We start from the raw sequence: 106,053 nt of genomic DNA, 5'->3' as shown, positions 1-106,053 counted from the left end.
ACCGCCGCCGCCACCGACCAGATCTGGGCGCATGCCACCGGCGAAGGATTCCTCCCCGACGACGTCCGCACCGGATTCGACATCGCCGCCCTCGCCGGAGGCATCACCGGAGCCGGCGTCGCCGGAGGAATCGCCGGCAGGAAAATATCTGAAATAGCAAAGAAGACGACTGAAAGAGCCCGGAAAATGCGAAAAATTCAGGAAAAGATAAATTTCGACGAATACCATAAAAACAGGGCGCTGGCCGCAGCGAAAAAGGAACACTACACGAAGGTGCCTGTCGGGAATTTTCTGCGTGGGGAGGGGGTCGACGACTCTGTAGTTATTGAATATCGAATGAAATCTCGGAAATACGATGCATTCTCAAAACAGGACCGATCTATGCATTATGTTACCGAACTGAGGGGGCACAATAATAGATACTTTGCGGTAGGAGGAGATATCAAAATGATAAACGGAGAGGCCAGGAGGGTGCCGTGGCAGCAGGCACGGATGTTCCAATTCCCCGAGCGCGAATTCGTGATCATGAAGCGCTTCGACTCTCCGGCGCGGGTGATCAGCAGTAGGTATGACGAGGCGGGCTGGACGACGAACCCTGATTCGCTGCTCGACGCTTATATGAACCAGGGTGAATTCTACTACAGCGTCAGCGACTTCTACTCCTGGAACTGAATGGTCGCTTCTCACCCGTTTCGGCGCGCCTTTTCCGAACAGCGAGCCTCTTTCATCCTGTGCTGGAGGGTGAAATGAGCTGGCCAGAGGGGTTCTACCTTCTTGATCGGGTTGATCGAGCCATTCATAGGGTTGGGTCACCCAGGCACACTGGGTGTGGCTTGCCCGGTCGGGCTGGTCGGACAGTTTCAGGACGACAGGGGTTGGGCGTTCGGGCGACGCTGATGCGGTCCGTCGCCCGGATCCCCTGAACCTGTCCGCAACTGACGCGCCGCGCACCCCCTTTCCGAGGTGCGCGGCGCGCACGGCCCCCGGAGGCTTCGACCATAAGAGCTCGTAACACGATCATGAGTGGGCCTTCTTGAGGCGTCGGTAGCAGATGAGGCTGCAGGCGAGGGAGACGAAGGCGTCGTGGAGTTCGGTGCGGCCTGCCGCGCCGCCTCTGTGGGGAAACCCGCTCCTTTCGAGGGGCACAAGGAGATCTCGGAACTTGTCCTGACCGCACGGTCCAGCGCAGCGGAGCGCCCGGCACGCTTCCAGAAGAATTCGGCAGGTCGGGCCCATGGCGCAATTCGCAGCATCTGCTGAACAGATCGGGACGCGTCAATTCCCATGGGTCGCGCGTTCGGGCAGCAGCCAGGGAACCTCGGCCCATACAGGCCCTCTCGCTCTCCGCCCGGCAACAGATCCCATTACCGTCCTGAAGACGATCATCGGCGAGCCGCTCAATGGGGCGGGGCCAGGCTCATCGCCAGCTCGTCGACGAGCGTGGCGAGCCGATCCAGTTGGTGCCCCCGGTCGGGCGGTACCCACAAGGGGCTGTTGGACCTCGGCGCCGAGTACGCCGCCATCAGGGTCGTTCGTACGGTGGCGCGCTCCACCTTGACACCCTCAACCACGACCGCTCCACGACGTGTGGGGCGAAGGCGGACGGGATGGAAGCAGGTGAGAGTGGTGGGTGGAGGACCATGGGCCAGCTGGGCCCGCCTTGGGCCGCCCGGTCGTCCCCGAGGTGGACAGCACCAGCGCGGCCCGTCCTGATCCGCCCGTACCGCCCCGGTCCGCGCGTCCGGGGGTGTGCCCGTGCCTGCCGGCCGGTACGGGTGCAGGAAGAGCCGGGAGAAGTCCAGCACCGAGGTGGCGGCAGCGTCACCGACGACCACCCGGTGGAACGGTGCGGGAAGCTCTGGGGGCGACCTGCGCCAGGACCTCGACGTGCGGATACCCCTCCCACTTCTGCGGCACCGCACACGCCTGACCACCGGTGACCGTGAAGGCATGCCCCCCTCATCGACGAAGCAGGCTCCTAATCCCTGACCTTCAGGAAGCGCATCCGGGTTGCGCCATTGCTGTCGGTGCCACCGGCCTCGGCGTCGGAGATCTTGCCGCCGGTGAGGACGAACATCAGGTGCAGGCGGACCGTCCGTGGGCCGGAGGCGACCGTGTACTCGCTCATGATGTGTGTGGTTCCACCATGCTGCTCCTGCCTCGCCGCGTTGATCGCCGCGATCTGGGTGAAGCTGGTCAGGAGGGTGTCCGTGGTCTCGTCCCGGAGCCAGCCGATGATGTAGCCGCTGCCGCCGGTGGCGGAACCGAGCGCGTACCGTACGTCGCTGTCGATGTGGTAGACGCCGGCTTCCGGGAGCACGATGTCGGACTCGGGGATCGGCACGTCGGTACCGACCCGGGCAAGGAGGTTGGCGTGCTGCCGCTCGGTGTTGAGGAAGGCGCTCACCGGCGTGAGGCGGGCGCCGATCTCCCACCGTTCGGGGCAGCCGGGCGTCCCGGTGACGTCGATGTCCACCGACCGTTGGTTACTGGTGTTGCCTCCAGGAGCGATACCCGTGACGTCGATCCGCGGCACGAGCAGACCACCGGTCGTGTGCCGTGCGGCATTGCACGGGGACGGGTCCAGAACAGGAGTGTCGGGCGCGTACAGACACCCGTCGCTGCCGCGGGTGATGGCGTTGCTCCGGTCGGTGGAGATGCACGGAGGACGGGCGGTGGTGCAACCGTCCTGGCAGGAGGAGATCGGGATGACCGGCGGGGTGGGGGCGTAGGGGCGGGACGAGCCGTCGAGGGTGTCGGTCGTGCAGGTGACCGCGCCGTCGCAGTCGCGGCAGGTCGTACGCAGGAACGGCCTGCCACAACCTGGGGCGGACGCCTGGACGGTGAGGGCGAAACTGTCGACGGTCCACTGTTTGGGGCCGACTTGGCAGGCGTCGTCGTTGCCTGTCTCCAGGTTGAGCTCGACAACGATCTTTCCGGCGAGGACGTCCGCGAGGGGCACGGTGGTCGGCGGGATGACGCCGCCGTCGTCACCGCCCGCCGACAGATCGGGCGGGCCCAGGAGATCGGTGCGGATCGGGATCGTGCCGTTCCACAGGGCGAAGCGTCCGTAGAGCCGGCACGCCGCGGCCGGACCTTCGTTGTGCACATGCACTGAGGCGCTGATCGTGACGCTGGTGGGGTCGCCGCGCAGTGACGCGGGGTCGATGTGCACGACGCCGGCGAGCCAGGTGTGCTGCCCGTTGTGCGTCCCGTCGTCGGCCGGGAACGTGCCCGTGCCGCTGTTCAGGATGGTCTGTGCCACGACAGGGTCCAGTGCGGCGTGGGTGTTGGCGATGGTGTAGTACGGCGTCGGGTCGGTGCTGGCCACGGTCGCTGCGACTCGGTACGGCGCGGAGTCACGCAGCGGAGTCGTCTCGCAACGCTCGCACCGCTTGGAACCGGCACAGGTAACGGGTGGGCAGGCCGGCTTGGCGGGCTGACAGTCGCCGATAGCCATCGGGGACTGCTCGCAGCCGCATCCACTCATGCGTCAACTCCACTTTTTCGTAGGGGTTTTGGCAGCGGCGGCCGGCTCCCCCTGCCCGGTAACGCCAGTTCGAGCCCGCAGGGGGCTCGTCGCCGAAACGGATAGAAGCGAAAGGCAGGCGCGTTGAGTGATACCGGTGAGCCCGAAGGCGGCAGATCGATCAGGGGGTGGAAGAAGACCGTGCGTCGGCTGACCGCCGGGGTGTGGCTGACATGACGTCGATCGTCATCCAGCTACGTGGTCCCACAGCCGGTCATGTCCTTGGAGTGGGCAACAGAAGCGGCCGTATCGGCCTCACTTCGGAGTTCTGCTGCCGGTACAGGGCGGGCCACGCCGGGCGTCCAGTATAGAAATGGCTGAGGCCCGGTATCACCTTCAGCGTTACCGTTCTTAATGTACTGTCCCGTGATCCGCCGAGCATTACCCCGTTAGGGTGACTGACTTCACCGGTCAAGGCGGCAGAGCGCCCGAATTTCCGCTGGCGGCGAGCGGGGGCAGCGGGCCGACCTGGCCCCGCTGCCCCCGGACCTCCATGCCGATACCGAAAGAAGCGACCCGAACTCCGCAAGCCGGCCTTGTCACAGATGCGTCCCCGCCGGTCCGGGCGACGTGGTCAAAACCGAGCGGGACGGACCGCTGCGTGAGGTGCCAGGAGGCGGCGGCGCTATGTCCGGTGCCGGCGGCATCCCGCCACCGGAAGAGGGCGGCGTTCTCGGCGTCGGTGAGTGAGTCGGAGTACGCAGGCCAGGGCCACGCGGCCGCAGCGTCGCGTTCCTGCGGGGTGAAGGGTTCGTGCGGCCGAAGGCCGGCGTCGCGCCGGGTCGCGGAGGAAGACGCTCATTGATCCAGGTGCCGCGGACCCAGGTGCGGTGCCTGATGAACGTGACGTCCTCGATGGCGTCGGGCCCGTAGACCGGGCCGGAGGGGCGGCCGTGCTCGTCGAGCAAGGGTCGTCCGTCGGCGTCGAGGAGGTGTCGGCGAGTGTTGAGTGTGTTGCGGGTGTTGCGGGTGAAGAACGCGCGCCGATGGTCCCGGTACACGAGCCGTGGTGGGTGCCAGCTCCAGCAGGTCGTGGTCCCGGTCATCGGCCAGCCGCAGGACTCCGTTCAACTGCCCGTCGGCGGACTCCAGGTCTTCTCCGGAGCAAGAAGCCGTGTCACCCCGACCCGATGCAGCAGCCGCCGCAGGATGCCCTCGTTGCTACGGCCCTCCGACTCCCTGGCTTCCTCAAGACGATGCACCTCGGCAACGTCCGCACGGCGCTCCTCGGCTCGCATCACGCACCAACGTGCCGTGTAGCACCAACGTGCCGTGTACCGGCACCGGAGCGACGGCGGGCGGTGTGAGGCAGGCTGCAATGCGGCGCGACGGGAGAATAGAGCTCACGGACGGCATCATCACTGAGCGGTGGGACCTTCCAGAAAAAACATGTGGTCCTTCACCCGTTCGAGGGGCACCGCTCCGGCCAGGGGCCTCCACATCACGCCAGACTGTGGCGCACCGGCTCCTACACCGGCCGAAGCGCCCCGCACAGCCCGTAGGATCACATACTGTGACACCGAACGCACAGGGAGTCTCGGCCGTCGTAGCTCTCGCGGTACCCCTGATCCTCATCCCCACGTTTCCCTCGGTCGTCGCGGACCAACTGAGCCGCGGTGCGGTGGCCGTGGCCCCGGCACCCTGCATCAGCGGCGAGCGCGAGCGCCGCGGTGAATCCGCCGTCGACGACGCAGAGATCCGCTGGACGGACGGAACCCGCTACGACGGGCCCCGCGAACACGCCCTCAAGGCATGGCAGTTCTCCGGAGCGAAGATCAAGCTGCGCCCCGACTCCGCCACCACCGTCAACGACCTTGAGTTCCGTGACTACGGGGGCGGCACCGGTGGCCGGGCGGCGGTGGCCCAGTACGTTCGCGACTCCGGCGTCGGCGCCACCGACTACGTCCGGTTCAACCGGGACAAGATGAGCGGTCGCGGCCGCGCCTTCATGAACTCGGCCGCCGCTCACGAGGTGGGTCACGCGCTCGGCCTGTGCCACAAGTCCGGCCGGGTCCTGTCGCTGATGTGGACGGACATCGCGTCACCGCCCATCACCTCCCCCCAGGCCGTCGACAAGGCCAACTACTCGAAGCTCTGGAGATAGTCATGCGCAAGCGGGCCTGGATCACCGCCGCGGCCGCCGGCCTCGTCCTCACGGCCACCACCGGCGCCTACCTCCTGACGAACGACGGCGACGTCACCGTCTCCTCGGTGTGCGCCCCGCCTGCCGGCACACCCGAGTACGTCGCCGCCTATGCCCCCACCGTCGTCATCGGCACCGTCACGGGCCCCACCCGCTACATCCCCGACGCCGACGACCCCAGCACCGGGGTGCAAGTCGCCACCCTCACCGTGGAGAAGACCCTCAAGGGCAGCTCCCAGAGCGACATGGACCTCTCTCAGGCCGTCTCCCGCACCGCCCAGGGCACCTACACCACCGCCGAACCTCTCTACCAGCCTCTGGTCACCGGGCAGCGCTACGCCGTCGCCGTGCTGGACCGGACCGAGAGCAGCGGACGGTGGGTCTGGGGCGCAGAACGCACCCCGGACGGCCAAACTGACGACCGGTGGGCGGCCGCCGTAGCCGCGAAGGCGGTCCTGCCGACCGCCGCCTGCGACGACACCCTCACCCTCACCTCCACTCCCGCGCCGTAGCAGGCGCGGCGTAAAAGCAGCAGGGTGGTGGGGCGCGCCTGGAGCCCTGTGCCGTCGCCTGCTCGGCGACTTAACGCCGAAGCCTCCGGCTCCGCGCGTCCCTGGAAGCGCTCGCCCTGTGGCGACAGTGGGGTGGAGCGGCCCCGGAGCGAGGGCGCAGCGCGCGGCCTCATAGGCTGCTCGGCACAGAGGGAGCATGCCGCATCGGGCGGATGTCCTGTGCGAATGTGAGGCAACGACCATGAGGCGTCGAGTTCCGAGTGTGGCGATGGCGTGCGTCGCCGCGGCATTGAGCAGCGGTTGTGCGCAGCAGACTTCGGAGAGCGAAGCCCAGGCCGCCGGGAATGGCTCGGCAGCCGCTGCCTCACCGTACGCCAACTACACGCAGGCGGTTCGGGCCGCCGTCCAGAAGACCCGTGAGACCAGCGCCCGTACGGTGATGAAGACCGAGATGGGGACCACCCCGGGCGAACCCACACACACGATCACGGCCAAGGGCGCCCACGACTTCGCGCGGAATTCGGGGACCGTCAACTCGAAGGTGGAGGACGTCGCCGAGTTCGATCTGGTCCTCACCCCCGAGCGGATCTACGTCCGTGGTACCGCCGGCACGGAAACGGTGCCCTGGTCCTATACCGGTCGCGCCGATGCCAAGGTCCAGCATGCTCTCCGAGCACCCGGGAACGACCCCGCCCACCTTCTTCGGCAGGCATCCATGAGCTCCGAGTACGACCGGTTCGGCACGGAGACAGTGGCGGGTACCGCGACGACCCGCTACCACGCTCCGCTCAGCCATAAGGCGCTCGTCCTCAACATGTCGAAGGAGATGCTGGGGAAGTCGGAGCAACTCCGCGACATGCTGGGCGGCGAGATTCCCGCGACCGCCGATGTGTGGGTCGACAAGCAGCAGCGGGCCGTGCAGATACGCCTGTCCATGAACATCCCGGGCGCGGTGTCCTCGACCACCACCCTCACGCTCACCGACCTCGGACGAGCGGTCAAGGTCACGGTTCCGACCGCCGAGGGCGCCCTCGATTCGGACGCTCCGCTCGCCGGATAAGCCTCCCCCTCACGGAACCTGCGCGCGTGGCAGCCGACCCCCTCTCCATGGGACGTAGTTCGCGGTTCGCCAGGTGGTGGGCGGCAGAGCACCCCGGGCGCCTTCGACCGCACTTCACCTCGGCGCGCGATCGGCGCCCGGGTTGAGGAGGCGCCTGCTCAAGGCCCGGTTGATCCGGGGGTCTCGGCCGCTGGCATAAGGCCGAATCCGGACGTACCCGGCCGCCACCAACACCCCGGTGCTGCAGGATCTCCTGATCCACCTCGCCGAGGGTGACGGCTGGGACACGGCCGTTGGCGCCCCGGTGGACGAGAAGATGGTCACCGCAGCCACTCAGCCGCTCACGGAGGCCGGATGGAAGCACGCCTTGAACGGGCACGGGATCCGCTGGACGTCCCCCGACGGGGACGCAGGGGTTCAGTTTGACCCACTGACCGCGCAGCACCCCCAGAACGCAGCCACCTGGACCATCCGAGCCGGTCCCGGTACGGACCGTCCCACCTGGGCCATCACCGCGTCCCCGCACATTCCGAGTTCGCTGCTGACGGGTCTCTCCGAGACTCCCACCCACCAGACCTGCACGCGCCAGGGGCAGCCGGGTCGCGAGCAGAAGACCCACTCGCCGCCGGTGCGCCGGCGACTCCGGCGGCCACCGCCTGCCGCCCCAGCAGCCGTTCACGCTGATCATCGGCCCGCACGAGGCGGGCACCATAACGCGGGATCGCCGATTGGCCAAACCGGCGATCCGGCGCACGATATACAGCAGCCCACCGCCACCCCTGTCCGGACGTCGAAAGGCTCCGCCCACGACCGCAGACACGAAACGCAGCTCGCCACAAGACTGGCCATCAACCCACCGACCCCACCTTGAAACCTCAGTAACAGGGCCTACTAGTTGAAGGATGGGCCCGGAGGGCTCGATCTTCCGGATCTGGAGCCGGTCGTGTGATCGTCCGTATCAGGTGCCGCTGAATGGCCGCGCCCGGCGGGCAGCGCCAGGACTCTCGTGATCTGGTAGCGCTGCGCACATGGACTGCTCACTACATGCTCTGGCGACCGGGGAGCCGGTCCGCTCGCATGCCCTTCCAGGCGACCGGGCGTCCGGTCACCTGGATGGATGTGTGAACCATAGCCTCTGCCCGGTGTTCACCGACTCCGGGCTCTTCCATTCCTGGACCGAGGGAGACTGTGACTCAGCGCCCGACCGCAGATGTGCGGCCCCGAAAAGCCGTGCGCCGATGGCGGCGCGGTCTGTCCGTGTCCGTAGGCCTGGGGGTGGGGCTTTTCGTCGCGGGAGCCCTCTGGCTCGGTCCGGGCGATACGGACCCCATCTCGGTGCGGGGGCCGTCGGCGGGACCGCCGAGAGGAAGTGTTCCCGCGCTCCTGGAGGACCTGCGCCGACTGCCCCGGAATCATGCCGGGTGGGCCCAGTTGGGCATGGCGTACGTGCAGGAGGGCCGCACGACCGCGGATCCCGCGCTGTACGCCAAGGCCGATTCCGCGCTTCGCAGGTCCCTGAAGGTCCAGCCGCGCGACAACTACCAGGCCGAGACGGCCATGGGGGCACTGGCCGCCGCGCGGCACGATTTCCGGACGGCTCTGGCCTGGGGGCGCAAGGCGGCTGCCACCAATCCGTCGAACGCGGCGGCACAGGGTGTTCTCGCCGACGCCTACACGCAGCTCGGCCGCTACGAGGAGTCGTACCGTGCTGTGCAGCGCATGACGGATCTGCGTCCCGACGTGTCCTCGCTGGCCCGCGCCTCCTACACCTGGGAGTTGCGGGGCGACATCGCTCAGGCGCGCACTCTCATGCGGCGTGCGCTGGAGAGCGCCGCGACGCCTGGGGACAAGGCGTTCGCCCGGCTCCATCTCGCCACCCTCGCGCAGGATGCGGGCGACGCGCGCACCGCGCTGCGGGAAGCCCAGGACGGTCTGAGTGCCGCTCCGGAAGACGCTCCGCTGCTGGAAGCACGGGCCCGCGCGCACGCGGCACTCGGCCACGACCAGCAGGCCGTGGCCGACTACACGGCAGCCGTCGAGATCGTTCCCCTGCCGCAGTACCTTCTCGGCCTGGGCGAGCTTCAGCAGTCCCTCGGCGACACCGAAGAAGCCAATGATCAGTACGAGGTCCTGCGCGCGCACGAGAAGGTGCGCGGAGCCTCCGGAGAGCCGGCCGACGTGGACGCGATCCTTTTCGAAGCCGACCACGGCGCAGCCCGACTGGCCGTCGGCATGGGCGCCGCCGCTGCCCGGGAACGGCCCTTTATCGCCGTGCAGGACGCTTACGCCTGGGCGCTGCACCGGGCCGGGCGGAACGCGGAGGCGCTGCGATACGCGGACCGCGCCCTGGACCTCGGCACGCCGAGCGCCCTGTTCCACTACCACCGGGCCATGATCCGCCTGGCCCTGGAGGATCCGTCAGCCCGCGAGGATCTCGCGCGGGCTCTGGCGATCGACCCACACTTCCACCCGTTGCACGCACCGCGCGCCCGTGCCGCGCTCAGCAGGATAGAAGGCACCTCATGAACACCACCTCCACCGCCTGCCGCCGGGCCTCGGCGGCTGGGGCTCTGCTGACTCTGACGCTCGCCGTCAGTGCGGCGAACGCCCCAGTCGCTGCCGCGCATCCACTGGGGAACTTCACGGTCAATCACCACACCGGTCTCACCCTCCACCAGGACCGCATCGATGTCCGTCTCGTCGTCGACCGGGCCGAAATCGCCGCCGCACAGGAACGCCCCGGTGTAGACCGCAATGGCCGGGGAGGCATCGACGCGGCCGAGGCACGCGCCTACGCACGTACGGCTTGCGCCTCGGCGGCAGACCGGTTGCGGGTGAGCACCGGCGAGAAGCCCCTGCGCTTCGGCGTCCGAAGTTCCGCCTTCTCCTACCACCCCGGTGAAGCGGGCCTGCAGACCAGCCGCCTCCATTGCGAACTCACCGCCGAAGCGGATCTGCGGCGGCCTTCGAACGTGAGCGTCCAGACCTCGTACGACAGCCGGAGGATCGGCTGGCAGGAGATCACCGCGCGGGGGCGGGGCGTCACCCTCGATTCGGGTGACGTACCTGCTGTCTCGGCCACCGACGAGCTTCGCCGCTACCCGGCCGATCCGCTGACACCCCGTCTGAACCAGCGTTCCGCCACCCTACGCACCGAGCCGGGCGGATCCGGCGGGGCGTCGGCGGCATCCGCCGCGTTGCCCGGCGGGGAGTTCGTTCCCGGCCCGTTCGCGGCCGCACTGGGCAAGGTCTCCGGCACCTTCGACTCGCTGGTCGGAGCGCGCGAACTCACCATCCCGGTCGGGCTCCTGGCACTCCTGCTGGCCGTCGTTCTCGGCGCATCGCACGCGGCCATGCCCGGACACGGCAAGACCATCATGGCCGCCTACCTCGCCGGCCGGCGCGGCACACCCCGAGACGCGGTGACCGTCGGCGCGACCGTCACCCTCACCCACACCGCGGGAGTCCTCGTACTGGGCCTCGCGCTGCCCATCGCAACGACACTCGCGGGTGAAACCGTGCTGGCCTCGCTGGGACTGGCCAGCGGCCTGCTGGTGACAGGAATCGGACTGTGGCTGCTGCGCGCCGCGGTACAAGACAGGCCCGCACACGGCCACCACCATGGCCACGGCCATCATCACAGTCCTGGCCATCATCACCAAGACCACGAGCACGCCGCCTCACAACACGGCTCGACTCCGGCTCCGGCTCCGGCTCCGACCGGTGATGATGCCTCGCCGGTCGCGGTCCTGACCACAGTTCAGGCCGAGCCGCATCATCACACGCACGCCAGCCACGGTCACGCCCACGGTTCCGTTGCGAATCACTCGCACCCCGCCCCCGCCGCCGGACGCGGCGGGCTCGTGGGCATGGGTATCGCGGGCGGTCTCGTACCCAGTCCTTCCGCACTCGTCGTCCTGCTCGGAGCGGTAGCCCTGGGCCGTACGGCGTTCGGAGTCCTTCTGGTCATCGGTTACGGACTCGGTATGGCCGGTACGCTCACGCTGGCCGGCCTGCTGCTCGTCCGGTTGCGCGACCGCATCGACCTCGCTGCGCGCACTTCGGCGGCTGCCCGTTGGAAGAGGCTGCGGAGGCTGGCACGCTGGGGCCCGGTGGCGACATCGGGACTCGTACTGGCGGTCGGGCTGGGCCTGGTGCTGCGCGCCGCTGCCGGACCCTGGTGACAGGGCTTCGGGAAGGCGACAGACCCTCTCCCCGGCGCTGCCGCCTTCGGCGTGCCCCCCTGCTCGTGGACCCTGCGGTATGCGACCGATGTCGCGTGGGTACGAATAGGGCCCTGCCGGAAGTTCGGGTCCTACGGGCGGTGCAGCCGGTATCCGCTCGCCGGAATGGAGGGGGCGGATGGGTGTGGAAGAGGGGCGCGGGATCCTGGCGTTGATGGGTTCGGGTGAGACCAGTCCGACCATGGTCACCTTGCACCGTGAGCTGGCCGCCCATAGAGGGGGCGACCGTGACGCGGTGATCCTGGAAACGCCGTACGGATTTCAGGTCAACAGGGATGACATCTCCACTCGTGCGCGGGAGTATTTTCGAAAGTCCGTCGGGCTCACCACCGAGGTCGCGCCGGACGCGGACTCCTCCTCCATCGGCACGGCCGACAATGAGGGTGACCGGATCCGTGACCGGGTGCGCAGGGCGAGCTGGGTGTTCTCGGGCCCCGGCAGTCCCTCTTACGCACTGGAGCGCTGGCACACCCAGCGACTCGGGGAGATCCTGTGCGAACGGGTCGCACGGCGGCACGGTGTGACGGTGATGGCTTCCGCGGCGGCCTGTACGGTGGGCTTCGCGGCGCTGCCCGTATACGAGGTGTACAAGGCAGGACACCCGCCCGTCTGGCTGGACGGTCTGAACCTCCTCGGGACACTGGGTCTTCCGGTCGCGGTGGTTCCTCAGATCTGGTGGGTGGCAGAGGGGCGAGCGGCGCCCTCCCTGTTCTGCATCGTTCCGCCAGCACCGATCAGGGCTCCTCCGACCTTCCGCCTACGGGTGGCACGACCACTCTCCAGGAGGCCGTCGCGGCGTCGGAAGCACGATTCGGCGTAGCCAGGGACGCATGTGACGCCCGGGCCATGGCCGAGGCGATGGTGGAGCTCGAAACCGTGATCGCGGCCTGGAGCGCGGACATGGAGGAGGACCAGGGCGGGGAGTGGGCCCGCACGGTGCTGCACGGAATGATCCATCTGCTCGCCCGGCAGGCCCGGCGCGGCATGGCGGAACCGGAGCACACCCTCGCGCGGATTCTCGGCCCGCTGCTGGACCCTTCGCAGCCGCCTGCGCGCGGGCGGCGACTGGGACCTGGCCGATGAGCTGCGCGATGCCCTTGCTGCCGGCGGGATACGTCTGCACGACACCCGGGACGGCACCGAATGGCGCCGGCACGAGCGAAGTGACGGCACGCGGGGTCCCATTCGCATCCAAGAGTAGAGCGCCACCCTCCCTCATGCCCGAATTGCGCAATTACTCATACATTGCAATAAGGTAGGCAGGACGAAAGCCCCCTGATCACCGGCCCGTCCCGCCGACGCTGGAGTCATGCGCGATGACGATCACCCCTTGCGACGCACCCGATGCAGCATCGCCTCCGGTGTGCGTCGAAGCGCTCATTCTGCGACACGAGCCGATCAGAGGCTTGGCCTACCGCCGGCTGATGAGGGGGCTGGGCACGAACATCAGCCCCGACCGAAGCGCCAGGCTCCTGGCCCGCCTGCATGACGGTGACGAGCGACACCTGGTGCATTCCACCAGTTGGCGCGCCGCCGGTGACGGGCGGATCGTCCTGACCTACCTCGTGCACCCGGACCCCGACCAGGAAAGCCCCGCGACCCCGCTACCGAATCCGCCCGTGATCGCCCGCTCTCCCAGCCCGGGCACCCCCTCTCCGCCAGGTCTGGCGATCGGGCACGTGGCGTCCCACGCGGTCCGGCACCTCGCGTTTCTGGGACGCACCGATCCCGTCGTCGCCGCACATCTCGCCGCCTGGCCCGGCACCCGGCGCGCCCTCGAAGGGATGCCCGGCATGGCGGCAGGTGAGCTCCCGCGGTGCTGAGGGCCCGGACGAAGACCCACTCGGTTCCACTGCCGGACCTGGCGGATGAGGCCCCGTTCGGCCCCGCTGTCGTTGCGAGCCCCTACGCCTCATGGTGACCTGATGACAACCCGACGTCACATTATGGGATTCATTCCGCGCTGATCGTCGCTCGGAGCGACCAATCGCGGCCCGTGTGGCGCTGGGAAGCCTCAGCTCCCAGCCGCCCCGCCAGGACTCCCGAGGGCAAGCGGCTCTCACCGGAAACGGACCACCCATGCATTCTCCCCGCATGCTCCGTCGACGCTCTGCTTCCCACCCGGCCGAGCGCGCGCTCGCCGCCACCGGCGCGCTGGCCCTGTTGACCGCCGCAGCGGTCACCGGCCTCGCTCCCGCCTCCAGCTCGGCCTCCAGCCACCGTGAGGCGCCGATGATCGCCGGAGACCCGAGGGCCGACAACACCGACGTCTACGCCTTCACCAGTCCGGACAAGCCCGACACCGTCACCCTGGTGGCGAACTGGATTCCGTTCCAGGAGCCCAACGGCGGACCGAACTTCTACCCGTTCGCCCAGGACGCCCGCTACAACATCAAGATCGACGCGAACGGCAACGGCAAGCCGGACACGACGTACACGTGGGAGTTCACCGACCACGTCCGCGACGGCGCCGACCAGTTCCTCTACAACACGGGGGTCGTGAAGTCGGTGAACGACGAGGCCCTGAACTTCCGGCAGACCTACAGCCTGAAGGCCACCGACAGCAGCGGAAAGACCAAAACGCTCCTCAAGGACTCCCCCGTCGCACCCTCGAACGTCGGCAAGGCGTCGATGCCCGACTACGCATCCCTGCGCAAGGAGGCCGTGGTTCCGCTGCCGGGCGGAGGGACAGCCTTCGCCGGCCAGGCGTCCGACCCGTTCTTCCTGGACTTGAGGATCTTCGACCTCCTGTACGGGGGCGACCTTTCGGAGACCGGTCACAACACGCTGGCCGGCTACAACATCAACACCCTTGCCGTCCAGGTGCCCAAGTCGACTCTGGCGCTCAAGGGCGACGCCAAGCGCAACCCGGTCATCGGCGTATGGTCCACCACCGACCGCCGAGGAGCGAACATCACGGGCACGGACAGCAAGGGCGACGAGGACGCGAAGGCGGTGGACGCACCGGGGGCACCCGCCGAGGACGGAAACACCGACGACTGGCGGCAGGTCTCCCGCCTCGGGAACCCGCTCGTCAACGAAGTCGTAGTGCCCCTGAAGTACAAGGACGCCTTCAACGCGCTCAGCCCGGAGAAGGACGCCACCGTCACCCCGGTCGTCGACAAGGTCAAGGACCCCATCGTCCCCAAGCTCATCCAGAACATCTACAAGCTCCCCGCCCCCGCCATCCCGCGCAACGACCTCGTCGAGATCTTTCTCACCGGGATCTGCAAGGAGTGCGGCCCCATCAAGGCGGACCTCAACTCGCAGCGCCTCAACCAGGACGTCGACAAGGCCGCGGTCGTCCCCTCGGAAATGCTGCGCCTGAACATGTCCGTCCCGCCCGCCGCCAAGCCCAACCGCCTCGGCGTCCTCGGCAAGGACCTGGCAGGCTTCCCCAACGGCCGCCGCCTCAACGACGACGTCGTCGACATCGAGCTCCAGGCCCTCGAAGGCGCAGCGCAGACCGGCAAGATCGTGCCCGCCCTGGCCGCCGGTGACGCCGTCGACACCCCCTACCGCGAGCCCGGCGACGTCTTCCCCTACGTGGCGCTCCCCAACACCGCGGCCGTCAACCAGGCCGACTCACTCCACCCCGACGGCGGCGTGGGCGCCGGCCTCGGCGGCCTCGCCTCCGGCGACGGCTTCCCCGTCGTGCCCGTCACCACCCTGGGCGGCGGGGCTCTCCTGGCCATTGCCGGAGTGCTCGCCCTGCGCCGACGACGCGGCGCCGGCCAGGGATGAAGAGCCCGTTCTTCTCCGGTCGTCCGACCGGCCGCGGGCGGGTCGGACGACCGAGCCGACGCACAGGCATAAGCCGCCCGCGGCCGAGGCGAATACCCGGAACGCGGAGAACCGCAGGAGCGGCTTCTCTTGCCGTTGGGGTAGCTCTGGCCTGCGTCGGCGTCTCAGCCCTGGAAACCGGCCCGGAGCAGGCACCGGTACGAATAGACAGAGGCAGTATGCCGGTTCACCGGGGATCCGCTGAAGCTGCCGCCTCCGGCAACCAGACGCCTGCACGTCCTGTCCGCATCCGCATACCCGCCCTTGGGCTTGACCAGCCCCTGATCAGCCTGCGAGTCCAGCAGGACGGCCGCCTCGGAGTTCCCGACGAACCCGAACGCATAGGGTGGTGGAGTGACGGTCCTCGGCCCGGGGGCCCTGGTGCGACGATCGTCGTCGGCCACGTCGACTCGGCAACCGGCCCCGGAGCCTTCCACGGTCTCTCCACGCTGGACCCGGGCGACAAGGTCACACTGGTGCGCGACGACGGGTCCACGATCGCCTTCACGATCCGGGCGCTTCGCCAGTACGAGAAGGACGCCTTCCCCGACAGCCAGGTCTATGCGACCGGCGGGCCGTCCGCCCTGCACCTGATCACCTGCTCGGGCGCCTACGACCGAAGCCGCGGCGAATACCGGGACAACCTCGTCGTCTATGCCACCCCCGGCGGCGCGAAGCTGCCATGAGGGATGTACGGCGAGAACGGTGCCGGATCCTCCCCTGCCGCAGCATCAACTCGGCACGCCCTCCGGGGGTGCGGGGCCGGACCAGGATCGGACTCATGCGTTCCGGACTATCCGAAGGTGAAGGCGTACGCTTGTAGGCCCTCGTCGAGGCGCAGTTCGAGGTGTGCGTTGCGCGCGCTCCTGTCATCCGTCAGGCGGTACAGCGTGGGCGATCCGGAAACGTCGATCGTCCTGGTGGTCTCGCCGTTCACGAAGACGGTGACTTTTCCGGTGCCGGCGAGAACAAGGTTGGCGTTCTTAGCGCGGTAGGCGAAAGCGAGGCGAGCATCCGGGCCTGCGACGAAGTGCTCGTAGCCGGCGGTCCAGGTACCGTCCAGGGAGAGCTTGTCGAGCGGCAGCGAGCCCTGGGGGAAGCTGTAGGCAGTGGGCTTGTCGTCCACCAGGGGAGTGCCGACGCAGCCGCGGATGCGCAGGTTGCTCAGGTAGGCCTCAGGAGTCCGGTCGGCGGTCAGGTCGTCCATGGTGCGGCCTGTCGGCTCGGGGAGGCTGACGGTGGAGTCTGCTTGCCTGAGCACCGCCCGGATCATCTTCTCGGTCTGGTCGTACTGGCCTTCGCCGAACTTGAAGTAGCGGACGGTGCCGTTGGCGTTGACGAGGTACTTGGCAGGCCAGAAGCGGTTGCGGTAGTTGTCCCAGGTGGTGAGGTCGTTGTCGAGGGCGACGGGCCAGGGTCACACCGAGCTTCTTGGCGCCGGAAATGACATTGCCGCGCTTCTTCTCGAAGGCCAACTCGGGCGAGGGCACGCCGACGATGCGCAGTCCGGCGTCACGGGAGGCGCGGTCCCAGTCCCGTAGATGCGGCACTGCCCGCTGACAGTTGATGCAGGAGTAGGTCCAGAAGTCGACCAGGCTGACTTTGCCGCGCAGGCCCTTGTGGTCGACGGGCTCGTTGTCGGGGGTGTTGAACCAGGAGTCGATGCCTTCGAGCGGCGGAGCCTGTCCGCACGAGCGCAGTTCGTCGACGCCGTCCTCGCAGCGGGAGGGCTCTTTGTTGGAGTCGTCGTAGAGGCCGGAGAGGTGCTGGCGCGCAGCTTCGCTGTCCTCGATCTTCTTCTGAACGCCGGAGGTGCAGTCCGGGAGGGATCGCTGGGTCGCGGCAGTGACGTCGAACGCGAGCCCCAGGGCGAGAATGATCATCAGAGATCCGGCCAGGATCCGGAGTCCCCGTGCGCGTTTACGGAACAGGCGCTGCGGAATGCGGGCGAAGGGCTTCTCCAGCAGGCTTTCGACGGCAGGCAGCGCCTTCGCCCTGGGCCTGGGACTCGGACTCGGCCTGCTGTACGTCCCGTGCGCCGGTCCCGTCCTCGCCGCGATCACCGTTGCAGGGGTCCGGGGCGAGATCAGCGCTGACATCGTGGTTCTGACGCTGTCCTTCGCCCTCGGCACCGCTGTACCTCTGTTGGTGTTCGCTCTCGCGGGACGCCGGGTCGCCGACCGGGTCGCCGCGGGCGGGAAGATCAGGCCGAGCCCGGTGAGGACCAGCAGCCACGAGGCCCGCGACCACTGCGTACGGACGACGGTTAGGGGGACTGGACGCTCTGCCCTCAGACGCGGGAGTGTCCGATCTCGGTCCCCTTGCCGCAGGCCGGGGCCACGGGCCATGGTCGCCCGTGCCGCCTGCCAGGAACACCACCGGCAGGACGGGCAGGATGCAGGGCGACACCGCGGTGATCAGCCCTCCTGACACATGCGATCTCGGCTACGGGCGCTGGCCGGGAGCGGGGAACTGACACCGAACAAAGCCTCGATTGACGTGGAGTTCCATCCGAGCGGACGGGAGCCGGGCCCGCAGCTGTCCGGCCTACGCGCGGAAATCGGCCGACCCGTCTTTCGGGGCGAACCAACGTCGCTATGCGGGTGCGGGCCCGCCGGTCCTCAGCCTCCGGCAGGGCCCATCTGCCGGGCAGGGAGAGCCCCCAGGGCCCCCACCTCCGGTGTGCGAAGAAGCCACCGGCCTCAGGCGTCCAGGAGCCCCGAAGCTTCGCCGCCGGACTCCCTGCGTCGGTCCGACCCCTGATCCGGAGCCGCACTCCCTCGAAGTGCCGGTTCCGCACGCGTCGAAGCACCTCCTCCGAAAGGCAACGGACACGTGCGCTGGATTCGTTCTCTTGTGCGGCATATTCAGGCGATGGCTAGGCCGATGGAGTCAATTCCTCGCGCTGCGACCGGTCCGACCGATCCAGTGGGGGGCCAGTCTCGAATCAAGGGTGCCGAAGCGCGCACAGAAGCGGGAGTCGGCGGCTCATGAACCGCGGAGCGCAGTGCCCCAGGGGCGTGAGTCCTCGTTACCTCCGAGATCTGAGGAGTCGTCGACCATGCACGTCCCCATCAACTCGGGGTCTCCACGACCGGCCAGACCAGATACCTCACCTTCTTGCACAACTTGCCCGCCTATGCGCTACCTTGTGGGGAATTCGACTATTGCAATCGATTTGCAATAGCTGATGCTGTGTCGATGGCTGCCGTGATGAGTCATGTTCGGGATGGGTTTCCTACCGCCCGGAGATGCTCGCGGTCGGCCGGGGCCACGGGTGCCGACGTGTCGGCGCCGTGGGTCTCGGCGGGCACCTCGCGGCAGCGGGACACGCCCAGCGGGCGGCAGGTCACTTCGGCCGCACAGACAAGCAGGGAGCTGCCTCGGCGGGACGAAATCGGACGTTTCGCCGACCTGGATGGTCGAGGCTCCCACGCCGCTCGCACCGGCCGGCCGACGGCGCTACGCCGTTGGCTCTCATGTCTCTCATGCATCACCAAACGGAAGGATTTCGCCGTGTTCGGCAAGCCCTTTGTACGTGAACTGATCAGCCGTAGCGCCGAGAATGATGTCGACCGCCGTCGCTTCATGAGGGGCGCCGGCACGGCCGGCCTCGGTGTGGTCGGCGCCGGTCTGCTGACCTCGGCCGCAACGCGAACCGCGACCGCGGCCGAATCGACGACCTCCACCGAGAGCGCCGACTCTGCTGCGCCCAGCGACTCCGCGATCCTCAACTTCGCCCTCAACCTGGAGTATCTGGAGGCGCAGTTCTACTCCTACGCCGTATACGGCCACGGCCTTCCCGACGACCTGACAACCGGTAAGGGCAAGCGAGGATCGGTCACCGGCGGACGCAAGGTCAACTTCCGTACCCGTGCGGTACGTCAGTACGCCGAGGAGATCGCCCGCGACGAAGTGGACCACGTCGCTTTCCTGCGCGGAGCATTGGGCTCGGCAACCGTCGCACAGCCACAGATCGACATCCAGAGCAGCTTCACCGCTGCCGCGCGCGCCGCGGGGCTCATCGGCCGGCACGAGACCTTCGACCCCTACGCCAACGACAACAACTTCCTGCTGGCGGCCTACATCTTCGAGGACGTCGGCGTCACCGCCTACAAGGGCGCGGCCCCTCTCATCACCAACAAGACGTACCTCAGTGCGGCCGCCGGCATTCTCGCGGTCGAGGCGTACCACGCCGCGAACATCCGGGTGTCCTTGCTCGAACGCGGCCTCGCGGATCAGGCCGGCAAGATCTCGGACGCACGGGACAGTCTTGACGGCGGGAGTGACGACGACCAGGGCATCGTACGGAACGGCAAAGCCAACATCGTGCCCGCCGACAAGAACGGGCTGGCCTTCGGCCGCAGCGCCGACCGGGTGCTCAACGTCGTCTACCTGACGCCGAAGAAGGCCACCTCCGGCGGTTTCTTCCCCGTGGGGGTCAACGGTTCCATCCGCACCAGTGGTGGAAGCCGCTGAGACAACACGCACCGTGCCGGGACAGCAGGACCGTGGACCTGCTGTCCCGGCTTCCGACTCATCCGTCGCCTTCTCCGCTGAGGATCGCTTGTCCTTCAACACCGCAGTTCTTCTTGCTCTCAATCTCCTGATCCTGGTAGCTGCGGCCGCCTACGGGACGTTTCAGCAACAGGCCCTGGCCATCCTCGTATGCCTGTACACCGCGGGGCGTCTGGTGGCCCGGCGGGCAGAGGGCCCCCGGATCGGGCGGAAGCCTTCGACGCCGTGACCGATACCGACATGACAGACCACGCCGCTGGGACGAACCTCGTCGCCCCATCCGGGGCGGTGCCCGGCACCCCGAGGCAGCAGAACGGGCTGCCTCCGCTCCCCCGTTCGGTCGGCAGATGGGCACGACGGGCCGCCTTCTTCGGCCCGGCCTTCGTCGTCTCCATGGCGTACGTCGACCCGGGAAACTTCGCCACCAACACGGCTGCGGGAGCCGCCTACGGGTACCAGCTGCTCTGGGTGATCGTCGTCGCCAACGTCGTCGCCATGTTCGTCCAGTACCTGTCCGCGAAACTGGGCATGGCGACCGGGCGGAGCCTGCCAGAGCTGTGCCGCGACACATGTGGGCGTCCGCTCACTCTGCTGCTCTGGGTCCAGGCTGAGATCGTAGCCATCGCCACTGATCTGGCGGAGCTGATCGGCGGGGCCGTCGCCCTGAGTCTGCTGTTCGGCGTCCCGCTGATCCCCGGCGTTCTCATCACCGCGGCCGTCTCCGTCCTCCTTCTGGTGCTCGCCCCCCGGGGCAGGCATCACTTCGAGATGGTGCTGGCCGGCATGCTCCTGGTCGTCCTGAGCGGATTTCTCTACCAGGCGATCGGTGCCGGCCCGTCACGCGAGGCAGCAGCAGGTCTGCTACCCGGATTCGCCGGAACGGAGAGCGTCCTGCTCGCCTCAGGCATCGTAGGCGCCACAGTCATGCCGCACGTGATCTACTTGCACTCGGCCCTCACCCGGTCCACGGCCAGTGACCCCGCGCGCCAAGGCAAGGCGCTGCGCCACACCCGCCGCGAAATCGTGGTCGCGCTGTCCTTCGCCGGCCTGGCCAACATGACGATGCTCGTGGTCGCCGCCGCCGTCTTCCACCGCGACGGTCACACCGGCACGGACACCCTCCACGAGGCGCACAGCGCACTGGGCTCGCTCCTGGGACCCACAGCCGCGATCACTTTCGCCGTGGCGCTGCTCGTCGCCGGGCTGGCCTCGTCGAGCGTCGGAACCTACGCCGGACAGATCATCATGGAAGGCTTCCTGCGCCGCCGGATCCCCCTGATCGTGCGACGGGCGGCCACCATGCTTCCCGCGGTGGGCATCCTGCTGGTCGGTGTGGAACCCACCAGGGCGCTGATCCTCAGTCAGGCCGCCCTGTCCTTCGGCATCCCCTTCGCGCTGGTCCCTCTGATCATCTTCACCAGCAGGAGGAAGCTCATGGGCGCCCTGGTCAACCGGCCGCGCACGACCATCACCGCGGTCGCCGCCGTCGCACTCATCTGCGGCCTCAACGTCTTCCTCCTGGCCGAGCCGCTGTTCGGCTGATCGAAGGGAACCGCTGCCGTCACGCCCTCAACACCGGTTCGGCCGGCAATGTCAAAGAAACGGCTCCACGCCTCCGGCCGACGGCAGCGCGGTCGCCCTCCCCGGCCTGCGGCACCCCAGGGTGGAGACCGGACTCGGCGTCCCGCGGCCCGCCCTCGCGCCCGCGCCGCCGACGGGGTCGCCGACACCGCGATCAGCTGGATGACCCCGCCCGGCTACGTCCGGGGCACCCTGATCCCGCCATGGCGAAGGGCGCGGCGGACGCCGGACGCCCCGTGCCCCGCGTGGTCACCGTCGTGCACGCCGCCGTCGACCACCCCGGCCGCCACGCCTACCGGCTCGCGTTCCCGACGGCCCACGTCCACCTCTCCGGACCGCACTACGCCGGAGAACACTCCACGGGGACCGAATCCGAAAGGGCCGCCCAAGGCGTCGCCCACCGCCGCGCCGACGACCGCGCCGGCAACCCGCTGAATCCTCTGCATTCCAGCAGGCTGTCCGTGGCGGTGCTACGCCAGGGCAGCGCTATAGCCCGGCCCGGCGGAGGCGCTGCCCTCGTCGGGCCGGGCGAAGCGATCTACGGAGAAGGGTTCGTGCGACGCGCCCGCCGGCCACATCGACAGACAGACATGTCGACATGCTAGGAGGGTTCCCTGTGGGAAGCGGTCGGCTTCCGCGCGACGGTGGATACGTACCGGAGAACAGACGGCTCCCCCTCATCGCCTCGGAGAAATCGATGCAGAAGATGAAGAACAAGATCAGGTGCCACATCTTTCGCTTCACCTACCTGCTCAACCGCCATTCGCTCCTGCAGGGCGGGAACGGGTCTTTCGCCGACGCCCTCGGGAACAGCGCGTTCGTCTTCACTCCGTAGTCATCCGCCTACGCACCGCCGGACTCCCCCCTCGACCGTCTCCTCGGTCGCCGGCGTCGGGGTCGGAGAGGGGCGGGCGGGTTCTCAGGCTTCCTGGCCGGTGGCGGCGAGGACGATCTCACGGATGGTGACGTTCTGCGGCTGCTGGTAGGCGTAGGCGATGGCCTCGGCGACCGTCTGCGGGTCCAGCGCGCCGCCGGCCGCCTTCTTCCACGCCTCGTAGTCGGTCTTGATCTTCTCGTCGCTGGTGTGGGAGAGCAGTTCCGTCTCCACGGCGCCCGGGGCGATGGTCACCACGCGCACGCCTGATGACGAGACCTCCTCGCGCAGGTTCTCCGACATGGCGTGCACGGCGAACTTGGTGCCGACATACGCGGTGTGGTTGGGGAAGGTCTTGCGGCCGGCGATCGAGCTGACGTTGATGATCGTGCCGGCGCGCCGGGCGATCATGCCGGGGAGGACCGCCCGGGTACCGTAGAGCACCGCCTTGACGTTCAGGTCGATCATCCGGTCCCACTCCTCCACGGGCTGGTCGGCGATCCGGCCGAGCAGCATCGCGCCCGCGTTGTTGACCAGGGCGTCGACCGGTCCGAACCGTTCCTCGGCCTCGCGGACGGCCATCTCGACGGCGGCCCTGTCGGTGACGTCCGCCTGGCGGCACAGGGTGTTCGGCAGGCCCAGTTCCTCCAGCTTCTCCAACCGGCGGGCCAGCAGGAGAAGCGGGTGCCCCTGTGCGGACAGCAGGCGAGCGGTGGCGGCGCCGATGCCGGAGCTGGCACCGGTGATGACGATCAAGGGCTTGGCCATGGTGATTCCTTTCGTAGTGGCGCGCGGTGCGCCCAGATCAAGGAGACCATCGCGACGGCCTCGCGGCAGGTCGTCGAAGGGGGCATGACGTACAGGGGGTCCGGCAGGCCCCCCTTGCGCGGGGTCGGGTCGGGCGGGCGCGTCATAGCCTGAAGGGATGAACACGACGCCGGGGCCGGAGCCCCACGCGGAACTGCGGGACTTCCTGCGCTCCCGACGGGCCCGTATCCACCCCGAGGAGGCAGGCGCGGCCCTTCACGCCGGACGGCGCCGGGTTCCCGGTCTGCGCCGGGAGGAGGTGGCGCAGCTGGCCGGCGTCAGCGTCGACTACTACGTACGGCTCGAACGCGGACGCAACCCGAACGTGTCCGCCGACGTACTGGACGCCGTCGCCCGCGCACTGAGGCTCGACGCCACCGAACGGGCCCATCTCTTCAACCTGGCGAGGCGCAGGCCCGCCCGCGGTCGCCGGGCCGCGGAGCGGCCTCAGCGCGTACGACCGGGCCTGCGCCGGATCCTGGACGCCCTGCCCGGCACCCCGGCGATGATCCTCGGCCACCGCCTCGACGTCCTGGCCGCCAACTCTCTCGCCCAGGCCCTCTACACCGACTTCGACGCGTTGCCCCACCGCGACCGCAATCTCGCCCGCTTCATCTTCCTCGACCCCACCGCCCGCGACCTGCTCGCCGACTGGGAACGGGCCGCCCGGGGGACGGTCGCCGCTCTGCGCCTGTACGCCGGTCGCCATCCCCACGATCCGCGCCTGAGCGAGCTGGTCGGGCAGTTGTCCGTCCACGACGAGGACTTCCGCCAGTGGTGGGCCGACCACGACGTGCACGAGTACACACACGGCACCAAGCTCTACCGGCATCCGTTGGTCGGCGAGCTGGGCCTGGAATACGAATCGCTCACCCTCCCCGACGATCCCGACCAGGCCCTCTACCTCTACACCGCCGAACCCGGCTCCCCTTCCGACAGCGCCCTGCGCCTGCTCGCCGCCTGGACCATGGACGCGGGTCGCCCCACCGACGCACCCTCCTGAGGTTGCGGCGGTGGCCACGCTCCAGGTCCGGCCGGCCGCCGGCCTGTCAGGACGCCGCACTCATCGCCTTGGCGGCGTCGGAAAGGTGGGGGATTCCGGAAACGCCAGGAGCATCGCCGGGGGCGCGGGGTACGTTTCCCCCACCTCCCGGGGACGCGGGGCTCACCGGCGTGTCCGTGACGGTCGCCCTGTACCTGATGGAAGAGTAGCGGCGATTCCAAAAGTATGCGGAATTCGCTTCGGCAGCCGTCTCCCTGCTTATCAATTGATAGGCGTCGCCGCTCTTCTTCTTGGCCATCACCCATTTTTCACTGAATTCCGGGAGAGCGCCGCTTCCCAGCTTGTGCTTCTTCAGATTCAAAAGATCACCGTTACTCATTTTGTTCGACTTCTGATATTCGTCAAGAGCTTCGATCTTCGACGTGAAATTATTGGGGCCGAATTTCTCCACGGGCGGCACGAGTTCGACATTCTTCGCCTGGAATGCCTTGGCATGAATGTTCCCCGCGAACTGTTTGATCCTCGTCGCGGCTCCGGGGGCGTTCTTGATGCCGATGAGGCCGCCGGTGATGCCCCCGGCGAGTGCGGCGACGTCGAATCCCGTGCGGACGTTCTCGGGCATGAAGCCCTGTCCGGTCGTGTTGATGGCGATCTGGTCGGCGGCGGCGGGGATGGTGGCGAGGGCGCCGATGGTGAGCGCGGCCTTGATCGCGCGTCCGGCGAAAAGGGTCGCCGCAGGGGCTGCTGCTCCGCCGGAAACGGCGGTGAGGGCGATGCCCGCGGCGGCGAGGGCGATGTCGAGGTAGGGCATGCCCTCCCAGCCGAGGACTTCCTTGTTGAACCAGGAGTCCGTGAACCAGTTCCCGGACTGTTCAGGGCTCTGTCCGGTGGGGTCGGTGTAGTTGACGGGGTCGCCTGTGGCGTAGGTGTAGGGGTTGAGCATGCCGGCGACCGGGGCGTCGGGTCCGGTGAACGCGGCGGTCCGCGTGTCGTACCAGCGGCTGCCGAGGGACTGGTGGCCGCTGGGAGTGGTGTACTCGCCGGCGTAGCCGTAGGGGTTCTCGGTGACGGATCCGGTGCGTGGGGTCGGGGTGATGGGACGGCCGTAGTCGGTGTAGGCGGTCCGGCCCGTTTCCGTACCGCTCGCGTCGAGGGTGTGGGTCTTGTCGCCTCGGCGGTTGGTGAGGTAGTAGCCGGTCTGCGGGTTCTGGCCGTCGGCCGGGGTGAGGGTGCGCGATTCCCTGCTGCGGCCGGTCAGGTAGCTCGCCGTCGTGCCGTCCTGGCCCGTTTCGGTGCCGGGGCGGTAGGTGAGAGTGTTCTCGGCGCCGTCAGGCGTGCGGGTGGTCTGGGTGTCGCGCTCCCCGGCCGCGTTGTACGTGTTCGTGATGGTGGTGCCGTCGGGAGCACGCGTTGCGGTGAGCTGCCCGCCGGCGTCGTAGGTGTGAGTGGTGCCGTCGGCGGCGCGGGTGAGCCGACCGGCGCTGTCGTAGGTCTGCGCCTTCCTCTGGCCGTCCTCGGTGATGTGGGTGGTGCGGGAGGCGGCATCGTGCTCGTAGCCGGTGGTGGCGGTCTTCTCGGTGCCGTCGGCCGCACGCGTGGTGACCTTGGCCTCGGAGAGGTTGGAGACGAGGTCGTAGGCGTAGTCGGACCGGCTGACCAGGGTTCCCTGGCCGGGCGTGTGGCCCTCGGTGACGTGGGTACGGGTGAGCCGCTTCTCGGTGTCGTAGGTGTGCGCGGTCGCGGTCCTCTTCTCGCTGCCGTCCTTCTCCCGCAGCGTCGCGACGTCGGTGGCGAGCTGCCGCTGCGGGGTGTACGAGTAGGCGTGCTCCGCGATGACCCTGCCGCCGGGCGCCGTGTGCTTCTCGCCCGTCGGCAGGCCCGCGTCGTTGAACGTGTACGTGCTCACCGCGCCGTTGCCCCGGTCGATCTTCTCGGGGCGGCCGGAGGCGTCGTACGCGTAGGAGACCCTGGCCAGCTCCTTCCCGGCCCGTGACTGGACGGCCTGGGTCATCCGGCCGCTCTTCCCGTCGTAGGTGTAGGAGGTGACCGCACCGGTGTGGTCGGTGACCGTGGCGGGCTTTCCTTCGTCGTTGTAGGTGTACGACGTCCTCTTCCCACCCGGATCCACCCGCTCCTTCACGGTGCTGTCCGGGTGGTACGCGAAGGTGATCTTCGAACCGGCCTCATCACCGGACCGCCACACCGCGTTCTTCTGGCCCGTGACCGGGTCGTACGAGGTCCGCACGTGCTCACGCCTGGCGCCCGGGTCGTCCTTCGGCGACACCCATGCCTCGACACCACGCCCGGACGCGTCCACGCGCTGGTGCGCCACCGAACCGTCGGGCAAGGCCACCGACTCCACCAGTCCGTTGGCCTTGCCGTACGTCATGCTCGACGTTCCCGCGCCGCCCGGAGCCGTGATCTCCTTCGTCCGCCCGGCCGCGTCGGACACCGTCTTCCAGCCCTCAGCGGACTCGGCGCCCTTGGACAGCGTCTTCTGCGTCTTGTTCCCGAACGCGTCCAGCGCGTAGTCGGCCACCACGTCCGTCCCGGAGCCCTTCTCCTTCGGGGCCAACGTGTCCGTCTGCGGGAGCCCGGCCGCGGTGTAGGCGCGCTCGGCGGTGAACGGGCTCGTGTCGTCCTGGGACCGGGTGGGCCTGCCGAAGGCGTCGTAGACCGTTTCCGCCGCGATGCCGGGCGTGCCGTCACCGTGGGTGGTCTCGTCCCCGACCGGGTTGCCGCGGTCGTCGACCGTTCGGCTCGACGTGACGGTCGTCCGCGCCTGACCCCCGGGAACCGTCCGGTCGGTGGCGGTACCCGCGACATCGTCATGGTTGCTGAACGTCACCGTTCCGTCGGGACCGGTCGTCTTCGCGGGAATGCCCCACGCGTCGTGTTCGACGGTGGTCTCCCGCCCGCCGGCATCGACGCTCTTCACCTGCTGACCGGCGGTGTTGTACTCCGCCGCGCCCGTCGGCCGCCACTGGCCCTCGGGCAGCATCGCGCCTCGGCCTCCGTCGGCGGACGGTTGGTAGTTCGTCTCGGACGCCGTCCGGCGGCCCAGTTCATCCGTCACCGTCCGCGACGCGAATCCGTCCGACTCACGCCGACTCGTCGTCGACGTTCCCCCTGGTGCACCGCCGACCACGCCCCGCCGCGTCTCGTACGAGGCACGCGTCACCGTCCCGTCGTCAGCCGTCGTCTTCACCAGCCGGTCGGCCACGTCGTACTCGTTGACCTCTTCCGCCAGGTCGCCGGTCTTCTCCGACAGTGTCACTCCGCCGGCCAGGTCCGACACGGTCGTGGTCGTCACGCCGTCCGCGCCGGTCACCTTGTCCGTCCGTCGCCCCACGCCTGCCGCGTCCTTCTCCACCGTGCTCGCGGTGGACGTCACGGCCGGACCCGGGTCTCCGCCCTTCGCGCGGGAATCGCCGGTGACCGTCGTCTTCGCGACTTCGCCCGCCAACTCGCCCCCGTGGTACTCGAACTCCTGGCTGGACACCGTCCCCAGGTCGTGCGCAGCACCCTGCGCCGCCTTCGTGACGGTCCTGGCGACGGCCTTCCCGTCGCCGGTCAGCGCGTTCTCCACCACCTCACGGGCCCCCGTCGCGATGTCCTTCGTCTCCGTCCGCACCGGAAGGGAGTTGGCCCCGAACTCGGTGGTGGTCCGTACCCCGTTCCGCGTCTGCGAGATCTGCCGGCCCATCGCGTCGAACTCCGTGGAGACCTCACTGGTCTTCTTCCGCGTGGCGTCCTCGGGGTCAGTGGTGGTGACCTCCACGCGCGAAGGCGTCTGGTAGTTCGCCGGGGCGTTTTTCACCTTCGGCGGCGCGCCGTCCGCCCCCTCGCCGGGGTACGAGAGGTCCGTGCGGGAGACCTCCTTCGTCTGCGAACCGAGCCTGACCCGCACCACCTCGCTCTTCTGCAGGTGCAGGGCGTTGTACGAACGCTCGGTCTCCTGCCCGGAGCGCTGTGTGAAGCGCACCCGGTACGAGAACGACCCGTCGCCGGAGTTCTCCAGGCCGTCCGTGCCGTCGGCGCAGTACTGCGGACACCCCGTGAAGTTCCGGCCGCCGTTGGCGCCGTCCGGGTCCAGGCTGACCGACACCCGGTCGGTCAGCGTCCCGCCGTGCGAGTCCTTCACCTCGAACGCGGAGACCGCGACCACGGCGCCCGACCGGGGCTCGTACTCCCGGTAGTCGAACTCCGTGCGCGCTCCGGTGGGCAGAGTGACCGCCGACGGGACGTTCACCCGCGCAGCGCCTTTGACCGCCCACTCGACGTCGGTCCTCGCACCGGCCGGGTCCGTCACGGACTTCACCCGTCCCTGGTCGAGTCGCACCACCGTCTCCGGGGCCGCCGTCTGCCCCCACCGCTTCGGCGACACGAACGTCACCGCATCGCCCCGGTACCTCACTGTCAGCTTCGATCCCCAGCCTCCGGTCACCGACGACAGCCGGTGCTGGCCGTTGACGATCGTCCACACCAGCTTCGTGAGATGGCCGAACCGGTCCTCGACGGCGACCAGGTCGCCCGCGGAGTCGAAGAGACTCCGCGAGCCGTCCTTCAGCGATTTCATCTCGTAGGCGTGCGTGACCGGGGAGGGGCCAGCCGCCGCGCGGAACTCCACGTCCTTCAGCGGGTAGTCCTTGAATCCCGACGCCTTCGAGCTGTCCATCACCTGCTCACCCGACGGCAGGACCACCGTCCCCCGCTCCACGTCCACGAACGGCAGCCCGAGCGACATCCCCTGCCCCAGGCCGAAGCGGTTCACGCCCGCGGACGACAGCCTCTGGGAGAACTGGGCCTTCAGCTGCAATCCCGAACCCGCGGCCCCGGACACCCCGCCGAGGGCCGGGGAGAACCGCGCCTCACCGGTCCGCTCGTCGACCGCACCTCCGAGCGACCCCGTCGCGGCCGATATCGACCCTTCTCCGCCCGGTGCGGCGAACGCGTCGCCCACGCCCACGACCCAAGGCAGCGAAGCACCCACGGCAACCGAGACAGCCATGGACACCGCACGTCGCGACAGGGGAACCGACATCACATACTCCGAGACCGCCGAGAGAGGGGGACACGGACAACACAAACGCACGCCCTCACGCCGCGCCCCCAGAACAACCCCTAAAAGGGGCCCGGAGGGCTGTGATCCCGTCACCCTGATGTGTGCTCCGCCCCGGCGGACCACCGTCCGTGCGCGGACAGTGGCCCTATCGCCGCGCTCCGTCGTCAGGCCGGGGCCGGCCGGCGCGCCACGCGGTGGCGGAGAAAGACGATTCCTGAGCTGAAGGTACGGGTCTCGACGAGTTCGAGGTCCACCCGGCGCTCGTGCCGAGGGAAGAACGGAACGCCACCGCCCACCAGCACCGGGTACACCCGGGTCCGGTACTCGTCGAGCAGGCCCAGCGCGGCTGCCTCGGCGGCGAGGGCCGCGCCGCCGATCGCGATGTTCCCCTCCCCCGGCTCGGCCCGCAAGCGCTCGATCTCCTCCGCCAGGCCGCCGGAAACCAGGCGGGCGTTGCCCTCCACCGCCGACAGCGTGGTGGAGAACACGACCTTGGGGAGCGGCTTCCAGACCGCGGCCCATTCCAGCATGGAGTCGTCGAGCGAAGGGTCCTGGTCGGCGGTCTCCCAGTACAGCATCGTCTCGTACAGCCTCCGTCCCAGCAGGTGGACGCCGACCTCGCGGATCTCGTCGGTGACGAAGCGGAAGACCTCTTCGTCGGGTGCCGTCCAGTTGAAGTCGCCGTCCGGCCCGACGATGTAGCCGTCGAGTGAGACGCCCATCGAGTAGGTCACGCTGTGCATCAGAGGCCTCCTCGGTCGCAGGGTTCGACCGTACGACCGCCGGACGTCGCTGGACTCGTCGCGACACGCGGGATCTCTCAGGGCGCGTCGCTGCGGGGCAGCCACCAGCCCTCCGCCGGGGTCGTCAGCCGTTCGAGCGTCATGTCGGCCGGGCGGGGGTGAGGACTCGGATTCAGGAGGAGGCCGGGGGCACGATGCGGCGGCGGCCCAGGTCGTCGAGGAGTTCGAGCAGCCGCTGCTCGGAGTCGAAGCTGTCCTGGAATCCCGCGTGCCGCAGCTTGATCGTCGAACTCACGTTGTCCCAGGCGGAGTGGAAGATCATGTCGCCGAACCGCCAGTCGACGAGCTCGCCGTAAGGAGTGGGGACGAGATCGTGCTTCGCGACGATCCGCTGCCAGACGGCATCCTGGGACGGCATGTGCTCCTCCAGGCGGATCGTCTTCGGCTCCTCCAGCGTCATGCCGTAGTGCGCGGCGACCGCTCGCCACAGGTGGCTCCACCGCACGACGTCCCCGTTGGTGATGTTGAAGACCTCGTCGGCCGCGCCAGGGGCCGACCCCGCCCAGTGGGTGGCGCTCGCGAGGAGCCGCGCGTCCGTCATCTGGTAGAAGATGTCGTCGTACGCGGCGCGGGCTCCGGGGAAGCGCAGCGGAAGGCCCAGTTCCTTGCTGATCGCGACGTACGCGGCGATGACCATGAGCAGGTTCATGGGTGTGCCCTGCGCGTAACCCATGACCGCCTCGGGGCGGAAGACGGTGAACCGGAAGCCCATCTCCTCCGCGCGCGTACGCAGCAGGTCTTCCTGGTCGTAGTAGAAGTTCGGTCCGATGAGGCGCGGATCGTCCTCCTTCGCCGGCGTCTTGAACCGTCCGAGATGGGACCCGTAGAACTTGTGCCCCTGGTACAGGGTGACGTGCTTCAGCGGGGCGTCGTTGGCCGCGAGGGCCTGGAGGGTGTTGTCCAGCAGCTCCACGTTCGTCGCCACCTGGGCCACGGGGTCCGTCTGCTCGACGTAGGCGGCGAAGACCAGCCGGTCGGTGTCCGCGGCGGCCCGCAGGCCGTCCCGTGCCGCCGCCGGATCGGACAGGTCGGCCGAGAGGTGCTCCCAGGCCGTGGGGGCCTGGGGCGCCCGCCGGCTGACTCCGCGGGTGCGCGTGCCCCGGGCGGCGAAGTCTTCGACCATGCTGCGGCCGATGACTCCACCGGCACCGGCGACCAGGACGGAACCGAGGTCCATGTCGTTCCTTTTCCATCGAGGAGGACCGACGATCCTCCGGAGAGCTGGGGGCGATCGGCGTATCCCCGCCGATCACCCACCAGCGTACGCCTACTACCTGCGTAAGCAATAATTGCATGCAGCGCATATTTTACGGTCGGCGGGTTCCGTGGTCGCGTCGGGCCGAGCCGCACCGGGCACGAGGCGCCACGGGACCCGCGTCGCGCCTCCCGCCCGGTGCGGGCCTCAGCGGTCCCAGCCCAGATACACCGACTTCGACCAGGTGTAGAAGTCGACCGCGCCGGCCCCCTGTTCGCGGTAGGTGTTGCTGGAGGAGTCCTTCACGCCGCCGAACGGGACGTGGAGGTCCAGTCCGGTGGTCGGGCGGTTGACCTTGACGACGCCGGCCCGGACGCGGTCGGCGAACTCGTGGGCGGCTGCGAGGTCGCGGGTGCAGATCGCGGCGGCGAGACCGAAACGGGAGTCGTTGGCCAGGTCGACCGCCTCGTCGAGGCCCGATGCCGGCAGCACGGCCACGACCGGGCCGAAGATCTCGTCGCGGGCCGCGGCGTCGTCGCGGCCCACGTCCGTCAGGACCGTCGCCTCCAGCATCAGGCCGCCGGTGTTCTCCCCTCCGGCCGCGACCGTCGCGCCCTCGTCGCGGGCCCGGCGGATGGCGGCCAGATCGGACTCCAGTTGCGCGTCGCTGACCACGGGCCCCATGAGCGTGCCGTCGTGCAGGCCGTTGCCCGGACGGTAGCGGGCCGCCTCCGCGATCAGGGCCTCGACGAGCGCGTCGTGGACGCCCGGAGTGCAGATGACGCGGGACGAGGCGGTGCACGCCTGGCCGGTCAGTCCGAACCCACCGGCGGCGGCGATACGGGCCGCCTTCGCGACGTCCGCGTCGTCCAGGACGACCAGCGCGTTCTTGCCTCCCATCTCCACCTGGACGCGTCCGCGCCGCTCGTGCAGGGCCCGCTCGATCCGCAGGCCCACGGCGGTGGAGCCGGTGAACGACACCGCCGCGACCCGGCCGTCGGCGACCAGGGCCTCCCCCACCACGGAGCCGGGACCGTAAACGACGTTGAGCACGCCCGGGGGCAGCCCGGCGGCCACGAGTGCCTCGCTGAGGTGGTACACCGACAGCGGAGTGATCTCGGCCGGTTTGAGTACCACCGCGTTGCCGCTGACCAGGGCCGGAGCCGTCTTCCAGGCGGGGATCGCCACCGGGAAGTTCCAGGGGGTGATCACGCCCACCACGCCGAGCGGTTCGCGGCGCGTGTGGACGAGGGTGTCCGGCTGCGAGCTGGACAGGCTCTGCCCCGCCGGATGCCAGCCGGCGGAACCGAAGAAGCGCAGGACGTCGACGGCCCGCTTCACTTCGCCGCGGGCCTCCGCCAGCGTCTTGCCCTCCTCGCGCACCAGGTCGCGGGCGACGGCCTCCTGACGGGCCCGCAGGATCTCCGCCGCGTCCATGAGGATCGCGCCGCGCGCCGGAGCCGGCAGCGCCGCCCATGAGGGCTGGGCCTCGGCGGCGGCGCCGACCGCCGCGTCCACCTCCTCCGCGCCGGAGGCGGGAGTGACCGCGACGAGGTCGGCGGGGTCGGCCGGGTTGCGGCGTTCGACGCCTTCGCCGGACGTACGGCGGCCGGCGATGAGGTTGCCTGTGCGGACAGTCGTCGGGCTCGTGGTCATGATGCCTCCTTCGGCCAACGGCCGTATGTTTCTGCGGGGTTGAGGGAGCTGTCGGCGGCGGGTGCTTCGAGCCAGGCCCCGACGGCCCCGACCGCGTCCGCGACCGTCCCCCGCGGAGCCCCGGACGCCTCCAGGGACCAGCGGGCGATGTCGGACAGGCGGGCGTCGTCGAGGCCCAGTACGTCGCGGGCCGTGCGGTACTCGTCCAGGAGCCCCGCACCGAACAGCAAGGAGTCGTCGGCGCCGAGCGTGCAGCGCACCCCCGCCTCGATCAGCCGGGGCAGCGGATGATCGGGGAGCGCGCTCACGACGCCGAGCGAGACGTTGGAGGTGGGGCAGACGTCCAGCACGGTGCCCCGGGCGGCGAGTTCGGCCATCAGACCGGGCGAATCCACGGCGCGCACCCCGTGGCCGATCCGGTCCGCGCCCAGATCGCGCACCGCTCCCAGGATGCTTGCCTCACCGGCGAGTTCACCGGCGTGCGGCGCGCTGATCAGTCCCGCCTCCCGGGCGATGGCGAAGGCGCGCGCGAAGGGTCCGGGCGGGTACCGCGCCTCGTCGGTGGCCAGGCCGAACGCCACGACGCCCGCCTTTGCCCTGGACGCCGCCAGGAGGGCCAGGGCGACGGCGTCCTCCGGCGGCAGGTGGCGCTGCGCGGTCACCATGAGGCCGCACCCGACGCCGAGGCGGTCCGCGGTGGTCCGGGCCTCGTCGAGCAGGAGGTCGAGGACGTAAGCGGGCGGTCCCAGGCGGTCGCGGTGAGCGCGCGGGTTGACCGACGGCTCGACCCACACGGCCCCGTCGGCAGCCGCGTCCTCGACCACCTCGCGCATGACGCGGCGCAGCTGCGCCTCGGTGCGTACGAGGTCCACGGCAGCGGTGTAGCGGGCGCCGAACTCGGCGAAGGTCGTGTACCGGCGGACGTCGGGGGCCGGGACCCCGGCCGCTGTCGCCAGGTCGGCGAGCGTGCCGGGCCGCATCGATCCTTCCAGGTGGAGGTGCAGATGGGCTTTGGGCAGGAGCGCGAGGTCGCGCGGGGGCGTGTTCACAGTCCGCGCACCAGCCCTCCGTCGCAGCGCAGCGCGGTCCCCGTCACGTAGGAGGCGGGAGCGGAGCAGAGGAACGCCGCCGCCGCGCCGAACTCGGCGGGCGCTCCGTAGCGGCCCGCCGGGATGGCGGCGCGGGACTCGGCCTCGACGTCCTCCCGGGACCGGTCCTCCCGTGCCGCCTTGGCCCGGTCGAGTCCGGCGACACGGTCGGTCGCGATGCGCCCGGGCAGCAGCAGGTTGACCGTCACCCCGTCGGCGGCCACCTCGGCGGCCAGCGTCTTGAGGTAGGCGGCCGTCGCGGCGCGTCCCAGGTTGGACAGGGCGAGGTCCGGCAGCGGGGCGGCGATGCCGCTGGACCCGATGGCGAGGATCCGGCCCCAGCCCCGGGCGCGCATGGCGGGAAGGACCAGGGCCGTCAGCCGCTGCTGGGCCAGCACCAGGGTCTCCAGCGCTCCGGACACCTCGTCGTGCGTGATGTCGGCGGCCCGTCCCGGCCTGGGGCCGGGGCCGTTGAGGACGAGGATGTCGGGGTCGCCGTAGGCGCTTCGCGCCGCTTCGGCCATGAGGCGGGGGCCGTCGGGTGCGGCCAGGTCCGCCTCGACGCCGATCGCCTCGGGCAGTCGCGCGGCGATCTCCCGGGCCGCCTCGCCCCGCCGCCCGGTCACCACGACCCGCGCGCCCTCGGCGGCCAGGGCCTCGGCGACGGCGCGGCCCAGTCCGGAGGTGGAGGCGGCGACCAGGGCGGTCCGTCCGGTGATGCCGAGATCCATCAGTGCACCTCCCGCAGTATCGCGCCGGGCGTCGCCGCGAGGTGGCGCGCCAGTTGCGGGACGAGCGTCTCCGGCAGCGGCCTCGCCGGGGGCCGTACGCCGGATTCGAGGATGAGCCCGCGCCGCCGGATCGCCTCCTTGCGTACGGCGAGCCCGATACCGGCCTGCGCTTCGAAGTTGACCAGCGGGAGGTAGGGGAGGTACGCGTCGCGGGCGGCCGGGTAGCCGCCTTCGTCCCAGGCCCGGGTGCAGGCGATCAGCCCCTCGGGACAGGAGAAGCCCGTCATCGCGCCCGCTGCGCCGCAGGCCAGCTCGTCGAGGAGGCCCAGTCCGCCGAGGCCGCCGAACACCGACAGGTCGAGTTCGGCGGCCAGCACGGCGACGGCGGAGGGGGTGGGCGGGGCCTCGGCCTTGATCGCGACGGCTGACGGTACGGCCCCGGCCGCCGTGACCAGGTCGGCCGTGCCGATCGCGACCCGGCTGGCCTCGGGGTAGTCCTGGATGACGAGCGGCGCGCCCGTCGCTTCGTGCACCGCGTTCAGGTGGCGGGCCAGCGTCAGCGGGTCCGGTGAGTTGACCTGGACCATGAGCCCGGCGAGGCGGTCGCCGAGGGTGTCGGTCACCAGGCGGGCCTCCTCGATGACGGGTGCGGTGGCGAGCGAGGTGACGCCGGCGACGAGCGGCAGGTCGACGCTGTCGGCGACGGTCTCCAGGACGGTGCGGCGTTCCTCGGACGCCAGTCGGGACGCTTCGCCGAAGACGCCGAGGACGGTCAGGCCGGTGACGCCGATGTCCTGGTAGTGGCGGACCAGCCGGGTCAGGCCGGTCTCGTCGATGTCGAGTGCGGAGCCGAGGAAGGGTGTGGAGACCACACCCCAGACTCCGCGTGCGAGAGGTTGCGCCATGAGGTTTCCCTACGTCGTGAGTGATCGGAATGTCGTGGGTGATCGGGGACGTCCTGGGTGGTCGGGTCGGGGGCGTCCCGCCGGTTCGGGGCCGGAGGGGCGGTGGCGTTCGGGGCGGACGGTCCTCAGCGTCCCGGCCAGCGGGGGGCGCGCTTCTCACGGAAGGCGCGCACCCCTTCGACGGCGTCCTCGCTGTCCAGGGCGGCGACGAGAGCGGGGGTGCGCAGGGCGTGGGCCTCGCGGGGCGAGAGTCCGGCCGAGGCGCGGGCCATCTGCTTGATCGCCCTGAGCGATGTGGGGGCGCAGGCCAGGACGTCGGCGGTCCAGCGGTCGACGGCGGCGTCCAGTTCGCCCTCGGCGGCGACTTCGTTGACCAGGCCGATCCGGTGCATCTCGGCGGCCGGTGCGCGACGCCCCGTGAGGAGCATTCCCATGGCCTGGGTGTGCGGCAGCCGGCGCAGGAGCTGGGCGACGCCGCCGTCGAGCGGGATGCGCCCGACGCGGGGTTCGGTGAGGCCGAAGGAGGCGTGTTCGGCCGCGATCACGATGTCGCATCCGAGGACGAGTTCCATGCCTCCGCCGAGCGCGTAGCCGTTGACCCTGGCGATCACCGGGACGTCGAGCGTGGTGCGCAGGGTGAGCGCGCCGAAGCCGTCCGGGTCGAGTCCGGCCCAGTATTCCAGTCCGGAGGCCGCGACGGCTCCGGCGGACATGTCGGCCCCGGTGCAGAAGGACCGCTGCCCGGCGCCGGTCAGGACGACGGCCCTGACGTCCGGGTCCGCTTCGATGCCGGCCCAGATCTCCCTCAGCCGTGCGTGCGCGGCGGGGTCGACGGCGTTGAGGACGTGCGGCCGGTCGATGGTGACGCGGGCGATGTGTCCGTCGCGGGTGCAGCGGACGCCGTCGGCGTGGATCTCGGCGGCGCCCGTCGCCCCGGTACCGGGCTCGGGCGTCGGCGGGCGCGCGTCGTCGGTCCTCATGCCAGCACTCCCTTCTCCCGCAGCAGGTCGATGTCGGCGGGCGTGTAGCCGAGGGCGGTGAGCACTTCGGCGCCGTGCTCGCCGAGTCGCGGTGGGACGTGCCGTACGGTGGGCCCGGCCGCGGAGAGCCGGATGGGGGCGTTGAGGGCGCGAACCCGGCCGGCGGTCGGGTGGTCCATCTCCACGATCATGTTGTTCACCGCGGTCTGCTCGTCGTCGAGGGCCTGGCGGAGGCTGTGCACGGGGGCGCACAGGATGTCCTGTTGTTCGAGGCGTTCGATCCAGTGCGCGGTGGATTCCGTGGCCAGGCGCTCGGCGAAGATCTGCTGGAGCCGCGGCCTGGCGGCGAACTGCTGGGCCAGGGTGGCGAGATCGCCGCGTGCGGACAGGTCCTCGTCCAGCCCGAGGGCGAGGCTCAGTGCGCGCAGGGGGTTGCGGGTGAAGCCGCCGACGACGCACACCGCCCCGTCGGTGGTGGCGAACACGCCGGTGAGCGGCATCGCGGCCCAGTTGATCTCGGTGCCGCGCATGAGCTGCTGGCACGCCTCCTGCATCTGCAGGTGCAGCATGGAGTCGTACATGCTGACGTCGACGCGCTGGCCCTCGCCCGTGCGTTCGCGTTGCAGCAGGGCGAGCAGGATGCCCTGGAGGAGGTGCTGGCCGGTGATGTAGTCGCAGATGGTGGTGGGGTAGAGGGTGAGCGGGTCCTCTTCCGAGTTCCGCCGCCACATGACGCCGCTGTACGCCTGGGCCACGGCGTCCTGTCCGCCCTTGTGGGCGTACGGTCCCTCGGGGCCGAATCCGGTGCCGGAGGCCCAGACGGCACGCGGGTTGAGGCGTCGTACGGCGTCGTAGCCGAGGCCGAGGCGTTCCATCACCCCGGCGCGGAAGTTGCTCACCACGACGTCGGCTCCGCGTACGAGGTCCTCGACCACCGCGCGGCCCTCGGGGGTGCGCAGGTCCAGGGCGACACTGCGCTTGTTGCGGTTGACGGAGAGGAAGATCGGGTTGTCCAGGCCCGCCGGGTCGGGGATGGTCGTCCGGGTCGTGTCACCGGCTCCCGGGCGTTCGATCTTGATCACGTCGGCTCCGTAGTCCCCGAGCAGCTGGGTGCACGAGGGGCCCATGTAGACCTGGGTGAAGTCGATGACGGTGATGCCGGTGAGCTGTTGCGTGACGGTCATGCCGGGACCTCCTGGGACTGGTCGGTGGTCGCGTTGGCCGCCGGTACGTCGCCCGGGTCGGCCCCCTGGTCGCGCATCCGGCGCTGGATGACGGCGGGGTCGACGTCGCGGACGCGGACGCCCTGCTCGACGGCCGCCGCGGCGGCGATGCCCGCGGCCTGGCCCATCGCCATGCACGGCGGGATCTCCCGGGACATGCGCTGGGCTTCGGGCGTGGCCGAGTAGTGGCGGCCGGCGACGACCAGTTGTTCCACGCCCCTGGGCAGCAGCGAGCGGTACGGGTAGTAGTAGTCCCTCCCCCGGGCGACCGAGTCGGTGAAGTGCCGGCGGCTGGTGATGTCGTCCTTGGTCATGACGTACTCGCCCTGGAGGAGTCGTGTCTGGCGCACCCCCATCTGCTCGGCGACGTCGAGCAGATACGTGCCGGAGAAGCCGGGCAGGTCCTGCCTGATCGTGTCGAGCACGGCGGCGATGCGGGCCCGCGCCTCGAACTCGGCCTCGGTGAGCGAGGCGGGATCGGTGCCGTCGAATCCGGTCAGGTGGGGGCAGTTGCACCACACGACACCGGGGATGGGCGTCTTGAGCCACCACAGCTCCCAGGCGCCGCCGAGCATGCGCTTGATCTTCCTGTTGATGGCGCGGACTTCGCGCGGGTGCGCCTGCTCGAACCGTTCCGCCTCGTCCGTGTCGACTCCGCCGAGGCGGAAGACGAGCGTGGTGAGGTAGCTGTCCTGGGTGTGCGCGGCGCCCGCGCGGGATGCCACGTCGATGTCACCGGTGGTGTCGACGACGACGCTGCCCATGACCGCCTGCGGGCCGGACTTGGTCTCGCAGACCACGCCCCTGATCTCGCCGTCCTGGACGATCGGGCGGGAGAACCAGCTGTGCAGCCGCAGGTTGACCCCGCTCTCGCGGACCAGGTCGTTGGAGACGCGCTTCCAGCCGTCGGGGTCGAACGCGACCGCGTAGCAGATCGGTTTGGGGCTGAGCCGCGAGTGGAAGTCGTAGGCGCCCCAGCGGCCCCACTTGGCCCACATCTGCGGCGACGAGACGCGCTCCTCGGCCGGCGGGTGGACGGCGAGCCCCAACGCGGTCAGGCGCTCGACGTATTCGTCGACGACTCCGGTGACGGTGATCTCGTCGCCGTTGACCATGTCGTCCAGGACGAGGACCATTCCGCCGGAGGCGAGGCCGCCCAGGGCCGCGTACCGTTCGAGCAGGGTCACGGTGGCGCCGCTGCGGGCGGCGGAGACGGCGGCGCTGACCCCCGCGGGGCCGCCGCCCACCACGATCACGTCGGAACGTTGGACGACGGGTGCTTCCACCGCGTCGAGAGGAATCGTTTCTGCCGAGAACTTCTCGGGGTTCGGAGACACAGGTACTCCTTTCAGCCTCCGACGCGGACGGAACCGCGGCGGAAGGCGAGCGTGTAGAACAGCGCGCTCAGCAGACAGAGGACGGCCACGTACACCGGGAACACCCAGAACAGCCCGATGTCCTGGAGCCACAGCAGGATGTACGGGGCAGTGCCGCCGAATCCCGCGACGCCGACGGCGTAGCCGATGCCCACCCCGGTGACCCGGCAGCTCATCGGCATCAGCGTGGCGGACACCGTGGTGTAGAGCCCCATGGTGAAGGCGAGGACGGGCGCCCCGATCATCATCACGACCGTGAAGAGGACCATGCCCGGGGCCTGGTAGAGGAGGACGGCGAACACCAGCGGTACGGCCGCGAGCCGGGCGACGAGGAAGGTGCGGGAGATCCGTTTGCGGTCCGCGAGCCGTCCGACGAGCGGGTAGAGCGCCGCGACGCAGAGTCCGCTGAGGGTGCTGACGGCGAAGACCGCGCTGGGGTTCTCGCCGTGGACGGTACGGGCCAGGTTGGGCAGTCCGGTCGACCAGGTGTAGTTGAGCGCCTGCGCGCCGGCCACGACGAAGACGATGGCCAGCAGGGCGAGTTTGTTGCGGCCGACGTCGGCCCAGACGCGCGAGGCGGCCGGGGCCTCGCCGGAGGTGTGCAGGGTCTCGGGGAGGCTCCGGCGCAGCCGCAGGAAGACCGCGCCGCCGACGGCCCCGACGGCGAAGGGGATGCGCCAGCCCCATTCCTCCATCGCCGTGGCGCCCAGCACCGTGCTCGTCACGAAGGCGACGAGCGAGGCGGCGATGATGCCGGACTGGACGTACACGCTGATGATGCCGCCGTAGCGCGCGGTCCGGCCCTCGGGGGCCATCTCTACGACGTACGCGGAGTTCAGCGGGGCCTCGATGCCGGTGGAGATCCCCTGCACGATCCGGCAGGCGACCAGGATCACCCCGGCCCACACACCGATGCTGTCGTGGGTGGGCAGTACGGCGATGACGGCGGTGCTGACGACCATGCCGCCGATGGACAGCAGCATGATGCGGCGTCGGCCGACGCGGTCGGCCAGGGTTCCGAAGACGAGCGCGCCGACGGGTCTCGCGGCGAATCCGACGGCGAAGACGGCGAGTGCGGACAGGGTGGCGGAGAGCGGATTGGTGGACGGGAAGAACTGCGGCCCCAGATAGGAGGCCAGCAGGCCGTAGACCATCCAGTCGTACCACTCGACGGCGTTGCCTCCGCCGAGTGCGAAGAGGGTGCGCCGCGGGGAGGGGGCGCCGGGAGAGGCGGGGGAACGATCGGTGAGCGATGCCATGGGCACCTCGCAGGTGGGAATTGCGTCGGCCAGGTTTCGGCCGTGCGGGATCGGCGTCGCGGCCAAAAGGGGTCGCGACGCCGCGGGGCGTCGAGGGCCGCGGGACTACCAGGTGGGCGGAGTGATCACCCAGATCGAGGTCACGGGCTCGTCGCCGCTGTTGGCGTACCAGTGCGGGATGCTGCAGGAGTACGTGATGGAGTCTCCGGCGTGCAGCCGGTGGCGTACTCCGTCGAGATAGACGTCCTTCACGCCGGAGAGCACGATGCCGAACTCCTCGCCGCTGTGGCGGAACGGGGTGCTGCTCGTGTCGTGCCCCGGCTGGGTCTCCACCCAGATGACTTCGAGGGCGCTGTTGAGGCTGGGGGTCAGCAACTCGTAGCGGGCGTCGTCGGGTTCACCGCTGCCGGTGTTGTGGAAGTCCAGGGTGCGGCGCTCGTCGCGCCGTACGACGGGGCTGATCTGCTCGGCCAGGTGGAACAGGCGGCCGACCGGTACTTCGAGGCCGTGGGCGATCTGCACCAGGGTCGCGAAGGACGGGTTCCCCTTGCCGCGCTCCACCTGGCTGATGAGCCCGGTGGAGACGGAGGAGCGGCGGCTGAGTTCGTCGAGTGTGAGTCCGGCCAGCTTGCGCAGGACTTTGATCTGCAGGCCCACCGTGGCGACCATCGCCTCGATGTTCATGTCCTTGCCGGAGACCGCGTCACTCGCGTCGCTCATGGTGCGTTCCGCCTCAGAGGTTGACGTCCGGGGTACGTCACAGTGAAGAGGTTCACCAAGATGAAGACAACCCTGCGGAATGAAAAACTTCATCATGCGATCGATCAGTTGCCGTCCGGGCAGGGGCGACGGCCCGCCCGGGGCGGCCGGGAGGAGGTCGCGGGGCCGGTCGGGCGTGCGGCGGACGCACCGACCGGCCCGCGCGAGCCGTCAGCGTTCGGTCACCGGGCGGCCCGGGGCGGCATCACGCGGTCGACCAGGTGCTGGAGTCGTTCGTCGAGCAGCCTCGCGGCGTCCGGCGTGCACGTGGTCAGCGCGATCATGCTCGACACGATCACGTCGCACAGCTCCGTGTGGACGTCGTCCCAGGTGTGGGACGCGCCCTTGCGCGGATTGGCTCCCGTCGCGCCGTGCATCGCCTCGGCGACCTCGCCGACCTCCTCGCTGATCTTCAGGACGCGCCACAGCCGTACGTCCCCCGTCGCCTCCGGACCGGCGTTGGCGTCCAGCCAGTGCCGCAGTCGCTCCACGCGGGGCCAGGTGGTGTCTTCCATGCGGGTTCTCCTTGATGTCGTACGTGGTCACGCCCGGACGGCGGCGAGGGAACCGCCGGATTCGGACGCGGGGCCCCGATCACCCCAGAACTCCCGCATCCAGCACAGGATGTCCCGCATCAGGTGGTGGTTCTGGTCCGGGCGCAGCGCGCCGTACTGGAAGAACATGACGCCCTCGCTCGGCCAGCCGAGCACCGTGATCCGCCGGTCCACCTCGCCGTCGGCCCGCACCGGGTGGAACTCCTCGGTGAGGTCGAGGCCGCCCGGCGCGAAGTCCGGTTCGCCGACGCCGGGGTTGCGCCAGGTGCGGACGAGCCCGCGCCCGAGCAGGTTGGGGTAGAGCGGAAGGACGTCGTTCGCCGCGTCGAAGGGATGGACGCGCCCGTCGACCAGGATGTCGAGGGGCAGCACCGCTCCGGTGATCCCGCGCACCACGAAACGTCCGCTCTCCTCGTCGGTCGCCACTTCCGCCCCCGGACCGGCCGACACGTCGACGATGCCGTGCCGGACCAGCGCGCGGATCTTCTCCATGGGCCGGAGCGCGGACCCGTTGACGAAGCGGTTGAGGTGGCGCATGAACACGTCGAGGAAGTCGCGGTGGGACGCCGCGTTCACTCCCCCGAAGTCGACCGCTGCCGCCAGCACGTTCCGCAGGTCCCGCCAGACGCCGTCGGCCGCCGCCTTCGCCGGGTTGGCCAGGTTGCCCTGGACGGCCCAGCGGTGGTCGAGGTCGAGGAAGTCCAGCATCGCCGCCCGGTACCGCGCGGGGGTGGCGGAGGCGTCGCGGTCGATCGGACGGATCTGGCGCTCCCAGGAGAAGCGCTGGCCGGCGACGCTCTTCGGGTGGCGCCAGGGCGAATCGGCGGCTGCGACGGCGTCCGCGAACTCCGCAGGATCACCGCTCAGCGCGGCGACGGCCCCGGCCCGCTCGGGCCCGAACACCACCTCCAGGAAGCGGCGCAGCGCCGCCTCCACGTCCCCGTCGCGTTCCCGCGCCTCGGCGAGTGCGAGCCCGCCGGACAGGATCGCGTCGATGGTCTCCGCCGCGCGGTCCACCTCGGCCTCCAGCGGGGCGAGGAGACGCCGGACGGACGCTTCGGAGGAGGCCCCACCGCCGCCGTCCGCGAGGAACGCCTCGTACACGGGCCGGACCGCCGCCGCCGTTCGGTCGCCGAACGCGCCGCCCAGCAGGGTGGTGTGGTACACGTGGGCCATCTCCAGCACCACCAGGGGGAAGACGTGCGCGCGGAAGTCGAGTTGCCGCTGCGGACGGTCGCCGATCGTGACGGGCCGGCCCACGGACCGGCGCAGCCGGAGCACCGCGTCCTCGGTGAGGAAGACGCCTCGGTGCTCCAGCTTTCCGGTGTCGCGCTCCTTGGCGTTGAACGGGCGGGTGAAGGTGAACAGTCCGGAGCCGCTGAACATGACGACGGAATCGGGCTCCCGGCCGGAGGCCCGGTACGCCAGGGTTCCGTCCGGCTGCTCCACGAACACCCCGCCCCTGCCTTCGGTCAGGTGCAGGATGACGTCGATGCCGGTGAGTCCCATGCCGGCGCAGCCGACCGTGGTTCCGGGGCCGGCCTCGCCGGGTGCGAACGCCTTGTCGAGCGGATAGACGGAGGGGACGAACCCGGTTCGGTGGCTTCGGGCGAAGCGTTGCCATTCCGCCTGCCGCGGGTAGCGGGCCGGGTCGTTGGAGGAGTGCCCGGTCAGCAGCAGCACGTCGTCGGCTTCCAGGACGCGTTCACCGCCGGCGACGACTCCGAGTCTGCCGTCCGGCAGTTCCTCCAGGTCCGTCACCTCCCGCTCATGCAGGTGGACCCGCACACCCGCCACGTCTCCCAGGATGGCGGCGTATCTGCGGAACCGGTCGGCGAGCGCCAGGCCGTGGACGTAGCGCTTCGGCGAGTCCTCGGCCGCGAGGTCGAAGACGGGGTCGCCGGTCTCCTCGTACCGGGCGCGGCACCAGGCGTGCAGGGTCGGCCGGTCCTCGCGCGGCAGCAGCGGCCCGGCGTCGACGACGCTCTCGTCGGCCGCGAACGCAACCTGTCCGGCGATGCGGTTGAGGACGCTGGTGACGGGCTGTTCGGGGCTGTGGACCTGCCCCGCCCCGAACAGCCCTGCCCGGTCGAAGACATGGACGTCGAGCGAGAGCGGCCCGGCCGCCGCCGTCGCCGCCGCGGCGAGGCGGTCCATCACGTAGGTGCAGCTGGGGCCGCCGCCGACGATGGCGAGACGCGTCGAACTCATGGGGTGGGTCTCCTTGGTGAGAGGGGTGAAGGCTGCGCGGGCGTGCCTCGGCGAGCGCGGTGTGCGAGGCGACGCGGGCGGGGGCCACCGGCCCGCCGTACGGACCTGATGGACTGGGGCGTCGTCGTCAGACGGCCCGGTGCGCTCCCGCGCACGGGCGGCCCGCGTGCGGGCTCACCGGTCGCCGGAGTCCGCGCGGGCGCGGAGCGCCGCGGGAGCGACCGGGTCGGCGGCAGGCGGGCGCGGTCCGGGGCGGGCCCGCCACCGGCCTCGGTGAAGGTCGGGCGGCGGGACCGGCGGTCCGGGCGGGCCGGAGGCCGCTCCAGGGCCGCTCACCGCTGCGGCGGTGCGGCCTGCGCGGAGGCGGCGGCGACAGCGGAACGGGTGGAAACCGCGGAGGCGGCGGTGACGGTGGAGACCACCTGGTCGACCACGTCGTCGAGGGGCGCGGCGGCGTCGACGATCTGCCATCCGCGCTGACCGGCCCAGCCGTCGAGCACGTCGAGTATGCGGCCCTGGTGGGTCAGGAAACTGTCCTGCGAGCAGTCCGGGTCCATCCCGCACTCGTACGGGACGACGTCGCGCCCGACCTTCCGCTCCCACGCGTCCTTGGGATCCAGCCGCAGGTAGACCACCTGTTCACTGACGGGGAGGCCGGCGACGACGCTTTCGACCCAGGCGCTGTCCAGACCGTAGACGATCTCTCCGGCGGCGTGCTTCATCCAGTATCCGTCGAGCAGGGTGATCCGGTCGGGCCGCACGGACTCCGGGCCGCGTCCCAGAAGCGCGTGGGACATGGACCACATCAGGAAGAGGAAGCGGGACGTGTTCGGCATCTCCGCGACACACAGCCGGGTGTCGCGTACATCGGATCCCAGGAACCGGGTGGCGGGGTAGGCGGGGCTGCCGATGATGTCCCATCGGTCCACCCGCTCGATCCCCGCGCCGGCGGCGGACATCCGCTCGGCGGCGATCCGGGAGACCGTCGACTTGCCGGCCCCGTCCGAGCCCACCAGCGAGACGATCACGTGGCACCGCCCCTGCCCGGTTCCCGTTCGGGAAGGACGCGGACGCCCGACCTCGACGAACCCCGGGTCGGACTCGTGGTCGCGCCCGGCGGCAGCGGGGCGCCGGCGGCGGCGCGGAAAGCGGACGCGGGGCTGAGGGATAAGGCGTGACGGGGCATGTGGCTGACAATCCGTTTTCGACGTGGGACATGTCGGCCGATGGGACACCGGCCGCCGGAGCGGCGACATCGTCGTCGTCCGCAGGCTGGTCAAAGAAGGGAGAGATCTGTCTGGGATCGCCTGGAAATCTACGCGCGTTCGACCGGACGTGACAGTCGTGAAGGTTCTCGTGGTGTTTCGTGTCGATCGGCTGAAACACGGTCGGAGCGGACGGACGGAACTCCGTTTCCGCAGGTCAGCGACGGTGTGCAGGCAGGACCGACGCTCACCTCCGCGTCGATGGCCGACCGCTGCTCCCCACTGATCGCGCGTCATATCTGAGCAATGGCTGCGCACTTGCTCACGTCCGGCCACCTGCGCAGAGGCGCCCGACGGCGGGCTGCCGCGCCGGGCGGCCACCTCTGCCGGCAGAGGTGGTCGCCACAGGGGTCAGGCCAGGGTGTATCCGAGGACGCCTCCGTGGATCTGCCCTTCGCAGTTGGGCTGGATGGAGTCGAAGATCTGCCGGTTCTCGTTGCGCAGGCAGCGGAGCAGCTGGACCGTGCCCACGCCTGCCGGCGGGCTGGTGTACAGCCAGCCGAGTCGGGTCACGTACTGCTGGCCCTCGCAGTTGACGTCCGTGCTGGTGAAGTGGTCGCCCCTGACCTGGCAGAGGTACAGCGGGGTGGTGTCGGGCGCCGCGTACGTGTAGAGCGAGCCCAGCGGCCCCTGCAACTGGTATCCGGCGGGCGCGTACCAGCTGTTGCTCTGCGTGTCGGAGCTCTTGTGATACCGGTTCAGGACGAACGTCGGACCCGACGCGTAGGGATCGCCCGCGCAGAGGTATTCGACGGCGACCTGCACGTATCCGTTGGGGAGTTGGTTGACGATCGTCGGGCCCTTGACCAGGGTGCACCGGGCGGGATCGAAGCCTCTGGCCACGGCGTTGTCCCTCGCGGTGCCGACGGCCGACTGCACGGCGACGTTGTACGGGCCGCTGCCCAGCCCGCCGATGGGGAGCTGCACCGGGCCCACCGCGGACGCGGTCGCCGCCGGGGCGGCGGGAGCGGGAGCCGGGGCGGCGGGAGCGGGAGCCGGGGCGGCGGGAGCGGGAGCCGGGGCGGCTGCGGCGGGGGTTACGAGAGCGAGCGTGATCGCGGCGGCAGCGGCGGCCATCGCGGTGAGACGGCGTGTGACGTGCATGAAGGACCTCTTCCTCAAGTCGATGGAATCCCGGGGTCGGGGGCGGGGCGATGCAGGAGGCGCCGGTGGTCCGAGCCCGACGGTCGCCGCCCGGCGTCCGAAGCCAATCAGGACTGCCCGACGGCGAACAGTGGGTGGTGAGGCAGCCGTGCGGGAGAACAAGCCGACTTGCCCAGCGGGCGGGGCGACGGAGGCCGTCCGACGGGGCCGTTCGCGCCTCTTGCCCGCGCGGCCCTCGTTCGCGAGACTGACCGGAGCACGCACGACCGCCCGGCACCATGGACCGTTCACCTCCTTCTCCGCACAGAAAAGGACCGCCATGAGCCCCTTGGTACTGCAGATCCGCGACGCCGGACCACTCGACGTGGCCGTGGAGGAAGAAGACATCGCCTTCGAGGACCAGGCGGACCCGAGCCGCCGTGTCGAGGCGTGTCTGCCCGACCCCTTCCCGACGGCGACGACCCGCTTCGGCTGCGACTAGAGGAGGCCGCGCCGTGTCGGCCGGTACGGCCCCGGCCGACGCGGACGGTCCCGAGGCGCGCGTTTCAGCGGCGTACCGCGCGGGCCCGTCCCCCTCCCTGGGGCCCGGGAGCCCGGACGCCGGATGCGAGGGGCCCGACGGCGGTCGCGCCCTGGAGGACCGCCTGACGTCGCTGCTCGCGGGCCGCGAGCGGCGCGTCGTCGCCGACGGTCCGTGGCTCTGCCTGTTCGCCGCCGGACTCACGAACGAACTCCCTCAGCACGGCTGGAAGTTGCATGTGTCGGCGCGGGCCGACGACCTGTCACAGGTCGTGGACCTGGTCGTTCCGGTGCTGCTGCGCTACGCGTGCAGCGCCAAGTTCGCCCGTGGGGCGGAGGTGTTGCGGGCGATGAACAGCGGCGTGCGCGATCCCGCGCTCGTCGGGAAGGCGGTCACCGTCTATCCGCGCCCGGACGACGTGACGGCGCTCGGCGGCGAACTCGCGCGCCTGCTGGCCGGCCGGCCCGGTCCCCGGGTCCTCAGCGACCGGCGGATCCGGCCCGACTCCCCCGTCTCGTACCGCTACGGCCCGTTCCGGGCGGCGGGCTCCGACGACGCCGCACTCGTCATGACCGGCCCCGGCGGAGCGCGCTTCCCCGGGCGGGCGGGTACGCGGTTCCGCCCGCCGCCGTGGGCCGCCGACCCGTTCCGCCCGCCCGCGCCGCCCGGCGACCGCCCGGCCCGACTGATCGGCGGGCGCTACCGGATCACCTCGGGCATCGCCCGTTCTCCGCACGGTGACGTCTACCGCGCCGTGGACGGTGTGACCGGCGAGCAGGTGATCGTCAAACAGGCCAGGGCCTACACCGGGGAGGACGCCGACGGTCTCGACGCGCGCGGTCGCCTGCGCCACGAGCACGCCGTCCTGGACGCCCTCTCCGGTCTGGACGGCGTCCCCCGGCTCCGCGACCACCTCCGGCACGGGGACGACGAGTTCCTGGTCATCACCGACTGCGGACCCGGCGACCTGTGCCGGGACGTACTGGGCCGAGGACCGTACGAGGCCGACGCCCCCGGCCCGCCCGCGGGTCCGGCCCCGGGCGGCGGGACCGCGAGCCGCCGCGGGGTCACCGCTCTGGCGGACCGTCTGATCACCCTGCTCGATGGTGTGCACGCCCGCGGCGTCGTGGTGGGCGACCTCAAGCCGTCGAACATCGTGCTCGACGCGGACGGAGTCGCGCACCTGGTGGACTTCGGTGTCAGCGCCCTGCACGGCGACCGGCCGGTGGGCGCGACGCCGGGCTATTCGCTTCCGGTGTACCGTGCCGGCCGCCGTCCCGATCCCTCCGACGACCTGTACGCGTTGGGCGCGACCCTGCACTTCGCGCTCACCGGTATGGAGCCGGTGGTCGTCGACGCGGTCGCGGCCGTCAACCGCGACCGCACCCTCGCCTGCCTGACCGCGGTGCTGCCGGGCTCCGCGCACCGGCCGACGCGGGAACTGGTCGCCGGGCTCCTGGACCTCCGACCCGAACGGCGCGCCGCCTGCGCCCGGCGGTGGCGCGATCGCGCGAGGCTGCCCGCTGCCGCCGGGCGCAGGCTCCCGTCCCCGCCCAGGGTCGGCCGCGCCCTGCTGGACGAGCTGATCGGGCACACCGCCGCGAGCTGCGCGGCCCGGGCCGCCGACCTGCCCGTACGTCCGCGGTCCCCGCACGATCGGCCCGGCTTCGGGCTGACGCTGTACGACGGTGCGGCCGGCGTGGGTCTGGAGCTGCTGCACCACACGGACCGGCCGGGTGTGTCCGAGGCCGTGGCCGCCCTCGCCCGGCGGACCGCCGGCCACCCCGCCCTGCCGCGACTGTCCGCCGCACTGCACGTCGGGCGTACCGGCGTCGATCTCTTCCTCGACTCCGCCGCCGCGCTCACCGGGACACCCGCGGCGTCCGTCCCGGCGGCGCACCTGCGCCCGTACGACGACACCGGCGACCAGATAGGCGGGGCGGCGGGGGCCGGGACGGGGCTGTTGGCGCTGGCCCGGCGCGCGTACGCGGCCGGGCGGGTCGAGGAGGGGGACGCGCGACTGGCCGCGGCGCGCGAGTGCGTCGGTTCGCTGCTCGCGGCGGAGAGCGGGCGGGAGCGCGCGGAGCCGCAGCAGTCGGCCGCCGCCTCGGAGGCGGCCTTCACGTTCGGCTTCGCGCACGGCCTCGCGGGCGTCGTGCACTTCCTGCACGCCTACCACCGCTTCACCGGTGGCCCGTCCGCCGGTAACGCCGCCCGGCGGGGGCTGGCCGTACTCGTCTCGCACACGCCGAGGTTGCTGGAGCTGGCGTCGCGCCCGGAGGCCCATCGGCGTTACGGCTCCTGGTGCCGGGGGCTGGCGGGCGTCGGGACCGTGCTGATCGAGGCGGGCGGGCACGAGGGGGACGGGCGGATGACGGACCTCGGGGTGCGCTGTGCGCGGACGTGCCGCGATCTCGCGCCGAGGATGAGCCCCGTCTCGCAGTGCTGCGGGCTGGCGGGCGTGGGAGAACTCCTCGTCGACGCGGCGGCGGCCACCGGTGACGGTCTTCTGCTGCGGGGAGCCGAGGACGTGGCGGGGCTGATCCTCGCCCGCAGCGGCGGCACCCGGCGACGGCCGTTGATCCCGGACAACACGCTGTCGGCGTCGGGGCCGGGGTGGGCGACGGGCGGCGCGGGCGTCCTCTCCTTCTTCCGCCGCCTGCGCGACCACGGCGGCCCGCGCCTGTGGACCGACGGCCGGGCCGGGCGGGGAGACTGACGGGCTCCGCGCCCGCAGAGCCCGTCCGCAGAGCCCGCCCGTCGAGCCCGCCTGCCGTCCGTCTCAACGACCTGCCGTCCGCTCGACGGCCTCCCGTCCGCATCGACGGCGGGCCCGTCTCACGGTCCGCGCCAGAGGTTGGCGAAGGCCGCGTTCTCGATGGTCCGCCGCTGGCGTACGGCCTCCAACTCCATCACCGCGTCGTGAACGGCGGCCAGGACGGTCGTCACGGCGTCGTCGTCGAAGCCGGGCTCGTCGTCGGACCGTCCGGCGTCGACGCCCACCGCCGAGGCGAGGTCGGCCAGGACGGGCTCCTTCGCCTCCCAGCGCTCGGCCGCCCTGCGGCGGGTGGGCGTATCGACCGGTTCCACGCGTTCCGAGCCGAAGGGCCGACGGCCGCTTCGCTTTCGCGTCAGCTCACCGTCCTCCTCCAGGGCGGCCCGGTAGGCGGCCGAGAGGTCTCGGCCCCGGCGCCACAGCCAGTCCTCGATCCGCTCGTAGGGCGGCTGCCGGATGAGCCCTTCCGCAGCCTCGCCGAGGAGCCGATCGCCCGGCGTGGCCCGCCCGCCCGGCACGATCCGGTCGCCGTCCACCGTGACGACCTCCGCCTCGACGAGGTCGATCAGCTCGGCCCCGGCGAGAGCGAGCGACAGGTCACCCTGCCCCACGGCCTGCTCCGGTCCCGGATCCACGGCGATGATGAACAACTCTTTCGCCCTGCTCATGAACGGCTCCCCTCGGAGACAGCGGCGGAGGGTGCCGCGCCGGGCCCGTCTCCGGAGCCGGTTCGGCGGGGCGACCTCACGATCTCCATCATCCCCCGTGGCGCACGGCCCGCGCACTGCCGCGGGGCGGGTTCTTCCGGTTCCGGCCGGGCGGCCTCAGCCGGCGCTCGGAGCAGGGGACGCCCCGCGGGCCGAGCGGGCACAGGCCCCCTCGGTGGTCGCGCCGAACCGGGCGATCTCGGCGTCGATGTCCAGCGGGCCGCGGCGGGCGCGGGCCTCGTCGTCGATCAGCTCGTGCGGTACCAGCCAGCACACCTCGAATTCCAGGCCGTCCACGTCCTTGGCGTACACCCCCTTGGTGGTGCCGTGGTCGGTCGCGCCGACCAGTGCCCCGCGCTCGGCGAGCCGCTCGGCGACGGCGCGCAGATCGTGCAGGGTCGGGACTTCCCAGGCGATGTGGTAGAGCCCGGTCTCACCCCGTCCCGCACGGGTCTCGGCGGCCTCCGCACCGATGCCGAACAGGCCGAGGTCGTGGTCGTTGTCCGATTCCGGCGCCCGAAGGAAAATCGCTTTACGCGGCGCCTCCCCGGACTCACCGACCACACCGAATCCGAGGACTTCCGTGTAGAAACGCGCACTGGCGTCCGCGTCGCGTACCCACAGAACCGCATGATTAATTCCCCGGACCGGCACCGGAACTCCTCTGAATCCTCTAGGGAAGAGCGAATTCCGCTCCACCTCGTCGCCACCATTGTGCATACACGTCGTCGGTCTCGACAAGGGCGAGATATCCCTGCGCGATGTGTGCGCACAGTGCGTCCACGGCCGGGGCGGCCGGGGAATCGGTGCGCCAGGCCAGCACCAGGTCGCGGAAGAGCGGGTCGCCGGTGAGCGTGAGGGTGGCCAGCGATTCGCGCGCGCTGCCCAGCGGGTAGAGCGGGCACACCGCGTCGCCGGCGGCGGTCAGGGCGAAGGCGACGTGCGACTCGTCGGTGACGTGCGCGACGCGCTGCTCGAACCCGGTACGCCGGCAGGTGTCGGCCATGTGGCCGTTCATGCCGCTGTCGTCGGGTGGCGGCATCACCCAGTCCTCGTCCGCCAACTCGCCGAGAGCGATCCGCCCGGCGCCGGACAGACGGTGGTCCAGGGAGACCCCGACGAAGATCGGCTCGGTGAGCAGGGTCCGGTGCGCGACTCCGGGCGGCAGCGCCAGAGGCGAGTCGGGGAACCGTCGCAGCACCGCCACGTCGAGTTCACCGGAGGCGAGCAGGGCGGTGGCGGTGGCCGTGGACCGGACCGTGCGGCTGGTCGCGCCGCGTTCGGGCAGCACGGTGCCGAGCGCCTTGATCAGCAGGCTGAAATGCTGAGCCGGCACGCCGCCGACGCGGACCGGCGCCTCCGCGTCCCCCTGGAGAGCGCGGCGGGCGGTGCGGGTCAGGCCGTCGAGGTCCCGCCGGATGCGGGTGGCGTCGCGGACGAAGAGGGAGCCCGCGCGGGTGGGCAGCACTCCGTCCGGCAGACGGACGAAGAGCTCACCGCCCAAGTGCTGCTCGATCCGCTTCAGTTGAGTGGTGACCGCGGGCTGGGTGAGGTGCAGCCGGGCGGCGGCGCGCCGCAGGCTGCCCGCCTCGGCGATGGTGAGGACCAGATCCAGGTGCCGTACGTCCAGACGCATGGCGCGATAGTACGGCGGGCGCGGCCGGGGGGACAGAAGTGTTATCGCCGAATGCAATAGGCCCGCATTCCGGACAGAGGTCGACAATTTCGGTTCGCCGGGCACTCCTCGGCCGCCGGTCGGTTGCCGTCCGGCGCAGCCGGTGACACGGTCGGATGCCGGCCTTCGGAGTGCCGGAATCCGAACAGGTGGGTTATGTGCTGACGCATACCAGGAACGAGAGCGAGGATGCCGTCCGCGCGCCGGATGCTTCCTCCGTGTTGTTTTCCGAATCCGCATTGGATCGTTTTCTCGCGGCAGCGGTCCGGGAATACGCGAACATCACCGAGAATGATCCGGTGCCGTGTTTCGCGGTGCTGTTGGGAACGGCTGCGGACGGTGACTGGCTGGTTCACGACGTGGCTTTCGGACGCAACGCCCGCACCACCGACCCGAACGCCCGCCAGGAGTTCGCCGCGACCATCGTCCCGCGCTTCGGAGCGGCCTACGAGAACCCGGTCCGGGCGTGGTGGCTGGACCCGGCGGACCTGCTGCGCATCGCGCGCGAGGCGGACCGCCGGAACCTGGACATCCTGGGCTCGGTCCACATGCACCCCGACTGGCACCGGCTCGGCCCCCGGCAGGCCCGCGCCCATCCGTTGGACGAGTGCCCCACCGAGATGGACCGCTATGTCTTCCGCAGCAGCGGCTGGCCGGTCAACGTCGTCTGCTACGTGGAGCGGCGGCACGGGGCGCACGGTTACGCCCTGTCCGCCTGGGACGCGGAGTGCCGGCGGCTCGCGCTGCGGGTGCACCGGCCGGCCACGGGCGGCGTCCTGCCGGGTGACGGGGGCCGCGATGACTGACAGCGACGGCGTGCTCGCCCTCTGGCGGGCGATGGCGGAGGGCTGGCGGCGCGGCGACGCCGAGGCGTTCGGCGCGGTCTTCGCCGAGGACGTCGACTTCGTGACCGTGCGCGGTGAGGAGCTGCGGGGCCGCGAAGCCGTGGTGGCCGGGCACGCCCGCCTGTTCGCCGGGCCCTTCCGGGACACCCGTTTGGTCCCCGAGATCCGCTTGGTCCGTCCGCTGGCCGGAGGACTCCGACTGGTCCACGTGGTGACCGTGATCGAGCCCGGTGGCCTCACCACGCACGCGCAGGCGGTCGTGGCGGACGACGGGACCGGCGCGCGCATCACCGCCTTTCACAACATGACCGTTCCGGAAACCCGAGGAGAACAGACGTGAACCGGCCCCGCCTCAAGCACCTGGCCCTGGTGGTCCAGGACGCCGCCGCTGCCGCCGCCTTCTACCGGGACACCCTCCAGATGGAGGAGTTCCACCAGGACCCGGACGGCAGCCGTTTCGTCACCGACGGATACATCAACCTCGCGCTGATCCAGCAGCGTCTGGACGGGGACGTGCCGGCCGGGTTCAACCACTTCGGCTTCGAGGTGTCCGACGTCGCCTCCGTCGCCGACCGGATCACGGACCGCGGTGTCGCCCGCCCGGTGCTGCGCGGCGGTGACCGGCCGTTCGCCGAGTACCGGGCGACCGACCCGGAGGGCAACTGGTTCGACCTGTCCGAGCACGGCTTCCTGCCGCCGGACGCGGCCGAGTAGCGCCCCCGCACGCGGGCCGCGCGCGTCAGGGACCGGAGTTGGCGATCCGTCGTTCGAGGTGGATCTCGGTGAAGACGGCGACCTTGGCGCGCAGGGCCCAGGGGTCGAAGGGCTTGCTGATGTAGTCCACCGCGCCGGCCGCGTAGCCGCGGGCCGTGTGCTCGGGGTCGACGCCCATCGCGGTGAGGAAGATGATCGGCACGTCCCGGTTGCGCGGGCGGCGCTTGATGTGCGCGGCGGTCTCGTAGCCGTCCATCTCGGGCATCTGGACGTCCATGATGATCACGGCGAAGTCGTCGTGGTGGAGCAGCGCCTTGAGGGCGTCCCGGCCGGAGGAGACCGTGACCAGCTCCTGGTCGAGCGTGCCCAGGACCGCCGTCATGGCGAGCAGGTTGTCGGGCTGGTCGTCCACGACGAGGACTTTCGGCGTGGTCAGCGGCTGAGGCTGCGGCAGGTTCAGGGCCGCGGGGCGTTCGACGACTTCCAGCTGGCGCTCCAGGAGATCGCAGCGCGCCTCGGCGTCCGCGCGCTGCTCCCGCGCCTCCTGGAGTTCGTTTCCGAGCCGTGTCACCTCCTGTCGCAGGAGGTCGCGTTCGCCCAGCAGCTCGGAGACGTCGGGATGGGCGGCTGTCAGCTGGTCGGCGCGTTCCCGCTCGGCGGCGAGCACCGCCTCCATCTGGTTCAGCCGCACCTCCAGGTGGGCGATGCGGTGCTTGCGGTCCAGCAGGGCGTCGCCGAGGACGTCGCCTCGGACGCTGGAGCGGCGCGATACGTGGTCCGCGTCGGCCAACTGCTGCTCGATGATCTGGACGGCGTGTTTCGGGGAGGAGTTGGCGTCGAACGCCGACCCGTAGAGTTCGCGCACGAGCTCGATGGTCTCGGCGGTGACGGTGGTTCCGCGGTGCTCGGCCAGATCCGCGAGCATGTCCATGATCACCCCCCAGGGGGGTAAGCGGGTCCCGTTCAGGTAGCGGGAGAAGGTGCCCGGGTCGCGTCGGCGTCGGGCCGCGTACCGGCGCACCGACACGTCCAGTCCCGCGAACAGTTCCCGCAGGGCTTCCGCGAGCGCCCGTGATTCGTTCGTCAGGTCCTGCCCCAGGGGGCGCAGTTCACCCACGGCCCGGCACCTGCCCTCCGATGTACCCGGCCGCGTCGTCGGCCCCGGCGTCCCCGACGTCTGCGGCGTCCCCGAGCCGGAACTGCGAGAAGGTCCTCCACTGCGGCACTGGCCGATCCACGCGATTCTCCGTTCATCCGTCCCGCGTCCGGGGGCGTGGGAAAGGTGCCCGCCGGGCGGGGCCCGCCAAGTGGGTGACACACAGCATGGGGCGTCACGCGGCCGTTGCAGTACGGCATCAGGGAAAGGGGCAACGAAAAACCTCCGCCGCCAACGGACCTGCGCTCGGCGGAACTTCCGTTCGCGCTGATCAGACCCGGTGTTCGGGTCGGGCTCATCCGGCGCGTCGCCCCTGTGTTGCGGTGCAACGTTGGCACCGTGGGCATGTCCCGCCGGGCAACACCCGGCGGGGAAACGTGAGAGCCGGTCCCAGCAGGGCAGAAGAAGGCTGGGAATCAGCCCGCACGGCCGTCGACCCCATCTGTCAAGGAGCCACATGTCACCCTCCGCCCCCGCCCCGCGCTACACCGTCCCCGGGCTCGACACCGACGAGGGCCGGCGGGTGATCGACCTGCTGAGTCTGCGGCTGCACGCTCTGAACGACCTGTCGCTCACCCTCAAGCACATCCACTGGAACGTGGTCGGGCCGCACTTCATCGCCGTCCACGAGATGCTGGACCCGCAGACGGCCGCTGTCCGGGACATGGCCGACGCGGCGGCCGAGCGGATCTCGGCGCTGGGCGGGGAGCCCCACGGCACGCCGGGGGCGCTGGTCGCGGAGCGGACCTGGGACGACTACAGCGTGGGCCGCGCCGACGCCATCGCGCACCTCGGCGCGCTGGACCTCGTGTACACGGGCGTCATCGAGGACCACCGGCAGGCGCTGGCGGAGGTGAGCGAGATCGATCCCGTCACCGAGGACCTTCTCATCGAGCACCTGCGGGGGCTGGAGCAGTTCCAGTGGTTCGTCCGCGCCCATCTGGAGAGCAGCGCGGGCACGCTCGCGAACGCCGGAGCGGACACGGAGAAGCAGGCCGCCCGCGCCGCCGCGCCGCAGTCGGCCACGGCGAAGCGCACCCCCGCCAAGAAGACCGCCGTTCCCGCCTCGGCGAAGAAGACCGCCGCCAAGCGTGGGGCGAAGAAGACGACGGCGAGCAAGCGCGTCACCCGCTGAACGACCGTCCCGCGCCGGGGCGGCCGGCGCTGTCGGCCGCCCCGGCCGTTGGATCCCGCCCGGCACGGCGGGGCGTACGGGAACGGGGGTGGCGGCGGCCGGTTCGGGCCGCCGCCACCGCTGCTCAGTCCTGCGAAGGGCGCTCACCGGCCGCGTCCGGGCCCCGCTCCGGTATCCAGCTGCCGTGGACTCCGGCGGGGACGCGTCGCGGCATCTCCACCGCGGCCACCCGCGTCAGGTCCCGGGCGTCCAGGACGAGCAGCTCCGACCCCTGCGTAGGACCGTGGGAGACCATGGTCAGGAGCCAGCCCGCGTCCTCCTCGCCGGCGGTCGCGGTCCGGGCGGGCACGAAGACGGCTTCGCCGGGCGAGGAGCCGTCCCCGGTGCCGTAGGCGTGCGACGCGCCCGAGAGCGTGTCGTACTTGATGATCGCGCGTTCGGCGACCGTGTACAGATACCGGCTGGGCCGGCCGGTCAGGTCGTCGTTGATGGTCGGCATCTCCACGCCCCGGTCGTCGATGGGCCGCTCGTCGACCCGGCCCGTGGCCGGGTCGAGCCGCCAACGGTGCACGTTCCCGCCCTGCGTCTCCCCCAGCACCCACCCCGTGTCGGCGACCGGGCTGCCGACGGGGCCGCCCATCGTCTGCCACATGGCGGTGAAGGCCGAGCGGGAGTAGCGCACCGCGTCGAGGACGACGCGCCCGGCCTCGTCCTCATGGGCGTTGCCGACGTGGAAGACGTAGCAGGGCTCGATGTCGAACCAGCGGACGTCGCCCGTGCCGTCGCGGCGCATGAGCCCGAGCCGGGCTCCGTAGCCGTCGTCCCAGCGCATCGGCATGCCGCCGCCGCCCGCGAGGCGGAGGTCGAAGACGACGGGCAGGTCCAGCCAGACCACGTAGTTCTCGGTGATGGCGAAGTCGTGCATCATCGTGCCCGCCGGGACGGAGACGTCCCGGCTCTCCACCAGCTCGCCGGACGCGGACAACCGGTGGTAGACGAGGTGGGGAGGGCGCGCGCTGTAGCCGAAGAAGAGGAGTTCGCCGGTGACGGGGTCCTGCTTGGGGTGGGCGGTCATCGCGGTGGTGAGCCGTCCGCCGAAGTCGCAGGGGCCGATGGTGTCCAGCTCTCCGGTGACCTCGTAGGGCAGGCCGTTCTCGACGAGGGCGAGAAGCCTGTCGGCGTGGGCGATGACATGGGTGTTGGCGTTCACCGCCGCGAGGTCGAGGGTTCCGTCCGGCCGGTTGTACGGCGCGCCGGCGAGCCTGGTGGTGCGCACCCAGCGGTTGCGGTACCACTCGGCGCGCCCGTCGCGGAGGCGGACGCCGTGCAGCATGCCGTGGCCGGTGAAGAGGTGGCCCGGGTCCTCGCCGGGGCGGGAGTTGGGCCCGTTGCGCAGATAGCGGCCGTCGAGTTCCGGCGGGAGGGCACCGGTGACCGTCAGCTCGACGGCGTCGAACTCGTCGGGCACCGGGGCGTAGTGGCCCAGCAGGTACGGCGGTGTGTCCGGTCCGGTACGGTCCTCGGACGTTGTCATCGTGACTCCTTGCTCCCGGCGCCGAGCCGGTCGGCGCGGGGTGGGGTTGGCTGCGGGGGGCGTCAGGTCGGGGAAGGCGGTGCGCGGCCGGGATTCCGGTCAGACCGGTGAACTCAGCGGGGCGTCGGTGGACGCCTCCTGCCGCAGGCTCCGCCGGGGAGCGGGCAGGAACGCCACGGCGACGAAGGTGGCGACCGCGCCGATGGCGGACAGCCAGGGCAGGGCGGCGGCGGTCGCGGCGGCCTGCGCCTCGTGCAGTCCGCCACTCATGTCAGCGGTGAGCGTGTCGGCGTACAGGGACCCGGCGATGGCCAGGGCCACCGAGCCGCCGATCTGGCGGAAGAAGGTGATGTTGGAGCTGGCGGTCCCGATGTCGCCGGGTTCCACGGCGGACTGGGTGACGAGGGTCAGACCGGAGAGTGTGGGGCCGATGCCGAGGCCGATGAGCAGCATCCAGATCGACATCGCCGGCAGCGAGGTTCCCAGGCCGAGCTGGGTGAACAGCGCGGAGCCGGCGGCGGCCAGGACGGCCGCGCCCAGCAGGCAGGGCTTGTAGCGCCCCGAGCCGCTTATCAGGATTCCGGCGACGAGGCTGCCCGCCACCATGGCGATCATCAGCGGATACAGGAGCAGGCCGCTGGTGCTGGCACTGTGGCCCAGCGCTTCCTGGAAGTAGCGGGGAAGGAACACCACGGCAGCGAAGAGGCTGAACGCCGAGAAGAACGAGGCGACGTTGGCCAGGGTGTACGCGCGGTTGCGGAACAGGCCCATCGGCATGATCGGTTGGGCCACCCGCTTCTCGATGGCGACGAACGGAACCAGGAGCGCGAGCGCGAGGACGATGGGGCCGATGACCGCGGCGTCGGTCCAGGTGTTGTCGTCGACGCCCTTCATGGTCAGGCCGACCAGGAGGGAGCTGATGCCGACGGTCAGCACGCCGATGCCGGCGTAGTCGGGCCGGCCGGCGTTCGGGACGCCGCCGCCTCCGGGCAGGCGCCTCCAGATGATGGCCAGGACGAGGACGCCGATCGGGACGTTGACCAGGAAGACCCAGTGCCAGCTGGCCTGGTCGGTGAACACCCCGCCCAGGTAGGGGCCGACCACGTAGCTCAGCGCCATGACGGCGCCGACCGCCCCCTGGGCCCGACCGCGCCGCTCCGGCGGGACGGTGTCGGCCACCATGGCCAGCGACAGGGGCAGCAGCGCCCCGGCCCCCAGCCCCTGGACGGCGCGGAAGGCGATGAGCTCGCCCATGTTCTGCGACAGCGCGCACAGGACACTGCCCGTCAGGAACACCACGATGCCCGTGACCAGCAGGGGCTTGCGACCGTAGAGGTCGGAGAGGCGGCCGTAGAGCGGGACGGTGACGGTCGCGGTGAGCAGGTAGGCCGTCACGGTCCAGGTGTAGAGGCTCTCGCCGCCGAGGTCCTCGACGATCCGGGGCAGGGCGGTGCCGACGATCGTCTGGTCGAGCATCGCGAGGAACATGCCGCCGAGGATGGCGATCAGGAGGAGGCCGTTGTTGGTGCGGGGTTCTCGTTTCACGTGTCAGACCTTACATGTCAAAACTTACACGTCAATCCCGAAGTATGGTGTACGCATGTCCCTTCGCATCGCCCTGCTCGGAACGCTCGCCCATCAAGGCCCGGCCTCCGGATACGAACTGGCCAAGCACTTCGACACCTCGGTCAACCTCGTGTGGCAGGCCAGGCACAGCCAGATCTATCCGGAGCTGGCGAAGATGGCGCAGAGCGGCGCCGTCACCGTGGAGGACGCGGGCGGCGGGCGGGGCCGCAAGGTCTACACCGTCACCGACGCCGGGCGGGACGAGATCGCCCGGTGGGTCACCGCGGAGGACCCCTATCGCAGCGTGCGCAACGAGTCCGGCCTGCGCGCCTTCCTCGTGACCCTGATCCCGCCGGACGAAGCGGCGGCCGTGATGCGAGCCCAGGAGGCGCGGCACGGCGCCGCTCTGGACGCCCTGCTGAAGGTCAAGGACGACGTGGCGGCCCGTACGGCGCCGGGCAGTCCACCGTTCGGGGCCTACGCGCTGGATCTGGGACTGCGGACCACCCGGATGCTCCAGGAGTGGGCGGCGGACACGGCCGAGCAACTCGAAAAGCGTGCCGCGGCCTCCGAGCAGACGCCCTGAGGAGGTCCGCTCGCCCCGGGCGGCCGAGCCGGAGCCGGCCGCCCGTCCCGGAGGGATTCCTACGAAAAGCTCGAAGGAATCGCCGCAGATAGTCAAAGCAGATCATGCACCGAGGGACGCTCACCACCGGCCGGGCCGCCCGTCTCCCGCCCCGCCCGCACGGAGATCCATTCGGCTGAAACACCGAGGAAAACGGAATCTTTCCACAGTCTTTCCGCGCTCGGGCAGGTTGTTTGCCCCGATGGTCGTCGATGAAGATCAAGAAATCCATTCCGAACGCGAACGGGACGGACCCGTGTGCGGTCGAACTCGCCTTCCCGGGTCAACATTTCGATCCCCGCACCGCATCTGACACTGCCCGCTGATCCACCAGGGGTTTCAGGACAGCCCTTAGGGACGTAATTCGACGATCGCCGCCTGTATCTCGGACCTCGTACAACGAAACGCACCGGTCCGTCGGCCGGCGTCATGGAGCGCAGGGGACAGCGCCTTCGGAGCCGTCGCCGAGGAAACGAATCTTCCGTCCCGCCCTCACATGTCCACTGGACACGCCGCCCGACTGCGACCGCCGCCTTCCCGCGATGGTGCGAGAATGTTGTGCGCCCGCGTACGCCGGTGACAGAAAACCGGCTCCCACGCGCATATTGTTACGTTCTTTCGAGCAGACACGCCCAGGAGTGGTTTCCTCCTGGATTTCGATGGGTGTGTTGGCCATTCGGGTGAAGGCGCATCCGCCGGCGGTCGATTCGCTCTTCGTGTGCGACGCTTAGCCAACTCGCTTCCGTGTGAGCCGCATTGGTGAGCCGGGGCAGGCATTCCGGGAACACGTCGGAACGCGGCCTTTACACCTCGCATCACCCGCAGTCGAGCACTCGAAGCAGTGATTGCATTGCTTTACGGCAGGTAAATAGCGTGACCGCAGTGATGTTTCGCGGTTCGGTCGGGAATGCGTCGACGCGTTCCCCTGCCCCCGCATGAGAACGGCGGACGTACGACGTCCCCAGAGCCGCCTCAGGGAAACGCACACCTCACGAATCCGCGGTCCCGCCACAAGCCCGACCGCCCCCTCCCCACAGGAGCGGCACACCATGACCAACACGACAGACGCGTTGTTCGACTGGTCCCCCGAGGCCGTCGTCTTCGACTGCGACGGCACCTTGATGGACACCGAACGGCACTGGCAGGACGCCCGCAACCAGGTCTTCCGAGGGTTCGGGATCACGCCCGCGCCGGGCTTCGCCGAGCGGGCCAAAGGCGTCCACTACACCGACTGCGGCCGGCTGATGGCCGAGGAGTCCGACAAGCCCCACCTGGTCGCCGAGATGACCGACTCGCTGCTGCACCACTTCATGCTGAGGGTCGCGGACGACCCGGTGACGATGCCCGGAGCCGTCGAGTTCGTGCGCCGGCTCTCCGGCCGGCTCCCCCTGGCGGTGGCGAGCAACTGCCCGCTCAAGGTCGTGGAGGCGAGCCTCGACCGGGCGGGACTGCTGGCCCACTTCGGGCACATCGTCGTACCGACCGAGGAGGAGGACGACACCCGTGCGGTGCGCGGGGAGCCGGTACGGCCGAAGCCGTGGCCGGATGTCTACGCGACGGCTGCCCGGCTCTGCGGCGCGGCGCCGGAACGGGCCCTGGCCGTCGAGGACTCGATGACGGGCATCGAGTCGGCCCGGCGGGCCGGGCTGCGCGTGCTCGGCGTGGGCCCGCACCCCGGGCAGGAGGACGCGGCGCGGGCCGACCTGTGGGTGACCACTCTGCACGCCTCGGATCTGACGTCCTGGGTCGAGTCCTGGCCGCCGCACCGGCCGGCGTCGCAGTAGCGGCGGAGGCAGTCGCGGCGGAAGGAGCGCGGTTGGCTCAGCTCAGCCGTGCGTCGAGGTCGTCGACGACGCCCTGAGCCGAGGAGAAGAGCAGTCCGATGCCCACCGCGCCCGGATCGGGAACGCCCTCGGCACGTTCGCCGAGGTAGCTGGAGCGGCCCATCCGGGCGCGCAGGCGGGCGGTCTCGCGGACGCCCTCCCAGGCGGCCTCGGCGGCGGCGGCCAGCGCCCGCTCCGGCGGAGTGCCGTCCGGGGCGGCGCGCAGCGCCTCCGCCGCCGGGGCCAGCGCGTCGACGAGGGTCTTGTCACCGGGGGCGGCGTCACCCACTCGGCGTATGGCCGCCAGGCCGTCCGCGGCGCCGGCGGCGAAGGCGGCGGTGGAAGCGGCGCCCGCCTCGGCCACGGCCGAGGCCAGTGCCTGGAACAGCAGGCCGAAGAGGGGGCCGCTGGTGCCGCCGACCTCGTCGAGGAAGGCGGTGGCGGCGGCGTCGAGGGGCGCCGCGGGGTCACCGCCCGGCGAGGGGAGGCCGTTCAGGTGACGCAGGGCGGAGTCGGCGCCGGCGGTGAGGTTGGTTCCGAAGTCGCCGTCGCCCACTTCCTGGTCGAGTGCGGTGAGGCGGGCCTTGGCGGCGTGGGCGGACGCGCCGAAGCGGCGCATCCAGACCTCGGCGGAGAACGCGTCGTGCGACGTGCTCGTCGTCATGGGGTGCCTCCCGTGCTCGGGGAACTCTCGAAGACTCTCGGGTGCGGGTGCCGTGGAGGGCGGCGGGCGTCTCGGCGGCGTCCCGCCCGCCCCGCTCACCAGCGCAGGGCGGCGGTCCGGACCGGGGCGTCGTACAGGCTCAAGGTCTGCTGGTCGGCGGCGAGCAGGGTGATGGAGAAGCCGCGCATGTCCAGAGCGGTGACGTACTCGCCCACCAGCGCGCGGGCCAGGTCGACGCCCCGGTCGTCGAGCAGGCCCGCGAGTTCGGCGTGGACGGCGTACAACTCCAGTGGAGTGACCGCGCCGAGCCCGTTGACCAGGGCGATGGCACGGGAGCCGGGTGCGAGGGCGAGCGCGTCGAGGAGCGCGAGGGTCATCCGCTCGACGAGAGGGCCGAGGGGACCCCGGACGATCGTCTTCCGGGCGCGTTCGCCGTGGATGCCGACGCCGTACTCCAGTTCCTCCGGATCCAGCTGGAAGGCGGGCCTGCCGGTCGTGGGCGCGGTGTGCGCGGCGGAGGCGACGGCGAGCGTGCGGCAGTTCGCGGCGAGGCGGGTGCCGAGCTCCTGGAGTTCGGCGAGGCCGAGCCCGGTGTCGGCCGCGGCTCCGAGCGCCTTCTCGATGAGGACGGTGCCTCCGGTGCCCCGCCGCCCCGACATGATCTCCTCGGACTCGGTGGCGAGGTCGTCGTCGATCAGGACGCGGGCGCAGGGGACGCCCCGGCGGGCGAGGCGTTCGGCGGCGATGCCGAAGTTGATCCGGTCGCCGGTGTAGTTCTTGACGATGTGCAGCACCCCGTCGGATCGGGCCGCGGCGAGGGATCCCTCGTACACCTGCCGGTTGTGCGGCGAGGCGAAGACGAGGCCGGGGCAGGCGACGTCGAGCATGCCCCGCCCGACGTATCCGGCGTGCAGGGGCTCATGCCCGGAGCCTCCGCCGGAGAGCAGTCCGACCCGCCGGGCGGGCGCGGAGTCCCGGGTGAGCAGGAATCCGTGGTCGGGGTCGAGCGTGAGCAGATCCGCGTGGGCACGGGCGAAGCCCTTCAGGGCGTCCGGTACCAGGGAATCGCTGCTGTTCTCGAAGTACGAGGCCATCCGGGTCCTCCGTCGTCGAGGGCCGCGAGCGGCTGAGCCGGCCGCCTCCCGCCGGGGTGGTTTACATGCTGCGGCCCGAACCCGCGCAAGGCAATTCGTAGGACAATCGGTCATTCTTTCGGATGCTCGGAACGGGCACGCCCGAACGGGAGTCGAACCCCCGGACGATCAGGGTTGTGTGATGGTGTGCGGCATGCCGCCGGGGGACGTAATGGCCGGTCGGGGCGTCCGGCGGCCCGCACGCTGTCCACTGTCGGCCGCGCGACCGCCGCCGTACCGTGAACCGGAGGGCCAGGCTCTTGACCCGCACCACCCGCGTCCTGGGCCGGGGCGCCGATCGGACCGGCCCGGGCTCCCGCCTCCGGTACGACGGCCCGACGTACGGATGAGCGCCTTCGCGCCCCGCGCGGCGCGCTTCGGCCACGTGCGGGACACGGTGGCCGCCGAGGGGCCGGCCGCGGCGCGGATCGTGGTCACCGTCGCGGTCGCGTGGCAGGTGGCCGTGTGGCTCGGCTCGGACAGCCCTCCCGTCTACGCGGCCGTCGTCCCGCTCGTGGCGCTGCGCGGCGACCCCGGGACGGCTCTGGCCGCCTCGCTCCAACGCGTGTTGGGCGTCATGGCGGGCGTCCTGATCGGCATCGCCGTGCTGAACGTCCTGCACCCGTCGACCGCCTCGCTCACGCTGGTCGTGGCGCTCGGCCTCGTCGCCGGAATGTTCCTGAGAGCCGGCGGCCCGCTGAACGTCCAGGTCCCCGCCTCCTCCCTGCTCGTCTTCGCCAGCGCCTCCCCCGACGCCTACGCCTTCCACCGGTTCTGGGAGACCGTTGCGGGAGCGGTCGTCACCATGGTGCTCGCGCCGCTGCTGTGGCCCCCCGATCCCCGCCGGACGCTGACAGCGCTCGCCGACGTCTGCCGCACCCACCTCACGCAGGCGCTGATGGGTACCGTCGCGGCCCTCGACGCCGATGCCGACACGGCCCGGGACAACCTCACCGCCGTGACGGGACGGGCCGAGGCCGTCCGCGCCCACGCCGTACGGGCCCGCGAAGCGGAACGCGCCATGCGCTTCAACCCGCTGCGCCGCCGGCACCGTGGGACAGTGGACCGCCTGGTTCGCGGCGTGGCCTTGGCCGACCGACTCGCCCCGCACCTGACGGCCCTGGCCGGAGAGGTCGCCCTGTTCACCGGCAGGGACGACCTCGCACCGGCCCTGGCCGACGCCCGGCGGCACCTGCCCGCCGTCGCCGCCTCCACCGCCGAGGCGATCACCCGCGCACTGGAGGCGGACGAACCCGGGATCCGGCCTCGAACCGGCCTCGTCCGGCGAGCGACCGGACACGGCCCGCCGGGCGACCGTCCGACGGCAGGCCCGAGGGCTCCGCTCACGGCGGCCCGCGCCCGTCTCGCCGTCTACGGCCGCGTCGACGACCGCCCGGCCGCCGTGGCCCTCCGCAGACCCTTCCAGCAGGTCCTCGACGACCTCGACGAACACCTCGCGCCCTGAAGGCCCGCGAGGCGGAGCACGTCGCGCGACCACCGCGCCGCCGGAGCCCTGCACCGGCGGCGCGGTTCACCTCGACCGGATCAGCCGCGACGGACGCGTTTCAGCTGGGCCGTGACGACCGACCCCGGGTCGGTCTGGAGCAGCGCCACCTCCGTACCGCCCGCGAGGGCCGTGATGGCGTAGTGGATGGTCTGCCCGGTGCTGCGTTGCGCGGTCAGCGTTCCGGTGCAGTCCCGCTTCAGGGTGTAGGTGATGGTGGACGTGAAGCTCGTCGGACCTGAGGTCTCGGTCATGAGCGTGGCCCTGGCGGTGGCGGTGGCGTTGCCGTGGAAGGTCACCAGAGCCTGGTAGGCGAGCGGACCGGCGCTGGCGGAGGTACCGCTGAAGTTCCCGCCGAAGTCGCCCTGCAGCGTGCGCACCGAGCACCCCTGCGGGTGGGAGGCCGGCGGGGCGGCCCCGGCGGGCAGCGCGCCCGCGAGGGTCACCGCGGCCACGGTCGCGGTCAGGGTGAGCACGCGTCGTGGGCGTGAGGTACGTGCCGGCGCTCGGGTCATGTGTCTTCCTCCGTGTGAGTACGTCGTGAGGGGCGGGACGGCGCTTCAGGTCGACGGCTCGTAAGCCGGTGTCGTGAGCTGGTGTCGTGAGCCGCTGCCGCTGCTACGGCCGCGGCCCGGTGGGCTCACCCGGCCCTGGTCGCGGCCGTGTGCGGAGGCTTCCCCTCCGCCGGCAAACGTGGCGCCCCACCGCCCGTTATCCACCCGACTGCCTGCGGTGCGCGCCCGCCGTTCGAGGCCGGGGCGGTGTCCGGGGCCGGGCCCGGGAGCCGTATGCCTCCCGGGCCCGGAGCCGCGTGCGGGCCGGCCCCGGGAGGCGGTCGAACCGCTCGCGGTGGGACTCAGGACGGCGAGAACCTGGCGACATAGTCGTCGAAGGGCTCGATGCCCGCCCCGGCGCGCAGGTCGTCCACGCGCTCGGGCTCCTCGCAGGGCCACGGGAGCGGCACGCCGTCCCGTACACCGGCGATCTGGGTCCCGTAGATCTGCTCGCGGCCTTCGTTGACCAGGGTGCGGTCGTGCAGGAAGGCCAGCTCGCGGGCGTCCGCCGATCCCGCCGCCACCGCCTCCCGCATCAGCCGCAGGGCGTGCCGCTGAACGTCGAGCTGCCGGTCGGCGTGCTGGGCGATGAGCCACGCCGACCGTGCGGCCTCCTCGCCGACCCGCTCGGCCGTCGGCCAGCCGGACTCGCGCATGATCTCGCCCAGCCGGTCGCCGTTCCGGGCGGTCAGCCGCCGCCAGGCCAACTGCTCGGCCGGGTCATCGCTGTTCGCCAGGACCGACGAGCGCTGGTCCTCCGCGGCCATGTCCGTCAGTTCCCGCGCGAGCGCGGCAGAGTCATCTTCCACCGTCAACTCTCCTCTCCGATACGTGTGTTGTGATCGCCGGACAGCAGCTTATGGGCACACGGCGGTACTGAAGATCATTCCGGAGGACGGTGACAGGGGTCCGTGGGCCGGGCAGAATGGTGTCACCGCCTCTTCCCTCGCCGGGCGTGCGAGGACGGGCACGGTCTCTCACCACGTTGCCGCAACCGGCCGGTCCGCCGCGGCGGCCGTCCGACGGGCGGTCGGGCCCGACGTCGGATAGACCGGAGTCGCGCGGGCCGGCGCGAGGTGTCCCGGTCTGTCCGGCGGGTAGGTGGTTGCCCGTACCGTCCGGAAACCTACGGAGACACCGCTCCGCCTGCGTTTTTCCGCCCGGCGAACGAGAGGACGTCATGGAGAGCTACCGAATCGTCAACCCCGCGACCGGCGAGACCGTGCGCGAGTACCCGACGGCCACCGATGCCGAACTGCTGGAGAAGCTGAAGCTCGCCGACGCCGCGCAGCGTGAGTGGGCCGTCCGTCCGCCGGCGGACCGTGCGGCGGTGCTGCGACGGGTCGCGGACCTCTACGAGGAGCGCAAGCAGGACCTCGCCGCCGTCATCACGCGGGAAATGGGGAAGCCCGTCAAACAGGCGGCGGGCGAGATCGACGTCGTGATCTCGATCTACCGCTACTACGCGGACCACGGCGAGGAGTTCCTCCGGGAGGAGGAACTGGACGTCGCGTCCGGCGGGCGCGCGGTCATCCGCAAGGAGGCGGTCGGCACGCTGCTGGGGATCATGCCGTGGAACTTCCCCTACTACCAGGTGGCCCGCTTCGCGGCCCCCAACCTGATGCTCGGCAACGCCGTCCTGCTCAAGCACGCGCCCCAGTGCCCGGAGTCCGCCCTGGAGATGGAAAGCCTGTTCCAGGACGCGGGGGTGCCGGAGGGCGTGTACGTGAACGTCTTCGCCACCAACGACCAGGTCGCGGACCTCATCGCCGACGACCGGATCCAGGGCGTGTCGCTGACGGGCTCCGAGCGGGCCGGAGCGGCGGTGGCCGAGATCGCGGGCCGCAACCTGAAGAAGGTCGTGCTCGAACTGGGCGGTTCCGACCCCTACCTGATCCTCGGTGTCTCGGATCTGTCGCGGGTCGTGAAGAACACCCTCACGGGCCGGATGATCAACGCGGGCCAGGCGTGCAACGCCTCCAAGCGCATCATCGCGCTGGACGAGCACTACGACGCCTTCGCCGAGCAGTACACCGCGGCGGTCCGGGCCATCGTTCCCGGCGACCCCACCGACCCGGACACCTTCCTGGGGCCGCTCTCCTCGGAGAAGGCCGTGCAGGCACTGGACGAGCAGGTCCAGGACGCCGTCTCCAAAGGGGCGACCGTACTGGCCGGAGGCAAGCGGATCGACCGCCCGGGCGCCTGGTACGAGGCGACGGTGCTGGCCGGAATCACTCCGGACATGCGGGCCTACAAGGAGGAGCTGTTCGGCCCGGTCGCGCTGCTGTTCCGGGTGGGTACGGAGGACGAGGCCGTCGCCTTCGCCAACAACTCGCCCTATGGCCTCAGCGCCTCGGTGCAGACCGACGACAGCGAGCAGGCGGAGCGGGTGGCCCGGCAGCTGGAGGCCGGCATGGTGTTCGTCGGCGGTCCGGCGGGCACCGCGGCCGAGCTGCCGTTCGGCGGGGTGAAGCGCTCCGGTTTCGGCCGTGAGCTGGGTCGGTTCGGGATGGAGGAGTTCGCCAACCACAAGCTGGTGCGGACCGTGCGCTGACCGGCCGGCCGGGCACCCGCCGGGCTCCTGTACTGAAGCAGGCTGCTCTGTACGGGATGCCCGGCGCGTCACGACGTGGGCGCGTACGTGCGGGCGATCCGGGGGCCCGACGTCCGCGAGTGTCTACGGGCGGCTCCACACCGCGGCCCGGGGGCGAGGAGGGCCGCCGGGCGGCGGGCGACATCACGGTACGCCGGGCGCAACACTCACACCCGGCGAGCGTTGCGGGAGCAGGCGGAGGCGTCGGGCGAAGCGGCGGCGGCGGCGCGGGAAGTCCGCCCGCCCCGCCATGTTGCCTGCGCAGCGGCTAATTGGGCCCCCCTGGGAGGCCGCGACCGGCACTCGACAGACGAGTCGGCGCAACGCAAGTACCCCTGGCGGTCAGTGGTTCGCGATTCGCTGAACACCCATCATATGTACCCGCACGTAACCCCGTTCGTGCGGAGCGACCCCACTCGTCGGCAACTCCCACTGCAGGAGACCTCCATGCATGCCAACTCCAGGACCCCGCGCGCCGTCGCCGCCCTCGCCGCGACCCTCGCCCTCGTCGCGATCCCGGCCACCACGGCCACCGCCGCCGAGACGGCGCCGGCCGCCGCCACCACCGTCGGCGACACCTCCTCGGCCGCCGCCGTCGACTACGAAACCTGGCGGAAGGACGTCGCCGCTGTCGCCGCCGAGGCGCGCCCCTGGATCGAGGCGCGGAGCGGCAACGCCGGCTCGGAGAAGCAGGCGATCGTCCTGGACGTCGACAACACCGCCCTGGAGACGCACTTCCACCCGTTCTGGGAGCCCACCCCCGCGGTCGCCGACATCCGGGACCTGGCCCGCTACGCCGACTCCCGTGGCGTGGACGTCTTCTTCGTCACGGCCCGCCCGGGCTTCGTCGGACCCCTCACGGACCGGAACCTGAAGGACACCGGCTACCCCGTCGACGGGCTCTACGTCACCGAGCTCCTGGACCTCCTCGACGTCAAGGCGTACAAGACGAAGAAGCGGGCCGAGATCGAGGCGAAGGGCTACAAGATCATCGCCAACATCGGGAACAGCTCCAGCGACCTCGTCGGCGGTCACGCCGAGCGCACGTTCAAGCTCCCGGACTACGACGGCCAGATGGTCTGAGCTCCGTCCGCGGGGGACCGTCGACCGAGCTGATGACGGCGCGCGCCGGGACGGGCGCGCCCCGGACTCCCTCGTCAGGAGCGGGAACCGCCCGCTCCTGACCCGGCGGTCCCCTGCCGGCCGCACGCGGCGGACCGGCGTCCGGGGCGCCGCCGCCCGTCCCGCCTCACGTCACGCGGACGCGGAGGGCGTACCGCCGGCCGGAGTGGATCGCCTCGGCCTGCTCGCGCAGGTCCTCGGCGGAGAACCCGAGCAGCGCCTCATCGGCGGCGCGTATCAGCAGCGGCAGTATCTCCGTCACCGGCCGGCCGCGATGCGCGTCCGCGAGCTCGGCGAACACGGCCTGGTACGAGCGGTGGCCCCGGCGCCCGACGCTGTCGGCGAGCAGCCGTCCCAGATGGCCGCTGCTCACGGTGATCTCGCCCATCGATCGCTCCGTCCCTCTCACCGGCCCTGGCCTCCCCAGCACCTGCCGACAACGGTAAGAGCGGGCACTGACAGTCGAGGGGCGGCGGAGTGGCCCGCGAGGGTGCGATGGCGGCCGACACGTTATTTGGGTCATACACGGAGTTGGCCGAACATCACCTAGCCCAATTAGGAGCCTTGGGCATCTAGTAGAGGGATCGGCAGGCTCATCCGTCACCCGTCTGTGAGGCCCGCATGCCAGAATCCCCGGCTGTCTCGTTCCCGCAGGACCGCACCTGTCCTTTCCACCCGCCCACCGGCTACCGCGCGCCCGGCCGTGAGGCGACACCGCTGAGCCGCGCCACGCTCTACGACGGCCGTACGGTGTGGCTGGTCACCGGCCACGCGGAGGCCCGCGCGCTTCTGGCCGACCCGCGCCTGTCGTCCGCCCGCGAGAACCCGGCCTTCCCGATGCTCACCGCGAGGCTCGCCGGCACCGCCCAGCGGCGTATCGAACTCCTCGGCGTCGACGACCCCGAGCACCACGCCCAGCGCCGCACGCTGATCCCCAGCTTCACCGTCAAGCGGGTCGCGGCCCTGCGCCCGCAGATCCAGGAGACCGTGGACCGCCTGCTGGACGCCATGATCGAGCAGGGGCCGCCCGCGGATCTGGTGACGTCCTTCGCGCTGCCCGTCCCCTCGATGGTCATCTGCGCGCTGCTGGGCGTTCCGTACGCCGACCACGAGTTCTTCGAGGCGCAGTCGCGCAAACTCCTGCGCGGCCCGACCGCCGACGACGTCGACACCGCACGCGCGGCGCTCTCCGAGTACTTCCGCGCGCTGATCTCCCGCAAGCAGAGGGATCCCGGTGAAGGGCTGCTCGACGAGCTGATCAGCAAGCAGCTCGACACCGGCGCGATCGACCGGGACCAGCTGGTCCGTCTGGCCCAGGTCCTGCTCGTCGCAGGTCATGAGACGACGGCCAACATGATCTCGCTGGGAACGTTCACGCTCCTCCAGCACCCCGATCAGCTGGCCCGACTGCGCTCGACGGACGCGGTCGTGCCCTCGGCGGTCGAGGAGCTGCTGCGCTACCTGTCCATCGCCGACGGCATGTCCCGGCTGGCGGTTCAGGACATCGAGGTGGGCGGAGTGACGATCCGCTCCGGCGAGGGAGTGGTCCTGCCCGCCTCGGTCATCAACCGCGATCCCGCCGTGTACCCGGAGCCGGACGAGCTCGATCTCCACCGGTACGCGCGCCAGCACGTCGCCTTCGGTTTCGGCATCCACCAGTGCCTCGGGCAGAACCTGGCGCGCGCCGAGATGGAGACAGCGCTCCGCACCCTCTTCGACCGGCTTCCCGATCTGCGGCTGGCCCGGCCCGCGGACACCATCCCCTTCAAACCCGGCGACACGGTCCAGGGGATGCTCGAACTGCCCGTGACCTGGTGAACACCGTGATCCGGGAATGCCCTGACCCGGGAATCCCGCGACCCGGTGAACGCAGCCCCACCGAAAGGAGCGTGATCATGCCGATCAGCATCGAGATCGACCGGGACGTGTGCATCGGCGCCGGCCAGTGCGCGCTCGCGGCCCCGAAGATCTTCACCCAGGACGAGGACGGCTTCAGCGAGGTCCTGCCGCCTTCCGGGGGCGAGGACAGGGGCCCCACGGTCGGTGAGGCCGCCCGCGTCTGCCCCGTACAGGCCATCACCGTGACGTAGAGGCGGAGCGGGCGACGGGGTCCCGGCGCGGTGTGCGGTGCGGCGGATCTCGGTGTCGTCCGGACGGCCCCGGCCCCGGGCTCCCCGTCCGTCCCGCGGTCAGGACGTCGCCTCCGCGGGCCGGGGCGGCCACAGCCGGCAGGAGGCGGCCACGACCAGCGGCCACAGTGCCTGGACGAAGGTCAGCACCCGCTCGGCGACGCCCGGAGCCTGACCGCTCTGCAGCTCGACCACGAACCACACCGCGTTCGCGCACATCAGGGAGGTGGCCAGGATCGACACGTTGAACCGCAGAGCCCAGGGCACCGTCTTGCGTCCCCGGCTCGCGGCCAGCGCGGGCCACACCGCGAGCAGCACGAACCCGGACGCGGCCACCACTCCGTGGCCGAAGGAACCGCCCCGCAGCGGGGCGGGAACCAGCGTCAGGGCCATGGCGCAGAGCCCGCCGCCGGCCAACGCCGCCCTCCCGGCGGTCGCCGCCTCCCGCAGCCCGTGCGCGGTGATCACGTAGCAGGCCCCCAGCACGATGAGCATGCCCGTCATCAGCCAGTAGCCGCGCGCGCCGTGGGACGCCAGCACGCTCAGCGTGTCTCCCACCGGGTCGTAGGCGGGGCCCTGGAGCAATTGCGCAATCGTCCAACCACCGACCAGGAGTACAGGGGCGCCGCCCGCAGACAGCAGCACCCACCAGGGAGCACGTCGCATCACCCCACCGTAGGTTTCCGGGGCCCGCCGTTCCCGGCGACACGGCGGCACACGGACCCGGTGGGGCGAGACCGCCGGGTACGTCGCCCGCGCCCGCCCTCGAACGGCGCGGGGCCACCGCCCGCCGGGCCAGGGGTGACGGGCAGTCAGCCGCGGCGCGTCCGCAGGACACCGGCCAGGAGTACGACGAGCAGCCCGGCGGCGGGCACGACGAGCAGCCCCGTGCGCAGGCTCGTCGCGTCGGCGATCAGCCCGACGACGGGCGGAGAGAACAGGAAGCCCAGCCGCATGAGCCAGGACACGAGGGTCAGCCCGGTGCCGGGGCGGAGGCCGGGCAGCTCGTCCGCCCCCTGCATCGCGGCGGGAACCAGCGTGGCCACTCCGAGCCCCGCGGCGGCGAAGCCGGCGATCGTCCCGGGAACCGTCGGAAACGCCAGGGCGACGCCCATGCCCACCGCAACGAGGAGACCTCCCTCGCGGGCCACGGCCCGCTGGCCGAACCGGTCGACCAGCCGGTCGCCGACGAGCCGTCCGACGAACTGGGCGCCCACGAGCGCGATGAATCCCGACGCGGCCAACGCGACCGGCGCGTGCAGCGCGTCCGACAGGTAGACGGCGGCCCACGAACTGCCCGCGTCCTCCACCAGCGCCCCCGCCGTGGCGATCAGCACGAGTGCGCCCAGCACCCACGACGTACGCGGCCCGCGCCCCGGGCCCGCACTGCCCGCCCGGCCCGGCGCGCCGGAGGCGTCCCCGGCCGGGCCGTCAGCCGGGTCGTCGGCCCGGTCCGCCTCGCGCCCCGGCAGGCAGAAGCGCAGGGCGACCAGCGCGGCCACCGCGAACACGGCCGCCGAGACGCCCAGGTGCACCCCCCGTGAGAGGCCGAGCGCGATCGCCCCGGCCGCCATCGCGCCGCCGGTCACGGCGCCGATCGACCAGACGGCGTGGAAGGAGTTGATGATGGACCGCCCGTAGCGGCGCTGGACCCGGAGGCCGTGAGCGTTCTGGGCGACGTCGGTGATCGCGTCCATCGCTCCCGCGAGGAACAGGGCGACGGCGAAGACCGTGAACGACGACGCCAGCCCCGCGGCCAGGATCCAGACGCCGGTCAGAATGGTTCCGGCCACCGCCACCCCGGCCGAGCCGAACCGGCGGATGAGGACGCCCGCCGCCATCCCGGCCGCGATCGCCCCGGCCGGGAACGCCGCGACGGCCAGCCCGTAGACGGCGTTCGTCACATCGAGTTCGGCCTTGATCTGCGGATACCGCGGCAGGAGGTTGGCGAACAACGCCCCGTTGGTGAAGAACAGCACGCCCACCGCCACGCGGGCATGACGTTCCGTCGGACCCGGCCGGGTCGTCGTCGCAAGACTCATGCGAGCAGCCTACCGTTCAGAGCGTACGAACGTACACTCATCCGAAATCACCACCGCGGACCCGCGGCGGGGCGTGTCGGGCCCGCAGGGCGCTCTCCGGCGGATCCGGCGGAGGGCCGTCCCCTCAGGGGCGGTTGCGCGGTGCCGCCCGGGGACGGCACCGCCCCCGCCGCGCAGCACCCGGCGTCGGGGCGTGGCCGGGGCGGACCGGGGCACTCGCTCCCCTGAGGTGATGTCCACATGATCGCGGCCTCCGGTGCCGGACGGCACGCGCGGCACGACGCCGCGGACGGTCCGCGTACGTCGCCCGGGGGACGTCACCCGCCACGAAGGGATCGGATGAACGTGCGCAGTATCGGAGTCGAAGAAGAGCTCCTCCTGGTGAGCGCGGAGACGGGCGAGGCCCAGGCGCTGTCCGCCGCGGTGCTCGCCTCGGCGGCCCCCGGGCCCGTCGACTCCCTGGAGGGCGGCTTCGAGAAGGAGCTCCAGAAGGAACAGGTGGAGTTCGCGACGCGCCCGGTGACCTCGCTGGACGAGCTGCGGGAGGAGATCGTGCGCCTGCGCGGGCAGGCGGCGGCCCACGCGGCCGGTGCGGGAGCGGCGGTGGCGGCCATCGCCACCTCTCCGCTGTCGGTGAGTCCGTCCATCAACGCGGGCGAGCGGTACCGGTGGATGGCCGAGCATTTCGGGCTGACCGCGCTGGAGCAGCTGACGTGCGGCTGCCACGTCCACGTCTCGGTGGAATCCGACGAGGAGGGCGTGGCCGTGCTGGACCGCATCCGCCCGTGGCTCTCCGTGCTGACCGCCCTGAGCGCCAATTCGCCGTTCTGGCACGACGAGGACAGCGGCTACGGCAGTTATCGCAGCCGTGTGTGGAACCGGTGGCCCTCGGCCGGACCGGTGGAGGTCTTCGGCAGTGCCGACCGCTACCACGAGCAGGTCGCCCGGATGGTCGCCACCGGGGCGATCCGGGACGAGGGCATGGTCTACTTCGACGCCCGCCTGTCGGCCGCCTACCCGACGGTGGAGATCCGGGTCGCCGACGTCTGCCTGGAGGCTTCCACCACCGTCGTGCTCGCCGCGCTGATACGGGCCCTGGTCGAGACGGCCGCCCGGGAATGGCGGGCCGGACTGCCTCCGGCCGCCGTGCCGGTGGGACTGCTGCGCCTCGCCGCGTGGCGCGCCGGCCGGTCGGGGCTGGACGGGCCGCTGATCGATCCCCGCACGATGCGCGAGGCCCCGGCCGAGACCGTCGTCCAGGCGCTGTTCTCGCAGGTCCAGGACGCCCTGGAGGACAACGGGGACGCCGAGCGCGCCCGCGAGGGCCTGGCGGCGCTCCTCGCCCGCGGCAACGGGGCGCGCATCCAGCGGCAGCTGCTCCGCGAGCACGGCAGCCTGCGGGCCGTGGTCGCGGAGTGCACGCGGCTGACCATACGCGCGGAACCCCTCATGGCCGGCTGAGCCGCGCGCCCCGCCGGGTCCGCGCGGGCCCTGCGGACCTCTGCGGACTGTGGCCGCGTGCTCCTCGGAGTACGCGGCCCACGGGCTTGTTCCTCTGACGTAGTACGTATAACCTGCGAGCTGTCGACGCTGAGACCGAAGGAACCGGAGGTGATCGACCATGGCGCGGCCCGCGCCCCGATGGAGCACCCACCGGATGCCGATCTTCGGCGACCACTCCTACCGCTGCGATCTGTACGGCTGACCCGGCCCGCGAGCCGTGCTCCACGGCTCCGCACCGCCGCCCGTACTCCGGCGCCGCCGGAACTTCGCCACGTTCGTAGGAGTGACCATGTCCCTGCCCTTCCTCTCCGCCGTCCGGCACGACGGCACCGACTGGGCCCTGCGCCACATGCCGCTGCTGCGCGAGACCGTGCGCCGGCACGGTGCCGTGCTGGCCGGCAAGCGGATCGCGATGTGCCTGCACATCGAGCCCAAGACGGCGGCCCTGGTCGCTCTGCTCACGGAGGCCGGGGCTGAGGTCACGCTCACCGGTTCCCCCGGGACCACCCAGGACGACACCGCCGACGCCCTGCGCGCGAGCGGCACGACCGTGTACGGGCGGCGCGACGACACCCCCGACCGGCACCGCCACCACATCGACCGGGTGCTCGCGTGCGACCCGCATCTGCTGCTCGACAACGGCGGAGACCTGACCGTCGCGGCGCTGGAGGGCGGCGGACCGCCGCACCTCGTCGGCGGCACCGAGGAGACGACGACCGGGGCGCTGCGCATCCGCGCCCTGCCGTCCCCGCCGCCGTTCCCGGTCGTGGTGATCAATGACAGCCGCCTCAAGCTGCTGGTGGAGAACGAGTTCGGCGTGGGGCAGAGCGTGGTCCAGGGCTTCATGAACGCGACGAACCTGATGCTGCCGGGGGCACGGGCCACCGTGGTCGGTTACGGGCCCTGCGGGCTCGGCGTCGCCAACACCCTGGCCCGGCTCGGGGCCCGGGTGTCGGTGGCCGAGACCGATCCGTACCGGGCGCTGGAAGCGGTGATGCACGGCCACGAGGTCGGCCCGCTCGACACCCTGCTGCCCCGCACCCGTCTGCTGTTCCTCGCCACCGGACACCCCGGGGTCGTCGGAGCCGACCAGCTCGACGCCCTGGCCGACGGCACGATCGTCGCCGGTGTGGGCCACCGGGCCTGGGAAGTGGACCAGGCGGCGCTCGCCGCGCGCACCGCGTCCATCAGGCGGTACGGGACGGCGGGCGACGAACGCGCCGTCCACCGCCTGTCCGACGGCCGCGAGATCACCGTGCTGGCCGGCACCGCGATGATCAACCTCACCGCGGCCAAGGGCAACCCGATCCAGGCCATGGACCTGGGACTGACGCTCCAGGCCCGCAGCCTCGCCGCCGTGGCCGCCCTGCCCCTCGCACCCGGCGCGCAGCCCGTCCCGGCCGACGTGGACCGCGAGATCGCCGCGAGCCTGGTCGCCCGGCTGACCGCCGACTGAACCGGGAGCCCCGCGCCCGCACACCCCCGACCCTCTCCCCCGTACACCTGTCCGCTGAACCGAGGAACCCGCATGACCACCGCCGCCCTCTCACCCGACGCCATCGCACAGCTGCCCAAGGCCGTCCTGCACGACCACCTCGACGGTGGACTGCGCCCGGCCACCCTCGTCGAACTGGCCGCCGCCGTCGGCCACCGGCTGCCCACCACCGACCCGGACGGACTGGCCGCCTGGTACGTCGAGGCGGCGAACTCCGGCGACCTGGTCCGCTACATCGCCACGTTCGAGCACACCCTGGCCGTCATGCAGCACCGCGAGGGACTGCTGCGCACCGCCGAGGAGTACGTGCTCGACCTCGCCGCCGACGGCGTGGTGTACGGCGAGGTGCGCTACGCGCCCGAGCTGATGCTGAAGGCCGGGCTCACCCTGGGCGAGGTCGTCGAGACCGTGCAGGAGGGCCTGGCCGCCGGCCGGGCGAAGGCCGCCGCCGCCGGCACTCCGGTGCGGGTCGGCACCCTGCTGTGCGGCATGCGCATGTTCGGCCGCACCCGTGAGATCGCCGACCTCGCGGTGGCGTACCGGGACGCGGGCGTCGTCGGGTTCGACATCGCCGGCGCCGAGGACGGCTTCCCGCCGGCCGATCACCTCGCCGCCTTCGACCACCTGCGCTCCGAGAGCGTGCCGTTCACCATCCACGCCGGCGAGGCCCACGGGCTGCCCAGCATGCACCAGGCCCTCCAGACCTGCGGCGCGCAGCGCATCGGGCACGGCGTCCGCATCATGGACGACATCGTCGACGGGAAGCTCGGCAGGCTCGCCTCCTGGATCCGCGACCGCCGGATCGCGTTGGAGATGTGCCCCACCTCCAACCTCCAGACGGGCGCCGCGACCTCGATCGCGGAGCACCCGATCACCGAGCTGCGCCGGCTCGGCTTCCGCGTCACCGTGAACACCGACAACCGGCTGGTGTCGGGGACGACGATGACCCGCGAGATGTCGCTGCTCGTCGCCGAGGCCGGCTGGACGCTCGACGACCTGCGGGCGGTCACGGTCGACGCGCTCAGGAGCGCGTTCATCCCCTACGACGAGCGCAACGAGCTCATCGACGACGTGGTGCTGCCCGGTTACGCGGCCCACGCGTGATCCCGCAGGGCTCCGGCACCGACACCGACCAGGAGGAACCAGTGGCACAGCGCGTCGAGGACCTGCGGATCGGGTTCATCGGGCACGGGAGGCACGCCCGTGCGAACCTCTACCCCGCCCTGGAGCTCGCGGGTGCGCGCCTGACGAGCATCGCGACCCGTGACGAGGCGGCGGCCCGGGCGGCGGCGGCTCTGCACGGCGCGGACCGGGGGCACGGCGACCACCGGCGGATGCTGGCCGAGGACGCTCTCGACGCCGTCTTCGTCAGCGTCGCCCCGGAGGACCAGGCCGCGGTGGCGCAGGAGTGCCTGGAGGCGGGCGCTCACGTCTTCGTGGAGAAGCCGCTCGGCCTGAACGAGGCGGAGGCCCGGCGCGTGGCGGAGACCGCCGAGCGGTGCGGGCGCGAGGTGACGGTGGGCTTCATGAAGCGCCACGCCCCGGCCTACCGCAGACTCGCCGCGCTCATGGCGGACGAGGCGGCGTTCGGCAGGGTCGTCTCCTTCCAGGGGTTCTTCGCCTTCAGCCCGTGGACGGACACGCTCCGGGACGACACCTATCTCAAGTACGGCGCGATCCACCTCGTCGACCTGGTCCGGTGGCTGTTCGGCGACGTCGCCGAGGTCACGGGGTTCCGCAACTCGCGGGGCGCCGACATCAGCATGGCCATGACGCTGCGCACGCACAGCGGGGTGATCGGGAACCTGACGCTGGCCGGCGTGCCCGCGTGGGGCCGGGAGCAGGAGGAGCTGACCGTCACCGGGCAGCGCGGGTTCGCCCGGGTGGAGAACCTCACCTCCCTCACCCACCACCACGCCCGGCCGGCCGCTCCGGGCGGTGCGGAGCCCTGGCAGGAGCTGGGCGAGGAGGCGGTCGTGGTCCGGTCCGTCAACTCACCGGCCTCCGGCGGCCATCAGGATCTCTACCTGAGGGGCTTCGCGGCGGAGGTACGGCACTTCCTGGACACCGTGGCGCACGGCGCTCCGTCACTCTCCTCGGCGGCGGACAACGTCGGCACGATGGCCTTGTGCGACGAACTGCTGAGCGCTCTGGCGCCGCACTGATCGCTCCGCGTCGGACCGGGCGCCCCCGGTCCGACGCGGGTCGTCCGACCTCGGCCGGTCCGGGTCAGTACAGCGGAACGAGCGCGGTGATCCGCTTCCCCTCCGGTCCCGGGATCACCGCCACATGCCGGGCGAGGCGGCAGATCATCGACCAGCCCAGACCGCCCATGCGGAGCACGGCCGTGTCCATCGGACCCGCGGCGGCCGGCAGCCGGTGACTCGCGTCGGCCACCTCCACGAGCAGGGCGTCGTCCACGAGGACGGCGTCGAAGGCGGTCAGGCCGCCCGCGTGGCGGATCGCGTTGGTGACGAGTTCGGAGGTCACCAGCAGGGCGTCGGCGACCACCACGTCATCCAGGTCCTCGCCCCTGAGATCGCAGAACTGGGTGCTGAGCAGGGCCTTCACCTGGTCCCGGGCCTCCCCCGCCGTCGCGGGCACCCGCCGCGCGGCCGGGAAGCGGAGGGGGTCGGCAGCGTGCGCGGTGTGCTCCGGGTCTTCACCGGGGGCCACACCGTTCTCCGAGGTCACTTCTTTCTCCGCCATACGTACGGCGTCTTCCCCGCGCCCCGGCTCTCACACCCTCCTTTTCGCGGACATGTTCGACAGAGAGGCAGGTCACGGCCGCCTTCGGCGTCCTCCCACGCCCGGAACGCGCCTCCGCCCCGTACTGGGGAGGGGCGCGGGGTCACACGGCGGGGACGGCGCTCGCGCGGGGGCCGGGTTCCCCGCCCTGCTGGGCGGGTACGGGCGCGGTCGGTTCCAGCAGGGTGAAGACGATCCGCGTGCCGGGCGCGTGGCCGGGATCCACGGCGATCCTGCCCCCGTGGTACTCGACGATCTTCTTGCACAGGGCCAGTCCGATGCCGTTGCCCGCGTACTGCTCTCGGGTGTGCAGGCGCTGGAAGACGACGAAGACCCGCTCGGCGAACTCCTGGTCGATGCCGATGCCGTTGTCCGTGACGGCGAACTCCCAGCCGTCGCCGACGGCCCGGCAGCCGAGGTGGATCACGGGCGGCCGGCCGGGGGTCCGGAACTTGATCGCGTTGGTGAGGAGGTTCTGGAACAGCATGCTGAGCTGGCCCGGCTCCCCGGACAGCGTCGGCAGCGGGTCGTGCGTGATGGTCGCGCCGGACTCCTCGACGGCCACGCTGAGCGAGCTGACGGTCCGCTCGAACTTCTCCTCCAGGTCGACGCGCTGGTGCTCGGCCGTCAACCGCCCGACGCGCGAGAAGGCGAGCAGGTCGTTGATGAGGCTCTGCATCCGGGTCGCCCCGTCGACGGCGAAGGCGATGTACTGCGACGCGCGCTCGTCGAGGTCCTTGGCGTAGCGGCGTTCCAGCAGCTGGCAGAAGCTCGCCACCTTGCGCAGCGGTTCCTGGAGGTCGTGCGAGGCGACATAGGCGAACTGCTCCAGCTCACCGTTGGAGCGGCGCAGCTCCTCGGCCTGGGCGGCGAGGTCGGCCTGGGCCCGGTCGCGGAAGTCGAGTTCGGCGGCGAGCCGGGCGCGCATGCTCTCCACGTCCGCGGCGAGCAGCCGCAGGTCCGCGGGGCCGGTACCGGTCACCGGATGGCTGAAGTCACCGCCGGCGACGACCCGCACGTGGTCGGAGAGCCGGTCCAGATGGCTGGTGACGCCCCGGCGCAGTCCGATGAAGACGAGTGCGGTGAGCGCGAGGATGGTGGCGGCGATGGCGCTGAAGGACCAGTTCCGCAAGGTCCGGGCGTCCTGGAGGTCGGCCCGGGCGGCGGCCCGCTGGGCCTCCAGATGCGCCTGCTGGGTGGCCAGGGCCGAGCGTACGGAGTCGAAGAGGGTCTTCCCCTCCAGCGAGCGCGCCCGGCTCTCGGCCCTGGGGTCGGCAGCCGAGGCGATGGGCCGGGCGACGCGGGCCTGCCAGGTTCCGGCGCGCTTCTGCACGTCGGCGAGGTCGCGCTCGGTCATGGCGTCGCTTTCGGCCGCGGCGCGCAGCGCGCGCACGGCCTCGCGCTGTTTCGTCAGGCCGTCGCGGTAGGGGGTGAGGAACGTCGGCTTCGCGGTGGCCCCGTAACCGCGTATCCCCGTCTCCTGGTTGATCAGGGCGCTCTCCAGCCGGACCGAGGCCAGCAGCGCCGGGGTCGAGTGGTCGACGAGACGGGTGTTGATCGTCGTCGACCTGGCCAGGACCCAGCTGCCGCAGAGGATGAGGGCGAGCAGCAGGGAGAGCGCGGCGGCCGTGCTGATCGCGAGCCAGTGACGCGTCGTCCACCCCGCGGTCGCGGGCCTCATCGGCTTACGGGTGTGCGCGGCGGCGTCCAGGCCCACGGCGGTGCTCCTCGGTCTTGAGCCCGGAGGCTCCGAGCCGGAACAGAATACCGTCGGCGACAACGCTTGTTGTCGCGGGTCCGCCGCAGCGCCTACGCTGACGTCCATGGGCCACGACCTCTCCACTTCCGATGATCACGAGTTGCTGCACGTGCTCACGGAGAGAGGCGTACAGGAACTGGCCCGGCGGATCGCCGAACAGAGTCTGACAGGCCGCTCACCGGCGGCGCGGCCCGAGGCCGCGCACGCCGGAGGGCAGGACGCGGGTCCCGGGGGCGCGGACGCGCTCGCCCGGCTCCGGGTCCTCGCCTACATCAGCAGGGCAGTCAGCGAGCAGGCCCAGGCCGAAGCCTCATCGGCAGCCAGGGCGGGCGCGAAGTATCCCCAGCTCGGAGCGGCGTGGGGGATCAGCAGGCAGGGCGCCCGCAGGCGCTGGCCGGGTCTGGTCTTCACCGCCGAGCCCCCCACCCGTCCTCTCCCCACCCACCGGAGCCCCAACGTGAACGCATTCACCGTCGACCGCCCCTACAGCGTCCTCCTCGTCGAGGACGACCCGGCGGACGCCCTGCTCATCGAGGAGGCCCTGGTCGACCGCGGCATGGCCCGCACCATCGACCAGGTGACCGACGGCCTCGCCGCCCTCCAGTACCTGCGCGACCCCGAGAAGGAGCGGCCCGACCTCATCGTCCTCGACCTGAACATGCCGCGGATGAACGGCCGTGAGCTGCTGGCCGTGCTCAAGGACGACGCCTCGCTCGGCGGGATTCCGGTGGTGGTGCTGACGACGTCGGCCGCCCCCGACGACGTGGAGGACGCCTACCGCCAGCACGCCAACGCGTATGTGACCAAGCCCGTCAACCTCGACGCGTTCATCAAGTCGGTGCAGGGGATCGACGCCTTCTTCCTCGACACCGCGGAGCTTCCGCCCCGCTCGCGGAACGCGGACGGCTGAGCGCGGCACCGCCGTCCCCGGCGGCGCGGGGACGGGCGCGGGCGCCCTCCCCCGGCCGCCTCGGCCCGCGCGCCGAGGTATCCGCCCGCGCTGTGCGGGCGGATACCTCGTCCCGCTCCACCAGGTCTGCCGTGCCGCTTTCAGGGAAGACGGCGTAGCGCCGGAGAAGAACACCCTTCTGCGGCGCCGCCGTGCGGCGGGCCGACCGTGGGGGATCTGATGCCGACTGCCATTCCGGCGAGAGCGACCGGTGCCGCGAGCACGCCGAGTCCACGACGACCGGGCCGCTCGCCCGCCCTGACCAGCGGAAGCGGCCGGGCGGCGGCGCGTATCGGGGCGTTCGCCGTCTGTCAGGCGGCGATGATGGCGGGGATCGGGCTGCTGATCACCGGCCCGGCGCGCGACCTGTGGCCGCTGACCGCCGAGGACGCGGTGAACGAGGGCTTGGAGCGTCTGCGCGGCGGTGCTCTCACCACCGCCTCGGAGATCGCCTCCGGCGCGGGCGACACCGCCACGGTGGTGGCGGTCACCCTCCTGGTCTGCCTGTTCCTCGTCCTGGCCCCCCGGCTCCCGCTGTGGCGTGAGGCCGTCTTCCTCGCGCTCGGCGTCTCGCTCCAGTCCCTGGTGTTCCTCGTCATCACGGAGTCCGTGGACCGCACCCGCCCGGACGTGGAACGCCTGGACGACTCCCCGCCGACCTCCAGTTACACCTCCGGGCACACCGGCGCGGCCACCGCGCTCTACGCCGGCCTCGCCGTTCTCGTCCTGTCCCGGGCCCGCGGCCCGTGGCGCAAGGTCGTGGGCGCGCTGTTGCTGCTGATCCCGCTCCTCGTGGGAGCGGCCCGGCTCTACCGGGGCATGCACCACCCCACCGACGTGGTGGGCGGCCTGCTCAACGGCGCGCTGTCGCTGATCGTCGTGGGCCGGGCCGTGCTCGCCGACGACGCGTGGGCCGCGCCGCCCCCGGCCGACGCGGTCGACATCGCCGTGGCCGCCGCCGAGAGCCGGCCGGGCCCGGCGCGCGGGCACGCGGTCGTGATCGTGAACCCGACGGTGACCGACACCGCGACCCGCGGCAGACTGCGGCTGATCCTGGCCCAACAGGGTTATCGGGACGTGGACTTCGTCGACACCACGGCGCGGGAGACCGGTGGCGGCCAGACGGCGGAGGCGGTCCGCGGCGGGGCCGGCCTCGTCGTGGTGTGCGGCGGGGACGGCACGGTCCGCGCGGTCGCCGACGCCCTGGCCGGCACGGGTGTGCCGATGGTCCTCGTACCCTGCGGCACGGGCAATCTGCTCGCCCGGAACCTCGGCCTGCCCCTCGGCCCCGCCGACGCGCTGGCGGCCGGTCTCGCCGGCGAACCGCACGCGCTCGACCTCGGCCGCGTCGAGGGCGACGGCATTCCCGCCACGCACTTCACCGCCATGTCGGGCGCCGGTCTCGACGCGGCCATGCTCGAAGGGACCTCGGACCGCGCCAAGTCGGCCCTCGGCTGGCCCGCGTACGTGCTGGCCGGTTTCCAGGGCCTGCGGGCGCCGAGGATGCGCCTGGCGATCACGCTCGACGGCGCGCCGGAGCTTCGCCGTACCGCCCGGATGGTCCTCCTCGCGAACATCGGCACGGTGCAGGGCGGCGCGGCGCCCGTCCCCGACGCCCGGCCCGACGACGGCGTGCTCGACCTCGCGCTCTTCGACCCGCGCGGGGCGGGCGGCTGGCTGCGCGCGGCCGGCGTGCTGCTGCGCGGCCCCTCGCGCGACGGCGGCGCGCCGGGCGGTACGGGTCGACGCGCGGGCGGCGGGGGCGCGGTGGAGTTCTTCACCTTCCGCCGTGCCGAACTGGCCTTCGCGCGACCGCAGCCCCGTGAGGTGGACGGCGATCCGGTGGGCCCCGGCCTGCGGATCGCCGCCGAGGTCAGGCCCGGCGCCCTCACGATCCTGCTGCCCGCCCGGGAGAAGTGATGGGAACCGCGACCCGGGTACCGGTGACCCGTGACATGACCGGTGACGAACTGTCCGCCGACGAGGCGCTGGCGGCGCTGCGCAGATACGGCCGCTGGCCGCTGCTGCGCGACGCGTTCGTCCGGTTCCGCTACGCGGACGGCTTCAGCCACGCCCGCGCGCTGGCCCTGCAGACGGTGCTGGCCGTCATTCCCCTGGTGATCGCCTTCGTCGGGCTCTCCACCGAGCTGCACACCGAGAGCGTCGGCAAGCTCGCGGAGCTGACGATCCGCGGCATCAGCGAGGGGCCGAGCGCCGGAGTGGTGGAGGACGCGCTGGACCGCAACCGCCAGGGAGGCGGCGACGGTCCGCGGATCGCGCTCTGGCTGGGGCTCGCCTTCTCGCTGGCCAACGTCACGACGGCGATGTGCCAGATAGAACGCGGCGCCAACCGGATCTACGGCGTGGAGCGGGACCGGGTCTTCCACCGCAAGTACCTGCGCGGCCTCGTCATGTCCGTGAGCGCGGGCCTGCCGCTCGGCATCGGCTCGGTCATGATGGTGGCCGGCGGGGACCTGGTGAGAGCCGCGGCGTCCGTCTACGGTCTGAGCGACGGCGCCAGGACGGCCTGGGACCTGCTCCGCTGGCCGCTCGGCCTGCTGCTCGCCCTCATCTCGGCGAGCGCCGTCTTCCGCCGCTCGCCGCGCCGCAAACAGCCCGGGTACACCTGGCTCGCCTTCGGCGCCGCCGTCTACCTGGTGCTGTGGACGCTGCTGAGCTGGCTGCTCAGCCTCTACCTCGGGATCAGCGGCTCCTTCGACACCGTCTACGGACCGCTCAGCGCCTTCATGTCGCTGCTCCTGTGGGCCTACCTGACCTCCATAGCCCTCTTCGTCGGACTCTCCTTCGCCGCCCAGCTGGAAGCCGCCCGCGCGCGCAAGCCCGGTCCGATCACCGCTGATCCGGGAGCCTGACATGTCCTCACTCGACACGACCTCCGCGGCCGAGGAGCGCCGCAACCGCCGGGCGGACCGCCGGTTCGGCGTGCGCCTGCCGGGAGCCGTCGCGGTCGCCGGCCTCGCGGCGGTCCCGTTCGCCCTGCTGCTCGTCCTGGTCGAGGGGCGCTGGCCCCCCTTGCGGCGGCTGGACGCGGGCGCGGCCCGGCGGCTGCACGCGATCGCCCTCGAACACCCCGAGTGGACCGGTACGTTGCGCATCCTGTCCGACTGGGTGTGGGACCCGGCGACCCTCCGCGGGGCCGTCGCCCTGGTGACGTTGTGGCTGCTGCGCCGCCGCGCCTGGCGGCTCGCCGCCTGGGCCGCGCTGACGGCGGGCGGCGGGGCGCTGATCGGGGTGCTCGTGAAGGTCGTCGTGGAGCGGGCGAGGCCGTCCCTGGAGGATCCGGTGGCGCAGGCGCCCGGGTACTCGTTCCCGTCGGGGCACGCGATGACGGCGACCACGTCGTTCGCCGTCCTGCTGCTGGTGCTGCTGCCGATGGTGCCGCGTGCCTGGCGGGCGCTGTGCTGGGGTGTGGCGGTGGTGTCGGTCCTGGGGGTGGGCTTCACCCGGATCGCTCTCGGCGTGCACTGGTTCAGCGATGTGGTGGGCGGCTGGCTGCTCGGCGGCGCGGTGGTGGTCCTGACCGGCTGGGCGTTCGAGGCGTGGCGGGCGGACGCGGGCCGCCGGCGTACGGGGATGGGCGAGGGCCTGGAACCCGAGCTGGCCGGCGACGCCCCGGAGCCGCCGGCCGGAGGGTCCGGGCCGGCCGCCCGGGGTCAGTAGCCCTGGCCGGCCAGGAAGGAGTCGAAGTCGAGCGCGAGGGAGCGGGCCTCGGTGGCGTGGCCCTCCGTCTCCCCGTCGACGAGGACGAAGGTGCAGACGCCCTGCCGGGTCCTGACGACCCACATGCTGCGACTGCCGTCGCGCAGCAGCGCCAGGTCGAGTTCGGTCCCGGTGACGGCGTCGGTGACCCGCTCCAGGCTCTCGCGCCGCCAGTCCACGCCCGCGAGCCGGAGGCCGCGCGGGTGGAGGGTCTCCTCGCACACCGTGCTCAGGGCCTCGACGTCGTCCCGGCCCCGGTTCCCGCCGTCCGCCTCCTCTTGCAGCGCGGGGGCGACGTCACGGAAGTACCGCCAGGCGTCCTCGCCCTCCCGGCCGACGGCGGCGAAGAAACCCGCCTCGGAAGAGAAGGTCGCCGCCGCACGCACGGCGGGGCGGTCTTCGCCGAGGGCGAGGTGGGTCCGCAGGACCTCTCCCCATTGCTCGGTCACAGGGGACATCGGTGGTGGCCTTTCGTCGGTGTCGGTGCGCCGGTCCTTCGCGCCCGGGTCACCGACCCGGACGTTTCACCGCGGAGGCGGGCACACCGGCCCCGCTCTTCGCGGCACGGCATCTCCTGCCCGGGAATGCCCTGATCAGACGGTGACGTCGAGAACCGCCTCCGGGCCGCGGCGATCGCGCGGGGCGGCGTACACGGGGCCGAAGGTTCCGGTCGCGAAGACCGGTCGGATATTCGGTGCTCCCGGCCGTCGAAGCCGTGCGAGGGTCCCCAGGTGACTGATTCTCCGGAGGAACCCGTCTTCTCGCTCGATCTACTGCGCTGGCAGTTCGATCTGACCTGGGCGCTGTTCACCTACCACCTGGAACGGCTAGAACCCGAGGACTTCCTGTGGGAGCCGGCAGCCGTCTGCTGGACGCTGCGTCGCGCCGACGACGGGACGTGGACGGCCGACTGGGCGGAGAACGAGCCCGATCCGGTGCCGCTGCCGACGATCGCCTGGTTGAGCTGGCACATCAGCTGGTGGTGGAGCACGGCGACGGACCACGCCGGCAGCAAGGCCCCACGGGAACGCGACGACATCGCCTGGCCCGGACCCGGCCGGGCCGCAGTCGACCAGTTGGTCGGCCTGCGCGCAGAGTGGCTCGCGGCCCTGGATCGCCTCACGGCCGACGACCTGGCCGCGGTCGCCCCGTTCCCGTGGCCGAACGATCCCCGGCACACCGTCGCGCACATGGTGGCCTGGGTGAACGCCGAGCTGATGAAGAACGCTGCGGAGATCGGGCAGCTGCGGCTCCAGCGTAGGGCTCGCCCCGTGCCCCTCAGGTGAACAGCGTCGCCTGTGGTTCGGGGGGCCGCGAGCAGTGTGCCGGACGCGAGCGACGCGGCGGCCTTGAGGCGCGGGCGCGCCGGCACACCGTCGGACCGGCGCAGCAGGGCGGTAGCGGCGGGGCGCGGGTTCATAGGCGTGTGGGAGGGGCGGCGGCCTGGTGGCGGGGTCTGCGGTGCGGGCAGGTGCGCGCCTGCCTGCGGGGCGGGCCCGGTGCGTCTCCCGGCCCGCCCCGCACGGGCGACTGTCCTGCGATGGCGTCAGTGGCGGCGGTGGCTCTCGTAGTAGCCGCCGACCTGCTGGTGGTATCCGGCGTCGCCGGCGTGCTTGTCCTTGTCGAACTCCGGGGAGTCCTTGATCTGGTCCTTGGTGAGGTCGACGAAGATCCTGCGCTCCGCCTGGTCCACGGCGCGTACCGTGCCGGCCGGCAGCAGCACGTGCTTGCCGAAGATCCACAGACCCGTGTCGACCACGAGGTAGGAGGAGTTGACGTCGTCCGAGTGCTTGTCCACCTTGCCGATGCTCCCGTCGGTCGCCTCGACCTTGAAACCGATGAGGTCGGTGCCCGAGGTGTGTCCGGTGGTCGGCTGGTAGGCCCACATCTTCTCACTCATGAATACGCTCCTCGATGAAGGGGGAAAGTGCCCGTCGTCGTGGACAACCGGGCGGCGCCGGGATTCCGTTGGGAATTTCCGCAGCGCTCTCTGCGACACCGCGTGCCCGTCTCGTCCGACCTCACACATCGAGGTTTACCGGCTCGCTCCGGGGTCAGGCGGTCCGGCAGAGGACGACGCGCGTTTATGGCCCGGCCGCCGCGCCGGGCCATACGCATGCGGTGGCCCGGGGCGACACGGCCCCTCGGAGGGGCCCAGCTCCTGTGCGCCGTACCCCGGTTCACCGGGTGCGGACGGGCGTGTCGCACGAGGCCATCGCCCTGAATCAGCGCGGTCTGTTCCCGAATTCGTGGATATCCCAGGTGATTCGGCTCTCTGATTCGAAGCGGAGGAGCCGGGTACGCGCCGGGGATCCCCTTCCTCAGAAAGGCATACGATATGTCAGAAACACGACGTCACAACGTATTCATCATCGGTCTGGATCCGGCGAACCTTTCGATGCTCAACGCCGTGCCGGACGCCGACTCCTACGCCTTCCACCCCCTGCTCACGATCGAGGAGCTCCAGGAGGGCGAGGTGTCCGTCCCCGATCTGCTGGCCGAGGCGCGGCGGATTCTCGACTCCTTCGACGGCGAGATAGACGCGATCGTCGGCTACTGGGACTTCCCGGTCAGCACGCTCGTACCGATGCTCGGCGAGGAGTACGGCACACGTACGACCAGTCTCGAATCCGTGGTCAAGTGCGAGCACAAGTACTGGAGCCGGCTGGAGCAGGCGAAGGTCGTCGACAACTGTCCGCGCTTCGGGCGGGTGGACCTCGACAGCGACGACCCGCGACCGCCGAAGGACGTCGACTTCCCGATGTGGCTCAAGCCGGCCCTGTCGTACTCCTCGGAACTGGCCTACGGCGTGGCGGACATGGATGAGTTCCGGGAGGCGGTCAAGGAGATCCGCGCCGGGATCGCCCGGGTCGGCAGGCCCTTCGAGCACGTGCTCGGCCTGCTCGACCTTCCTCCGGAGATGCGGGACGTGGGCGGCCAGGTGTGTCTGGCCGAGGAGGCCATGACCGGCCTCCAGGCGGCGGTGGAGGGCTATGTCCACGACGGCGAGGTCGTCGTCTACGGGGCCCTGGACTCCATCAACTACCCGGGCTCCTCGTCGTTCCTGCGCCACCAGTATCCGAGCACCCTTCCCGACGCGGTGATCCGGCAGATGCACGACGTGAGCCGGCGGACCATGGAGCAGATCGGCATGGACCGGGCCACCTTCAGCATCGAGTACTTCTACGACCCCAAGACGCAGAAGATCAGCCTCCTGGAGATCAACCCCCGGCACTCCCAGTCGCACGCGGAGCTCTTCGACTACGTCGACGGGGCGCCGAACCACCACCGCATGCTCAGCCTCGCGCTCGACAAGGACCCCGCGCTTCCCGTGGCCGGCGGCCCGTACCGGCTCGCGGCGAAGTGGTACTACCGCTGGTTCGGCGAGGGTCGTGTGCACGAGGTGCCCGGTCCGGACGAGATAGCCCGCATCGAGAAGGAGATACCGGGCGTACGGATCGACGTGGTGCCCGCCGAGGGCCAGCGCCTCTCGTCCGTCTCGCAGCAGGACAGCTACAGCTACGAGGTCGCCCACATCTTCACCGGCGGCGACGACGAGGCCGACCTCCGCCGCAAGTTCGACCGGTGCGTCGCCGCGCTCGGCCTCACCTTCGACGAGACCGCGCCGGGCGGGCGGGACCTGAAGTCCGCCTGACCGCCCCCCACCGGCTGAGGAAAGGAGCATCCCTCATGCGCCATGTCGACCAGCTCCCCTGCGAGACCAGGGAAGAGAACCACGTCACCATCCCCATGCCGGACGGAGTGCGCCTCTCCGCCCGCGTCTGGCGGCCGGTCTCCTCCGACCAGGAGCCGGTGCCGGCCATCCTGGAGTACATCCCGTACCGCAAGAACGACCTGACCTCCACCCGCGACGCGATCCACCACCCCTACATCGCGGGGCACGGCTACGCCTGCGTCCGGGTGGACCTGCGGGGCACCGGGGAGTCCGAGGGCGTGCTGCGGGACGAGTACCTGGAACAGGAGCAGCGGGACGCCGAGGAAGTGCTCGCCTGGCTGGCGCAACAGCCGTGGTGCGACGGCACCACCGGGATGATGGGCATCTCCTGGGGGGCCTTCGCCGCGCTGCAGGTCGCCGCCCGCCGGCCGCCGAGCCTCGGCGCGATCGTCATCGCCTCGTTCACCGACGACCGGTACGCGGACGACATGCACTACCTCGGCGGAGCGATGCTCTCCGACAACCTGGCCGAGGCGGGGACCATGTTCGCCTACGCCACCTGCCCGCCCGATCCCCGGGTCGTGGGGGAACGCTGGCGGGACATGTGGCACGAGCGGCTGGAGTCGGCGCGGCCGTGGGTCCTGGAGTGGCTGCGCCACCAACGCCGTGACGACTACTGGCGGCACGCCTCGCTGAGTGAGGACTACACGGCGCTGCGCTGTCCCGTGCTCGCCTCCAGCGGCTGGGCCGACGGGTACTCCAACGCGGTCACCCGGCTGCTGAGCCGGGTGGACGTCCCGCGCAGGGGGCTGATCGGACCGTGGTCGCACAAACTGCCGCACCTGGGCGAACCGGGCCCCGCCATCGGGTACTTGCAGGAGGTGGTGCGCTGGTGGGACCACTGGCTCAAGGGCGTGGACAACGGAGTGATGGAGGGCCCCATGCTCCGGGCCTGGATGCAGGAGAGCGTGCCTCCGTCCACGTCGTACGAGGAGCGGCCCGGACGGTGGGTGGGTGAGCCGTCCTGGCCCTCGCCCCACGTCCGCGAGGAGCGCCACGCGCTGCGGGACCGTGCCGTCCTCATGCCGGGTGAAGCCGGCGACGAGGGAGGGGAGGCCGGTCCCGGGCGGGTGCTGACCGTGCAATCTCCTCTTTCCGTGGGGCAGTTCGCCGGAAAGTGGGCTTCGTACAACGCGCCGCCCGACCTGCCCTACGACCAGCGCGAGGAGGACGGGGGTTCGCTGGTCTTCACCTCCGAGCCGCTGCCCCGGACGCTGGAGATCCTGGGGTCGCCCTCCGTCGAGCTGGAGGTGGAGTCCAGCGAGCCGGTGGCGCAGGTCACCGCGCGTCTCTCGGACGTCGCTCCCGACGGGCGGGCCACGCGGGTGACGTACGGCGTGCTGAACCTGACGCATCGCTCGTCCGAGGAGCGGCCCGAGGAGTTGGAGCCGGGCCGCCGCTACCGTGTGCGGATCCCGCTGAACGGTGTGGCCCAGGCTTTCCCGGCCGGGAACCGCGTCCGGCTGTCGCTCTCCACCTCGTACTGGCCGCTGGTGTGGCCGGCTCCGAAGCCGGTCCTGCTCACCGTGCACGAGAGCGGCAGCTCGCTCACTCTTCCGGTGCGGCCGGCACAGGAGCCCGACAACGCGCCGACGTCGCCGTTCGGGGAGCCGGAGGGCTGCGCTCCCCCGGACGTCACCCCGCTCACCGAGCCCGAGCAGAGCTGGAACGTGACCAGGAGCCTGGTCGACTACCACTCGGCTCTGGACGTCGTGAAGGACCACGGTCTGCGGAGGTTCGAGGAGAACGGCATCGAGGTCGGGCTGCGGGCGTGCGAGACGTACAGCTCGGTGGCGGACGACTTCGGGTCGCTGCGCGGCAGGGCGGCCTGGACGATGCGGTTCCGGCGGGACGACTGGGACGTACGGGTGGAGACCAGCACCGTGCTCACCTCCGACGAGGAGACGTTCAAGGTGGACGCGACGCTCGACGGTTACGAGAACGGTCGACGGGTCTTCTCGCGGACCTGGAACGAGGAGGTCCCGCGCGAGAGCGCCTGATCCAGCGGAGCGGGAGGACCTGTGGCCGCTCCGGTACGCCTCGCGGCGGCCGGAGCGGCCCTTCGGCGTGTACGGGCGTGTACGGGCGTCCAGGGCGGCGCGCGGAGCTATGTCCTGCGCGCGGGCGCACGATCGGCGGTGACGGCGCGCCTGTGCGCTGAAATACGCACTGCGGCGCGGAAAAGCGCGCCTCTCTCACGATTCCCACAACCTCATCAGGAAATTATTCCTATTAATTGACCGACTTTCAACGAGTGGCCCGCCCTTCCACCGGGCGCCGCCCGGCATTTCCGTATGTCGGCTGCGGTTAAAGACGATGGAACGGGAAATAGATGACCTCGACTGATGAAGCCGGGGGCATCAGTTCGCGCCACGGCCCGTTCCAGCGGAGCCGGGTGTCTCGAATACATCGGCACACGAGCGGCGTCCGCCGCGTCCCCGAGTGCCCGCGACTGACTCAGGCAGGACGACCTGCGGCTGAGCGAAGTTCTCTCCTGTCACACCGCTCGTGGAGGGGCACGATGGACGAGTGCGAAGGGTCCGCCAAGGGCGAGATCCATTCGGCCGGAATACCGGCCGAGGGTCGGAAAGCGGCCAGGGACACCCTGCGTTCCGTTCTTCGCGTGACCGCTTATCCCGTCCTTCTGCTGGCCGTCGTCCTCGTGGGCACGGCCGCGCTGCGCCTCCCATGGGATCCGGCCCGGGTGAGTCCGCTTTTCCTGGTGGGCGTCCTGACGTATCTGTCACTCCTGGAACGGCTGATTCCGTACGAGCGGGACTGGCATCCCGGAAAGGACGAGTGGCGCTGGTACGGGGTCTACTTCCTGCTCACCATGGCCGGAAGCGCTCTGGCGCAGCTCCTCGTCACGACGGCCGTCGGACGCATCTCCCCCGACGGGCCGGCCCGCCACCTCTGGGCCGAGATCCCGGCGGCCCTGCTCGCCGGATCGCTCGTCAGCTACCTCGTGCACCGCCTGGGCCACCGCAACGCCCTGCTCTGGCGGCTGCACGGGGTGCACCACGTTCCGCGGAAGGTGAACGTGGCCAACAACGGGGTCAACCACGTGCTGGACATCGTGCTGGCCCAGAGCCTCGTCCAACTGACCCTGGCCCTGATCGGCTTCTCCAGTCCGGCCGTGCTGGTCGTGGGGCTCTTCGTCGCCGCCCAGGGCTATTTCGTCCACGCCAACATCGACGTGCGCATCGGGCGGTTCAACCACCTGCTGGCCAGTCCCGAGCAGCACCGGCTCCACCACAGCACCGACCTGTCGGAAGCCGGGCACTACGGCTCCGACCTGTCGTGCTGGGACCACCTCTTCGGAAGCTTCACCTGGTACCCCGGTCGCGAACCGGCTCAGGTCGGCCTCCACGACCCCGCCTCCTTCCCAGGCACCGGCGAAATCCTCGCGAGCCTGCTGCACCCCTGGCGGCCTCGGACGGGCGCCCGACCCACGCCGGACTGACCTCCCGTACGGCGTCGCCCGGGCACCCGGCCCGGCGAAGTACCGGAGACCGGGACGGACCGGGCACACCCACCGCTCGCACCACCGGTGTGCCCGCCCGCCTCCGATCGCCGGACCGACACCCCCTACGCACCTGCCCGCGGCCTTCCCCTGCCGCGGCACGACGATTCGCCGCGGCCACTCCCCGCCGCGGCACGACGACTTGAGGAGCTTGCCATGGGCGACGCGAACAACCGCGCGTTACGGAACAAGGTGGCGATCGTCGGCATGGGCTGCCGCCTGCCCGGCGGCGCCTCGGACCACCGGACGTTCTGGCAGAACCTGGTCGAGGGCAAGGACTGCATCGTCCCCACGCCGCCCGACCGGTACGACATCGCGACGCTCGCCAGCCGCCACCGTGACAAGCCCGGACGCCTCGTCGGCGGTCGCGGCGGATACATCGACGGATTCGACGAGTTCGACCCCGCGTTCTTCGGCATCAGCCCGCGCGAGGCCGACCACATGGATCCGCAGCAGCGCAAGCTGCTCGAAGTCGCCTGGGAGGCGCTGGAGGACGGCGGCCAGCGGCCCGCCGACCTCGCCGGGAGCAACGTCGGCGTCTACGTCGGCGCGTTCACCCTGGACTACAAGATCCTCCAGTTCGCGGACCTGGACTTCACCACGCTGGCCGCGCACACCGCGACCGGAACCATGATGACCATGGTGTCGAACCGGATCTCGTACTGCTTCGACTTCCGCGGCCCGAGCCTGTCCGTCGACACCGCGTGCAGTTCCTCGCTCGTGGCCGTACACCTGGCGTGCCAGGCCCTGAACAACGGCGAGAGCGACCTCGCGCTGGCCGGCGGCACCCTGCTGCACATGGCCCCGCAGTACACCATCGCCGAGACGAAGGGCGGCTTCCTGTCGCCCCAGGGCCGTTCCCGCACCTTCGACGCCGCCGCCGACGGCTACGTACGGGCGGAGGGCGTGGGCCTGGTCGCGCTGAAGCGGCTGGACGACGCCGTCCGCGACGGCGACCGGATCCACGCGGTCATCCTCGGCAGCGGCGTCAACCAGGACGGCCACACCAACGGCATCACCGTGCCCAACCCCGACGCGCAGGTCGACCTCATCCGGCGGGTGTGCGCGGAGGCGGGCATCACGCCCGGCGCGCTCCAGTACATGGAGGCGCACGGTACGTCGACGCCGGTCGGCGACCCGATCGAAGCCCTCGCGCTGGCCCGCGCCCTGGCCGAAGGACGCGAGCCCGGCGCTCGCGCGTACGTCGGCTCGGTGAAGACCAACATCGGCCACACCGAGTCCGCCGCCGGGATCGCCGGGCTGATCAAGACCGTGCTCAGCCTCAAGCACCGCGTCATCCCGCCCCACATCAACCTGGAGAACCTGAACCCCGCCATCGACCCGGCGGCGCTCCCGTACGAGATCCCCACCCGGCCCACCCCGTGGCCCGACCACGAGGGCCCGGCCCGCGCCGGTGTGAACTCCTTCGGCTTCGGCGGCACCAACGCGCACGTCGTCCTGGAGGAGGCCCCGCCGCATACGCCGAAAGCCCCGGCGGCGCCCGCCTCCGAGCGCGGCTGGAGCATCCTGCCGCTGAGCGCGCGGGATCCGGACGCCCTGTCCGGCCTGGCCGCCGGAATCCGCCGTGAACTGGCCGACGACGCGAACCCCGTGGCGCTGCCCGACCTCGGCCACACCCTGGCGCACCGCCGCCAGCACCTGCCGTCCCGGCTGTCCGTCGTCTACTCCTCGCGGGCCGGTCTGGACGAGGCGCTGGCCGCCTTCGGGCGCGGCGAGTCGCACCCGCGGGTCCTGGCCGACCAGCGACGCGAAGCGGACCGCAGGCGGCTGGTGTGGGTCTTCACCGGCATGGGTCCCCAGTGGTGGGGCATGGGCCGCCAGCTCATGGCCCAGGAGCCGGTCTTCCGAGAAGCCGTGGCCCGCTGCGACCGGGCTCTGCGGGAGTTCGCCGACTGGTCCCTGATCGAGGAGATGTCCGCCGACGAGGACGCCTCGCGCATGGGCGAGACCTGGCTCGCGCAGCCCGCGAACTTCGCCCTCCAGGTCGGGCTGGCCGCTCTGTGGCGTGCCTACGGGGTCCGGCCGGACGCCGTGGTCGGGCACAGCACCGGGGAGATCGCGGCGTTCCACGAGGCGGGCGTGTACACGCTCCGGGACGCGGCCAGAATCGTGGTGCACCGCAGCCGGCTCCAGCAGTCCCTGGCCGGGACCGGCACCATGCTCGCGGTGAGCCTGTCGCAGGACGAGGCCGAGCGCCGGGTGCGCCCCTACCGCGACCGGGTCTCCGTCGCCGCCGTCAACAGCCCCACCGCCATCACGCTGGCCGGGGACGAGGAGGCGCTGCGCCTGCTGGCCGAGGAGCTGCGCGCGGAGCAGCTGTTCGCCAGGTTCCTCACCGTCGAAGTGCCGTACCACAGCGTCGGCATGGAGCGGATCAAGGACGAACTCCTCACTGAGCTGGCCCCGTTGGAGCCCCGTCCGGCGCAGGTGCCGCTCTACCTCACGGGCGACGAGGGCGTGGCGCGGGGCGATGAGCTGGACGCCGCGTACTGGTGGAAGAACGTCCGCGACCGGGTGCGGTTCCGGTCGGCCGTCGACCGGCTGGCCGGCGACGGGCACCAGGTGTTCCTGGAGATCGGCCCGCATCCGGTGCTCGGCCACGCGATCCGCGAATGCCTCGACGCCGGCGGAGCCTCCGGGCTGACGCTGCCCTCGATCCGCCGCCAGGAGGACGAGAGCGAGCGCTTCGCCGCCTCCCTCGCCTCCCTGCACAACCTCGGCGTCGACATCGACTGGGACGTGCTCCAGCCCGTCGGCCGGCCGGTCACGCTCCCCCGCTACCCCTTCCGGCGCGACCGGCACTGGACCGAGCCGAAGCCCGTCGCCCAGGTCCGGCTCGGGCACACCGACCACCCGCTCCTCGGCCGCCGCACCGACCACACCCAGCCCACCTGGCAGGCCCGGCTCGACACCGAGGCGCTGCCCTACCTCGCCGACCACCGCATCCAGGACACCGTCGTCTTCCCGGCCGCCGGCTACCTGGAGATGGCCGCGCAGGCCGTACGGCGGCTGACCGGCGGAACCACCGCCGTGCTCGCGGACGTCGAACTGCGCAAGGCGCTGTTCCTGCCGGACGGCGAGGACCGGACCGTGCAGGTCTCGCTCTCCCTGGAGAGCGCCGCCTTCACCGTCGCCTCGGCCTCCGGCGACGACGGCGAGCGGACCGTGCACGCGAGCGGCGTCGTGCGCACCGGACAGCGCCGCGGCGGCGGCCCGCCGCTCGACGCGGAGGCGATCCGCACCCGTACCGTCCGGCACCTGGACGGCCCGGAGTGCTACGCGGCGCTGGCCGGCCTCGGCTACCACTACGGGCCCGCCTTCCAGGCCGTCGAGGAGGTCTGGGTCGGTCCCGGAGAAGTCCTCGCCCGGATCCGGCCGCCCCTGGCGATCGGCGACGGCGCCGCCGGTCACCACCTCCACCCCGTCCTCCTCGACGCCTGCTTCCAGGCCCTGCTGACTCCGCAGATCCTCCACGGCGCGGCGCCGGACGCCGGGATCCGGCTGCCGCTGTCCCTGGACGAGGTGGCCCTGGACCCGATCGGCGACCAGCCGTTCTGGGCGCACGCCACCTTGTCGGCCGCCGACGCCGACACGACGCTGGGGAACATCGCCCTGTACGCCGACGGCGGCGAGCCGCTGGGCCGGATCAACGGATTCCGGGCCGCCGACATCGCCAAGGCGGCGACGTCGGTCGCCCGGACGACGATCGACTCCTGGCTCGCGGAACCGGTCTGGACGCCCTGCCTCCAGGGGCCCGCCGAGGAAGGAACCGGTCCCGCCGCGACAGCCGCCCGTGAGCACGGCTGGCTGCTCCTCGCCGACCGCGAGGGAGTCGCTGACGCCTTCGCCACACTCGCCGCGGCCCGGGGCGAGCGCTGCCGCCTGGTGCGCCGGGGCGAGGGCTACACCGCTTCCGGCGACGGCGGCTCCTTCACCGTGGGCCCGGCCTCCGACGCCGACCTGGAGCGCCTGTTCGCCGATCTGGACGGCGGCGGCACGCCGTTCGGCGGCCCGGTGCTGCACCTGTGGAACCTCGACCGGCCCGCCCTCGCCGCCTGCGACCGGCAGAGCATCGCCGACCACACGGGGGCGGGCGGCTACTCGCTGATCGCCCTCGCGAGGATCCTGCTCGCCCGGGGTGTCGGCGGCAGCCTGCACATCGTCACCCGCGGGGCGCAGCCCGTCCTGGCCGACGAGGCGGTCGAACCGCTCGGAGCTCCGGCCTGGGGGATCGGGCGCGTCCTGCGGCACCAGGAGCTCATCGACCATCCGGGCAAGCTCATCGACCTCGATCCGCGGCGCGGACCGGGGCCGCTGGACGTGATGGCCGAGGCCGAAGCCCTGCTGCGCGAGGCGCTGACCGACGACGAGGAGGAGATCGCCCTGCGCCCGGACGGCCGCCGCACCAGCCGGCTGCGTCCCGCGGACGCCCTGACCCGGCCGCTGCCGCTGCGGTTGCGGCCCGACGGGAGCTATCTGGTGACCGGCGCGTTCGGCGCGCTGGGCCGGCTGCTGTGCCGCACGCTGGTACGCCGGGGGGCCCGCAGGCTCATTCTGGTGGGGCGCACGCCGGTACCCGCCCGCGAGAAGTGGGCGGGCGTCGATCCCGCGACCGCGGAGGGCCGGGCGGTGGGACTGCTGCGGGAGCTGGAGGCCCTCGGCGCGCAGACCGTCCTCGCTCCGCTGGACATCACCGACGAGGACGCCCTGACGAGCTGGCTCGACGCCTACCGGCGCACCGGGCCGCCGCCCGTGCGCGGGGTCTTCCACCTCGCCGGCCAGGTCCGCGACACCCTGGTCACCGATCTGGACCGGTCCACCTTCGACGCGGTGCACGATCCGAAGACCGTCGGCGCGTACCTCCTGCACCGGCACCTGATGGACGAACCCCTCGAACACTTCGTGCTGTTCGCCTCGATCGCCTCGCTGCTGACGACCGCGGGCCAGACCAACTACGCGGCGGGCAACGCCTTCCTGGACGCCCTCGCCCACCACCGGCGGGCCCGCGGCCTGCCGGCGCTGAGTCTGGACTGGGGCCCGTGGGCCACCGGAATGATCGAGGAGCTGGGGCTCGTCGACCACTACCTGCACAGCCGCGGCATGAGCTCGCTCGCACCGGAGGCCGGCATGTCGGTCCTGGAGCGCGTCATCGGCCAGGAGCACGCGCAGCTGGTCGTCGCCACCGTCGTCGACTGGCCGGTGTTCCTCGCCTGGTACCCGGCCCCGCCGCCGCTCGTCGGCGAACTGGCGGCGTCCGCCGCCCCGCCGGCGGACAGCGCGTCGGGCAACGGGTTCCTCGACTCCTTCCGGGCCGCGGACGAGGAGGAGCGCCGCTCGCTCGTCGGCGAACGGTTCGCCGCGATCGCCGCCGGGGTGCTGCGCACCGGCCCGGACCGCATCGACTCCGCCACGGGCCTGGGCGAGCTGGGCCTGGACTCGCTGCTCGCCATGGAGCTGCGGGCCCGCATCCACGCCGAGCTGGGCGTCGCCCTGCCGGTGGTGGCGCTGCTCAGCGGCACCCCGGCCGGCGAGCTGGCGGCGCAGCTGCACGACGGCCTGGCCGAGCTGGCCTCGGCCGAGGACACCGGACCGTCCCGCGCGGTGGAACTGCACCAGGACGATCGGCGCTACCCGCTGACGCAGAACCAGAAGGCGCTCTGGTTCCTGAAGCACCTCAACCCGGACGGCTACGCGTACAACATCGGCGGGGCCGTCGAGGTGAACGTCGCGCTGGAGCCGGACCTGATGTTCGAGGCCGTCCGGCACCTCGTCGCACGGCACCCGGCGCTGCGCACGAACTTCCTGCTGGAGGACGGGCAGGCCGTGCAGCGGGTCCACGCGGACGCCGAGGCCGACGTCTCGCTCTTCGACGTCCAGGGCCAGGAGTGGGACGCGATCCACGAGACGATCGTGGCGGAGTACCGGCGGCCCTACGATCTCGCCGCCGACCCGCTGGTCCGCTTCCGCCTCTTCAAGAGGGGCCCGGACCGCTGGATCATCATGAAGGCCGTCCACCACATCGTCTCCGACGCCATCTCCACGTTCACGTTCATCGACGAGCTGTTCTCGGTGTACGAGGCGCTGCGGCACGGCCGCACGCCGGAGCTGCCGCCGCTGGAGGCCCGCTACCTGGACTTCCTCAACCAGCAGAACACGTTCCTGGCCGGTCCCGGAGCCGCGGGGATGCTCGACTACTGGCGCTCGCACCTGCCGGCCGAGGTCCCGCTGCTCGATCTCCCGGTGGACAAGCCGCGTCCCGCCGTCCAGACCCACAACGGGGCCTCGGAGTTCTTCGCGCTCGACGCCGAACTGAGCGCCCGGGTGCACGCGCTGGCCCGCGCCCACCAGGTCACGCCGTTCATGGTGCTGCTGAGCGCGTACTACCTGCTGCTGCACCGCTACTCCGGGCAGGACCACATCGTGGTCGGCAGTCCGGTGACCGGCCGCACCCGGCAGGACTTCGCGTCCGTCTACGGCTACTTCGTCAACCCGCTGCCGCTCCACGCGGACCTCACGGGCGATCCGACGGTCGCCGAGCTGCTGGAACAGGTGCGCCGGACCGTCCTGGGCGGCCTGGACAACCAGGAGTACCCGTTCGTCCTGCTCGTCGAGGAGCTGGGCCTCCAGCACGACCCCAGCCGCTCGGCCGTGTTCCAGGCGATGTTCATCCTCCTCACCCACAAGGTGGCGACCGAGCAGTACGGCTTCCGGCTGGAGTACATCGAACTCCCTGAGGAGGAGGGACAGTTCGACATCACCCTGTCCGCGTACGAGGACGAGGCGGAGGGCCGTTTCCACTGCGTGTTCAAGTACAACACCGACCTCTTCCTCCCGCAGACCATGCGGCGCATGGCCGCCCACTACACCCGGCTCCTGGACCGGATGACGCGGGCGCCGGGCGAGGCGGCCACCTCGCGTCTGGAGATGCTCGACGGGCGTGAACGGGAACGGCTCGTCGGCGAGTGGAGCCGTCCCGCGCTGCCCATAGCACCCGCCCCGGCGACGACCGGCGTCGACGAGCCGTTCACCCCGGTCCACGCGCTGATCGGCCGGGTCGCCGCGGAACGGCCCGCGGCGGTCGCCGTCACCATGCCGTCCGCGAAGGGCACGCACCGGCTGACCTACGCGGAGCTGGAGCGGCGCGCCACCCGCGCGGCCGGCCGGCTGCGCGCCCTGGGGGTCGGCAGCGGCTCCGTCGTCGTGGTGTGCCTGGACAAGTCGCCCGAGCTGGTCGTCACCCTGCTCGCCGTGCTCAAGGCGGGCGGCGCGTACCTGCCGGTCCGGCCCGACCAGCCCGCCGACCGGCTCGCCCACCTGGTGCGTACGACGGGCGCGGCACTGGTCGTGGTCGCCGACGGGCTGGCGCGGGAGGCGTCGGACCCGGCGGTCGCCGCGGTGGGCCTGGCCGAGCTGTACGGGGCCGGGGACGACGCGCGAGCCGCGGCCGGCGTTCCCCCGGAGGCCGTCGACCCGGACGCGCCCGCCTACGTCATCACCACCTCGGGTTCGACGGGCCGGCCCAAGGCGGTCCGCGTCAGCCACCGCAACATCGCCTCCGCGTACGCGGCCTGGCGCCAGGAGTACCGACTGGAGACGGACGTCCGGGTCCACCTCCAGATGGCCGACCCCTCCTTCGACGTCTTCACCGGCGACCTGGTCCGCGCGCTCTGCTCCGGCGGCAATCTGGTGCTGGCCGACCGCGATCTCCTCTTCGACACCCCGCGCCTGTACCGGACGATGCGTCAGGAGCGGGTCGACTGCGCGGAGTTCGTCCCGGCGGTGGTGCGCGGCGTGATGGACCACTGCGTACGGGAGGGCCTGCGGCTGGACTTCCTGCGGCTGCTGGTGGTCGGCTCGGACGCCTGGAGCGTGGGCGAGTTCCGGCGGCTGGGCGAGCTGTGCGGCCCGGCCACCCGGCTCGTCAACTCCTACGGTCTCACCGAGGCGACCATCGACAGCGCCTTCTTCGAGGGCCCCGTCGACGACCTGGAAGCCGGTCTGATGGTGCCGATCGGGCGGCCTCTGCCCAACAGCACGCTCCACGTCCTGGACGCCCACGGCGAGCCCGTCCCGCCGGGCGTGCCCGGCGAACTGTGGATCGGCGGCGACGGGGTAGCGCTCGGTTACGCGGGCGACGAGGAGCAGACCGGGGCCCGCTTCGTCACCCGCACCCTGAGCCGGGAGCCGGACGCCGGGCCCGAACGGCTCTACCGCACGGGCGACATCGCCCGCTGGGACGCGTACGGCCGGGTGCACCTGCTGGGCCGGACCGACGGTCAGGTCAAGCTGCGCGGCCACCGCATCGAGATCGGCGAGATCGAGGCGCATCTCGCGCAGTGGTCCCCGCTCGCCCGCGCCGTGGTGACCGTCCGCACGGACACCGGCGGGGAGCCGGCGCTCTGCGCCTACTGCGTACCGGCGCCCGGCGCGGCGCTGGACCGGCGGGCCCTGCGACGCCACCTGGCGCGCTCGCTGCCCTCGTACATGATCCCGTCCTACGTCGTCGAGCTGCCCGCGCTGCCGCTCACCGCCAACGGCAAGGTGGACACCGCGGCGCTCCCCGCGCCTCGCGCCGAGACCGGCGAGCAGCCCCACGAGGAGCCCGTCACCGTGTACGAGGTCAGCCTCGCGCGGCACTGGATGAACGTCCTCGGGCTCGAACAGGTGGGTCTGGAGGACGACTTCTTCGAGGTCGGCGGCAGTTCGATCAAGCTCATCGAACTTCTCCACCACCTGCGGACCGAGTTCGGGGTCGGTGTCCCAGTCAGCCGCCTCTACCAGGTCACCACCCTGCACGGCATGGCCGCCACGGTGGCGGACGTCCTGCACAGCACCACCACCGACGAACTGCCCTTCCTGACCTTCAACGCGGGCCAGTCCCCGCCGCTCTTCTGCTTCCCGCCCGCCGGCGGGCACGGACTCGTCTACCGCGGGCTCGCGGAGCGGCTGCCCGAGTACGAGGTCATCGGGTTCAACTACCTCTCCGGCGACGACAAGGTGACCCGCTACGCCGACCTGGTCGCCGCCGCCCAGCCGGAGGGCCCCTGCCTGCTGCTGGGCTACTCGCTCGGCGGCAACCTCGCCTTCGAGACGGCGAAGGAGCTGGAGAGGCGCGGACGCCACGTCGGCCATGTGGTGGTCCTGGACTCCCGGCGCATCCTGCGGGCCTACACACCGGACGAGGAGGGCATCGCCGCCTTCGAGGCCGAACTCTCCGACCATCTGCGCAAGCACACCGGTTCCGAGGCCGTCACCCGCGAGACGCTCGCGCACGCCGCGGAGTACCTCGCCTTCTGCGGGCGCACGCCCAACACCGGGACGGTGGCGGCGGCGGTCAGCGTCATCACCGACCAGGAGAAGGCCGCGCTGTACGCCGCCGGGGAGCACGGCACCTGGCACGGCAGCTCCACCGGCGCGAACGCCGTACTGCGCGGCTCCGGAGTCCACGCCGACATGCTCGACGCCAAGCACCTGCGCCGCAACGCGGACCTGGTGCGCGCCGTGCTGAGGGGAGAGGCGGCGACCCATGGCGCCTGACGACGGGACGGACTGGACCGACCGGGAGCGCGCCCCGGGCACAGCGCCGCGCGTCATCGTCATCGGCGCGGGCGTGGCCGGCCTCTCCACCGGCTGCTACGCGCAGATGAGCGGCGCCAGGACCCGGATCTTCGAGAAACACGTGCTGCCCGGCGGGTGCTGCACCGCCTGGTCCCGCGACGGCTACCTCTTCGACTACTGCATCGAGTGGCTGATCGGCACCGCGCCGGGCAACGACGCGCACCAGGTGTGGAGCGAGCTGGGAGCGCTGGACGGGAAGACGGTCACCAACTTCGAGCTGTTCAACAAGGTCGAGGACGAGAACGGCCGTTCGGTGACCTTCTACAACGAGCCGGACCGGCTGGAGTCGCACCTGCTGGAGGTCTCGCCCGCCGACGCTCCGCTGATCCGCGCCTTCACCCGGGATCTGAGGCGGTTCATCGACATCGACCTGTACCCCTTCCTCACCGCGCCCGCGCTGCGGACCGTGCGGGAGCGGGCGGCGACGCTGCGCACGGTCCTGCCCGCCTTCCGGCTCTTCTGGCGGACGGCCGCGACGCCGATGCACGTGTTCGCCGACAAGTTCCAGGACCCGCTGCTGCGGCGGGCCTTCCGCAACATCTTCTTCCAGGACCCGGAGGGCTTCCCGCTCCTGCCGTACCTGTTCAACATGGCCGCCGCCCACCACGGCAACGCCGGTTTCCCGCAGGGCGGCTCGCTGGGCCTGGCCCGCTCGATCGAGGACCGCTACCGCAGTCTGGGGGGCACCGTCACCTACCGGGCCCGCACCGAGCGGGTCCTGGTCGAGAACGGGCGGGCGATCGGCGTCCAGCTCCGCAACGGCAGGCGGTACTACGCCGAGCACGTCGTCTCGGCGTGCGACGGCCACACCACCGTCTACGGGCTGCTGGGCGGCCGGTACACCGGGCCCCGGATCGACAAGCTGTACACCGATCTCCTCCAGCGGCCGGGCACCCTGTTCCCCGCGGTCGTCTCCGCCTTCGTCGGCCTGCGCGGCGAGTTCGACCCGGCGGAGGCCCACAGCACCACCCACCTGCTGACCGAGCAGGACGCGGCCCAGCTCCCCGGCGCCCTGCAGAACAGCCTGGTCGTGCAGGCGCGCTCGCGCTACTCCGACGGGTTCGCTCCGCCGGGCCGCTCCGTCCTGCACTGCACCTACTTCAGCGACTTCGCGTACTGGAAGGACCTGCGCACGGCGGACCGCAAGGAGTACCGCCGGCGCAAACGCCAGGTCGACGACTTCGTCCGCGACTTCCTGGAGCGCCGCGCCCCGGGGATCGCCGACCGGATCGAGCTGGTGGACGTGGCCTCGCCCGCGACGACCCACCGCTACACGGGCAACCTCAACGGTTCCATCCTCGCCTGGAAGGCGTTCTCCGACGCGGACGACGTCGCGGCCCGGATCGTCGGCAAGGACCGGATGCGGCTGCCCGGCCTGAGCGGCTTCTCCATGGCCGGCCAGTGGGTCGGCATGGGCGGTCTGATCCGCGCCGCGTCCACCGGCCGGTTCGCCACCCAGTACCTCTGCGAGGAGCTGGGCCTGGAGTTCCGGGCCTGGGAGAGCAAGGGCGCCGAGCCCTGGCACCCCGGCAGGCTGGGGCGCCTGCCCCAGCTCGACCGGTGGTCGGCACAGGAGGGTGACGGCTCATGAGCGAGACGAAGCACAGCCGACGGCGCGGCGGGCGGCCACCCCGGGAAAGCATGATCATCATCGGGGCGGGCCTCGGCGGCCTGTCCACCGGCTGCTATGCGCAGATGAACGGCTACCGCACCCGCATCCTGGAGATGCACGAACTGCCCGGCGGCTGCTGCACGGCCTGGGACCGGGGCGGTTTCACGCTGGACGCCTGCGTCAGCTGGCTCCTGGGCAGCGGCCCCGGCAACGAGATGCACCAGATCTGGCTGGAGCTGGGCGCCCTGCAGGGCAAGGAGATCCGCCATTTCGACGTGTTCAACATCGTGCGCGGCGAGGACGGCCGGGCCGTCCACTTCTACTCCGATCCCGACCGCCTCCAGGCCCACCTCACCGAGCTCTCCCCCGCCGACGCCCGGCTCGTGGCCAAGTTCTGCGCGCAGTTGCGCAGCTTCCGCAAGGCGCTGGCGGTCTACCCGTTCCTCAAACCGGTCGGCCTGATGGGCCGCGTGGAGCGCTGGCGGATGCTCGCCTCGTTCCTGCCGTACTTCAACGCCGTCCGCACCACGATCACCGTCCTGATGAGCGACTACTCGGCGAAGTTCCAGGACCCGCTGCTGCGCCAGGCGTTCAACTTCATCCTCTACGAGAAGCATCCCGCCTTCCCCGTGCTCCCCTTCCACTTCCAGCTCGCCTCGCACGCGAACCTCTCCGCGGGCGTCCCCGAGGGCGGCTCGCTCGGTCTGGCCGAGTCGATCGAGCGCCGCTACCGCCGGCTCGGCGGCGAGGTCACGTACAACACGAAGGTCGAGACGGTGATCGTCGAGGACGGCCGGGCGGCGGGCGTGCGGCTCAGCGACGGGAGCGAACTGCGCGCCGACATCGTGGTGTCGGCCTGCGACGGCTACACGACGACCATGAAGTTCCTGGAGGGCAAGTACCTGGGCGAGGAGTACGAGCGGCTCTACACGAAGACCATCCACGAACCCGGCATGGTCTTCCCCGGGTACTTCACGCTCTTCCTCGGCCTCTCCCGTCCCTTTCCCGAGGGCGACCCGTGCACGACGTACCTGCTCGACGAGGCGACGGCGGCGCAGCTCACCGGCATCCGCCACCCGAGCATCAACGTCCAGTTCCGCAGCCGGCACTACCCCGAACTCTCGCCGGACGGCACCACCGTCGTCTACGCCACCTACTTCTGCGACATCGCGCCCTGGCGGGCCCTGGACGAGGGCCCCGAGCAGGTCACCCGCAGCCGCGGCGGCCAGAAGCTGCACACGCTGCCCGTACGGCACGGCCGCGGCTACTACGCGGCGAAACGGCGAGCCCGCGAGACGCTGGTGGACTTCCTGGAGCAGCGTTTCCCCGGCATCCGGGACGCGATCGTCGTCCGCGACGTCTCCAGCCCGCTCACCCAGGTCCGCTACACCGGCAACTACGACGGGACCGTCCTCGGCTGGCAGCCGTTCGTGGAGAGCGGCGAGACGCTGGAGGAACTGGTCAAGAAGCACGGGCCCGGACTGCCTGGGCTGCGCGACTTCTACCTGTCCGGGGTGTGGGCCACCACGGGCGGGCTGATCCGGGCGGCTGCCGCCGGACGCCATGTCATGCAGTTCGTCTGCCGGGACGACGGCCGGGACTTCACCGCGTCCGTCGACACCACCGCACCACCGCCGACGCATCGCGTCATCCCGGTTCCGGTGCGGCCCGAGCCGTCCGGGCCGGTCGACCGGTGGACCGCCGCCGCGCGGACCGAGAAGGCCGAGACGACTGGAACGACCGAGACCGAGACCGAGAAGACAGAGGAGAGCGAGGAGATCTCATGAGGATCGAGAAATGGGTGGTCCGCGAGCACGTCGAGGGCGTACCGGACGTGGACCGCGTCTACGAGAAGGTCGTCGAGGACGTCGAGGTGCGTCTGGCGCCCGACGAGATGCTGCTGCGCACGCTGTACGTCTCCGTCGACCCCTACCTCCAGGGCATCGCCCTGGACACCCCGATCGGCGGGCACATGGGCGCCGACACGATCATGGAGGTGGTGGAGGCCGGTCCCCGCGCCGCCCACCGCGTCGGCGACCTGGTGCAGGGCTTCGGGGGCTGGCGGTCGCACGTGGTCTCCACCGGAGTGCCGGAGCCCTGGCAGACCGGCACGTTCCCGATGGTGTTCCCCGCCTACCGCCGCCTCGATCCGTCCTGGTACGACGACGCCCTGCCGCTGCCCACGGCGCTGAGCGTGATGGGCGGTCCCGGGATGACCGCCTGGGGCACGCTCACCAAGGTGATGACGGTCCGCCCCGGCGACACCTTCGTCGTCAGCGGCGCCTCGGGCGCGGTGGGCGCGCTCGTGGGCCAGCTGGCGGCGC

General features: G+C 71.3%; 85 protein-coding genes (1 of these 85 running past the window's edge). 47 read left to right on the top strand and 38 right to left on the bottom strand.

All coding sequences use genetic code 11. The annotated features are described in order from the left end of the window. Nucleotides 1-672: hypothetical protein (locus EES43_RS29315; RefSeq protein ID WP_164493313.1), on the top strand; the 672-nt coding region annotated here is incomplete at its 5' end. A gap of 725 nt (nucleotides 673-1,397) precedes the next feature. Here the strand turns inward: EES43_RS29315 and EES43_RS30905 are convergent. Next, nucleotides 1,398-1,571, bottom strand: a complete 174-nt coding sequence (locus EES43_RS30905; protein ID WP_164493312.1) for a hypothetical protein — start codon at nucleotides 1,569-1,571, stop codon at nucleotides 1,398-1,400. Nucleotides 1,572-1,978: 407 nt separating this feature from the next. After that, nucleotides 1,979-3,331 carry a hypothetical protein gene (locus EES43_RS29310; RefSeq protein WP_241192575.1) on the bottom strand — a complete coding sequence of 451 codons (1,353 nt, stop codon included), beginning with the start codon at nucleotides 3,329-3,331 and terminating at the stop codon, nucleotides 1,979-1,981. Between the two features lie 1,711 nt (nucleotides 3,332-5,042). On the opposite strand from EES43_RS29310, the gene EES43_RS29305 reads away from it, so the two are divergent. From EES43_RS29305 to EES43_RS29255, 11 genes are all read left to right on the top strand, one after another. Then, nucleotides 5,043-5,633, top strand: coding sequence for a zinc metalloprotease (locus tag EES43_RS29305; RefSeq protein WP_124271571.1), 591 nt, complete (start codon nucleotides 5,043-5,045; stop codon nucleotides 5,631-5,633). Between the two features lie 2 nt (nucleotides 5,634-5,635). Further along, a complete protein-coding gene (locus EES43_RS29300) occupies nucleotides 5,636-6,184 on the top strand; it encodes a hypothetical protein (RefSeq protein WP_124271570.1) in 549 nt (182 codons plus the stop codon). Nucleotides 6,185-6,635: 451 nt separating this feature from the next. Next, nucleotides 6,636-7,244, top strand: a complete 609-nt coding sequence (locus tag EES43_RS29295; protein WP_124271569.1) for a hypothetical protein — start codon at nucleotides 6,636-6,638, stop codon at nucleotides 7,242-7,244. A gap of 316 nt (nucleotides 7,245-7,560) precedes the next feature. Then, the gene (locus tag EES43_RS29290) at nucleotides 7,561-8,115 is read left to right on the top strand and encodes an SPDY domain-containing protein (protein WP_346774366.1); all 555 of its coding nucleotides are present in this window, start codon (nucleotides 7,561-7,563) and stop codon (nucleotides 8,113-8,115) included. 386 nt (nucleotides 8,116-8,501) lie between these two features. Beyond that, entirely contained in the window at nucleotides 8,502-9,770 is a 1,269-nt protein-coding gene (locus EES43_RS29285) for a tetratricopeptide repeat protein (RefSeq protein WP_241192574.1), read from the top strand. After that, entirely contained in the window at nucleotides 9,767-11,428 is a 1,662-nt protein-coding gene (locus EES43_RS29280; RefSeq protein ID WP_206430151.1) for a nickel/cobalt transporter, read from the top strand. Before EES43_RS29285 ends, EES43_RS29280 begins: the two co-directional genes overlap by 4 nt. A 178-nt stretch (nucleotides 11,429-11,606) precedes the next feature. Further along, the gene (locus tag EES43_RS29275; RefSeq protein ID WP_124271568.1) at nucleotides 11,607-12,308 is read left to right on the top strand and encodes a hypothetical protein; all 702 of its coding nucleotides are present in this window, start codon (nucleotides 11,607-11,609) and stop codon (nucleotides 12,306-12,308) included. Between the two features lie 26 nt (nucleotides 12,309-12,334). Then, on the top strand, nucleotides 12,335-12,571 hold the full coding sequence (locus EES43_RS29270; RefSeq protein ID WP_124271567.1) for a hypothetical protein: 237 nt from the start codon (nucleotides 12,335-12,337) through the stop codon (nucleotides 12,569-12,571). A 233-nt stretch (nucleotides 12,572-12,804) separates the two neighbouring features. Further along, complete coding sequence (locus tag EES43_RS29265; RefSeq protein WP_124271566.1) at nucleotides 12,805-13,311, top strand: hypothetical protein; 507 nt, start codon at nucleotides 12,805-12,807, stop codon at nucleotides 13,309-13,311. A 271-nt stretch (nucleotides 13,312-13,582) separates the two neighbouring features. After that, a complete protein-coding gene (locus EES43_RS29260; protein WP_206430150.1) occupies nucleotides 13,583-15,232 on the top strand; it encodes a DUF4331 domain-containing protein in 1,650 nt (549 codons plus the stop codon). Beyond that, the gene (locus EES43_RS29255; protein ID WP_346774344.1) at nucleotides 15,229-15,957 is read left to right on the top strand and encodes a class F sortase; all 729 of its coding nucleotides are present in this window, start codon (nucleotides 15,229-15,231) and stop codon (nucleotides 15,955-15,957) included. Before EES43_RS29260 ends, EES43_RS29255 begins: the two co-directional genes overlap by 4 nt. A 107-nt stretch (nucleotides 15,958-16,064) precedes the next feature. Here the strand turns inward: EES43_RS29255 and EES43_RS29250 are convergent, their stop codons facing one another. Together EES43_RS29250 and EES43_RS29245 are read right to left on the bottom strand one after the other, a co-directional pair. Then, entirely contained in the window at nucleotides 16,065-16,478 is a 414-nt protein-coding gene (locus EES43_RS29250; protein WP_124271563.1) for a hypothetical protein, read from the bottom strand. Continuing rightward, nucleotides 16,447-17,154 (bottom strand): thioredoxin domain-containing protein, encoded by a 708-nt coding sequence (locus EES43_RS29245; RefSeq protein WP_124271562.1) that lies wholly within the window; start codon nucleotides 17,152-17,154, stop codon nucleotides 16,447-16,449. Before EES43_RS29245 ends, EES43_RS29250 begins: the two co-directional genes overlap by 32 nt. Between EES43_RS29245 and EES43_RS31635 the strand changes: the two genes are divergently transcribed. From EES43_RS31635 to EES43_RS30900, 5 genes are all read left to right on the top strand, one after another. Beyond that, a complete protein-coding gene (locus EES43_RS31635; protein WP_346774343.1) occupies nucleotides 17,147-17,701 on the top strand; it encodes a cytochrome c biogenesis CcdA family protein in 555 nt (184 codons plus the stop codon). The genes EES43_RS29245 and EES43_RS31635 overlap by 8 nt on opposite strands. 1,086 nt (nucleotides 17,702-18,787) lie before the next feature. After that, a complete protein-coding gene (locus EES43_RS29235) occupies nucleotides 18,788-19,750 on the top strand; it encodes a ferritin-like domain-containing protein (RefSeq protein WP_124271561.1) in 963 nt (320 codons plus the stop codon). A 279-nt stretch (nucleotides 19,751-20,029) separates the two neighbouring features. After that, entirely contained in the window at nucleotides 20,030-21,331 is a 1,302-nt protein-coding gene (locus tag EES43_RS29230) for an Nramp family divalent metal transporter (protein ID WP_124271560.1), read from the top strand. 242 nt (nucleotides 21,332-21,573) lie between these two features. Continuing rightward, nucleotides 21,574-21,975 carry a hypothetical protein gene (locus tag EES43_RS31895; protein WP_206430149.1) on the top strand — a complete coding sequence of 134 codons (402 nt, stop codon included), beginning with the start codon at nucleotides 21,574-21,576 and terminating at the stop codon, nucleotides 21,973-21,975. A gap of 92 nt (nucleotides 21,976-22,067) precedes the next feature. Continuing rightward, complete coding sequence (locus tag EES43_RS30900; RefSeq protein ID WP_164493311.1) at nucleotides 22,068-22,205, top strand: hypothetical protein; 138 nt, start codon at nucleotides 22,068-22,070, stop codon at nucleotides 22,203-22,205. Nucleotides 22,206-22,289: 84 nt separating this feature from the next. On the opposite strand, the gene EES43_RS29215 is transcribed toward EES43_RS30900, so the two are convergent. After that, nucleotides 22,290-23,012, bottom strand: a complete 723-nt coding sequence (locus tag EES43_RS29215) for an SDR family oxidoreductase (RefSeq protein ID WP_124271559.1) — start codon at nucleotides 23,010-23,012, stop codon at nucleotides 22,290-22,292. 157 nt (nucleotides 23,013-23,169) lie between these two features. Between EES43_RS29215 and EES43_RS29210 the strand changes: the two genes are divergently transcribed. Then, nucleotides 23,170-24,054, top strand: a complete 885-nt coding sequence (locus EES43_RS29210) for a helix-turn-helix domain-containing protein (protein WP_124271558.1) — start codon at nucleotides 23,170-23,172, stop codon at nucleotides 24,052-24,054. Nucleotides 24,055-24,100: 46 nt separating this feature from the next. Here the strand turns inward: EES43_RS29210 and EES43_RS29205 are convergent, their stop codons facing one another. The 16 genes from EES43_RS29205 to EES43_RS29130 form a co-directional block, all read right to left on the bottom strand. Then, entirely contained in the window at nucleotides 24,101-29,017 is a 4,917-nt protein-coding gene (locus EES43_RS29205; RefSeq protein ID WP_124271557.1) for an RHS repeat domain-containing protein, read from the bottom strand. A gap of 266 nt (nucleotides 29,018-29,283) precedes the next feature. Next, entirely contained in the window at nucleotides 29,284-29,862 is a 579-nt protein-coding gene (locus EES43_RS29200) for a dihydrofolate reductase family protein (RefSeq protein ID WP_124271556.1), read from the bottom strand. Between the two features lie 172 nt (nucleotides 29,863-30,034). Next, entirely contained in the window at nucleotides 30,035-31,099 is a 1,065-nt protein-coding gene (locus EES43_RS29195; protein ID WP_124271555.1) for an SDR family oxidoreductase, read from the bottom strand. Between the two features lie 225 nt (nucleotides 31,100-31,324). Beyond that, nucleotides 31,325-32,773, bottom strand: coding sequence for an aldehyde dehydrogenase family protein (locus EES43_RS29190; RefSeq protein ID WP_124271554.1), 1,449 nt, complete (start codon nucleotides 32,771-32,773; stop codon nucleotides 31,325-31,327). Beyond that, on the bottom strand, nucleotides 32,770-33,822 hold the full coding sequence (add, locus tag EES43_RS29185) for an adenosine deaminase (protein ID WP_241192572.1): 1,053 nt from the start codon (nucleotides 33,820-33,822) through the stop codon (nucleotides 32,770-32,772). The genes EES43_RS29190 and add overlap by 4 nt, the downstream gene beginning before the upstream one ends. Continuing rightward, nucleotides 33,819-34,592, bottom strand: coding sequence for an SDR family oxidoreductase (locus EES43_RS29180; RefSeq protein ID WP_124271553.1), 774 nt, complete (start codon nucleotides 34,590-34,592; stop codon nucleotides 33,819-33,821). The genes add and EES43_RS29180 overlap by 4 nt, the downstream gene beginning before the upstream one ends. After that, nucleotides 34,592-35,497: a dihydrodipicolinate synthase family protein gene (locus tag EES43_RS29175; protein ID WP_124271552.1), complete on the bottom strand. Its 906-nt coding sequence runs from the start codon at nucleotides 35,495-35,497 to the stop codon at nucleotides 34,592-34,594. The genes EES43_RS29180 and EES43_RS29175 overlap by 1 nt, the downstream gene beginning before the upstream one ends. Nucleotides 35,498-35,622: 125 nt before the next feature. Beyond that, nucleotides 35,623-36,477: an enoyl-CoA hydratase-related protein gene (locus tag EES43_RS29170; protein ID WP_124271551.1), complete on the bottom strand. Its 855-nt coding sequence runs from the start codon at nucleotides 36,475-36,477 to the stop codon at nucleotides 35,623-35,625. Continuing rightward, nucleotides 36,474-37,661: a CaiB/BaiF CoA transferase family protein gene (locus EES43_RS29165; protein WP_124271550.1), complete on the bottom strand. Its 1,188-nt coding sequence runs from the start codon at nucleotides 37,659-37,661 to the stop codon at nucleotides 36,474-36,476. Before EES43_RS29165 ends, EES43_RS29170 begins: the two co-directional genes overlap by 4 nt. Beyond that, on the bottom strand, nucleotides 37,658-39,037 hold the full coding sequence (locus tag EES43_RS29160) for an FAD-dependent oxidoreductase (RefSeq protein ID WP_124271549.1): 1,380 nt from the start codon (nucleotides 39,035-39,037) through the stop codon (nucleotides 37,658-37,660). Before EES43_RS29160 ends, EES43_RS29165 begins: the two co-directional genes overlap by 4 nt. Before the next feature lie 11 nt (nucleotides 39,038-39,048). After that, nucleotides 39,049-40,335 carry an MFS transporter gene (locus EES43_RS29155; protein ID WP_124271548.1) on the bottom strand — a complete coding sequence of 429 codons (1,287 nt, stop codon included), beginning with the start codon at nucleotides 40,333-40,335 and terminating at the stop codon, nucleotides 39,049-39,051. 105 nt (nucleotides 40,336-40,440) lie between these two features. After that, the gene (locus tag EES43_RS29150; protein ID WP_124271547.1) at nucleotides 40,441-41,055 is read right to left on the bottom strand and encodes a helix-turn-helix domain-containing protein; all 615 of its coding nucleotides are present in this window, start codon (nucleotides 41,053-41,055) and stop codon (nucleotides 40,441-40,443) included. Between the two features lie 221 nt (nucleotides 41,056-41,276). Then, complete coding sequence (locus EES43_RS29145) at nucleotides 41,277-41,609, bottom strand: MazG-like family protein (protein WP_124271546.1); 333 nt, start codon at nucleotides 41,607-41,609, stop codon at nucleotides 41,277-41,279. A gap of 27 nt (nucleotides 41,610-41,636) precedes the next feature. Continuing rightward, on the bottom strand, nucleotides 41,637-43,859 hold the full coding sequence (locus EES43_RS29140) for an FAD/NAD(P)-binding protein (protein WP_124271545.1): 2,223 nt from the start codon (nucleotides 43,857-43,859) through the stop codon (nucleotides 41,637-41,639). A gap of 332 nt (nucleotides 43,860-44,191) precedes the next feature. Next, nucleotides 44,192-44,887, bottom strand: coding sequence for a nucleoside/nucleotide kinase family protein (locus EES43_RS29135; protein WP_124271544.1), 696 nt, complete (start codon nucleotides 44,885-44,887; stop codon nucleotides 44,192-44,194). A 588-nt stretch (nucleotides 44,888-45,475) separates the two neighbouring features. Continuing rightward, nucleotides 45,476-46,228 (bottom strand): hypothetical protein, encoded by a 753-nt coding sequence (locus EES43_RS29130; protein WP_164493310.1) that lies wholly within the window; start codon nucleotides 46,226-46,228, stop codon nucleotides 45,476-45,478. A 319-nt stretch (nucleotides 46,229-46,547) separates the two neighbouring features. Between EES43_RS29130 and EES43_RS30895 the strand changes: the two genes are divergently transcribed. Together EES43_RS30895 and lanL are read left to right on the top strand one after the other, a co-directional pair. Beyond that, nucleotides 46,548-46,709: an SflA family class IV lanthipeptide gene (locus tag EES43_RS30895; protein ID WP_164493309.1), complete on the top strand. Its 162-nt coding sequence runs from the start codon at nucleotides 46,548-46,550 to the stop codon at nucleotides 46,707-46,709. A 13-nt stretch (nucleotides 46,710-46,722) separates the two neighbouring features. Continuing rightward, nucleotides 46,723-49,467, top strand: coding sequence for a class IV lanthionine synthetase LanL (lanL, locus tag EES43_RS29125; protein ID WP_241192571.1), 2,745 nt, complete (start codon nucleotides 46,723-46,725; stop codon nucleotides 49,465-49,467). Between the two features lie 119 nt (nucleotides 49,468-49,586). Here the strand turns inward: lanL and EES43_RS29120 are convergent, their stop codons facing one another. The 3 genes from EES43_RS29120 to EES43_RS29110 all read right to left on the bottom strand — a co-directional run bounded on the left by EES43_RS29120 (nucleotide 49,587) and on the right by EES43_RS29110 (nucleotide 51,867). Next, nucleotides 49,587-50,192, bottom strand: a complete 606-nt coding sequence (locus EES43_RS29120; protein WP_124271543.1) for a GOLPH3/VPS74 family protein — start codon at nucleotides 50,190-50,192, stop codon at nucleotides 49,587-49,589. 156 nt (nucleotides 50,193-50,348) lie between these two features. Continuing rightward, nucleotides 50,349-50,885 carry a VOC family protein gene (locus tag EES43_RS29115; protein WP_124271542.1) on the bottom strand — a complete coding sequence of 179 codons (537 nt, stop codon included), beginning with the start codon at nucleotides 50,883-50,885 and terminating at the stop codon, nucleotides 50,349-50,351. A gap of 19 nt (nucleotides 50,886-50,904) precedes the next feature. After that, nucleotides 50,905-51,867, bottom strand: coding sequence for a LysR family transcriptional regulator (locus tag EES43_RS29110; RefSeq protein WP_164493308.1), 963 nt, complete (start codon nucleotides 51,865-51,867; stop codon nucleotides 50,905-50,907). 155 nt (nucleotides 51,868-52,022) lie between these two features. Here EES43_RS29110 and EES43_RS29105 point away from each other — a divergent pair, with 155 nt between their 5' ends. The 3 genes from EES43_RS29105 to EES43_RS29095 are packed head-to-tail and all read left to right on the top strand — an operon-like array spanning nucleotide 52,023 to nucleotide 53,465. Then, nucleotides 52,023-52,712, top strand: a complete 690-nt coding sequence (locus EES43_RS29105; protein ID WP_206430148.1) for a M67 family metallopeptidase — start codon at nucleotides 52,023-52,025, stop codon at nucleotides 52,710-52,712. Beyond that, nucleotides 52,705-53,091 carry an SgcJ/EcaC family oxidoreductase gene (locus tag EES43_RS29100; RefSeq protein ID WP_164493307.1) on the top strand — a complete coding sequence of 129 codons (387 nt, stop codon included), beginning with the start codon at nucleotides 52,705-52,707 and terminating at the stop codon, nucleotides 53,089-53,091. Before EES43_RS29105 ends, EES43_RS29100 begins: the two co-directional genes overlap by 8 nt. Continuing rightward, nucleotides 53,088-53,465: a VOC family protein gene (locus EES43_RS29095; protein WP_124271539.1), complete on the top strand. Its 378-nt coding sequence runs from the start codon at nucleotides 53,088-53,090 to the stop codon at nucleotides 53,463-53,465. The genes EES43_RS29100 and EES43_RS29095 overlap by 4 nt, the downstream gene beginning before the upstream one ends. 25 nt (nucleotides 53,466-53,490) lie before the next feature. Here EES43_RS29095 and EES43_RS29090 read toward each other — a convergent pair whose 3' ends face one another. Then, nucleotides 53,491-54,582: a response regulator gene (locus EES43_RS29090; protein ID WP_206430147.1), complete on the bottom strand. Its 1,092-nt coding sequence runs from the start codon at nucleotides 54,580-54,582 to the stop codon at nucleotides 53,491-53,493. A gap of 496 nt (nucleotides 54,583-55,078) precedes the next feature. On the opposite strand from EES43_RS29090, the gene EES43_RS29085 reads away from it, so the two are divergent. After that, nucleotides 55,079-55,756, top strand: a complete 678-nt coding sequence (locus EES43_RS29085) for a Dps family protein (protein WP_124271538.1) — start codon at nucleotides 55,079-55,081, stop codon at nucleotides 55,754-55,756. Nucleotides 55,757-55,880: 124 nt separating this feature from the next. Here EES43_RS29085 and EES43_RS29080 read toward each other — a convergent pair whose 3' ends face one another. Together EES43_RS29080 and EES43_RS29075 are read right to left on the bottom strand one after the other, a co-directional pair. Continuing rightward, a complete protein-coding gene (locus EES43_RS29080; RefSeq protein WP_124271537.1) occupies nucleotides 55,881-57,290 on the bottom strand; it encodes a carotenoid oxygenase family protein in 1,410 nt (469 codons plus the stop codon). 99 nt (nucleotides 57,291-57,389) lie between these two features. Beyond that, a complete protein-coding gene (locus EES43_RS29075) occupies nucleotides 57,390-58,835 on the bottom strand; it encodes an MDR family MFS transporter (protein WP_206430146.1) in 1,446 nt (481 codons plus the stop codon). Nucleotides 58,836-58,890: 55 nt separating this feature from the next. Between EES43_RS29075 and EES43_RS29070 the strand changes: the two genes are divergently transcribed. Continuing rightward, the gene (locus tag EES43_RS29070; protein WP_124271536.1) at nucleotides 58,891-59,442 is read left to right on the top strand and encodes a PadR family transcriptional regulator; all 552 of its coding nucleotides are present in this window, start codon (nucleotides 58,891-58,893) and stop codon (nucleotides 59,440-59,442) included. A 1,088-nt stretch (nucleotides 59,443-60,530) separates the two neighbouring features. Further along, nucleotides 60,531-61,265 carry an HAD family hydrolase gene (locus EES43_RS29065; protein WP_124271535.1) on the top strand — a complete coding sequence of 245 codons (735 nt, stop codon included), beginning with the start codon at nucleotides 60,531-60,533 and terminating at the stop codon, nucleotides 61,263-61,265. 37 nt (nucleotides 61,266-61,302) lie between these two features. On the opposite strand, the gene dhaL is transcribed toward EES43_RS29065, so the two are convergent. Both dhaL and EES43_RS29055 read right to left on the bottom strand, forming a co-directional pair. Then, nucleotides 61,303-61,968, bottom strand: a complete 666-nt coding sequence (dhaL, locus tag EES43_RS29060) for a dihydroxyacetone kinase subunit DhaL (protein WP_124271534.1) — start codon at nucleotides 61,966-61,968, stop codon at nucleotides 61,303-61,305. A gap of 95 nt (nucleotides 61,969-62,063) precedes the next feature. After that, nucleotides 62,064-63,062 carry a dihydroxyacetone kinase subunit DhaK gene (locus tag EES43_RS29055; protein WP_124271533.1) on the bottom strand — a complete coding sequence of 333 codons (999 nt, stop codon included), beginning with the start codon at nucleotides 63,060-63,062 and terminating at the stop codon, nucleotides 62,064-62,066. 385 nt (nucleotides 63,063-63,447) lie between these two features. On the opposite strand from EES43_RS29055, the gene EES43_RS29050 reads away from it, so the two are divergent. Continuing rightward, nucleotides 63,448-64,566, top strand: coding sequence for an FUSC family protein (locus EES43_RS29050; RefSeq protein ID WP_164493306.1), 1,119 nt, complete (start codon nucleotides 63,448-63,450; stop codon nucleotides 64,564-64,566). Nucleotides 64,567-64,646: 80 nt separating this feature from the next. On the opposite strand, the gene EES43_RS29045 is transcribed toward EES43_RS29050, so the two are convergent. Next, nucleotides 64,647-65,120 (bottom strand): hypothetical protein, encoded by a 474-nt coding sequence (locus EES43_RS29045; protein ID WP_124271531.1) that lies wholly within the window; start codon nucleotides 65,118-65,120, stop codon nucleotides 64,647-64,649. Between the two features lie 341 nt (nucleotides 65,121-65,461). Next, a complete protein-coding gene (locus EES43_RS29040) occupies nucleotides 65,462-65,968 on the bottom strand; it encodes a DUF6624 domain-containing protein (protein ID WP_124271530.1) in 507 nt (168 codons plus the stop codon). 371 nt (nucleotides 65,969-66,339) lie between these two features. On the opposite strand from EES43_RS29040, the gene EES43_RS29035 reads away from it, so the two are divergent. Together EES43_RS29035 and EES43_RS29030 are read left to right on the top strand one after the other, a co-directional pair. Further along, nucleotides 66,340-67,713, top strand: coding sequence for an NAD-dependent succinate-semialdehyde dehydrogenase (locus EES43_RS29035; RefSeq protein WP_124271529.1), 1,374 nt, complete (start codon nucleotides 66,340-66,342; stop codon nucleotides 67,711-67,713). A gap of 486 nt (nucleotides 67,714-68,199) precedes the next feature. Then, the gene (locus tag EES43_RS29030) at nucleotides 68,200-68,835 is read left to right on the top strand and encodes an HAD family acid phosphatase (RefSeq protein WP_124271528.1); all 636 of its coding nucleotides are present in this window, start codon (nucleotides 68,200-68,202) and stop codon (nucleotides 68,833-68,835) included. Between the two features lie 166 nt (nucleotides 68,836-69,001). On the opposite strand, the gene EES43_RS29025 is transcribed toward EES43_RS29030, so the two are convergent. Beyond that, on the bottom strand, nucleotides 69,002-69,262 hold the full coding sequence (locus EES43_RS29025) for a hypothetical protein (protein ID WP_124271527.1): 261 nt from the start codon (nucleotides 69,260-69,262) through the stop codon (nucleotides 69,002-69,004). Nucleotides 69,263-69,495: 233 nt separating this feature from the next. Here EES43_RS29025 and EES43_RS29020 point away from each other — a divergent pair, with 233 nt between their 5' ends. Together EES43_RS29020 and EES43_RS29015 are read left to right on the top strand one after the other, a co-directional pair. Continuing rightward, nucleotides 69,496-70,692, top strand: coding sequence for a cytochrome P450 (locus tag EES43_RS29020; RefSeq protein WP_124271526.1), 1,197 nt, complete (start codon nucleotides 69,496-69,498; stop codon nucleotides 70,690-70,692). Between the two features lie 77 nt (nucleotides 70,693-70,769). After that, nucleotides 70,770-70,964: a ferredoxin gene (locus EES43_RS29015; protein ID WP_206430145.1), complete on the top strand. Its 195-nt coding sequence runs from the start codon at nucleotides 70,770-70,772 to the stop codon at nucleotides 70,962-70,964. A gap of 99 nt (nucleotides 70,965-71,063) precedes the next feature. Here EES43_RS29015 and EES43_RS29010 read toward each other — a convergent pair whose 3' ends face one another. Further along, nucleotides 71,064-71,669, bottom strand: coding sequence for a DUF998 domain-containing protein (locus tag EES43_RS29010; RefSeq protein WP_124271525.1), 606 nt, complete (start codon nucleotides 71,667-71,669; stop codon nucleotides 71,064-71,066). Between the two features lie 146 nt (nucleotides 71,670-71,815). Then, nucleotides 71,816-73,045, bottom strand: coding sequence for an MFS transporter (locus EES43_RS29005; RefSeq protein ID WP_124271524.1), 1,230 nt, complete (start codon nucleotides 73,043-73,045; stop codon nucleotides 71,816-71,818). A gap of 339 nt (nucleotides 73,046-73,384) precedes the next feature. On the opposite strand from EES43_RS29005, the gene EES43_RS29000 reads away from it, so the two are divergent. From EES43_RS29000 to EES43_RS28985, 4 genes are all read left to right on the top strand, one after another. Next, nucleotides 73,385-74,506: a glutamate--cysteine ligase gene (locus EES43_RS29000; protein WP_124271523.1), complete on the top strand. Its 1,122-nt coding sequence runs from the start codon at nucleotides 73,385-73,387 to the stop codon at nucleotides 74,504-74,506. 331 nt (nucleotides 74,507-74,837) lie between these two features. Beyond that, entirely contained in the window at nucleotides 74,838-76,004 is a 1,167-nt protein-coding gene (locus EES43_RS28995; RefSeq protein WP_124271522.1) for an adenosylhomocysteinase, read from the top strand. A gap of 72 nt (nucleotides 76,005-76,076) precedes the next feature. Beyond that, nucleotides 76,077-77,147, top strand: coding sequence for an adenosine deaminase (locus EES43_RS28990; RefSeq protein WP_124271521.1), 1,071 nt, complete (start codon nucleotides 76,077-76,079; stop codon nucleotides 77,145-77,147). A gap of 41 nt (nucleotides 77,148-77,188) precedes the next feature. Then, nucleotides 77,189-78,208 carry a Gfo/Idh/MocA family oxidoreductase gene (locus EES43_RS28985; protein ID WP_164493304.1) on the top strand — a complete coding sequence of 340 codons (1,020 nt, stop codon included), beginning with the start codon at nucleotides 77,189-77,191 and terminating at the stop codon, nucleotides 78,206-78,208. A 64-nt stretch (nucleotides 78,209-78,272) separates the two neighbouring features. On the opposite strand, the gene EES43_RS28980 is transcribed toward EES43_RS28985, so the two are convergent. Both EES43_RS28980 and EES43_RS28975 read right to left on the bottom strand, forming a co-directional pair. Further along, entirely contained in the window at nucleotides 78,273-78,737 is a 465-nt protein-coding gene (locus EES43_RS28980) for an ATP-binding protein (RefSeq protein WP_241192570.1), read from the bottom strand. Between the two features lie 157 nt (nucleotides 78,738-78,894). Beyond that, entirely contained in the window at nucleotides 78,895-80,508 is a 1,614-nt protein-coding gene (locus EES43_RS28975; RefSeq protein WP_241192569.1) for a sensor histidine kinase, read from the bottom strand. Between the two features lie 106 nt (nucleotides 80,509-80,614). Here EES43_RS28975 and EES43_RS28970 point away from each other — a divergent pair, with 106 nt between their 5' ends. The 4 genes from EES43_RS28970 to EES43_RS28955 all read left to right on the top strand — a co-directional run bounded on the left by EES43_RS28970 (nucleotide 80,615) and on the right by EES43_RS28955 (nucleotide 85,180). Continuing rightward, nucleotides 80,615-81,460, top strand: coding sequence for a response regulator (locus EES43_RS28970; protein WP_124271518.1), 846 nt, complete (start codon nucleotides 80,615-80,617; stop codon nucleotides 81,458-81,460). Nucleotides 81,461-81,679: 219 nt separating this feature from the next. Continuing rightward, the gene (locus EES43_RS28965) at nucleotides 81,680-83,419 is read left to right on the top strand and encodes a bifunctional phosphatase PAP2/diacylglycerol kinase family protein (protein WP_124271517.1); all 1,740 of its coding nucleotides are present in this window, start codon (nucleotides 81,680-81,682) and stop codon (nucleotides 83,417-83,419) included. Continuing rightward, entirely contained in the window at nucleotides 83,419-84,372 is a 954-nt protein-coding gene (locus tag EES43_RS28960) for a YihY/virulence factor BrkB family protein (protein ID WP_124271516.1), read from the top strand. The genes EES43_RS28965 and EES43_RS28960 overlap by 1 nt, the downstream gene beginning before the upstream one ends. A gap of 1 nt (nucleotide 84,373) precedes the next feature. Then, nucleotides 84,374-85,180 (top strand): phosphatase PAP2 family protein, encoded by an 807-nt coding sequence (locus EES43_RS28955; RefSeq protein WP_124271515.1) that lies wholly within the window; start codon nucleotides 84,374-84,376, stop codon nucleotides 85,178-85,180. On the opposite strand, the gene EES43_RS28950 is transcribed toward EES43_RS28955, so the two are convergent. Further along, nucleotides 85,174-85,677: a hypothetical protein gene (locus EES43_RS28950; protein WP_124271514.1), complete on the bottom strand. Its 504-nt coding sequence runs from the start codon at nucleotides 85,675-85,677 to the stop codon at nucleotides 85,174-85,176. The two genes, EES43_RS28955 and EES43_RS28950, sit on opposite strands and share 7 nt — an antisense overlap. A gap of 273 nt (nucleotides 85,678-85,950) precedes the next feature. On the opposite strand from EES43_RS28950, the gene EES43_RS28945 reads away from it, so the two are divergent. Continuing rightward, nucleotides 85,951-86,505, top strand: a complete 555-nt coding sequence (locus EES43_RS28945; RefSeq protein ID WP_124271513.1) for a DinB family protein — start codon at nucleotides 85,951-85,953, stop codon at nucleotides 86,503-86,505. Nucleotides 86,506-86,765: 260 nt separating this feature from the next. Here EES43_RS28945 and EES43_RS28940 read toward each other — a convergent pair whose 3' ends face one another. Further along, on the bottom strand, nucleotides 86,766-87,119 hold the full coding sequence (locus EES43_RS28940) for a PRC-barrel domain-containing protein (protein ID WP_124271512.1): 354 nt from the start codon (nucleotides 87,117-87,119) through the stop codon (nucleotides 86,766-86,768). Nucleotides 87,120-87,557: 438 nt separating this feature from the next. Here EES43_RS28940 and EES43_RS28935 point away from each other — a divergent pair, with 438 nt between their 5' ends. From EES43_RS28935 to EES43_RS28905, 7 genes are all read left to right on the top strand, one after another. Further along, nucleotides 87,558-88,874 (top strand): ATP-grasp domain-containing protein, encoded by a 1,317-nt coding sequence (locus EES43_RS28935; protein ID WP_124271511.1) that lies wholly within the window; start codon nucleotides 87,558-87,560, stop codon nucleotides 88,872-88,874. A 35-nt stretch (nucleotides 88,875-88,909) separates the two neighbouring features. Further along, nucleotides 88,910-90,955 carry a CocE/NonD family hydrolase gene (locus EES43_RS28930; protein ID WP_124271510.1) on the top strand — a complete coding sequence of 682 codons (2,046 nt, stop codon included), beginning with the start codon at nucleotides 88,910-88,912 and terminating at the stop codon, nucleotides 90,953-90,955. A 521-nt stretch (nucleotides 90,956-91,476) separates the two neighbouring features. Further along, on the top strand, nucleotides 91,477-92,418 hold the full coding sequence (locus tag EES43_RS28925) for a sterol desaturase family protein (protein ID WP_124271509.1): 942 nt from the start codon (nucleotides 91,477-91,479) through the stop codon (nucleotides 92,416-92,418). A gap of 216 nt (nucleotides 92,419-92,634) precedes the next feature. After that, nucleotides 92,635-102,036, top strand: a complete 9,402-nt coding sequence (locus tag EES43_RS28920) for a non-ribosomal peptide synthetase/type I polyketide synthase (RefSeq protein WP_124271508.1) — start codon at nucleotides 92,635-92,637, stop codon at nucleotides 102,034-102,036. After that, on the top strand, nucleotides 102,026-103,708 hold the full coding sequence (locus tag EES43_RS28915) for a phytoene desaturase family protein (RefSeq protein WP_124271507.1): 1,683 nt from the start codon (nucleotides 102,026-102,028) through the stop codon (nucleotides 103,706-103,708). The genes EES43_RS28920 and EES43_RS28915 overlap by 11 nt, the downstream gene beginning before the upstream one ends. After that, nucleotides 103,705-105,516 (top strand): phytoene desaturase family protein, encoded by a 1,812-nt coding sequence (locus EES43_RS28910; RefSeq protein WP_241192568.1) that lies wholly within the window; start codon nucleotides 103,705-103,707, stop codon nucleotides 105,514-105,516. The genes EES43_RS28915 and EES43_RS28910 overlap by 4 nt, the downstream gene beginning before the upstream one ends. Next, nucleotides 105,513-106,053: the 5' portion of an MDR family NADP-dependent oxidoreductase gene (locus EES43_RS28905; RefSeq protein ID WP_124271506.1), read on the top strand. It continues 515 nt past the right edge of the window; the window shows 541 of its 1,056 coding nt (coding positions 1-541); it begins with the start codon at nucleotides 105,513-105,515; the stop codon falls past the right edge of the window. The genes EES43_RS28910 and EES43_RS28905 overlap by 4 nt, the downstream gene beginning before the upstream one ends.

Origin of the sequence: Streptomyces sp. ADI96-02, assembly GCF_003846185.1 — a bacterium.
Taxonomy (GTDB): domain Bacteria; phylum Actinomycetota; class Actinomycetes; order Streptomycetales; family Streptomycetaceae; genus Streptomyces.
Note: the sequence above shows the minus strand (reverse complement) of the source record. Positions and strands in the feature narration are given on the sequence as shown.

Bases quoted from the DNA above. Each gene is read 5' to 3' on its own strand.
- EES43_RS29300 (WP_124271570.1), top strand. From the start codon at position 5,636: ATGCGCAAGCGGGCCTGGATCACCGCCGCGGCCGCCGGCCTCGTCCTC.
- EES43_RS29295 (WP_124271569.1), top strand. From the start codon at position 6,636: ATGGGGACCACCCCGGGCGAACCCACACACACGATCACGGCCAAGGGC.
- EES43_RS29290 (WP_346774366.1), top strand. From the start codon at position 7,561: ATGGTCACCGCAGCCACTCAGCCGCTCACGGAGGCCGGATGGAAGCAC.
- EES43_RS29280 (WP_206430151.1), top strand. From the start codon at position 9,767: ATGAACACCACCTCCACCGCCTGCCGCCGGGCCTCGGCGGCTGGGGCT.
- EES43_RS29275 (WP_124271568.1), top strand. From the start codon at position 11,607: ATGGGTGTGGAAGAGGGGCGCGGGATCCTGGCGTTGATGGGTTCGGGT.
- EES43_RS29270 (WP_124271567.1), top strand. From the start codon at position 12,335: ATGGCCGAGGCGATGGTGGAGCTCGAAACCGTGATCGCGGCCTGGAGC.
- EES43_RS29265 (WP_124271566.1), top strand. From the start codon at position 12,805: ATGACGATCACCCCTTGCGACGCACCCGATGCAGCATCGCCTCCGGTG.
- EES43_RS29260 (WP_206430150.1), top strand. From the start codon at position 13,583: ATGCTCCGTCGACGCTCTGCTTCCCACCCGGCCGAGCGCGCGCTCGCC.
- EES43_RS29255 (WP_346774344.1), top strand. From the start codon at position 15,229: ATGAAGAGCCCGTTCTTCTCCGGTCGTCCGACCGGCCGCGGGCGGGTC.
- EES43_RS29250 (WP_124271563.1), bottom strand. From the start codon at position 16,478: ATGGACGACCTGACCGCCGACCGGACTCCTGAGGCCTACCTGAGCAAC.
- EES43_RS31635 (WP_346774343.1), top strand. From the start codon at position 17,147: ATGATCATCAGAGATCCGGCCAGGATCCGGAGTCCCCGTGCGCGTTTA.
- EES43_RS29245 (WP_124271562.1), bottom strand. From the start codon at position 17,154: ATGATCATTCTCGCCCTGGGGCTCGCGTTCGACGTCACTGCCGCGACC.
- EES43_RS29230 (WP_124271560.1), top strand. From the start codon at position 20,030: ATGACAGACCACGCCGCTGGGACGAACCTCGTCGCCCCATCCGGGGCG.
- EES43_RS31895 (WP_206430149.1), top strand. From the start codon at position 21,574: ATGGCGAAGGGCGCGGCGGACGCCGGACGCCCCGTGCCCCGCGTGGTC.
- EES43_RS30900 (WP_164493311.1), top strand. From the start codon at position 22,068: ATGCAGAAGATGAAGAACAAGATCAGGTGCCACATCTTTCGCTTCACC.
- EES43_RS29215 (WP_124271559.1), bottom strand. From the start codon at position 23,012: ATGGCCAAGCCCTTGATCGTCATCACCGGTGCCAGCTCCGGCATCGGC.
- EES43_RS29210 (WP_124271558.1), top strand. From the start codon at position 23,170: ATGAACACGACGCCGGGGCCGGAGCCCCACGCGGAACTGCGGGACTTC.
- EES43_RS29200 (WP_124271556.1), bottom strand. From the start codon at position 29,862: ATGCACAGCGTGACCTACTCGATGGGCGTCTCACTCGACGGCTACATC.
- EES43_RS29195 (WP_124271555.1), bottom strand. From the start codon at position 31,099: ATGGACCTCGGTTCCGTCCTGGTCGCCGGTGCCGGTGGAGTCATCGGC.
- EES43_RS29190 (WP_124271554.1), bottom strand. From the start codon at position 32,773: ATGACCACGAGCCCGACGACTGTCCGCACAGGCAACCTCATCGCCGGC.
- EES43_RS29180 (WP_124271553.1), bottom strand. From the start codon at position 34,592: ATGGATCTCGGCATCACCGGACGGACCGCCCTGGTCGCCGCCTCCACC.
- EES43_RS29175 (WP_124271552.1), bottom strand. From the start codon at position 35,497: ATGGCGCAACCTCTCGCACGCGGAGTCTGGGGTGTGGTCTCCACACCC.
- EES43_RS29170 (WP_124271551.1), bottom strand. From the start codon at position 36,477: ATGAGGACCGACGACGCGCGCCCGCCGACGCCCGAGCCCGGTACCGGG.
- EES43_RS29165 (WP_124271550.1), bottom strand. From the start codon at position 37,661: ATGACCGTCACGCAACAGCTCACCGGCATCACCGTCATCGACTTCACC.
- EES43_RS29155 (WP_124271548.1), bottom strand. From the start codon at position 40,335: ATGGCATCGCTCACCGATCGTTCCCCCGCCTCTCCCGGCGCCCCCTCC.
- EES43_RS29150 (WP_124271547.1), bottom strand. From the start codon at position 41,055: ATGAGCGACGCGAGTGACGCGGTCTCCGGCAAGGACATGAACATCGAG.
- EES43_RS29145 (WP_124271546.1), bottom strand. From the start codon at position 41,609: ATGGAAGACACCACCTGGCCCCGCGTGGAGCGACTGCGGCACTGGCTG.
- EES43_RS29140 (WP_124271545.1), bottom strand. From the start codon at position 43,859: ATGAGTTCGACGCGTCTCGCCATCGTCGGCGGCGGCCCCAGCTGCACC.
- EES43_RS29130 (WP_164493310.1), bottom strand. From the start codon at position 46,228: ATGCACGTCACACGCCGTCTCACCGCGATGGCCGCCGCTGCCGCCGCG.
- EES43_RS30895 (WP_164493309.1), top strand. From the start codon at position 46,548: ATGAGCCCCTTGGTACTGCAGATCCGCGACGCCGGACCACTCGACGTG.
- EES43_RS29120 (WP_124271543.1), bottom strand. From the start codon at position 50,192: ATGAGCAGGGCGAAAGAGTTGTTCATCATCGCCGTGGATCCGGGACCG.
- EES43_RS29110 (WP_164493308.1), bottom strand. From the start codon at position 51,867: ATGCGTCTGGACGTACGGCACCTGGATCTGGTCCTCACCATCGCCGAG.
- EES43_RS29105 (WP_206430148.1), top strand. From the start codon at position 52,023: ATGCCGGCCTTCGGAGTGCCGGAATCCGAACAGGTGGGTTATGTGCTG.
- EES43_RS29100 (WP_164493307.1), top strand. From the start codon at position 52,705: ATGACTGACAGCGACGGCGTGCTCGCCCTCTGGCGGGCGATGGCGGAG.
- EES43_RS29085 (WP_124271538.1), top strand. From the start codon at position 55,079: ATGTCACCCTCCGCCCCCGCCCCGCGCTACACCGTCCCCGGGCTCGAC.
- EES43_RS29080 (WP_124271537.1), bottom strand. From the start codon at position 57,290: ATGACAACGTCCGAGGACCGTACCGGACCGGACACACCGCCGTACCTG.
- EES43_RS29070 (WP_124271536.1), top strand. From the start codon at position 58,891: ATGTCCCTTCGCATCGCCCTGCTCGGAACGCTCGCCCATCAAGGCCCG.
- EES43_RS29065 (WP_124271535.1), top strand. From the start codon at position 60,531: ATGACCAACACGACAGACGCGTTGTTCGACTGGTCCCCCGAGGCCGTC.
- dhaL (WP_124271534.1), bottom strand. From the start codon at position 61,968: ATGACGACGAGCACGTCGCACGACGCGTTCTCCGCCGAGGTCTGGATG.
- EES43_RS29055 (WP_124271533.1), bottom strand. From the start codon at position 63,062: ATGGCCTCGTACTTCGAGAACAGCAGCGATTCCCTGGTACCGGACGCC.
- EES43_RS29050 (WP_164493306.1), top strand. From the start codon at position 63,448: ATGAGCGCCTTCGCGCCCCGCGCGGCGCGCTTCGGCCACGTGCGGGAC.
- EES43_RS29045 (WP_124271531.1), bottom strand. From the start codon at position 65,120: ATGACCCGAGCGCCGGCACGTACCTCACGCCCACGACGCGTGCTCACC.
- EES43_RS29035 (WP_124271529.1), top strand. From the start codon at position 66,340: ATGGAGAGCTACCGAATCGTCAACCCCGCGACCGGCGAGACCGTGCGC.
- EES43_RS29030 (WP_124271528.1), top strand. From the start codon at position 68,200: ATGCATGCCAACTCCAGGACCCCGCGCGCCGTCGCCGCCCTCGCCGCG.
- EES43_RS29025 (WP_124271527.1), bottom strand. From the start codon at position 69,262: ATGGGCGAGATCACCGTGAGCAGCGGCCATCTGGGACGGCTGCTCGCC.
- EES43_RS29020 (WP_124271526.1), top strand. From the start codon at position 69,496: ATGCCAGAATCCCCGGCTGTCTCGTTCCCGCAGGACCGCACCTGTCCT.
- EES43_RS29015 (WP_206430145.1), top strand. From the start codon at position 70,770: ATGCCGATCAGCATCGAGATCGACCGGGACGTGTGCATCGGCGCCGGC.
- EES43_RS29010 (WP_124271525.1), bottom strand. From the start codon at position 71,669: ATGCGACGTGCTCCCTGGTGGGTGCTGCTGTCTGCGGGCGGCGCCCCT.
- EES43_RS29005 (WP_124271524.1), bottom strand. From the start codon at position 73,045: ATGAGTCTTGCGACGACGACCCGGCCGGGTCCGACGGAACGTCATGCC.
- EES43_RS29000 (WP_124271523.1), top strand. From the start codon at position 73,385: ATGAACGTGCGCAGTATCGGAGTCGAAGAAGAGCTCCTCCTGGTGAGC.
- EES43_RS28995 (WP_124271522.1), top strand. From the start codon at position 74,838: ATGTCCCTGCCCTTCCTCTCCGCCGTCCGGCACGACGGCACCGACTGG.
- EES43_RS28990 (WP_124271521.1), top strand. From the start codon at position 76,077: ATGACCACCGCCGCCCTCTCACCCGACGCCATCGCACAGCTGCCCAAG.
- EES43_RS28970 (WP_124271518.1), top strand. From the start codon at position 80,615: ATGGGCCACGACCTCTCCACTTCCGATGATCACGAGTTGCTGCACGTG.
- EES43_RS28965 (WP_124271517.1), top strand. From the start codon at position 81,680: ATGCCGACTGCCATTCCGGCGAGAGCGACCGGTGCCGCGAGCACGCCG.
- EES43_RS28960 (WP_124271516.1), top strand. From the start codon at position 83,419: ATGGGAACCGCGACCCGGGTACCGGTGACCCGTGACATGACCGGTGAC.
- EES43_RS28955 (WP_124271515.1), top strand. From the start codon at position 84,374: ATGTCCTCACTCGACACGACCTCCGCGGCCGAGGAGCGCCGCAACCGC.
- EES43_RS28950 (WP_124271514.1), bottom strand. From the start codon at position 85,677: ATGTCCCCTGTGACCGAGCAATGGGGAGAGGTCCTGCGGACCCACCTC.
- EES43_RS28940 (WP_124271512.1), bottom strand. From the start codon at position 87,119: ATGAGTGAGAAGATGTGGGCCTACCAGCCGACCACCGGACACACCTCG.
- EES43_RS28935 (WP_124271511.1), top strand. From the start codon at position 87,558: ATGTCAGAAACACGACGTCACAACGTATTCATCATCGGTCTGGATCCG.
- EES43_RS28930 (WP_124271510.1), top strand. From the start codon at position 88,910: ATGCGCCATGTCGACCAGCTCCCCTGCGAGACCAGGGAAGAGAACCAC.
- EES43_RS28925 (WP_124271509.1), top strand. From the start codon at position 91,477: ATGGACGAGTGCGAAGGGTCCGCCAAGGGCGAGATCCATTCGGCCGGA.
- EES43_RS28920 (WP_124271508.1), top strand. From the start codon at position 92,635: ATGGGCGACGCGAACAACCGCGCGTTACGGAACAAGGTGGCGATCGTC.
- EES43_RS28915 (WP_124271507.1), top strand. From the start codon at position 102,026: ATGGCGCCTGACGACGGGACGGACTGGACCGACCGGGAGCGCGCCCCG.
- EES43_RS28910 (WP_241192568.1), top strand. From the start codon at position 103,705: ATGAGCGAGACGAAGCACAGCCGACGGCGCGGCGGGCGGCCACCCCGG.